The following is a 115,343-nucleotide window of genomic DNA, read 5'->3' as shown; positions in this document are numbered from 1 at the left end:
AACAGCCTACCGGACGGATCCAACACTCAAGCGGTGTAGATGACGTTAAATCGCCTAGTTTATGGTGATCGACTACGCCAACAACACGTGCTTGGTCGATATCATCTGGTGCTTGTGTTTTTTCTGTGTGGTCAACAATATATACATCTTCGCCAGCGTAGCTTAATTTAAGCTCAGGTGCTTCGAAGCCAAATTTATCTAGGATAAATTGAGTTTCTGGTGACACTTCACCAAGGCGTGTTGGAATTGCTGGCTCATCGATTTGGTTTTTTAAATAAGCAAGTGCAATTGCACCACAAATTGAATCTGAATCTGGGATTTTATGGCCCACTACATACATAGACATTGACGGAACTCCTTTAAATTTGCCGATATTCTACCAAAGTCTGTGGCCTTTAACATATAGACAGTGCAATTAAGTTTTAGTTACACTTTAAAATCTTGAATTTACTGGGTGTATAAATATGCGACTGGGCCGCAAAGGTTGGAACAACGTTATTATTTTTTCGATGTTGATTATGATCTTCTTTTTAAATGGCTGGCATAAACAGTTTTTAGGGGGTGAAGACGAGCCTACATTACAACCGATACTGCCATTACAAAGTTTTGTGTTAACACTGAGCTTTGTTGATCAGAAAATTGAACGTATTGGTACAAGTTGGCGTACAACCGCATTACAAGAAAATACGCCCGTGAGGTGGGATGCATCACAGCAGCAATTAGCTGAGCTAATTAACCATTGGCAAACGGCTGCGTTGATGCAGGTAAATGAGTCTGTTGTATTTAATCCCAATTCACCATTGTACGTGGCCACCTTTGAGTTGGCTGGTGAGCGCTTACCTTGGGTTTATTTACTGTACAAAGGTAATGGTAAGTATTATTTGTTGGAAAAAAATAGCCAGCGCGTGATGGGGCTTGATTTAGCGACTGCAAAGCAGTTATTTCCAAGTGTTGATTTTTCAAAAAGTGAGTTGCATTAATGCCTGAATTACCAGAGGTAGAAGTAAGTAGACTGGGGATCACCCCGCATGTAGAAAACCAGGTAGTGACGAAGGTAAATATTTATAATGCCAGCATGCGATGGCCTGTGCCTGATGATGTTTATCAGTTAGAAGGGTTGAAGGTAGAGCGAATTGAGCGCCGTGCAAAGTATTTATTGCTGCACTGCGAATTAGGGAGTGCTATTTTACATTTGGGAATGTCGGGTAATTTGCGCGTTGTGGATAAACGCGAGCCGCTTAAAAAGCATGATCATGTTGAGTTTGTTCTTAGTAATGACAAGGCGCTGCGATTAAACGACCCTCGCCGCTTTGGTTGCTGTTTATGGCAAGCACCGGGGGATGTTCATAAGTTACTTTCAAAACTTGGCCCTGAGCCGCTTACGGATGATTTTTTTGCAAAGCGTGTATACGAGCAGTCGCGAAATAAAAAAGTCCCCGTGAAGCAATTTATCATGGATAACGCGGTGGTAGTGGGTGTAGGTAATATTTATGCCAATGAGTCGTTATTTAAGGCAGGAATACACCCAAAACGCGAAGCAGGAAAAGTATCGCTAAAGCGATATCAAACCCTGATCCCTATTATTAAAGACACTCTAGCAGCGGCAATAACACAAGGCGGTACAACCCTTAAAGACTTTGCCCAAAGTGATGGCAAACCAGGTTATTTTGCACAGCAGTTGTTAGTGTACGGGCGAAAAGGAGAGGCGTGCGTAACGTGTAAAACGCCACTTGAAGAAATTAGACTAGGGCAGCGCAGTACGGTGTTTTGTAAGCACTGCCAAAAATAGCCGTGTTATAGCTCAAACGGTGCCACACCGACGGCTTTCATTTTATAGCCCACTTTGGCTATTTCACCAGACCAGGTTTCGGTACTGATAACGCCGGTAACAACAATCGCATCATACAGGCTCTCTATGGGGACGCCGCCTTTTACTGTTACATGAACGATTTGATTTGGCGGCGGGGGCGGTACGTGAATACACGCGCCAAAGTATGGCACAAGCAAAAACTCAGTAATGACTTCACTGTCGCCTTCAAGTGGGACAACAAACCCCGGTAAGCTCACTGATTGGCCATTTAATGCTTCAACCACAGGAGCATCTAGCTCTGGTTGCACCCAGTTTTGTTCACTGCCTTCGTGGTTAGCCTGTGCTTGGGTATCTATTTGTACATGCCCTTGCGGGATTAAGTCTTCCCAAAAAATTTCTTTCGGCGGGTTTGCACTACTGACAAAGCTAATAAGTAGGCAGCTTACTAGCGTGCAGTAATAAAGCGCGGATTTAAAAAGTATCATGAAATTCCTAAAGTTAAGTTTTTATACTCATACCATCGCTAAGCGAATAAAAGTAAGCGCGGGTGGCTGGTATTAAGCCAATTATAAACCCAGCGGCCATAATAACGCCTATTAAAGTGAGTTCATAGTAAGAGAGCATGGCAATATTAACGCTTATGCCTGCATGGCTTTGCAAATAGCTGCTACTGATAAGCATAACGCCATAATACAAACCACAGCCAACAAAGCAGCCTAATAATGTTGTAAATAACGACTCCATGCTTATTAGTGTAAATAGCTGCCATGGCCGTGCGCCGACTGAGCGCAATATAGCAAGTTCTCTTCGGCGTTGATTTAAATTGGCCAGTAGCGTGGTCAACATACCCAATAAACTGACTAATATAACAACGCCTGAAAACAGTAAGAGTACTTTTTCGACAATGGCGAGCATTTGCCACAGCTCTTTTAAGGTCACTGTGGGCATAATGGCCAGAAGTGGCTCTTTTTTGTATTGGTTGATATTACGCCTAATTTGCAATGTGTATAAAGGCGAGTCGAAGCCCATTAAAAACGCAGTAATTTGACTTGGCTCACCGATTAGGTTGTTATGCTCATCGTGCTCATCGTGCTCATCATTTGCAGAGTGTGAACCACCATGTATTAAATCAATAGCTGCTAGAGGTATGTGTAAGGTTTTATCTACTGGCGTGCCAGTGGCGTTTAAAATACCGATAACAGTAAACGGGTTGTCTTTATGATGGTGAAAGCTCGTATTACCCATGCCGTGTGAGATCACTATGTTATCACCTAGTGTATACCCTAAACGGCTCGCTACATCGCTGCCAAGTACCACCTGGTTTAAATGCTCAAACGCGTGGCCTTGTTGAAAACTTAACGTTTGTTTTTTACCAAAGCGATAGTGGGTAAAGTAATCACGGCTTGTACCTAGTACAGTTTGGCCTTTGTGGCTGTCGCCTAAACTAATAGGAATGCTCCATTTAACACCACGTTGAGCTGCGATGTACTGATAACTTTGCCAGCTTACCCCATTATTTGCGTAACCTATTCTAAATACAGAGGAAAGCAGTAATTGAATATCGCCGGTGCGGGCGCCTACAATTAGGTCTGTCCCAGATATGGTATTACTAAAGCTGGTTTTTGCATCCACGCGAATTCGCTCAATACTTAGTAAAAGCATCACGCTAATAGCAATGGTAAACAATGTGAGCAGTACACTTGCTCGGCGATTTAGCAAACTTTTATAAGCTAACTTAGTCAGGATCATAGCTGCTCCTGTAAGCTAACTAGGCTAATTTCACGATTAAATAGCGGTTTTAATGTTTCGTCATGGCTTACAAAAACTAACGTACTGTTGGCGCGCTTAGCCTGTTCGAATAACAGCTTTATAAAGCTTTCTCTATTTGCGGTATCGAGTGCCGAGGTAGGCTCATCAGCAATTATAAGCTCTGGGCTGCCAATAAATGCGCGAGCGGCGGCAACCCGCTGTTGCTGACCAATACTGAGCGAGGCAACATCTTTACTATGATAAGACTCACTTAAGCCTAATGCTGTTAATAAGCGTATCGCTTCTTTTTGTAAGCTTGGCTTGGGCTCTGTTGTTTGCTGTAAGGCTTTTTGTTTTCTGCTTTTTGAAAATTCACAGCCAAGCGTGACATTCTCAATGGGTGTTAAATACGGTAATAAATTAAAGTTTTGAAAAATATAGCCAATATTCTCCGCTCTAAATACGTCTCTTTGCGTATTGCTAAGTGTATTTAAATCGCGATTTAAAATACGTATGTTGCCACTACTTGGTGTGTTTATACCTGCCAATAGCGCAAGCAGGGTTGATTTACCGACGCCGCTGGGACCATGTAAAAAAATATGCTCGCCTTTATCAATCCTAAGGGCTGGGATATTTAGCGTAGGCTTGGCATCATTTTTATGCCATTTAAAGGTTACATTATCAAGCTCAATCATACAGTGTGGTGTTACCAACCCCAAAAGTTGAATTCTTTACGCATTTTAAGATTTCTAAATAGGTTAAGCGGTTTAGGTTTTAGCTTTTCTTTTTTGTGCAAAAATTCATTTGCAGCATTAAGCACGCGTTGGCTAGATTTACCATCAGTATATGGGTGGAGCTCTAGGCAATAGTCTTCAATACTTTGCATTAATTTATTAGGTTTAGTTAACGCATGTTCTATTGCTGCTTCTACTTTATCGGCTTCAGTTACATCAAGTAAGTGAGGGAGTGGTTTTTGATTGCAAAACGTAACAACTGGCTTTCTAAGTAATAAAAACATCAATAATACCGAGGATGTATCACACAGCATTACATCTGCAGCTTTAAGCAAAGGGAGTACGTTGTCGGTTTCTATAAAGGTTAAGTTTTCATTATTTAATGCTTTATATTTCTCAACCCATTCTTGGGGCATTTTAGGATGAAACTGCATTAAAATACGCCACTTCCCTTGTAGGCTAAAATGCTTTATTTGCTTATATAATTTGGGAGCAAGTGATAATTTTTTTGAAAAAGTAGAGCAAATAAGCAGTGTTGGACGTGGGTCGTCGCTTTCGTATGGGTTAGCTTGTGTATCGGTAAATAGGGGGTCGAGCGTTGGCCAGCCGGTTTCTACTACTTTAAAAAAACCATGTTGTTGCGCCAACTCTTTAAATCGGGTGGTAGTATTGGGGCCCTGCGTACAATACAGGTCGTAGCAGCCTCGTATTGCAAAGTGGCCATGATTGCCCTCTGAGCTGCGCTTCTCAGAATTAAAACCATGAAAAACAGCAACTTTTTTACCAGGAATAAAACTTGGAACAATATTGCCTGGAATATAAGTTATATCAGGGTGCCAGCTTCTCACATCAGATATTGTATGCAAGCGCTGCTCATCATCATCTAAAAAGTCGGGGTTTACTTCATTACCTGCTAAAAACCACCGAACTTCTCCACCATGGGCTAAAATTTGCGCCTGAAGCGGCCTTAAAATAGCGTATGAATAATTTTGCGAAATATACATTAGGTATTTTTTATTTGCGGTCGCAGTTAGGTAGTCCAAGCGTTACTCCTCTAGTTAGCACGCTAAGTTTACCGCATTATTACAGGCATATAAATATTGCGTGGTTATTTAACCTGAGCTCTGGGTAATAAACCTATCTCTAGCAGCTATTTTCAGCGCTAACTGCGTTGAGTTTACTTGCAATAGGCCAGCTATTGACGCGTAAATTCGCCTTACTTTCATTGAAAATCTCTGGCTAGAGAAAATAAATTTAAATTTCAGCATATTACAACACGCCCTAGTAAGTCTCTTAACCAGAGTTCAGGTTATTTAGTTTTCAGTGCTGATTGAGCTTTAGGGTAGGCTGATTTATTATATAGCGCTTATAACCCCATACCATACTTTGCTCTATGAGCATCCCTAACCCCGGAGATAGCATGACTAGCTATAAAGTTTTAGACGTAAACGATGACTTACCCATTCGCACTAAAGGTGCCGTACACAGCGGTAAAGTTCGTTCGGTTTATTGGCTAACAGATGAAGACAGCGCACGCCTCATTAAAGAAAAAAACTATAAAGTTCCGCAAGGAACTGAGCTGGCAATTATGGTTATTTCAGACCGTATTTCTGCTTTTGATTGTATTTGGCAAGGCGAAAATGGCTTAAACGGCGTGCCGGGAAAAGGTATTGCGCTTAACTCTGTTGCATCTCATTGGTTTAAGTTATTTGATAAAGCTGGCCTTGCGGGTAACCACATTGTTGATATTCCTCATCCTTATGTATGGATTGTGCGCAAAGCAAGCACCGTAAAAGTAGAAGCAATTGCGCGCCAATATATAACCGGCAGCATGTGGCGTGATTACAGTAAAGGGGTTCGCAACTTTTGTGGCATAGACTTACCTGAGGGCTTAAGAGCAAACCAAAAGCTTGAAAACGTACTAATAACCCCTTCTACAAAAGGTATTATCGAAGGCGTGGTTGATATTCCACCTGTTGATGATGTGAATATTACGCGCGCTAATATCACTGATAATTTAGACGTATTTAATTTTAAATCGGCAAAGGATGTGACTAAATACGAAAAGCTATTGGTTGAGGGCTTTAAGCTAATTAGTGAAGAGCTGGCAAAGCTTGATCAAATATTTGTAGATACAAAATTTGAGTTTGGTTATGTAGAGGATTTAGACGGAAACCAACAGCTTATTTATATTGATGAAGTAGGCACCCCAGATTCTTCGCGCATATGGGATGGCGCGGCTTACCGCGATGGTAAAATAATCGAAAACTCTAAAGAAGGGTTCCGCCAGTTATTAATTTCTACTGTGCCAGAAAGTGACGTGCTGTTAAATAAAGACCGCATGGATGAGCGTGAGCAGCTTGCTAAAGACTTTATTTTACCAGAATCGGTCATGCTTGAGGTGTCTAACACTTATGTAGGCATTGCCAGTAAAATCATTGGTAAAGAGATTGTAATTCCAGAAGATCCTCGCCAAGAAGTAATTAATATTTTAGATACTGATTACGGTCTTATTGTAAAATAGTACAACTAAAGTATTAAAATAAACAAAGCCCAGTCTTTATTTTTAGTTACTGGGCTATATTCCTTGCAATTAGTGCTGGTCTCTAATTAACTTAACCTAAGATTAACTTTTAGGTATTGATATGTTTAGGCAAGTGCAGCAAGTTTTTAATAAAAGAGGTTATTTACTCGCCGCTACTTTATTTTTTAGCCAAGGCGTACTGGGTGCAAATATTGATTTAGTAATTCAAGACCAGCATGGTCAGCCACTAAAAGACGCAGTCGTTGAGCTTTATAAGGCGGCAAAGTCAGAGCGCACTATGTTACCCGTTGCGGTAATGGACCAAGTACATAAAGCGTTTTTACCTGATTTACTGGTGGTGCAAAAAGGCCAGCAGGTTAACTTTCCTAACAGCGATAATATTCGCCATCATGTTTACTCTTTTTCTCAGGCTAAGCCCTTTCAGCTAAAACTCTATTCAGGCCAACCTAAAGAGCCTGTAATTTTTGATCAACAAGGTGTTGTTGTACTAGGCTGTAATATTCATGACTCTATGGTTGGCTATATTTATGTAGCCAATAGTGAACACGTTTATAAAACGAATAATACGGGTAAGTTATCCTTAGACATAACGCCGTTACCGACTACGCTGAGTGTGTGGCATGCGCTACAAACTGCACCGTTGGAAAATAAAAAAATGATAACAATAAACAATAACAATGAGTTACTAATTAAGGTTAATACCTCCACCCCAGCACCGCGAAATACTTTTGGTAGTAAGTTTAAGGGCGGTAATGACTAACAGTTTAAAAAACCGCATTATTGTTTTATGTGTAGGCTTAGTGTTACTGACCACTATGGTGAGCATTGTTAGCTTTTGGTGGTCTACAAGTAAATTTCAAGAAGAAAAAGTAAATCAAGATATTAGCGTAGCGCAAAATGTATATAAGCAATATCTGAGCGCAAAAGAAAGCCTACTGCTTACTGCTGCTAAAGTACTCACTGCCGACTTTGGCTTTAAGCAAGCGGTTGCCACTCGCGATGCAGGCACCATAAGTAGTGTGTTGTTTAATCACAGCCAGCGTATTGATGCAGAGCTTATGCTACTGATTGATTTATCAGGTAAATTAATTTCAGCCAATACTAATGCAGATTTGTACCCTCAAAATTTAAAGCCGTTACTGGATGAGTTATTAACTTCGCCAGAGCAATCGAGCTTTGTTGTTCTTAATAATCAGCTATATCAAGTTATTTTACTACCTGTAAGGGCGCCTAGAACCGTTGCATACAGCTTAGTGGGTTTTAAAATTGATGACGAAGTCGCCCTAGAGCTTAAAAATCTAACCGGAATGGATGTCAGCTTTATTGCTGAGCAGGACAACCTCGTAAGAAGCTCGTTGCTTAATCGGCCAGAGGTTTTTTCACCTAAAAACTACTTTAACACCACCACTACAACGCGTTTGTTTGGTGATTATCTTGTATATAAAAACCAAGATATTATGTTGCCCTCCCTACAAGGGGATGCGGTAACAATTTTGCTCAGTGCTGATTTAACGCAAAGCTATAACGATTTTGAAAACCTATTGTTTACGCTAATTATTATGGCCATTTTAACGATGCTGGTGGGGGTTATTACCAGTAGTTTACTGGCAAATAACTTAACAACTCCACTCTCTCAGCTTGCAGTTATTGCCAGGCAATTTGCACAAGGTAATTACGCATTTGAATTTAATGCATCTAAACAAAGTACCGAAATAGCAACCCTTGCTAACGCCTTTGATAACATGGGTAACGATATTAACGAGCGTGAACAAAAAATTAGTTTTCAGGCACGCCATGATTCGCTTACAGGCTTTTATAACCGCTCGGCTATGCTTGAAGTGCTCGATGATGAGCTGACTCCCTCTACACAATACACCCTGGTTGCTATTGATATAAAAGGTTTACGGCATATAAACGATAAGCTAGGCCCACGCGTAGGCGATGAATGTTTAAAAGCGGTTGCCAATCGAATTAGTGGCTTTTCGGACGAACTTGGCGGCTTTCATGCGCGTATTGGTGGCGATGAGTTTTTAACTGTGTTTCCAAGTGCCGCTGCCAGAGAGAAAAAAAGCGGTATAGTTGGTTTAATGGCACAGCTATTAGCGTGTTATACCATTAAAACGTTAAAAATTAACTTACGATTTAGCGCTGGGGTTGTCGAGTATCCTATGCAAGGCCTTGCCAGCGATGATTTAATGCGACGCGTACTTATTGCCGTAGACAATGCAACAGATAGCCAAGACAGTATTCATTATTACCAAAATGGTGAAGACGAAGCGCATTTAGATCGTCTTAAAATGTTAGATGAGCTTAAACAAGCCATTAGCGATGATGATGGGCAATTATTTATGACCTATCAGCCTAAACTGCATTTACACACACAAAAAATAAATAAAGTCGAATCACTGATCCGCTGGCAACGTAAAGATGGCAGCTGGGTAAACCCAGAACTGTTTATTGATTTAGCCGAGCAATCGGGGCTTATTGTTGAGCTTACATCATGGGTTGTTAACACTGTGGTTTCTCAGGTGGCTGATTGGCAGGCTAAAGGGATTGAAATGCAGGCAGCAATTAATGTATCAGCACAAGATATTGCCTCACCGAGTTTTCATTCAGCGTTAGTGCGTACTCTAAAAAAATACAATGTTGATCCAACCCTCATTACTGTTGAATTAACTGAGCGCGACATGATTGAAAATGAAGAAAAAGGCATAAAAGCATTACAAAACTTAAAAGCCATCGGTGTAAAAATTTCATTGGATGATTATGGCGTAGGGCAAACATCACTGGGGAGATTAAAAATGCTGCCTATTGATGAGCTAAAGTTAGATAAGTGCTTTATTTTAAAGTTAGATGAGTCGCGCAAGGATCAATACATAGTGCAGTCGTCTATTACCTTAGGGCATCAACTAGGCTTTAGCGTTGTTGCAGAGGGCGTTGAAAACAGAGATTCGTTAGACTTACTTAAACTTATGCATTGTGACCATGCTCAGGGTTACTACCTAAGTAGGCCTTTAAAAGCAGAATTATTAGAACAGTGGCTAAAGGAATATTATGAAAAAAGTTAAGTGTTTATTACTTGGGTTATTACTTAGCTCGAGCTTTTCTGGTTTCGCAAGCGATGGTAAATTATTAGCGACCCCCGGGGTTTCGCAAATAGAAGGCGGCGGGGGCGGCGGTATTGTGCCTTGGGCACAACTTGCAGGTTACGCCAGCGAAGACGAGTTCTCTGTGAATGGCTTTTGTAGCCGTGCAGATGTAACAGACTACACTTTAGATGTATGTGGAGCACAAGTTAACCTATTTAATCGTGTAGAACTTAGCTACGCTCAACAACGTTTTGACGTGCCTGCACTTGATACCGAAATAGAGCAATCTATCACGGGCGCTAAAATTCGTTTATACGGCGACATAGTTTACAGTGACTGGCCGCAATTGAGTGTAGGTATACAGCATAAATCCCTTGATGATGGCGCTGTTGCGTCCCTAGTAGGTGCAAAAGATACTAGTGGCACTGATTACTACCTCGCAGCTAGTAAACTCCACTTAGGCGCTGTAGGGGGGCTTAACTGGTTTTGGAACGTCACAACTCGCTACAGTGAGGCTAATCAACTTGGTTTGCTTGGTTATGGTGGGGCAAATGATGATGCAAAAATTTTATTTGAAGGCAGCACCGCTGTGTTTTTGAGCCGAAGTGTTGCCGTAGGTATAGAGTATAGGCAAAAGTCTAATAACCTTAATTTGGGTGAACAAGACTGGAAAGATTTATTTGTTGCTTGGATGCCAAACAAACACGTGAGTGTCACCGCTGCATACTTAGATTTAGGTAGCATTGCAGGTGCGAGCGATCAAACAGGGTGGTACTTATCGGTAACAGGGTATTGGTAATGAAAAACGTTGTCATTTTATGGTTGTGTTTAAGTGCCTTGGCCGGGTGTGCAAGCTCAACAAATTTATCGCTTTATCAACAGCTTGATGGCCGTGCGGGGCTTACGCGTATTGTAGACAGTTTTATTTACCAAATAGGTAATGATGAACAAGTACTGCATTATTTTGAACACAGCGACATAAGCCACTTTAGAGAAGGCTTTATTATGCATATGTGTATGCTAGTTGATGGCCCATGCAAGTACAAAGGTGACTCTATGGTAGATATTCATACTGGGATGCACATAACTGAGAAAGATTTTAACCATGTGGTGGACTTACTTATAAATGCGATGGAAGAGCAAAATATTAGCCATAGCATACAAAATGAGATCCTATCTAGGATGGCACCGCTGCGTAGTAAAATAATAAGTATTTAGGTAACATCTGTAAATTATTTTCTCGTAGCAGTGAACCTTACTTTTGTAATAGTGTCCACTTAGTATTATTTCCTATAAACAATAATTGGCGCGCACAGCTTGTATGTCTTACCTATTTATATCCCGCAAAAATGTACACGCAAAGTACTATAAAAAAATAATCAAAAAGCTGAGTATGGATTGCCAACTGCATGTTATGGGGGCGCCAAAGCTTTCAGCTATACACTATTTAAGTAAAGCGTTTAAAGTTGATTTTAACGATGTTATTAATGCACAACTAAAACGTAAACGCGCCCGTAATAACCTTTGGAACAATGCTTTAGTATCGGCGGTTTACAAAGTGGGGCTGCGCTTTTTTGAGCGTTTGCGTTACGCAAAATATTTAGCTTTATTAACTGAAGTTAACCCTGATGTAATGGTGATATGGAACGGTAATAAACTGCCTAATACTACCGTTGCTATGGCTGCCAAGGCACTGGGTATTAAGCAATTTTATTATGAAAATGGTTTGCTTCCGGGTACCACCAGTTTAGACCCTCAAGGGATTAACTTTAATGCGTCGCTAAGTCGAGATCCTAATTTTTATTTAAATTTTAATGCAAATAATGCCTTAAACTTTGATGCACCGGCGCTTGTCCCACGAGAAAACCATAAAAAACGCTGTGATTTTGCAGCTGAAAATATACCTGAACGCTACATATTTGTGCCTTTTCAAGTGCCTCACGATACGCAATTAGCGAGCTTTTCGCCATGGATTGACTCAATGGAAATGCTATACGATGAAGTTGTTAGCGCAGTGAAAGCATTGAACGACCCTAGTTTAAAGGTCGTTTTTAAAGAACACCCGTCGTGGCACAAGCATTACACCCATTTATACGATAAAGACCCAATTGCACTTTTTGCAAACGGCAATAAAACCTGTGAACTTATTGAATGCGCAGAAGCGGTGATCACTATCAACTCTACGGTCGGTTTAGAAGCACTGTTACTAAATAAGCGGGTAATTACTGTAGGGCAGGCTTGTTATAATATAGAAGGCTTAGTTAAGCATGCAGATACTCGTGAGGGCTTAGCTGCCCAAGTAGCAGATGTAGCTCAAGGGTGGCAGTTTAATCCGCAACTACGCGATAAATTTTTTTGCTATTTAAAGCATGTGTATAGTGTGCCGGGCGTTTGGAAACACGCCGAAGAAGAGCATATCAAAGCAATTGAGTTACGTTTTAAAGGGGCGGATAAATTTGCACAATATAGCAACAGTGTGCCCAACGAACTTATTTAACCGCGTATTGTATATCAACATGTTGTGATTTAGCTGTAAGGACAATTTTTACAGCCATTTTTACAGCATGTTCCTCGCTTTAGAAAAAACCATTTACTAAACACCATGTAGCCATTTTGCATGGTGTAGTCTAGCCCTTCAATTAAATTGTCATTACCTCTAAATTTTTTAGCAAACTCAATTTGTGCTTTGATTGGCTGAGTATAAATATGGGCTAAATAAGCGTTTATTTTATTAAGCGTACATTGCGGGCATAAACAGCTTGTTGCTGACTCTTCAAGCGGTAAAATAGCAGGTAATTGGTTACACCAACATGCGTTTATATCGTTTACATTACAACTAAGCGCAGTGTGGCATTGTGAGCAGTTTAATCTCGTCATTTTAAGTCTTATCAGCAGTAGAGCAGCAAGAATAACAAATATTATGAATATACAAAAAGCATTGGCCGAATTTATTACCTTTGGTGAGCAAAGAGATGATGCTATTAGCGTGATTATTTCTACCCCAGCAGAGGAAAGTGCTCCCGGTTATACACTCACAAAGCCGGTATTGATTGACGTGCTAACACGTTGTGTAAACCACGAAATAGAGATAGATGATTTAGAGTTATGGGCAAATGTGGTTGAATCGCGAGATGATATAAATTGCGCCGAACACGAAGGGGTTATTTTTGCGCTCAGTAATAGCGAGCAAATGGGAGAGCTTGATAGCCAAAAGCTTGAACAATTACTGGCATTATTGAAGGACTAGATATTTAGGCTGACTCTTATTTTAGATGCCAACTTACTGCGGTTATATGTAACGAATAAATAAAAAAGCCGTATTTAAATTAAATGCGGCTTAGTATTTTTTACCACTGACAATTAATTTACTTATGATATCCCAAGCACGTTTCTACTTCGTTTTTAGAGCCTAATATTACCGCCACACGCTGGTGGATTGCATCGGGTTGAATATCCATAATACGCTCAGTACCCGTAGAAGCGATGCCACCTGCTTGCTCAACTAGCATAGCCATGGGGTTGGCTTCGTACAGTAAACGTAGTTTATTAGGTTTGTTTGCATCTTTGGTGTCGGTTGGGTAGGTAAATAAACCACCACGGCTAAGTACACGGTGCACATCGCCAACCATAGCGGCAATCCAGCGCATGTTAAAGTTTTTAGCACGTGGGCCGGTATCGCCAGCGAGTAAGTCATTAATATAGTTTTGCATTACTGGCTGCCAATGACGCTGGTTTGACGCATTAATGGCAAATTCGTTTGTATCAGCAGGGATAGTGGCAAAGTCTTGTGTTAGTAAAAAGCTACCTTGGGTTTTATCTAGCGTAAACATGCGCGTGCCTTTACCTGTCGTAAGTGCAAGCATAGTTGATGGGCCGTAAAGCACGTAACCTGCAGCAACTTGTTTGTGGCCTGGCTGCATAAATATACTTTGATCGGCGGCATCTGAGCCTTCTGGGGCTTCCATAATTGAAAATATAGTACCCACTAACGAGTTAATGTCAGTATTTGATGAGCCATCAAGCGGGTCAAACGCCACAATGTATTTAGCGTCTTGGTTGCCAGCTACTGTGTAATCTTCTTCTTCTGAGGCGATGGCTTTAACTGACCCAGACTCCAGTAAAATATCTTTTAAAAGCTGATTAGATAATACATCGAGCTTTTTTTGGGTTTCCCCTTGAATGTTTTCATCAAGCGTTGAGCCTAATACGCCAGAAAGCGCACCTTGGCCAACACGAAACGAAATTTCTTTACATGCTGCTAAAATGGTTCTAATTAACGATAAAAGTTCTCTAGGACAACCGTCTTCTAGTAATACTGGTGGGAGTCTACGCATTCTATTTTCCTGATAACGTGTACTAGCTAATCTAAATGTGAGAGAGATTAACTTAGTGCGCTGAATTTCGTCTTAAATACCTGTATTGTTTAAATAGCACTGTAATAATGGTGCCACCTAATCGTACTTAAAACGCCAATAACAAAGATAAGATTATGAAAAAAATACCACTAATAAGTTACATATTCTTTACTGTGCTGTGCTCTATGATAACCCAAGCGCACGCAGCAATTAAGCCTATAGATGAATTTACTGCGCAAATGAATCACTTTCCTGGGTACTTTTCGTTTTACTACGATACTCAAAACGGCAAAGTGTTTTTAAAAGTAGATAAATTAGAGCAGCAATTTTTGCTTCAGCAAAGCTTACCCTATGGAGTTGGCTCTAACGATATAGGCTTAGATAGAGGCCAACTTGGTAACACGCATTTAGTTCAGTTTGAGCGTTTTGGCGATAAAGTAATGTTGCGCGCGCTAAATACATATTATCGCGCTAATACCACTAACAAAGCTGAGCAGCAAAGTATCAAAGAGGCCTTTGCATCCAGTATTTTAGCGGGCTTTAAAGTGGTAGCGCAAAGCGAAAAAACGCTCCTGATTGATTACACACCTTATTTATTAAGCGATGTACACGGGGTAAGCCGTACGCTTGCAACGCGCAAGCAAGGCAGCTTTAGCCTTGATGAATCACGCAGCGCTGTATATATGAATCGCTCAAAAGCGTTTGTAAAAAACACCGAGCTTGAAGCAGTATTAACGTTTAAGGGCACTAAACCAGGTAAATTTGTGCGCCAAGTAAGCGCCGATGCATACGCACTTACTGTACATATGCACCACTCACTTATTAAATTACCTGATGATAAATACACGCCACGTAAATTTGACCCGCAATCAGGGTATTGGAGCATTGAGCACAAAGACTATGCAGCCCCCCTTGGTGAATCTATGTTTGTGCGCTATATACCGCGTCATCGCTTAGCTAAAAAAGATCCAAGTTTACCGATTAGTGAACCCGTAGAGCCCATTACTTACTACCTAGATCCTGGCGTTCCTGAGCCGGTTAAAAGCGCGTTACTTGAAGGCGGTAAGTGGTGGAATGATGCCTTTAGCGCAGCAGGCTATAAAAACGCATTTAAAGTCAAAGTATTGCCGAGCAATGCTGATCCTATGGATATTCGCTATAACGTTATTCAGTGGGTACACCGTGCTACACGCGGATGGTCTTACGGAAGCTCTGTTATAGACCCTCGTACCGGCGAAATACTCAAAGGGCATGTAACACTTGGCTCATTGCGTGTACGCCAAGATATTTTAATTGCAGAAGCCCTCGGTGCGCCTTATTTAAAAGGTAACGAGGTGGCTAAAAATTTACAGGCAATGGCACTTGATAGGATTCGCCAGTTAAGTGCACACGAAATTGGCCATACGCTGGGCATTGCACATAACTTTGCAGCCTCGGTGGGGGATAGAGCGTCAGTTATGGATTACCCGCACCCACTACTTGGCTTTAACGAGCAAGGCGAGCTTGATGTAACCCGCGGCTATGCAAGCGGTATGGGCGTATGGGATACCCAAGTTATTAAATATGGTTACAGCGACTTTACTCATCAAGATGAAAGTGCTGAGCTTGCAGCAATATTAAAAGAGAACAAAACGAAGGGCCTTGAGTTTATATCTGATAGCGACGCACGCGCAAAGGGCGGGGCACACCCTACAGCGCACTTATGGGATAACGGTACTAACCCAACGCAAGAGTTACTTAGAGTGCTTGATGTACGTAAAAAAGCGCTTTCGCAATTTGGTATTAACAACATTAAAACGGGCGATGCACTCTCGCAGTTAGAAGAAAAACTCGTGCCGCTTTATTTATTTCATCGCTATCAAGTAGAGGCTGCAGTTAAGCTAATTGCGGGGGTTAACTACGAATACGAAACACGTAACAACTCACCTGCTAAGGGCGCACAAGTGGTTGCAAAAGCGCAGCAGCAAGCGGCGCTTAGTGCTGTTTTAACAACATTAAAACCGGCTAATTTAATTTTGCCTGAGTCGGTGTTAGCGCTTATTCCGCCAAAAGCGTATGGCGAGTCTAAATCGCGTGAAAGCATAACAGGGCGTACGGGTTTAACACTTGATGCGATGGCCTTGCCAGAAGTAGCTGCGCAGCATAGTTTATCGTTATTATTAAACCCACAGCGTTTAAATCGTTTAGCTCAACAACAAGTACGTAATTATAATTTTTACAGCTTAGATGAGCTGCTAGAGCAGCTTTACAGCCAGGTGTTTAATGTGTCATCACCTAATACAATGAAAGGCAAAATCACCCAGCGGGTGCAATTTTTAACTGCAAAAAATATGGCTGATTTAGTCACTAGTGACAAGGTAAGCCCAGAGGTGCAGGCGCAGTTACGTTTCTACTTGGTAAAATTAAGCAAAGAGTACAATCAAAACTCAATGTTAAGTAATACCAGTGTAGGAGAAAGTGCGTTTAAACAGTATTTAGCAGAGCAAATAAAACAGTTTTTAAAAGTAGGTAAGTGGCCTGAAAACTTCAGTGGTTTACCAATGCCACCGGGCTCACCAATTTAATTATATGTTTTAGTGTGTAGTGGCTACTTAACCTCAGTTCAGGTTGTTAAATAAGTAGCCACGTTGCGGTGCCTAAAAAGGCAAAAATACCGACAATATCAGTCACCGTTGTAAGTACAACACTACCGGCAAGTGCAGGGTCTATATTCATTTTTTTCAATAAAATAGGAATACATGCGCCAGCAACACCAGCCACTACGAGGTTCATAAACATTGCAAATGCGAGCACGCCGCCAAGCATAAAATCCCATTGCCAAAGCGCAATTACACTGGCTATAAGTATTGACCAAATAACCCCGTTTAATGCGCCTATCGCCAGCTCTTTAGCCATTAAAAATCGTTGGTTAGTTTGGTTAATATGGCCCACGGCAATACCGCGAATAACCAGAGTTAAAGATTGGCTACCTGCTACACCACCCATTGAGGGCACAATGCCATTGAGTACAGCTAAAATAGGTAATATATCTAAGGTGCTTTCAAAAAAGCTGGCCACAAAGGCGGCAGCTAAGGCTGTGAGTAAATTAACGCCAAGCCATACTGAGCGTTTTTTCGAGCTTTTTAAAACAGGTGCAAAGGTGTCTTCTTCATCATCAAGACCGGCAAGGCTTAATAAGCTGTGCTCTGCATCTTCACGAATAACATCAACAATATCATCAATGGTGACACGCCCAAGCAAGTGGGCGTTATCATCGACTACAGGGGCCGATATCCAGTTATGGCGCTCAAATAACTGAGCAACTTCACTTTCATCCATCGAAATAGGGATAGACTCACAGTCTTCATCCATTAAATCTTGAACAATTTTTTCAGGCGGATTAGTTAACAGTGTACTAAGTGATAATGCACCTAAAAAACAGTTATGTTTATCAACAACGTATAAATCATCGGTGCCCTCTGGCAGCTCACCGCGTAGCCTAATATAACGCAGCACAACATCAAGTGTAACGTCTGGGCGAATGGTCACCGTATCGGTGTTCATTAGCGCGCCTGCTGAGCGCTCTTGGTAAGATAAAGCTTGTGTAGCGCGTTCGCGGTCTTGCGTATCCATAGCGCTAACCACATCTTTGTACACGGTATCAGGTAGGCTACGTAGGACTTCACCTAAATCATCGTGGCCCATATCCTCAGTGGCCGCGGCAATATGCTCAGGTTCCATTTGTGCAATGATACCTAAACGTACATCTTCAGAGAGCTCTTCTAGCACATCCCCTTGCACATCTGGGTCAACCAGTTGCCAAAGCATGCGTCTAATTTTATGCGGAGAGGATTCAAGCAGCAATGCTGTATCACAAGGTGCTGTTTTTGCTAGCATGCGTCTTACTTGAACAAATTGCCCACTATTAAGTGATTTAGTCACTTGTTTTAATTGCTGTAGTGGATAGTCTTGTTCAAACGCTTCTGGCATTGGCATCCTAAATATTTTTGTGTAATGGAAAGGTGTTTAGTAAGTGGTGTTGCCCACTGTCATTTTCTTTATTTTTTGTGCTAAACCCAATGCTGGGACTAAATTAGTGTTTAAAATTAAGTAACCAAATTTAGCAGGGGCATGGCTTTATTACTCTAAATTAAAGCATTAAATTAGGCGAGTCGGAATACCCTAACTTACTAAATCTTTATAGTCTGGCCTGATAAGTCTTTAACTTATAAGGCTATGGTGCTTTAAATTATTCTTGTTCGTTAAATCGTTGTGCAATTAATTGCCCAACCGCATGCAAAGCTTGCTCTGAATCAGGGCCTTCACAGACTACTTTAACTTCTTTACCTTTACTGCTTTCAAGTAGCATTAAAGCTAATACGCTGTCGCCTGCGGCTTCTTTATCATCTTGGTGTAAGGTGATTTTAGCATCAAACTGCACAGCTAATTGCGCAAGGACCGTTGCCGCTCTGGCGTGTAAGCCTAATTTATTTTTTATTAAAAATGTGTCTTCACAGCGCATAAATTACTATACCTAAACTGAACAGGTTATTATTTTAAGGTTACTTTTCTTGCTCACGATGACGAATTTTGACATTCGGATGCGTCATAGCAAAGCTCTCACCAATGGCTTGCGCTAAATAAACCGAGCGGTGTTGACCACCAGTACAGCCTATTGCAATAGTGAGGTAACTACGGTTATTACGCTCTAAGTGTGGCAACCAAGTTTGTACAAAGGTTTGAATTTGCCAAGTGAATTTTTGCACTATGCTGTGATTTGCCAAAAAATCTTTTACTGGTTGATCAAGGCCCGTAAGCGGTTTAAGTTCAGGCTCCCAGTGGGGGTTTGGCAAAAAGCGAGCATCAAAAACATAATCAGCTTCTTTAGGTATGCCGTGTTTAAAGCCAAACGATTCAAACGTTACAATAAGTTGCTTATCTTTTTTACCCAGTATTTTTTCGCGAATTGACTCTGCTAATTGGTGCACACTTAAATCGGTGGTATCAAGCATAAAGTCAGCGCGCGTTACGAGTACATCAAGCAGTTCTTTTTCTTTTTTTATTGCTAAATCAAGCGGCAGTGAATCGATGGATAAAGGGTGTAATCTGCGTGTTTCTGAAAAACGTTTGATCAGTGTTTGATCATCACTATCTAAATAAAACAGTGTGGGTTTAGCAAAGTCAGGAAGGTACTCGAGAATATCGTTAAATTCGTCTTGTTCTTTGGGGATATTACGAACATCTATACTAACGGCTATTTTGTCATAGTTATCTGAAACACTTCGCACTAAAGAGGGCAGTAGGTTGACCGGAATATTATCTACGCAATAATAGCCTAAATCTTCAACCACGCGTAAAGCAACCGACTTACCTGAACCAGAACGGCCGCTTATGATAATTAACTCCATTTATAGCCCTTAGTATTTACTACGATTGATCAACAATTACTTGATACAGCTCTGCATCGGTTTTAGCACTACGCAGCTGTTTACAAAATTCTTTGTTGCTCAGTTTATCAGCTATGGTTGCCAGAGTCTTTAGGTGCTGTTGGTTATCGCCATCTGGTACGATGAGTGCAACAAAAATATCAACAGGGCAGTTATCAATAGCGTCAAAGTTAACAGGCGTGTCGCTAACAAGTACTAAAGCCAGCGGCTCTTCTACGCCACCCATTCTGCCATGAGGAATGGCGATCCCCCGGCCAATACCAGTACTGCCTAGCTTTTCTCTGCTTGCCAGCGCATTAAGAATATCTTGTTGTGGTAAGTAGGGGAGCTTTTCATGAGCAAGCTCACTGATAAACTCTAAAATTCTTTTTTTACTACTAAAAAGGACCGCAGCTTTGCTGCAGTCCTGGCATACTAATGTACTTAATTTCATAATATTAGTGTCTAGCAAGCTTCTCTTTATGTTTTATGACTTGACGATCGAGCTTGTCAATCAACGAGTCTATAGCGGCATACATATCTTGGTGCTCTGTTGAGGCAAATAAATCTGCGCCACTTACATGAATAGTCGCTTCTGCTTTTTGGTTGAGTTTTTCTACATCGAGAATGACATGCACATTGCTAATATGATCTGAGTGCCTTTCTAGCTTTGCAAATTTATTATTTACATAGTCTCTAAGTGAATCAGTTACTTCTACGTGACGACCAGTTAGGTTTAGTTGCATAAGCATTTCCTCTTTGTTTTTTACGTCTTATATCAAACTCTTTCTCTGATTTGACGGTGGAATAGCTAGCGATTCACGGTATTTTGCTATTGTGCGTCTAGCTACTTTAATTCCTTGCTCTGCCAATATATCCGCAATTTTACTATCACTCAATGGTTTAGCTGAGTTTTCCGCGGCAATTAGCTTTTTAATTAGGGCACGTATTGCGGTTGATGAACACTCTCCGCCGTTTTCAGTGCTTACGTGGCTTGAGAAAAAATACTTAAGCTCAAAAATACCACGTGGCGTATGCATATATTTTTGCGTAGTAACACGCGAAATTGTCGATTCATGCATTTCTACCATTTCAGCAACATCGTTTAAAACCATTGGCTTCATGGCTTCTGGGCCATGTTCAAAAAATGCCTGTTGCTGTTTTACAATACAGTTAGTTACCTTAAGTAGCGTGTCGTTTCTGCTTTCAAGGCTTTTTATAAACCATTTAGCTTCTTGTAAGTGAGAGCGAATAAACTGGCTATCACCACTTGATTTTACGGTACGAGACATAGCCGCGTACTGACTATTTACGCGTATTTTTGGCATGCTATCTGGATTTAGCTCTACCACCCAGCGGCCTTTTATTTTTTTAACCGACACATCCGGTATTACATACTCAGACTCTTCCCTTACTATTGTATCTGCAGGTTTTGGGTTGAGGGTATGTATTAGGGTCATGACCTCTTTAAGCTCGTCTTCTTTAAGCTTAGTCTTTTTCATTAATGTACGATAGTCGCGTGCCGCTAATAGATCAATGTGATCGGTTAAGATCATTTTAGTTTGTTCTATAAAAGGGGTGTCTTTATCAAACTGGTTTAGCTGAATACACAAGCACTCTTGTAAACTGCGCGCGGCTATACCTACAGGGTCAAATAACTGAATACGCTTTAAAACGGCTTCTATTTCGTCAAGTTCAACTTCAACTTCGTCATCGTTTTCTTGGTTAAAGCTTTCTAAAATTTCTTCGCAACTTAGCGTTAAAATACCCGAGTCATCTACAGCTTCTACAATGGCAATAGCAATGGCTTCGTCAGTTGGGCTAAAAGGAGTAAGCTGAAGCTGCCACATTAAATACTCATGTAGCGTTTCAGTAGAGGCACCTTGATAAATAGACTCATCTTCTGGCATTGGGCCTGAGGATGCAGCAGGGGCTGCGCTCATGTACTCATCCCAAGTTACATCCATTGCCATATCATCGCTAATGGTGTCTTTATTTAAAGCTTCGCCACTGTCTTGCTCGTACTCGCTGGTTGTATCGTCAGCCGATGCGCTTACGGTTACATCATCCGTATCTGCTTTTTGTTCATTTTTTCCAGCCGACTCTTCCGTGTAATCTTGCTCTTCTACTTCTAATAGCGGGTTGCTATCAAGTGCTTCTTGTATTTCTTGCTGGAGATCCAATGTACTGAGCTGCAGCAAGCGAATCGCTTGTTGCAATTGTGGAGTCATTGTAAGTTGCTGGCCCATGCGCAGCTGTAATGATTGCCTCATGTATCTCTAACAATCCTTTTATGTTGTTATAATTAATATTAGCAGATGCTTGTAGGTGTGGCTTAAATGTTACAGCCTAAATTGCTCGCCTAAATAAACATCGCGTACAGTTTTGTCATTTAATACGTGTTCTGGGGTGCCAGATGCAATTAGCTCCCCATGAGAAACAATGTAGGCTTTTTCACAAACATCAAGGGTTTCTCTTACATTGTGATCGGTAATTAATACGCCAATGCCACGGTTTTTAAGATGTTCTATTATTTTCTTTATATCTAACACTGAAATCGGATCAACACCAGCAAAAGGCTCATCCAATAAAATAAATTTAGGGTTCGCTGCCAGTGCTCTGGCAATTTCTACACGGCGGCGTTCACCACCAGAAAGCGCCATACCTTGGCTATCGCGAATATGCTGAATACTAAATTCATCAAGTAAGTTGTTAAGCGTTTCTTCTCGCGCGGCTTTATTGAGCTCTTTACGCGTTTCTAAAATCGCCATTAAGTTTTGATAAACTGTCAGCTTTCTAAATATTGATGACTCTTGCGGCAAATAGCCAATGCCTAAGCGGGCGCGGCTGTGCATAGGTAATAACGTAATGTCGTTATCATCAATAGAAATTTTGCCTTTGTCGCTAGGTACTAACCCTACAATCATATAAAAGGTGGTGGTTTTACCTGCGCCATTAGGGCCCAATAAGCCAACAATGCTGCCGGCTTCTACCTCAAGGCCTACATTTTTTACAACTTGGCGGCCTTTATAGCTTTTTGCTAATAGTTCTGCTTTTAAGGTGCTCATGGTTGACCTTCGTTACCTGTTTTTTCTTTAATTTTTGCTTCAACAGGCACTAAAATTGTGTGGACACGATCCGTAGAGTTTTCGTCTTTTTCTGCGCTAATAAGCTGCTGCTGCATATCGTAGGTAATACTTTTAGCATTAATTTTTTGACCGGCTTGTGCGACTTCAGCATCGCCAACAAGCGTTAAAAATCGCTTTGCTACGTCGTAACGTACTTCGTTTGCACTGGCACTCATTACAGTACCATCGTCTTGTTTTTCTTCGAAGTAGGCTGGGCTGCCAGTGGCAATAAGGAGTTGTTTGTTATCCCCTAAGTCTTCACGTTTATGTACTTCGAGTCGGTCGGCTGTAATTTTGCGATTACCATGCACAATTTCGACGTTCTTTTCAAAAATACCTACGTTTTCTTTAAGTTGGCCTTCTTGACGGTCTGCACTAATAGAAATTTGATTTGCTGGCGGTTGAGCAGCAGGCTCAGCAGCAGAGGCGCTAAATGCAAGCATTAGCGATGGGATAATAAGTATTTTAGTGAGTTTATTGGTCATAATATATTGTTCGCGTATGGTTAATTAGTTTTATTACTTCGGTTTTTAAATCGGCTTCAAGGCCTTTCCCGACAATTTTTAAATTAGGCCCAGTGACAACCACTGGTTGCTCAGAGCGCATTGTTAGCGCTTTAATGTCGACTTCGATGTTATCGGCATTGATGTTATCTATCATGGCATTATCAACTAAATTTTTAGCAACCACGTTGCCTTCTAAAATAAGTTGTTTATCTTCGTAAAGCGTTGCTTCGTCTGCATTTATTCGCCATGTTTGCTTTTCGTTATACAAGGTGAAAATAGGTTTTTCAAAAAATGTAAAACCAAGCTGTTGGTACAGCTCCATTTTAGCCGCAGTGACTTTATGGCTTATTTTACCTTGCTCGTCATAGGCTGTTTGCTTAAGCTCTATAGCGGTGTAATCGGGCTTTGCAATTACTTCAGGTTCTTGCTCTGGCGCTACATTGGTTTGGGTAAAATAAGGGTACCAAAGCCAAACCATACAGCCGATGAATAACGCACTGAGTATAACGCGTGCTGCATTCATGAACTGGTGCCTTGTGTTGTAAGCGCTATGCCGTTCTCTAGCATAAGTAAGTCTGTGAGCTCTCTAACGGCGCCAAAGCCGCCAGGCATTTGCGTAGTGTAATGCGATAAGCGCTTAATTACTGGGTGCGCATCGTTTACTGCAACGGCAAAGCCAACGCGCTCCATTACTGGCATGTCAGGGCCATCGTCGCCAATATAAGCTATTTGTTCATCAGTTAACTTTAAAGTGTTTTTGAGTTCTTGATAAGCAATAAGTTTGTCTTCTTGGCCTTGATAAATGTGCTGCACAGTTAAGCTGCTCATGCGAGTTTGTACTATTTCTGAGTGACGCCCCGTAATGACCGCAACTTCAAAACCGCTATTAATTAGCGCTTTAATGCCAAAACCATCTTTTGTATTAAATGCTTTTAATTCTTCGCCTTGGTTGCCGAGGTAAATTCGGCCATCAGAAAATACACCATCAATATCGCATATGAGTAGTTTTACTTTTTTGGCGCGTGCTTTGGCATCATCGCTTAGCGGTTGATAGAGATCTTCAAATTGCATTTATAATACTCCTGCTTTTAAGAGGTCTTGCATATTTAAGGCGCCTATTGGCTGGTTTTTATCATTGACCACAATTAAACCATTAATACGTTTGTTTTCCATTATGTTTAGGGCTTCAGCTGCAAGTATATCGGCCGTGGCAGTTGTGCATGATTTGGTCATAACCTGGCTAATAGCGGTGCTATGTATATCAACTCTTTGCTCTAAAATACGGCGTAAGTCACCGTCGGTAAAAAGGCCGGCAAGCTGTTGATTGTTATCTACAATAGCGGTCATACCCAGCCCTTTGGCTGACATTTCTATTAACGCGTCTTTAATTGTTTGCGTTACACCTATAATAGGGGTGTTTGTGCCGCTGTGCATTACATCTTTTAAAGTGAGCAACAATCGCTTACCTAAACTGCCGCCAGGGTGAGAGAGTGCAAAGTCATCGGCGGTAAAGCCGCGGGCTTCTAAAAGCGCAACCGCCATTGCATCACCCATTGCTAAAGTAGCTGTGGTGCTTGCTGTAGGCGCTAAACCTAATAAACACGCTTCTTGTTCTACTTTTATGCATACGTGCACATCGGCAAGTGTAGCCATAGTAGAAAGCGGGTTACCCGTCATAGATATTATTTTTGCACCAAGGCGTTTAAGCACCGGAATAATATTAAGTACTTCGCTGGTTTCGCCCGAGTTTGATATAAGCATAACCACGTCATTTTTGGTTATCATGCCTAAATCACCATGGCTTGCTTCGCCAGGGTGAACAAAAAAAGCAGGGCTGCCTGTACTTGCAAGGGTAGCAGCAATTTTATTACCAATATGGCCTGATTTACCCATGCCAATAACAATAATGCGGCCTTGGCAATCAAACATGAGCTGACACGCACTATGAAAGTTTTCGTCAACGTATTGTGTAATATCAGCAAGCGCTTGGCGTTCAATGTTTAATACGCGTAAACCTTGCTCTATAAAATTTAGTTGTGCCATTGTTACCCTACTTGACTAAAAATATAACCTTGGTACGCCAAAAATGCGATGAGTAATAGGCCACCTTCTACTCTATTGATACGCTGAGAACCTCTAAAGTTCAATGACATAATAATAAGCGCAAGGGTAGCACCTAACATAATAAGTATGTCGCGGTTTGCAAGTGACGGGTCAACCACTGATGGGTTAATAATACCTGCAAGCGGTAATACCGCTAAAATATTAAATATATTTGAGCCCACAATATTACCTAGGGCTAAATCATCTTCGTTTTTAAGTACACCCGCTACAGAAGCTGCAAGTTCAGGCAAGCTTGTGCCAATAGCGATAATGGTTAAGCCAATTACTAAGTCGCTTAAACCAAAGTATTTAGCAATATCGACTGCTGAACCAACTAAAAAGTGTGAGCTAACAGGCAATAAAACCATGCCAACAATTAGCCATAAAACGGCTTTTTTAGTTGGTACATCGTTAGGAACCTCATCGCAGGCTTCTGAAACAAAAGGGTCATCTTGATTTTTTGCGCGCAAAGAAACCACAATCAAGCCACCAATAAACACAGCAAATGCAACTAGCAACGCCAACCCTTCGGTAAGTGAGAAGTAGTTGTCTGAAAATACATACCACGTAGCCAAGGATACCAGCATAACAAGCGGCATTTCGCGTTTTAAAGTGCTTGATGACACACTCAAAGGGCGTAGCAGCGCAGTAATACCTAACACAAGTAATATGTTTGTTATATTTGAACCTACCGCGTTACCAACCGCTGTGTCGGTTTTATTTGCCAAAGCAGCCGAGGCCGATACCATCATTTCAGGGGCCGAAGACCCCATAGCAACAACCGTTAAGCCAACAATTAAAGTAGGGACTCCAAAGTTTTTAGCAAGCGCTGCCGCACCGTATACAAATCGGTCGGCGCTCCACACAAGTGCAGCAAAACCAAGAATTAAAATAACAAACGAGGTAACCATTATGTTAAGCCAGATGTTCAAAATACAGATGGCGCGAATAGTAACAAAAGCCAACATGAAAGTATAAGCAAAAGAGCAGGGTCTACTATTGCAGTGCGTGAATTTTATGCGCTTAAGCAAAGGTTAAGGCAATTTACTTCAGCCTTAGAGCGCTTTTTGTAGGCGTATTACAAAATCTTACGAATTGTTTTTTCCATCTTGGCTAAAAAACCCTTAAAATAGGAGTACGAGTGAACATTGTTACGGAGAGCGACTTGTCGCAATCAATAGTAGAAGTCAAGGATGTTAGCTTTTCGCGAGGCGATAGAACCATATATAAAAATATGAGTTTTAGTGTTCCTAAAGGTAAGATAACAGCGATTATGGGGCCAAGCGGAATTGGCAAAACCACAATGCTACGCTTAATTGGTGGGCAGCTTAAGCCTGACGCCGGCGATATTTTATTCGAAGGTGGCAGTATTCCTAGTATGTCGCGCAAAGAGTTATATGCGGCACGAACCAAAATGAGCATGCTGTTTCAAAGCGGTGCGTTATTTACTGATATGTCGGTATTTGACAACATTGCATTTCCTCTGCGAGAGCACACCAAGTTAAGTGAAGCGTTAATTAAACTAGTCGTATTAATGAAACTGCAAGCGGTGGGTTTACGCGGTGCTAAAGATTTAATGCCTTCTGAGCTTTCTGGCGGTATGGCCAGACGAGCAGCACTTGCACGTGCTATTGCACTGGACCCAGAACTTATTATGTATGATGAGCCTTTTGCCGGCCAAGACCCAATATCTATGGGTGTATTGGTAAAGCTTATTAAGTCGTTAAATGAAGTGCTAGGTTTATCATCCCTTATTGTAACCCACGATGTAACGGAGGTAATGAGTATTGCCGATCACGTTATTATTATTGCCGATCAAGGCGTAATAGGGGCAGGGACACCGGATGAAATGCGTAATCATGAATCTCCATTAGTACAGCAGTTTTTAAAAGGATTATCGGATGGGCCTGTGCCATTTCATTATCCTGCACAAACGTATGCTGATGAGCTGTTAGGAGAAAACGCTTAATGTTGGATTTATTTCAAAAGTTAGGTCATAAAACGCTGGGGCGTTTTGCTGCTTTAGGGCGCTCTGCCAACATGCTTTTTAATGCATTGTGGAATGTACCTAACTTTAAAAAAGGCACACCGCTGTTAGTGCGCCAACTTTATATGGTTGGTTCGCAATCATTATTAATTATTATGGTGTCGGGTTTGTTTATTGGTATGGTGCTTGCGCTGCAAGGTTATACCGTATTAGTTGGCTATGGCGCCGAAGACAGCCTAGGTCCATTAGTTGCGCTTAGTTTATTACGCGAACTAGGCCCAGTGGTTACAGCGCTATTATTTGCTGGGCGCGCTGGAAGTGCGCTAACGGCAGAAATAGGCTTAATGAAAGCCACTGAGCAACTCTCTTCACTAGAAATGATGGCAATTGACCCTCTCAAGCGCATTATTGCACCGCGCTTTTGGGCAGGTTTTATTAGTATGCCATTGCTTGCACTTATTTTTTCTGCGGTTGCCATTATCGGTGCTCATTTAGTTGGGGTTGATTGGTTAGGCGTAGATACCGGCAGCTTTTGGTCGATAATGCAATCGCAAGTATCGTTTCAAGAAGATGTATTAAACGGCATGATAAAAAGTTTTGTATTTGCCATGGTAGTGACCTGGATTGCGCTTTATAAGGGCTACGACTGTATCCCAACCTCAGAAGGGATCAGTAAAGCAACAACAGAAACAGTCGTTCACTCATCACTGGCAGTATTAGGGTTTGACTTTATTTTGACAGCGGTAATGTTTACCAGCTAATAGGGTATAGATAATGAATTCACGGAAATTAGAGATTTTAGTTGGCTTTTTTGTCGCATTAGGCATTTTAGCGTTTGCAATGTTAGCACTTAAAGTGGCTAATTCGGGTATTAGCGGGTCGGGCGAAACCTACACGCTAAATGCAAAGTTTGAAAATATCGGCTCACTTAAAGCGCGTGCACCGGTAAAAGTAGGCGGTGTAGTGATTGGCCGTGTCGAATCTATTTATGTACACCCACAGGAGTTTTTGCCTGTGGTAAATATGACGATAGATGCACAGTATTTATGTCGTTTTTCAGACACTAGCTCAATCTCAATTTTAACATCGGGTATTTTAGGGGAGCAGTACTTAGGTATTCACCCTGTTATTTCTCCTAATGCAGCAGAGCAGCGCTGTTTAGGTGAAACAGTGACCGAAAACGCACAAGATCAAGCAATCGATGAGTTATTTGGCGTAGAGAGCAAAGCGTTAGGTGATGGTGATTCAATCACAGATACTAAGTCTGCACTTGTTTTAGAAGAGTTAATTGGGCAGTTTTTATTCAACCAAGGTAGTGAGTAATTATTATGTTGAAACAGTTTTTAGCCGTTCTTGCACTTGGTGCAACCCTAGCTGTGCAAAGTGTTAGCGCAGCCGAAGTTAAACTGACAGATCCTAACAAAATGGTGCGTCAGGTAGCAGAGCATACATTTGAGCGCATTAAAAAAGATCAACCGCTTATCACTAAAGATAAAGAGCACCTTCGTGTTATTGTAGAAGAAGAGCTGATGCCTTACATAGACTACAAATATGCAGCACTTCGTGTGTTGGGTAGTGAAGTGTCTAAAGTGCGTGCAATTACCGATGAAGCCGAAAAAGCCAAAGCAATTAAAGATATCCAAGAATTTATTGGCGCGTTTAGAGGCTATTTAGTTGCTACTTACGCGGGTGTATTTACTCAATACACCGACCAACATGTAGAATTTGGCGCAGAGCAGCCATTTAAAGGCAAAGATGTAGTTGTAGTAAAAACTAAAATTACAGAAGATGGCAAGCCTGACATAAAAATTGATTTTAAAGTGCGTGAAGATCGCAGCGGCGAGTGGCGCGCATACGATATGATTGCAGAAGGAATTAGCTTACTCGATGCAAAACAAAGTGAGCTACAAGGTATTTTACGCCAGCAAGGTATTGCACACGTAAGCAAATTACTAGAGCAAAAGAGCCAGTTACCTGTGCAATTTAGAGGCAACAACAGCAATGACTAAATTGGCAATTAGCCAAGTAGATGAGCAGCACTATAGGGTAAGTGGTGAACTTACCCGCAGCTCAATTGGCAATGAACAGCTTCTGAACGCCAAGTCATTAAGTAAGCATAAAACCATCTATTTTGACCTTTGTGAGGTAATGAGGGTTGACACAGCGGGCTTAGCTTGGTTAATTCACTCTTTTGCTGAATTTAAGCAACAGGGCACACGCCTTGAATTGCAAAATCCACCTGAGCAATTGCAAAATTTAATGCAGTTGGGTCAGGTAACAACTTTATTTGAGTGAGAGTTATGGAAACTAGCCAAGTCGAAACATTATTACGCGACGAACTTCAATTATCTGAAGTAAAAGTAAAAGCCAATGGTAGCCATTATGAAGTAATTGCAGTAGGTGAGTGCTTTGACGGTTTAAGCCGCGTTAAAAAGCAACAGCTAGTTTATGGCCCATTAATGAATACTATTTCAGACGGTACAATTCACGCTGTATCAATTCGTGCATTTACGCCAACTGAGTGGAAGCGTGAACAAAAATTTATTTTACCTCAATAGTTAAGGCCTCTTAATGGATCAGTTTGTAATTCAAGGTGGCACTTCACTTGCGGGTGAAGTAACTATTTCTGGCGCTAAAAATGCCGCATTACCAATTTTGTTTGCCGCACTGCTTGCCGATGGTAAAAGTACATTTACGAATGTTCCTCGCCTTCGCGATATTGTGACCACTGAGGCGCTTTTAAGCACTTTAGGTGCAACTGTAAATTGGCAAGGCGATACACTGTATATTGATGGCGCAACCGTTAATAAAACGCTTGCTCCTTATGATTTAGTTAAGCAAATGCGTGCCTCTGTTTTGGCGCTCGGACCTTTAGTGGCGCGTTTTGGTGAGGCGCAGGTATCGCTACCTGGCGGCTGTGCTATCGGTGCACGCCCGGTTGATATACATATTCAAGGTTTAGAGCGCATGGGCGCACAAATAAACGTCGAAAATGGCTATATCAATGCAAAGGTAGAAGGCCGCCTTAAAGGCGCTGAAATTTTCATGGAAATGGTCAGTGTTGGCGCAACCGAAAACTTACTAATGGCCGCAGCACTTGCCGATGGTAAAACGGTGCTTGAAAACGCAGCACGCGAGCCCGAAATTATTGACCTTGCCAATTGTCTAATTGCTATGGGTGCAAAAATTACTGGTGCAGGTACAAGCCGTATAGAAATAGATGGCGTAGAGCGTTTAGGCGGCTGTGAGCACAGCATTTTACCAGACCGCATTGAAACGGGCACTTTTTTAGTTGCAGCAGCGATGGCTGCAGGCGAAGTACTTTGTAAAAAAACAGATTTTCATTCACTTGAGCCTGTTATTGAAAAATTACGTGCCGCGAATGCATTAGTTGAAGTAAACGATGACAGCATTTATTTAGATATGCGTAATCGTGAGCTCAAAGCCGTTAATATTAAAACCATGCCACACCCTGGTTTTCCAACCGACATGCAAGCGCAGTTCACCGCGTTAAATGTAGTGGCTAATGGTAGTGCAACAATTACCGAAACCATTTTTGAAAACCGCTTTATGCACGTACCAGAGTTACAACGCATGGGCGCTAATATTCGTTTAGAAGGGCACACCGCTATTTGTGGTGAAACGCAAAGTTTAAGTGGCGCACAAGTAATGGCAACCGATTTACGCGCCTCTGCAAGCTTAATTTTAACCGGTATTGTGGCGCAAGGTGAAACGGTAGTCGATCGTATTTACCACGTAGACCGAGGCTATCAACGCATTGAAGATAAACTCAGTGGCTTAGGTGCCAATATTAAGCGCAGAAGTAGCTAATACCCATTCGCAATAATATTTATTTGCTTTGAAGTGAGAGCACACTTGCTCCTAAATTAAGCGCGCTGGGTTAAACACAGTTTACTTTAGACATAAAAAAGGTCGGATACGCGTATTGCTATCTGACCTTTTTTATTGCCATTTTGGTTAGAGTTTAGTTTCGAGCTCTGCGACTCTAACCATTATTTTTTCTACTTTACCGTTTCGGTACAGCTCAAATTCTATTTCTTTACCGGGCTGTGTATTGCCTATTTTTTCGAGTACTTTTTGCGGGTTGGCCACACTTAACCCTGCAATTTTAATAACGATGTCTTGCTCTTCAATGCCAGCTTGCCATGCAGGACCTAATGGGTCTAAATTGGTGATGCGCATACCAGCAACCTCAGTAAGGCTGTCGTTTACCTCTTTGCCCGTGCTATCTACAGCGGTGCCTTCAAAGCCTAAATAGCCACGCACTACACGGCCATGGCGTATTAGCTTTGCCATTACTTCTTTAGCGAGCGAATAGGGAACAGCAAAAAATATTCCTTGGATGTTTAGGTTTTCACGGGTTTTAAACTGCGCAGACGTGATCCCCACTAAGTCCCCATTTGAATTAACCAAAGCACCGCCAGAGTTACCTACATTTATAGCAGCATCCATTTGCAGTAAGTTGTTATAAGGGCTATCGGTAATTTTTTGTTTACCGGTGGCACTAATTATACCTTGGGTGATGGTTTGCCCTAAATTGAGTGGGTTACCAATGGCCAGCACTACATCACCTACACTGGTGGTATAATTATCGTTTACGGGGATCACCGGCAGGTGGTCGGCGTTAATTTTTAATAAGGCTAAATCGGTAATGGTGTCAAAGCCAATTAACTGCACATCAAAAAAGCGTCGGCCATCGGTTAATATAACCAAGATTTGATCTGCATTATTTATAACGTGGTAGTTAGTTAATATGTAGCCGTCTTGCGCCATAATTACGCCAGAGCCAAGCTCTTGAACGGTGTTTTGTTGCTTATATCGAGGCTCTTTAGAAATGCTTTCTGAAAAAATAGTTACTACCGACGGTGCAGCACGTTTAACTGCGTCAGCAAAACTAAGGTGATTTGAGCTCATAGCACTGGGCAAGGGAACATTAGGGAGTAAAGAGGCGCGCATATTAGGGCTGAAAAAAACCACTAAAAAAGCGATACCTAAACCGACAAACAAAGGGGGAAGTACAAATTTTAGTAATTTCAGCACGAGATTCTTATTGTTAGTGAGCAATTCTTTATGATGACACAAAAAAAATAACAGCGGCAAGTGCTGCTGTTATTTTTATTGCTTATTTATAACGTGTTACTTATTGGATAAGTACAAAGATAGACTCTCTGCCACGTTTAACGCCAAGTACAATATTACCTTGGGTATCTTCGATAATTTTGTTCATTTGACGAATGTTTTCTACACGTTGGCGGTTAACTTGTACAATCACATCACCTTCTTCAAGACCAACACGTGCAGAAGGAGAACGCGGATCTACTGTGGCGACTTCAATACCTTTAGTGCCATTTTTTTGCACGTTTTCAAGTGTCGCACCTTGGAATGCAGGATGCAGTTCATCGCCTGCGGCGGTTACACCCGATGCACCATCAAGCGTTACTTTAATGGTTTTTACTTTGCCATCGCGGTAAATACCTAATTTAACTTCGCGTCCTTCACCTAACGTTGCTATTTTACTGCGCAGCTCGTGGAAGCCACTAATATCGCTGCCATTAATACTAATAATAACATCGCCGGCTTTAATACCTGCTTTGCTTGCTGCGGTATCATCCATTACTTGCATAACGTAAGCACCTTGTTTAACGTCAAGTTGCTGTGCTTTTGCAAGGCCTGCATCAAGTGGGCGGCCAGAAATACCCAGTGAGCCACGGCGAACTTCGCCATGTTCAATAATTTGGTCAACTAAGTTTTTCATCATATTTGATGGAATGGCAAAGCCAATACCAACATTTCCGCCCGAGGCACCTAAAATAGCAGTATTAATACCAATAAGTTCACCATTTAGGTTAACTAAAGCGCCTCCTGAGTTACCTTGGTTAATAGCTGCATCGGTTTGAATAAAGTCTTCATAGCCTTCAATATTTAAACCACTACGCCCTAATGCACTTACAATGCCCGAGGTTACTGTATGGCTTAAACCAAATGGATTACCAATTGCTACTGCAAAGTCGCCAACACGCAATTTATCTGAATTTGCCAGTTTAACTTCGGTTAAGTCATCTGCATCTATTTGTAATAGCGCAATATCAGACTCTTTATCGGTACCAATTTTGGTGGCTTCAAATTCACGGCCGTCTTCTAGCGTTACCACCATTTTTTCGGCATCTTGAATTACGTGGTTATTTGTTACTACATAGCCTTCGTCGGCATCTATAATAACCCCTGAGCCTAAACCGCTAAATTGGCGCTTTTGACTACGTGGCTGAGGGTTTCCAAAAAAGTATTCAAGCGGGTCTGCACGGCGGCGTACTTCTTTTGAGCCAGAAACCTGAATGCTCACAACGCCAGGGGTAATTTGCTCAAGCATAGGCGCAAGTGTGGGTAATTGTTGGCCGTTAACTGCAATAGGCAGTTTTGCATAAGATGCCATTGGGCTTAGTAATAAGCTTGTAGATAAGATTGCAGCACTAATAAGTGATAATTTCATTTTCATAGTCAGGGTGTACTCCACATCACAGGAAAAGCAAAAAGGCTGCATAAGCAGCCTTTTCGAATTTAAATATAAAGCTGTTACATTTAAAGACTATGGGGTCAAAAAAAAGTTCCTCAAGATAGCACTAACATTTTAGCGTGCTCAGTGTGTTAAGAGGCTTTTGCAGGTTTTGTATCGCCATTTTGCCCTGCAAATAAACCAGACTCACCCGAGACGTAATCGGCAGGTTGTGCTTGTGCCGATGAACGGTCAACCTCGCGCTCTTTTAAAGACGCTTGTAATTGCTCTGTTGTTTCTTTAGAGAAAAACGGCTCGCTAGGCGCTTTGTTTTTATCATCAAGTAAGAGTTGATTGGTTTCTTCAACATGGCTGAGTAGTTGGTCGTAGTTTTCTTTCATTTTATTCACAAGCTTACCTGTGCTTGCTAAATGATCGGCCACATCTTGGCGATACTGCTCAAGCGCGTTTTGCGCTTGCTCGGCTTGTTCTTTTAATTCATCTTGCTTAAATTGCTTTTTAGTAACGAATGCACCAACAAAAAATGCCACTACAGCAGTAATAACAATTAAACCTACCCACGTAACTGTGCCCATAACTTCACCCCTTTGGGAAAAAATATCTAATAATGCCTGATTCAAATATAAATCATCCTGTGGGTAATATACCCCGAGTTAAGATGCGTGTTAATATGTTGTGCAAATTAAACTGTGTTTAAAATGTAATTAGATATGACTCCTTGGCAAACTTACCAGCAAGATCTTAAGCGCGATGACTTTGTACATGACCAAGCACAAGAAAATGCAGTGCGCCATTTACAACGTTTATACGATGACCTCACAAATAAAAAACCACAGCAACAAGGCTTTTTTGCAAAGTTGTTTAATAAAAGCGAACCTGAGTCTATCAAAGGGCTTTATTTTTGGGGCGGTGTAGGGCGTGGTAAAACCTATTTAGTAGATACCTTTTACGAAGCGCTGCCAGGTGAGCGTAAAATGCGTGTGCATTTTCATCGCTTTATGCACCGAGTTCACGATGAACTAAAAAAGCTAAATAATAAAAGTAATCCACTGGAAATTGTTGCCGATATATTTAAAGCCGAAACCGATATTATCTGTTTTGATGAATTCTTTGTTCAAGATATTACAGATGCCATGTTACTCGGCGGCTTAATGCAGGCATTATTTGCACGCAATATAGTATTAGTCGCTACCTCTAATATAGTACCTGATGATTTATATAAAAACGGCTTACAGCGTGCGCGTTTTGTTCCGGCCATTGAGCTGGTAAAAGCGAACACAGAAATAGTAAATGTAGACTCTGGTATTGATTATCGCTTGCGTACACTTGAGCAAGCCGAAATATTTCACAGCCCGTTAGATGAGCAAGCCGATAAAAACTTATTTGAATATTTTGATAAGCTCTCGCCAGAGGCGGGGGAACTTGATCAACCCATAGAAATAGAAGGGCGCTTAATCAACACACGCAAAGTGGCTAAGTGTGTCGTGATGTTTGAATTTAGCGAATTGTGTGAAACCGCACGTAGCCAAGTCGACTACATGGAAATTAGCCGTTTATATAACACTGTTATTATTTCTAATGTTAAACAGCTTGGACAAAATAATGATGATGCAGCTAGGCGCTTTATCGCTTTAGTGGATGAGTTTTACGAGCGACATGTAACATTAATTATTTCGGCTGAAAAACCGATCACGCAGCTTTATACCCAAGGTAATCTTAACTTTGAATTTAAGCGCTGCATTAGCCGCCTGCAAGAAATGCAGTCTTTAGAGTATTTAGCAAAAGAGCATTTAGCATAGCGCTAATACGACTGTATCGACTCTTTAAAGTGACCTTATTGTTGTTTTTATATAAATGCATAAATTTTTGTAATTTTCTTGTGGAAAAAACAACCGCTCGGTAGCAATGTGTTTTAAGTGCTGGTATACTCCCGCGTCTGCCACGTTGCGTTCTATGTCCTCATATAGTTTAGCCACTTGTGAGCGGCGCTAAAGTCTAAAACTCGAAGGGGTTATAGCATACTTAGAGCGGTAGTTAATAATAACTGCCTGTGGTTTTAATTGAAAAACATTGGATTTTTATAAATGAAAACGTTTGTTGCTAAACCAGAAACAGTAAAACGTGACTGGTACGTAGTTGACGCTGAAGGTAAAACTTTAGGTCGCATCGCTACTGAAATCGCTCATCGCCTACGCGGTAAGCACAAAGCTGAATACACTCCACACGTAGATACTGGTGATTACATCATCGTTATCAACGCTGAGAAAGTTACTGTAACTGGTAACAAATTCAAAGATAAAGTGTACTACGCTCATACTGGTTTCCCAGGTGGTCTTAAGTCTACTACTTTTGATAAACTTCAAGCTGCAAAGCCTGAAATGATCATCGAAAAAGCTGTTAAAGGCATGTTGCCACGTGGTCCTTTAGGCCGCGCTATGTACCGTAAACTTAAAGTTTACGCAGGTACTGAGCACAACCATGCTGCACAACAGCCTCAGGTTCTAGACATTTAAGGAGCACTATCATGGCAAATCAATACTACGGTACAGGTCGTCGTAAAAGTTCAAGTGCTCGCGTATTCTTACGCCCAGGCACTGGTAACATCGTAATCAACAAGCGCTCTTTAGAAGAGTACTTTGGTCGCGAAACAGCACGTATGGTTGTTCGTCAAGCTCTTGAGCTTGTTGACATGACTGAAAAATTTGACCTTCACATCACCGTTGCCGGTGGTGGTACAACTGGTCAAGCTGGTGCTATCCGTCACGGTATCACTCGTGCACTTATGGAGTTTGACGAGTCATTACGTCCACAACTTCGTAAAGCAGGTTTTGTTACACGTGATGCACGTAAAGTTGAACGTAAGAAAGTGGGTCTTAAGAAAGCGCGTAAGCGTCCACAGTTCTCAAAACGTTAATTTTTACGTTATCAAGAATTCAAAAACCCAGCTTATGCTGGGTTTTTTGTTTTTGGCATTAAAATTTAAGTACTTACCTATCTCAAGCCTGCTTTTTTAAGGCTAGGCGCTGATCATATTTTATAAATACTGCGTATTTAATGTACGAAAGCTTTAAAATACCCATTTCGCTGCAAAAAAGTTAAATAATTATCGCAATTAGTGTAAATCCATCAGTTAATTGGTGGAATTTTTTGCTACAATTGGCTGGCAAGTAGTATGAGCAAGTTCAACATCACCATGTACAGTTTATCTGTTTCCTCGTAGTGGGGTTGATCTTGGTCAGTATATTGTTTTTACAGAAGCGCTATTATAGTCATTCGGCTTTATTCTCGAGCTTACTTTATCAAACTATTGATCAAGTCGGGTTATTCGAGTGTGAGGCTGTGAATAACCTTGTTTTAATCAAGGGTTTTAATTATGATCGCTTCTATTTTAAAAATTTCGAAAAATTAACCTGCTGTAACTGATGTTCTCAATATAGCAAGTGTTGAGAATCATAGTGGAGATAAGTGGATGAGCAATGCGCCTGTAGACAATGGCCGACGTCGCTTTTTAACCATAGCTACCTCTGTTGTAGGTGGTGTTGGTGCGGCTGGGGCTGCTGTTCCTTTTATTGCGTCTTGGAATCCAAGTGAGCGAGCTAAATCTGCGGGTGCGCCTGTAGAAGTAGATATCAGCAAACTTGAGCCAGGACAATTAATACGTGTCGAGTGGCGTGGTAAACCTGTATGGGTTGTATCACGTACCCCTAAAATGCTTGAGCAGATGAAAGAACATGAAGGTCAACTTCGTGATCCGCAATCGCAAGAGCCACAACAACTAGAATCATCAACAAATGATTACCGTTCATTACGCCCAGAGATTTTTGTCGCTGTTGGTATTTGTACGCATTTAGGGTGTTCTCCAGGCTTTTTCCAAGGTAACTTTAGTGAAAAAGTTGAAGGGACAGATGATGGTTTTTACTGTCCATGTCACGGTTCTAAATTTGATATGGCTGGGCGAGTATTTCAATCAGTTCCTGCACCATTGAACTTAGAAGTACCACCTTATACTTTTCTTGATGAAACCACTATTTTAGTGGGCGAAGAAAAAGGGGTAGCCTAATGTTTGGTAAAATTGTTAGTTGGATTGACGACCGTATCCCAATGACACGTGTTTGGAACATGCACATTGCACAGTATCCAGCACCTAAAAACTTTAACTTCTGGTACTTTTTTGGCTCACTAGCCATGTTAGTACTAGTAAACCAAATTCTTACTGGTATTTGGTTAACGATGAACTTTGTTCCCTCTTCTGAAGGCGCTTTCGCATCAGTAGAGTACATCATGCGTGATGTTGAATACGGTTGGTTATTACGTTATTTACACTCAACGGGTGCATCTGCGTTTTTCATCGTTGTTTATATGCATATGTTCCGTGGCATGATCTACGGCTCTTACCAAAAACCACGTGAATTACTGTGGTTGTTCGGTATGTTTATTTTCTTAGCATTAATGGCTGAAGCCTTCATGGGTTACTTACTACCATGGGGTCAAATGTCGTTCTGGGGTGCGCAGGTAATCATTTCGTTATTCGGGGCTATTCCGGTAATTGGTGATGACTTAACACTTTGGATCCGTGGTGACTACGTAATATCGGGTGCAACGCTTAACCGCTTCTTTGCATTACACGTTATTGCACTACCATTGGTTATTGTAATTTTAGTGTTCTTACACATTGTTGCGCTGCACGAAGTGGGCTCTAACAACCCTGACGGTGTTGAAATAAAACGCAAAAAAGGCACTGTGGCTGAAGAAGATAAGTCTAAATTTAAATTCCATGAGTATTACACCGACAAAAAAGACATTGTTGATGCGATACCGTTCCACCCGTACTACACAGTAAAAGATATTGTGGGCGTGGTTGGTTTCTTAATCTTGTTCTGTTGGGTTGTATTCTTTATGCCTGCGATGAATGGTTTCTTCCTAGAAGCGCCAAACTTTGAAGCAGCAAACCCACTTAAAACACCAGAGCACATTTTCCCAGTTTGGTACTTTACGCCATTCTATGCAATCTTACGTGCAATCCCTGATAAGCTTATCGGTGTTGCGGCAATGGGTGCGTCAATTGTGGTACTCGCATTGTTACCGTGGATTGACCGTGGTCGTGTTAAATCGGTTCGTTACCGTTGTGGTTTCCACAAATGGAACATTGCAGGTTTCGTTGTAACTTTCGTTCTTTTAGGTTGGGTGGGTGCAACTCCACAAACTGATATGAAAACGATAATTTCTCAAATCTGTACTGTGACTTACTTTATGTTCTTCGTACTGTTATTTATATACAGTAAGAATGAAAAAACTAAGCCATTGCCTGAGAGGTTAACGAAATGATGAAAAAGCTACTTATTGGTGTATTTGCTTTATCAGTAAACTTGCTGCCTAACATGGTTATGGCTGCGGGTCCTTCGGTTCCTCTTATGGAAGCGGGTAACGATATATCTGATCAGCCTTCTTTGCAGCGTGGCGCAAAGTTGTTCATGAACTACTGTCTTGGTTGTCACCAAATGCAGTATCAACGTTATGAACGTACTTTCCGTGATATTGGTATTCCAACCGAGCTTGGTAAAGAGCAATTGATTTTTGATGGTTCAAAAGTAGGTGGCCATATTCTTAACGCTATCGCAAAAGAAGATGCTGCTAAATGGTTTGGTGCGGCTCCGCCGGATCTAACCAATGTGGCGCGTGTGCGTGGCAGTGATTGGATTTACACTTACTTAAAATCGTTTTATAAAGATGAATCTCGTCCGTTTGGCGTAAATAATACGTTATTCCCATCGGTGGGTATGCCGCATGTTCTTCAAGAACTACAAGGTTTACCAACACCTATCATTGAAGAAGTTGAACAACATGGTCAAACAGTGACTAAAGTTGTTGGTACTGAAACAGATGGTAAGGGCGAATTAAGCGTTGATGAATACGATCAAGCGGTTCGTGATTTAACGAATTTCTTAGAGTATGTAGGTGAACCTACACGCCTTGAGTCAGAAGCGTTAGGTATTAAGGTAATTGGATTTTTAGTTATCCTGTTTATCTTGGCATTTATGCTTAAGAAAGAATACTGGAGAGATGTTCATTAATTTGAGCATTTTACAAGGTAATTTTGCAATAGGGGCTTAAGCCCCTATTGCTGTTTTAGTTATTTAATGGAGGTATAGGCATGGCCGTAGCTGCCAATAAGCGCCCTGTAATGACCCTTTTTTCTGGTGCTAACTGTATGTATAGCCACCAAGTACGTATTGTACTTGCAGAAAAAGGTGTAAGTGTAGATATTCATTTGGCTGAAAAGGATAACTTGCCAGAGGCACTTCACGAAATTAACCCTTACGGTACAGTACCCACACTGATTGACCGTGAGCTTGGCTTATATCAGGCAAACATCATCATGGAATACCTTGATGAACGTTTCCCTCATCCTCCACTAATGCCTGTGTATCCGGTAATGCGTGGTCGTAGCCGTTTAATGATGCACCGTATTGATACTGATTGGTACAGCCTTGCTGAAAAAATCATTAACAATACAGCAGATGCTGCACAAGCTCGTAAAGAGTTAACTGAAGCGTTACTTGCAATTGCACCAATCTTTAACGAAGCTCCATACTTTATGAGTGAAGAGTTTAGCTTAGTAGATTGTTATTTAGCACCACTATTATGGCGTTTACCAGAGTTTGGTATTGAGCTTAATGGCTCTGGCGCTAAAGAGCTAAAAGAGTACATGATCCGCTTATTTGAGCGTGAGTCATTCCAAGCTTCTTTAACTGAAGCAGAGCGTGAGATCCGTTTATAATGACGCCTAATCGTCCTTATTTACTACGTGCTTTTTTTGATTGGATCGTAGATAACGACTGCACACCACATTTAGTGGTTGATGCGCAGTACCCAGCAGTACAAGTGCCTACGCAGTTTGTACAAGATGGCCAAATAGTGCTTAATATTAGCCCTTCTGCCGTTACTGGGTTTTCGTTAGATATGGAACAACTAAGCTTTAATGCGCGCTTTGGCGGACAGCCAATGCAAGTATATGTGCCTTTAGGTGCGGTACTTGCTATTTATGCGCGTGAAAATGGCGAAGGAACAGTCTTTACTGCAGATGAGTTTTTAGAGGACGAAGACGATTTTGCACCTGACCTTGAAAGTGTGGAAACATCAGATGAAACTATTGATGAAACCCCGCCAGAAAAGCCAGAAAAGAAAAAAGGCTCACATTTACGCGTCATCAAGTAACGCTTAAATACAAAAAAACCGCTAATTAAGCGGTTTTTTTATGTGCCTTTTAAAAGGCTTTTTATGTATTTTATAAATATTCAAACACTTTAATAACGCGCTCTACACCCGATACATTGCGTGCAATGTTAACCGCTTGGTTAGACTCAGATTCAGATACTAATCCCATTAAAAATACTTCAGCGTTTTCGGTCACTACTTTAATATTATTACTCGGTATGTCTTTAGCTGTTAAAAGCTGCGCTTTTACTTTAGAGGTTAGCCACGAATCGTGTGTTTGTGTGGTAATACCAATATTTGAGCCAATTCTAATTTGGTTATGTATTTTACGTATACCTGAGAGCCCCTCAATGCTCTGCTGAGCTTGGTTTTTCATTTCTTGATTGGCAACCTGACCTACCAGTAAAACAATGCCATTAACGCTTATAGCGTCTACATTAGCGAACTTTTCTAGTCGTTCAACTTCACTAAGCGCAATGCTGGCTTTAATTTCTATATTATTGTCGTCTATTTGCGATCCAATGGTGCGGCGATCATTTGCTGCTGTTACTGCACCAGCTGTTCCTGCAACCACTGCGGCTGCACAGCCTTGCAGTAAAACAACAGTACCTAAAACAATAAGAGAGCGTTTAAACATAATTTTCATCCTGCGGGAAAAGAGTTAAATCAACCAGTTCACTTAAGCAATGTAAGTTAACTAAGTGAGATTCAATAATGCGGCTAGGGCGCTTAGAAGGCGTACGAATTTCTACATCATTAGGGCCTAATAAGCCAACGAGTTCTCCACCATCGTCACCTACCATCACTATGACCTTCATATCTTTAGTAAGTGCAGCTTCTACAGCAGAAATAATATGTTTTTCATTGCCATTAATTGCTAACGCAAGCAGTAAGTCGCCTTGTTGTGCAAAGGCACGTACTTGGCGAGCAAAAGTATCATGTTCATCTACTTGGCTACTTTGCCCTAAATTGATGTTTTCTTGAGATAGCGCAATAGCAGGTAAACAGGGGCGCTCTGTTTCGTAGTGATTAACTAATACGCCGGCCATGTGTTGCGCTAGCATATGGCAGTTTGCCGTGCCACAGCAAAGGAGTTTGTTACCATTAATTAAACTTTGTGCAATGGTAAATGCCGCAGACTCTAGTGCGCTTGGCAGTACTTCGCCTGCTGCTATTTGTACTTGAATGCTTTCTGTAAAAATTTCTTTAATTGTATCTTGCATAGACTACCAATAATTTATTCGTCATTTTTGTTTGTTGCTGGGCGTTTTACTAATCTGTTTGCGTGGTGTTAAAGTACGCTTTTGATCCAATTTATATTACCAGAGCCTTCACCTGTAATGGCAACGTAGTCGACTCTTATAGGCTGATTAGTTAAGTTTTTTGCTGCCAAGTAGTGATAAATAGTGCGTTTTAATCGTGCTTGTTTTTGTGCGCCAAGGGCATAATTTGCACCGCCTCTCGCATTGTTTTTACGAAACTTAACTTCTACAAATACAAGCGTATCGCCGTGTTTCATAATCACATCAAGCTCACCAAAGGGGCAATAATAATTACGCTCAATAGGCGTAAGCCCTTCACGAGTTAAGTATTTTTCTGCTTGGCGTTCATAGTACTGGCCTTTTTCTCGGCTATTTTGCCACAGCTCTTTAAACCACGACATAGCCGCTCCAGATTAATCAAACGTAAGCGTAGTGCTTTCGTTGGCTGATTGCATAAATAAAGGCACGGGCTGCTTTGTTTCTAGCTGTACGGCTTTTATGCGTCTATTTGTGTATTGTGCCCAATCAAGCGTACGCTCTATGTGTCCGCTTGTATTTACCGAAAGCTTCCCACTTAAACCTGTAAACTTATTACCGGGCATTACACTCAGTTGCCTAATGTCGCTTAGCACCGATACGGCATCGTAAGCCATTGCAAATAGGCGTTGGCTTATATCGGCATTTTCAGGCCACAGCGTGTTGTATTGGTTGCGTAAATTATGTTGTTTAACTGTCGCATTAAGCATCCACGGAAGCTCTGTAAAGTAAAGCCCTTCTAAATCGCCTTTATCGGTGCGATCTATTTGTTTACTATGGCTTTTAGAGCTAGCATAAAGCGGGATCCGCTGTGCAAAAGTACTTACATTTACATCTAAATAAGGTTTTATTAGGCGTGTTTCTATAGCGTCGCCTAAAATGTAAATCGCATCAATATCGCTACGAGAGCGGGTTTCACTTTCTACTTCTTGTTTAAATAAAGACTTAACCGTTTTAATACGCTGCTTAGATTTATCAACCTCTAACAAGCTTGTAATTGTGTTTGGCATGTCTTTGTTATCGTTATAAAACCCAATTTGCGGTTTTGTTTCGCTATAGCGCTGCCACTGAATATTAAAGTAATCAACCAAACGCTGACCATTGGCATTATTAGGCGCTAATAACATAGGCTTTTGATAACCTTTAGCTAAAAAGTGCTCCAGCGCTTGCTGCACTTCATGCTCAGGGTTTAAAGCAAAAAAGTAATGTTGCAGCGAGAGTCGCTCACCATCAAATGTATTTAAGTGTAATGTTGGGGTATCAATAAGTGTTTTAGCTTGCGCAAGTTTATCTATATTCGCTTTTAATAATGGCCCAATCACAAAGTCTGGATTAAATTGACTCAGCTGCTCGCTTAGCTCTTGGGTTGAAAGGTTCTCATCTATAAAAACAGTGTCGTTAATAGTTTGCTTATCAAGCCCTGCCAAAATGCCGGCTTTTAGGGCGTCACCTAAACGCTCATTTGCGCCTGATTGCGGTAAAAGTACAGCTAATCGCTCTATATTAACTGGTGCTAGGTCGGCTAGGGCTTCATCTTGCTCGGGTAAAATAGCTACGGCAGGGTGGCCAGGGTAGCGACGGCGCCAATTATTAATGGCTTGGTCAAGCTCTACACCGCTATTTGCATATACTTGGTGGTATAAAGCTAAGTTAGTCCAACCTTGCTGAATAACAGAGCCACGATTAAAGCGCTCCAGCGCATAAGAAGACAGCTTTGTTAAGTTATCCCACAGCGCACTTTGTAGAGCAGGGATCTCAATATTATTTTTATTCGCAGTTTCTGAGGCTCTAAAAAAATAAGGAGCGGCGCGCTTAGGAAAGTTTTGCGATGCATATATGCTAGCAGTTAAATATTGATGCCAAGCAAAGTGTTCAGGCTGTTTAAGTTGGCCATCGAGCGATTGCAAAATAACGAGCGCTTGGTCGTTTTTATTTTGCTGCTTTTGTGCATAAGCAATGTATAAGCGGTTTTGAATTTTATCTACACTTGGGGTTTGCTCAAGCTCATTACAAATGTTTTCAAGTAACGGCCAGCTTTGCTCCGAAATAGCCGCATCACGCGCACTATAAAGCAATTGAATTTTGTCTGCACCGGTACGATTAAGCGCTAATTTATAAATAGCATCGGCACTGGTTGCTTGATTTTGCAGCGCATTCGCACTGGTATTAATGCTATCGCTATTTTTAGTTGGTTTTTCGGTTGTGCTACAGGCCGATAACCCTGACAATATAATTAATAGACTAACAAGTTTAAGTCGCACAATGATTTCCCAATACGTTAACGCGATTTGCTTATATTACTGACTGACGCAGGAGACCTCAATGTTAAATGAGGAGAATTCACAGAAAATTGGCACTCTTTACATTGTTGCCACCCCAATTGGCAATTTTGACGACTTAAGCCAGCGTGCCATCGCGACATTATCGCAAGTTGACTTAATCGCTGCTGAAGACACGCGCCACACCGGTAAGCTACTAAGCCACTTTGGTATAAAGGCTAAAACCTTTGCATTACATGACCATAACGAAAAACAAAAAGCGCAGCAGATTATTGATTGGCTAAACGAAGGCAAAAATATCGCGCTAGTTTCAGATGCCGGCACGCCACTGATAAGCGACCCAGGTTATGCCGTTGTAAACCTGTGCCGCGAGCAAGGCGCGCATGTAACACCCGTGCCCGGTGCGTGTGCTGCTATTACTGCAGTGTGTTGCTCAGGCCTGCCAACAGATCGCTTTCAGTTTATTGGCTTTACACCGGCTAAAAGTAAAGCCCGCCAAGATTTTTTCATAGAAGCTGTAAACTCAAGCATTACCAGCATAATGTACGAAAGCACCCACCGTATTATGGCAAGCCTAGATGATTTAGAAGCAGCCTTAGGTAGTGAGCAACAAGTGGTATTTGCAAAAGAGCTTACCAAAACCTTTGAAACCTTTTTTAATGGTAGCGTAAGTGAGTTAAAGCAGTTTTTAACTGATGACCCAACCAAGCAACGCGGCGAAATAGTGCTCATGTTGCCAGGTAAACCAAAGCAAGTAGATGATTTACCGCCAGAGGCGCGTAAAATGCTGGCGCTACTTGAAAGCGAAATGCCGATGAAAAAAGCCTGTGGTATTGTCGCTGACTACTTTGGAATGAAGAAAAACGCCCTGTATAAAACAATTATTGACGAAAAAGAGTAAATCTTTACTGCGTACAAGGCACAGCTCATGTATACTGCGCGCCGAGTTAGCCAAGATAATCGCTGCCTGTGACGAAAATGATCAGGGGGAGGAAAGTCCGGGCTCCACAGGGCAGAGTGCCAGCTAACGGCTGGGGGGCGTGAGCCCACGACAAGTGCAGCAGAGAGGAGACCGCCAACCCTCGGGTTGGTAAGGGTGAAAGGGTGCGGTAAGAGCGCACCGGGCCACTGGTAACAGTTGGTTGCAAGGTAAACTCCACTCGGAGCAAGACCAAATAGGGTTCCTTATGGCGTGGCCCACGTTGGAACCGGGTAGGTTGCTTGAGCCATAGAGCGATTTATGGCCTAGACGAATGATTATCACTTTCTTCGGAAAGGACAGAACCCGGCTTATAGGCTAACTCACTCATTCAACAAAAAAGCCCGCAGTTAACGCTGCGGGCTTTTTTGTGCCTAAAATTTGATGAAGTACTTTGTTGTTTTTTAAGGCTCAGGCTGTCCTTTTTTAAGTCGCTTACTGAGTGCTGGCTGGGATATACCGAGTAGTTGCGCTGCCATTGATTGATTTGAGTTGCTACGTTTCATCGCTTCTGCCACTAGTAATTCTGCGGCTTGTTTTAAAGTGGGTAGCGTTGATGTTGACTCAAATAACGGCTTGGCAAGCTGAGCTTGCATATCTAATTTGGGCACGGCGCTGCGTACGCTTTCAAACGCTTTCATAGACAGTGCGCCACTTTGGTGGGTGCTCATTGCATCAAAGGCCATGGCGCGCAGCTCTCTTATATTGCCAGGGAAAGCGTAGTTTTCGAGTAAAATTAATAATTCTTTTGGAATACTTGCCACCGGTTTATTAAATTCTTGTGCGGCAAGCGTTAAAAAGTGCTCGAGTAATAAGGCTATATCTTGCTTGCGCTCTCTAAGCGGCGGAATATTTACATGATGAATTTTTAAACGATAGTATAAGTCGTTTCTAAATTCGCCATTTTCTTTTTTAGTGAGTAAGTTTTGGTGGGTGGCTGCAATAATGCGCGCGTTGATGCGCTTTGGGGTATCGCTGCCTACTGGGTAATATTCGCCTTCTTGCAAAAGCCTTAATAGCTTTACTTGCGAGGCCAGGTTTAAATCGCCAATTTCGTCAAGAAATAGTATCCCGCCTGATGCGCGTTCTATCATGCCTTTGCGGGCTTGCTCAGCGCCTGTAAAAGCGCCTTTTTTATGGCCAAATAAGGTATCCGAAAATAAGTTATCGTCAAGGCCAGCTACGTTTACACACACAAGCTCGCCACTGCAGCTACTGGTTTCGTGAATGGCTCTGGCTATAAGCTCCTTTCCTACGCCGCTTTCTCCGGTAATTAGAATAGGTTGTTGGCTATTTGATATAGACTCAATGTAATTAAACACCGAATGCATTTGATGATCCACACTAATAATTTTAGAAAACGCAGGATGCAGGCTTGTTTGGTTTTCTAGCAGATAGCCGCGCATGGCTTGGTTTTCTAGGTTTAGCTCTTGAAAACGCACCACTTGCATTATGCTATTACTTAGGCGTTCTGGATCTTCTGTTTTTACATGATAACCATAAGCACCTAATTTTATACATTTTACAGCGGCTTCTACTTGGTTAATGCCGCTGATGATCACCACCGAAATATGCGGAAAAAGCTCTGTAATTTGCGCTATAAGCTCATCGCCACTGATATGTGGCATGTTTAAATCAAGCAATACAACGCGAACATTTCCTTGGTTTAGTTTGGCAATTACATCGCGGCTATCATTACATTGTACAATGTTGTTAATGCCGCAGTAGCGCTCTATTGCAAACGATATGCTTCGTAAAAAGCTGTTGTCGTCATCACAAATGAGGACCTCAAAACTAGGATATAAATTAGTATTCATAGTTCACTCTCGTGTTGTAATAAGGGTAGTGATAGCTTTACTTTTGTGCCTTTACCGAGGGTTGATTTAAAGGTGAGTTGGCCTTGGTGATCTGCCACGATCCCCGCTGATACAGAAAGCCCTAAGCCGGTGCCGCCAGATTGTCGTTTGGTGGTATAAAAGGGGTCGGTGAGCTTAATTAAGTGCTGTTGATCAATGCCTACGCCTTGATCTTCAATGCTCAGCACAACCTGATTGTGTTTAGTATGGAAATAGCTGGTGATAATAATTTTTTGCGATTTGTCTTCAAGTGCTTGGCAGGCATTTAAAATTAAATTTACGATTACCTGCTCAATGCGGCTGCCGCTGCCTTTAAACGCAGGCAGTGAGTTGGCTAAGTTAACCTCTAAGTGGTTTGTCGAGTTTTTAATTTGATTTGTGACTAAGCGAATAGAGCGGTTTGTTAGTAGGTTTAAATCTAGCTGCTCAGTTTTCTCGTGCGATGCTTCACCTTTTACGGCAAAGCTTTTTAAATCCTCTACTATGCCTTTTACCTTGTTACTGGCAATGTGCATATCGTCTAAAATTTCTGGCAGCATATGTTTAAAGCGCTGATAGCTTACACCGGCAACAAGAAAATCGCCTTGGCGTGATTGATGCTCATCTAGTATGTCTGTTGCATCTTCAAAGGCTTCTTTTATAAACGGAAAATTTAACGTTAAAATACTACATGGGTTATTAATTTCGTGAGCTACTCCCGAAACCAACACCCCCAATGAGGCCATTTTATCTGCATGAAGTAGCTGTAACTGCTGGGCTTGTAGCTCTTTGGTGCGGCTTTCTACTTTTTTGCGCAGGGCTTTGTTCCAAATTATCACCACGGTACTAATTAGTAGCAGCACCACTACACATATACCCGCTATTACGCCGGCTTTAGACCAAGGTGATACGTTTAACGGGCCAAACCATTTATCGTAAATTTCTTGCTGGCGGCCGGTGTTTTTTAAAATAGCTAAGCCTTGAGTAAATTGCGATAACAGCGCTTCATCTGCGGTTTTAGTGGCATAGCCATAAAGCCGGTTTCTTTCTAGGCTAGAAATAGCAGTGATGTTTGATAGCCCCAATTTTTTACTTAAATATAAACCGGGTAAGTTTGAAACCACTGCAAAGTCATAGCGGCCAGAGGCAAGCAAACGCAGGGCATCGGCATGGGTTTCAACCGGTATAAGGGTAATGTTTAAGCCTGAGTGGTTAAGCATATCAAATGCCGAGCCATTGCTTTGTACAATAACGCGGTAGTTTTCAAGCTCGCTGTAGTGCGTTATTTTAGGGCTATTGTCGCGCGCAAATATAGAGTGGTTAACAAACGTGTGCGGGCTAAAGTTATACAGATCGGTGCGCTCGGGTGTGGCGGCCATGCCTTGTAAAATATCCACATTTCCACGGTCAAACTCGGCTCTTATTTCGGCCCAGGGCATTAGCTTTATTTTTATATTAAGCCCCATTACAGCGGCTATTTCTTGGCTAAGTTCTACGTTGTAACCTGTAAGTTCACCATCTTCGTTAATAAACTCATAAGGGGGGTAGTTAAAATCTCCGCCCACTATAATTTGTTTTGGCTGCGATAAGTTAGCTTGTGCAATGCAGTTTAGGCTATTGAAACCCAGTAGGCTTAGTAGCGCTATTTTTAATACATAAAACCAAGCGTTTTGTTTAATAAACAAGTGAGTAAACCTCTGCATTTTTCAGTTGTGGTAGTGCGTTAGTAAATTGTCTAAACAGTACAAATAAAATGGCGTTTATGTTCCTTTTACAGCCGCAAAAAGGTCGTTTTTAGTTGGCAGCAGGGGACTATAGTCTGTATTTTAATTTTATATAAATTAGGTACTAACGAATTTATCATGGTTTTAAGTCTTATCTATTTATACTTTAAACTAAATAAGAATAAATTAATTGTTAATTAAGGTTTTTTGTAAGGCAGTTATGTCTTTTTAAGGCTGTTTAATAAAATAAAAGCGATTTAATATCGGCTATTAAATCGCTTTTATTGGTTGGGCCTATTTAGAGGATGTTGACCTGTGTAGATTAACGTTTTTCAAGCTAGGGCAGTTTAAGCAAGGCGCTTGGCTTTTAAGCGAGTAGGCTAATAATCGCTTTTGCTAAATACTAAACTCACTACTGTAATTTTAATCACGATTGGTCAACATGCCTTAGTACTAAAACTTCATGTTTAGGTTTACTTGAATGCGATCGCGGCCATTGTTGTTAGTGGGTATATCGTTATTAATATTATCCACGCTAAACCACCTTAAATCGGCATTTAGGTTCTCTGCAATTTTGTAATCTAGCTGTACGCGTGTGCCTTTAATATTGGTATAAGAACCCGGAGTATTAGTTTGCGTAAACGCGCCGTTCATAGGCAATGCATAGGCTTCGGTACGTAGCACGTAAAAACGCAAGCCAAACTGTTTATTAATTTGATAACGAGCATGTACAGTAAACGCTGTATTTTCGCTGTCGGCTTCACTTGTGTAGTAATCGGCTGCAAAGCGCACTGCGCCATAACGTACATCAAGGTTATAGGTCATTACGTTGCCTGCTTGGTCATCATCAAGACCCGACTCAGCACTGGCATAGGCCGTATCTGAGGCGCTAACAAAAATTCCGCCAATACCGGCTTTAACGTTAATGTTATTAAAACTTGTAGCATATACACCTTGTAATTGTTGCCAGCTAGCATCGCGCTTGCCTTCGCCATTATCGACGTTTTCTTCAAGAATAATATGCCCCGCATTAACGCTAAACGTATTGTTACTCCAGTTAGCTTGTACACCTTCTAGCGCTATATCGTCACGAAAAAGCAGCTCTGATGAATGCATATAAACGGGTGCCGCTTTACCAATATATACTTGGGTGTTACTAAGCCCTGTGTACTTCATAAAGGCGCGGTCTAAACCAAAGTCATCGTTATCGCTGGTATCGGTGATACCAAAAGTTTGATGGGTTGAATCGTGTTGGCTTGAGGTTGTTCTAAAGCGCATTTGCGCTGACCAGTTATCGGTAGCCGCGTATTTAATACCAAATCGGGCACGCAAACGGGCGCGGCTTGTTGAGTCAATTGTATCGCCTTCGGTGCGCTCAAAGCGCATACGCATATCGCCAAATAGCTTAACGGCTTCAAGGCCATTTAAACCTTCAATTGTAATATCTGCGTGGGCAGGTTTAGCTAAGGCAATAACACCTAATGCAACGGGTAAATAGATAAGTTTACTAGTCATGGTTTGTTCTCTATAAAATTACTAAATCGAGGGTTATTGCTTAGCGGGTTGAGCCGCTGTGTTGTCTTGGTTGTAAAGGGTTTCGTCAAGCTCGCCTTCGCTTTTGCCAATTAATAAAGTAACCATTAAATCGCCAGTTACATTTATGGTAGTGCGCGCCATATCTAAAATTCGGTCAATACCGGCAACTATTGCAATGCCTTCAAGTGGTAAGCCAACGGTGGTCAGTACTAGCGAAAGCATAATAAGGCCTGCACCGGGTACACCAGCGGTGCCTACAGAGGCTAAAGTAGCTGTAGCTATAATGGTTAAGTAATCTGTTGTGGTGAGGTCAATACCAAAGGCTTGGGCAATAAACAGTGCTAATACGCCTTGGTATAAAGCGGTGCCATCCATGTTAATTGTGGCGCCTACTGGCAGTACAAAGCTTGATACAGTTCGCGATACACCTAAGTTTTGGGTGGCGCATTTAATGCTGGCAGGTAAAGTACCTGAGCTACTTGTGGTGGTAAAAGCAATAATTTGCGCTTCAATAATACCTTTATAAAAACGCTGTGGATTAAGCTTGCCTAGTAGGCCTACAAAGCCGCCACCCAACACTAAAACGTGAATAATGCAGCCTAGGTACACTAAGCCAATTACTTTTATAAGTGGCAGTAATACATCCAGTCCGTACTTGCCAGATACCCAAGCCATTAATGCAAATACACCATATGGCGCCAGCTTCATTACAAGCTCAGTCAATTTGTACATTGCATCGGCTAGGCTTTCAAACATTTTGCTAGCGGGTTCGCCTTTTTCACCAATTAGGTTTAAAGCAATGCCTAAGCTCAACGCAAACACAATAATCTGCAAAATATTACCTGAGGCTAATGAGCCCACTGGGTTTTTTGGTACTAAACCTACAATGGTGTCTACTAAGGTAGGGCTTGGTTTAGCATCAGCGACTGTGGTTGCAACCATATTTAAGCCTGCGCCAGGTTCAAACAACAACCCAAGGCCCAAACCAATCGAAATAGCTACTGCGGTGGTGGCTAAATAAAATACGATTGACTTAACACCAATACGACCCATTTTAGTGGTGTCTTTCATTGAGGTAACACCAACAATTAATGAGCAAAATATAAGCGGTACAATTAACATTTTTATGGCGCTAATAAATAGCTGGCCAATTGGTTTTATATATTCAGCATTATTGCCTAACAGCATGCCGGCAATAATACCCGCTATCATACCTATGAGTATTTTTAGCCAGAGCGCCATTTTTTTAGGCTCGTTGTTATTAATACTTGTTGTACTGGTCATAGTGTTATTCCAATTATTTATAATATTTAGTGGGAGCTATTTAACTTTTGCTTAGGGCGTTAACGCGCATATTGCACCGGCACGTGCACAGGCCACACAAGGGGCTTGCAATTTTATGGACAAGCTTTCGTTAGCCTTTTTAGATAGGGGTTGTTTGTACACGTGCATAATTAAGCTCTAAAGTTGTTAGATTATTGTTATTGCATTAATAATGCCAAGCACGGTTTTGTTAATAACGTATTGAATGTTATTGATTTTATTGTTTTTGGTTGGTGGTTTGTTAATATAACTTTTTGAATAATTATTAATAATGAAAGGCGGGTTAAAGGCGGCTTAAATGATGGTTTATAAATAACTTATTTAAAATCAATAATTTGACAGGTGTATAACTTTTATTATTGATATAACAAAAGTTATATTTAATGCATTAATTAATCATATTTTTTGATTTTTTAGGGTTTAAAACATTATTAAGTTGTAAATTGGCAGTATGTGGTTTTATTTTTTCTTATACGTTTAGCTTAGATAATATTTTTACCCTGTTCAGGATCCCGTGATTTTTCGGCTTGATCACGAATTTCGTCGGTATCACTACTTACATCATCAACCGTTTCATTTTGCTGCTGCAGCTGCTTAGAGCTTTGCTGAGCAGTTAAAGGTTGCTCAGCTTTGTTGGTGGGCTTTTGTGTATCACTCTCATCAGGTGCACTGAGTAAAATACGCTCGCGGGCATCATCTGGCATACTGATGTTTTGCGCTGTAAATTCGGTTACTAGCTCACGCATTAACTGCGAGGCCACTTTTAACGGACTATGTTGTTCGCTGTTAACCCAAAAAAACAGATTAAAGTTAATTGTTGAGCTGCCTAAATTATTGATCAGCACTTGTGCTGGTGGCTCAGTAATCACACCCGCTTGCTTGTTTGCAATTTCAAGGGCGAGTGTTTGGCAGTAACGAATATCGTTATCGTAACCTATGCCAATCACCACCTTGGCACGCATTTTTGGATTTGCAGTTAGGTTTTTAATGGTATTTTTATAAACCGTGGCGTTAGGTATTTGTATATGGTTGCCATCGTAATCAACTAAGGTGGTTGCGCGAGCGGTGACCTTTTTAACCACACCTAAGCGGCCATCGACTTCTATTACATCGTCTATTTTAAATGGCCGTTGGACACTCAACAGCAAACTAGCAATAAAGTTCTCTGCTATGTCTCTAAAGGCAAAGCCCAATATTAAGCCTATTAATCCGGTACCGCTCATAATGGCAATAGCAAATTCGGTAAGTCCTGCTAAACGTAAAAATAAATACACGCCCAGCAATAAAATTAAAATGCTAATCCCGCGTTTAGCCACTAAGTGCACAAGTTTACTGTCGGTCATATAAATGAGCGGTTTTACTAACAGCTTAGACAAAGGACTGGCGACAAAGTAGCTAATAGTTAAAAGTATAAAACCTAATAAAAGAGTGGGTAATATTTGCGCTGTTGCGTGAAGTAATTGCAAACTTTGGGCGTATAAATACTGCCAACTGAGCACGCTTTCTGGGGTGTTTAAGGCATTCACAGCCGTGGTGTTCACTGCAATTAGCATAGTTATAAGGCTGTTCATGGCGTATTACCTTGGTATTTTAAATAATCTAGCAAGCAGCAAGTTTAATACCAATGCCATAAGCACAGCTTGGCAAACTTTTTGCTCGATAATAGGCTAAAAAGGAGCAAACAATGAGCAAACCTAAACGGGGACAACATGCCGAGCAGCCAGTGCACATTCCGGTTATTGGTTGGTGGGACATAGCCAAACGTATTTTTAAGCAAATGAGCCAAGACAACTTATCGCTGGTTGCAGCGGGCGTTGCGTTTTATGCCTTACTTGCTATTTTTCCTGCTATTGCTGCAATGGTTTCTGTGTATGCGTACTTTTCATCGCCCACCGATATTAGTGAACACCTGAGTAAAATAGTTACCTTATTACCGCAAAGCACGAGCGATTTAATTTTATCTCAGGTCTCGAGCTTGGCTCAAACCTCTAACGCCAGTTTAAGCTTAAGTGCAATTGGTACACTTATTCTTACTATTTGGAGTAGCTCTAAAGGCAGCCAAGCGCTCATTACTGCCTGTAACATTAGTTATCATGAATACGAAAAACGCTCTTTTTTTCATGCTCAGTTAGTACGTTTTTTATTTTCGGTAGGGGCTATTTTAGTGGCTATTTTTGCTTTGCTAATTATAGGTATTTTACCCATAGTACTTAATTTAGTGGGCTTAAAAGAAAGTATAGACTTACTAATAAAGTTAATATCGTGGCCATTACTCGCCTTTATGTTTAATTTTGCGTTGGTGCTTTTGTATCGCTATGCACCACACCGAAAACCCGCTAAATGGCGCTGGATCACACTTGGCTCGTGTATTGCGACTGTATTATGGATTTTAGCCTCAATTGGTTTTTCGTTTTATGTGTCTCACTTTGCAAGCTACAACGAAACGTATGGTTCGTTAGGCGGGGTAGTGATTATGCTAATGTGGCTCTATATAAGTGCCTATATTATTACGCTTGGGGCGGTAATAAATGCGGCAACCGAACAACAAACAGCGAAAGATAGTACCAAAGGCCCCGCTAAAGAACGCGGTAAACGCGGCGCCTATGTTGCTGATCACCTTGATGTAGATGAGCCGACAAACTCTTAGCCGGGCTCGTTATTGCACAAGCTTATGAGATGCTGAGTAAATGCTTGGCCAACGGGGCCTAAACGGTCATTGTCGGTGCACATTAAATAAAGCTTTAAGGAGCGGGTTGTTCCTTGCTCTAAATTAAGGGGCTTAAGTGTGTTGTTTTTAAGATAAGGTTTAATTTGTGCACTAGGCAGCCATGCATAACCAAAGTTTTGGCTAACCATATCAATAGAGTTACGTAAGTGACTTACTGTCCAGCGCATATCAGCCCCAAGCCAGCCGTCGTCGTGGCTGGTGTGGGTGGCCGAATCGCGAACAACTATTTGCCTGTGTAATTTAAGCTCTCTGTAGGTCAGTGGTTCAGTGCGCTGGTGCAGGGGGTGATCAGGGTGCGCAACGGCAATAAATTCTATATCGCACAAGCTATGGCAATTAATGCCATAAAGCGCAATAGAGGTAATTGCTAAGTCGACCACTGCATTGGTAAGTAATTCGTTTGCGCCATTAAGTACGCTTTCTATCAGTTCTATTTTTACCAGCGGGTATTGCTCATTAATATGGCTTAGCGCTTGGTACAATAAATGCTGCGGAAACACTTCATCTACCGCTATTTTTAATGTGCTTTCAATACCTTCGCTTAATGTATTAGCAACCGATTCTATTTTGCTGGCTTCATCTATTAAAAATTCGGCGCGGCGCAATATAAGCTTACCGTTTTCGGTTAAATACGCTTTACGGCCTTTTACTTCAAGCAATTTTACTTGCAGTGCCGACTCTAACTTTTGCACTGCATGGTGCACGGTTGATTGGCTTTTAAATACCGCGCTGCTAGCACCGGCAAACCCACCATGCTCTACAACAGCTTTAAACATTCTCCATTGCTCGAGTGTTGCCTTTGCCATTTTAAACCTTGTTACTACTTACTATTGATTAAACTACCTGACCGTGTAGGCACTCTATTTATTGCGTAACTACTTATTTATTATTGGCAATAACCATTTTTTTGCTGCTCAGCAACGTCATAAACTCTTTTTTAGGCACTGGCTTTGAAAACAAATAACCTTGCCCGTAGTCGCATCCTGCTTTTAGTAGTAGCTGCATTTGTTGCTGCGTTTCAATTCCTTCAGCAATAACTTTTAGGCCAAGCTGGTGGGCCATTACAATAATGGCTTCACATAAAGCAAGCTCTTGGCTCCCTGCTTTAATATTATCAATAAAGCGTTTATCTATTTTTAGGTAATCGGTATCCATTTCTTGCAGGTACGCGAGCGATGAATAGCCGGTGCCAAAGTCATCTAGCGCTAATTGCACACCTGACTGGACTAATGTTTTTAAGCGACTTTGAGTTAGTGGCTCTGGGTTAACCATAAGGCCTTCTGTGATCTCGGCCACAATAGAGGAGGCGGGTAGTTTGGCTGCTTTTAAAATCTCACACCAATCGTCAATTCCGCTATCGATTGTTGATAACTGCACAGGAGAGACATTTATACTAATTTGAAATTGCTCCCCCATGGTGGTGTTTATTTCTTTTAGGGTGTGTATTGCTTGTGTAAATACAAATTGGCCCAGCGCATTTATTTGCCTAGTTTCCTCTGCAAGCGGTATAAACGTCGCCGGCGAGACTAACCCCTTTTTAGGGTGATGCCAGCGAATAAGCCCTTCGGCTTTATGAATATGCAAATCGTTTAATGCCACAATAGGCTGATAAAATAGCTCAAATTGTTCAAGCTCTATGGCGGAGCGTAAATCTTTTAATAGCTGCATACGCGCTTGTGCATGAATACGCATATCTTTTGAAAAAAACTCAAACCCATTACGGCCGTTATTTTTAGCTTTATACATGGCTTGGTCGGCAGCTTTTAATAGCAGCTCTGTACTTTGGCCATCGCTAGGTGCGCATGCAATGCCCATACTAGCGCTAATAAATAGCTCCTCGTTTTCAAGCTGTATACTTGATGAAAGGCTTTGCAATATATTGCTGGCAATTTGGTTTATATGGCGACTGCTTTTAACGTGGTCGTATACAATCACAAATTCATCACCGCCAATACGCGCGACAAAACTGGCGTTTATTGCAGCTTGAATTATCCGTTGAGAAACTAACTTAAGTAGATTATCGCCATAATGATGGCCTAACGTGTCGTTAATATCTTTAAAGTGATCAATATCGAGCAGCATCACAACAAGTTCGCATTTGTCGCCTGTTACTTCATCAAAACGCTTATTTAAACGCTCTTTAAGCTCTAGCCTATTCGGTAAATCAGTTAAGTGGTCGAAGTGAGTTTTTCGCCATATGGTTTCATCGGCTTGTTTTTTTTCTGTTAGGTCGGTAAAAATGGCCACCCGGCGAGTAGGCATGTTTTTATCATCGTACACGGTATCTATGATCAGAAACTCGGTATAGGTGTCGCCATTTTTTTTACGATTAATTATCTCACCCTGCCAACGGCCAGTTTCTCTGAGCTCTGCCCACATTTTTTCATAAAATGCTTTTGAGTGTTTGCCAGAGGCTAAAATACGACTGGTTTTACCTATCGCTTCTTTTTTGCTGTATTGGGTTGTTTCGCAAAACGCAGGGTTTACGTCATAAATAATGCCGTCGGGGTCTGTAATCATCATCCCTTCACTACTATTACTGTAAACAAGCGACGCTAAATGAAGTGCTTTTTCGTTGACCTTTTTTTGGCTTATATCTCTAAGAACAATAATGTATTCATTATTAGTGAGTGCATTGATTCTTGCCTCAAAAAAGTGCTCTTTAGATTTTTTAAACAATGTAAACTCAATGGTTTGTGAACCCTCTAAAGTACCTAATTGAGAAAGCAGTAACTCTGCGTTGGCCTCAGAGAGTACATCAACTAATTTTAAAGCTTTGCCTGTCTCAACGTTTAGCACAGGGCTAATATAGCCGCCAATATAAAGGATTTTGCCTTGGGCATTTATACGTATGTAGGTATCGGGTAAAGCATTTAATAAGCTCATTAACTCGTTGTGCTTATTTTTTAATTTAGCCTCTGCAGATAGCCGGGTTTGTGCCATAACAGCAAAACGGTCATAAAGCGCGCGCAGCTCTGGGCTGTTGGGCTTTTTAATATGTTTGGGCATAGTGCCATTTGCCAGTTCATCTGTGGCTTTGGTTAAATTAGCGATAGGCTTAAATATACTTTGTTTAATTAAGCGCCTAGCGAGCAGCACCAACAGGGCAATAGCCGATAAAAACGCAAAAATGGTTTTAGCAAAGCTTTCATTCACTTTATTAATAAAGTCTTCAACCGAAACGGCTATATAAATATCTAAATTATTATCATGGCCGTCTTTGTATATTACTGAGCGATGAAAAACCTGGTTTTCGCCTTCTGCATTTTTAAACACGGTTAACGAGCTTTTATCGTGAAGTAAATCTATGTCGGTAATTTTTTGGCCTAAATTACGTGGTTGATTAGGGTAGTTGGCCAGTATTAAGCCATTAGAGTCGGCAATAACGGCCTTGGCATTGTTAGGTAATTTAGCTTCGCTTAAGGCGATATTCCACCAATTCAATGCAATAACGGTAACCAGTGTGCCTTTTAGTTGGTTATTACTATCTATAATTGGGTAGGCAAAATTGACACTTTGCGCTTGAATACTTCGGTCGTATTGAAAATACCCCACCGAAAAACTTTTATTACTAATGGCATTTTGAAAATAAGTACGATCGCTAATATTAATATTTTTACTACGACCATTTGTCACGCACTGTATGTCGCCATTTTTATCAACAATACCTATATTTGCAATATTCTTATAAAGGGCTTTTATTTCGTAAAAGTAATTAGGGCAGGTTGTGGGGAGTGTTTCATTTTTTGCTGTTTTATCGGCTAAATAAATAGTAATACGTCTAACATCATCAACCATTGTTTTTTGATGTTGTGTCAATTGCTTAGCTATATTTACTATTCTTTCTTCACTTTTTTCAATGGCAGCATCACGCTCATACCATAGCGTAAATACCGTCACAGCGGCACCGGGAATGCTAAGTAGGATGAGTAACCTGTAAAGCTGGCTTTTAAGCGATGAAGTAAAAATAAGTTTTCCTTAAGCTCTGCGTCCCTAAAAAGTGATTGTAGACATAAAAGCCAAAAATAACCATACAAAATATAGGGTTGCACTAAAAAGTTATTAGAAGTCAGCTTAAGTCTGTGTTTTTAATCATGAAGCTTATTATGCCAAATAAACGAATTATCAAAATAAACACTCAATTTTCTAAAAAGTAGAACGTTTTGCTCGATTTAAAGACATAGTCGTATTGTTTTATGAATGCTTTAATAAGCTCATTAATTAATCTACTACAGTATTTTAAATATGAACATAGCAAAAGTGTTAACTGCTTACGCCACCCAAGATGGTGATGGTGTAAACATAAGTCGGATACCTGGTTTTGATGGCAAATATCTCGACCCTTTTTTAATGATTGATGAGCTAAAGTCTAACAATGAAAGTGACTATATTGGCGGCTTTCCACCGCACCCTCATCGCGGCATTGAAACCTTTACGTACATTATTAAAGGTGGCCTTGAACACCAAGATCAAATGGGCAACAAAAAAGCGATCCGATCTGGCGATGTACAATGGATGAGTACAGGTAGAGGCGTAATGCACAGTGAAATGCCACTAACAGATGCAAAAGAGGGGCTGCATGGCTTTCAAATTTGGATCAATATGCCCAGTGGCGAAAAAATGCGCGCGCCACGTTATCAAGATACTACACAAAATCCAGCGCCTGAAGTCACTAACAAGCATGGCGTGAGCTTTAAAGCTCTTGCGGGTAATTGGCAGTTTGAAGATTCTACGTTAACGTCGAGTTTGCAAAGCTTAGCGGCCAATGCTGCACTGGCCAATGTTACTCTCCCCGTTAATACACGCATGCAGTTAGCAGGGCTTAAACAACGTAAAGTGATGATCTATGTTCATACAGGTGAGCTTATTACAGGTGACGAGCAAACATTTAATGCTGGCAAGTTGCTTATATTAAGTGAAAACAGTGACATTGATATATCTTCACAAAAGGGGGCGGGGATACTTATTTTAGCGGGTAACCCACTTGATCAACCTATTGCACATATGGGCCCATTTGTAATGACCACGCAAGAGGAAATTAAACAAGCGGTGCGTGATTATCAAAACGGCGAATTTGGCAACATTTAATAATTAATTGAGGAGGTTATTATGGGTTTATTAGTTGATGGTCAATGGCAAGACAAATGGTACGACACCGACTCGAATAATGGTAAATTTAAACGCGAAACAGCACAGCTTCGTAATTGGATCACAAAAGATGGCAGCCCTGGACCTACAGGGAGCGGCGGATTTAAAGCGCAAGCAAATCGCTACCACTTATATGTTGCCTTAGCGTGCCCGTGGGCGCATCGCACACTTATATTCAGACAGCTAAAAGGCCTAAGCGATATTATTAGCGTATCGGTAGTCAGCCCAGATATGTTAGATAAGGGGTGGAGCTTTGATAAAGATAACCTCAGTAGCGGCGATGATTTATTTAATAGTGAATACTTACATCAAATTTATACTAAGCACGATGAAAATTACAGTGGGCGAGTAACTGTGCCTGTGCTTTGGGATAAGCATCAAAATAAAATTGTTAGTAATGAATCTGCAGATATTATTCGTATGTTTAATACCGCATTTAATGAAATTACGAATAATACGGATGACTATTACCCACAATCATTACAAGCAGATATTGATGAAATTAACGACCTTGTTTATACCAATATTAATAATGGGGTATATAAAGCGGGTTTTGCAACTACACAAACAGCATACGAAGATGCATTTGCTGCGTTATTTAAAGCACTTGATAAAGTAGAGGGCATACTAAGTAAAAATCGTTACCTGATGGGGAGCACATTAACTGAAGCTGATTGGCGTTTATTTACCACACTCATTCGGTTCGATAGCGTGTATGTTGGGCATTTTAAGTGTAATTTACGCACTATTGAAAGCTACCCAGCGCTGAGTAACTATGTACGTGAGTTATACCAAATAGAGGGAGTAGCCAGTACGGTTAACCTTGAGCATATTAAGCGGCATTACTATTTTAGCCACACAATGATCAACCCAACGCAAATTATTCCAAAAGGGCCGGCGTTAAACTTTAGCCAAAATCATAATAGAGACAAGTTGGGCTAAGAGGTATTAGAAGGCATTAAAGTAAGTGGCAATTGCACTTTTAAAAAAGCTTTTATAAATGCAGTTGCTGCTATGCAAATAACTTTACCAGCCAGCCGTATTTTCGCACAAAGCTGGTTTCGCTTTTGCCAGCTTGAACCGTTGCTCCGGCTAAAAAAGCTGATGCCAATCCTACCTTGGTGGCTGCAAAGCGCTTAAAGCGGTACTTTATTGCTGCATGGTGCTGGCGCTTTAATGCATGCTGTAAATCCATTTGCTTATTTAACGTGTCAACGTTCTCATTGGGTTCTTTAATTAGAAAATTAACGAGCATAGTTATTTCCTTATAGATTTAAAAGTTGCTTTAAACTTTTAATCGTTTTACTAAAGCCAATTTTATTGCTTAGGTATACGGTATTTCGCCAAAGCCAAATTAAACAAATTATTTGCGCGAGGGCAGCAGTAGCAAAGCTAAGCCAAACCGAGCCAAATAAATCATATACACCGTAACCAATTGCACCTAGTAAGCCGGCCCACAACAAAATCAAACCACTGGCAAAACATCCTAAAAATATAGTGATCAACGCCATTGATCGTAACGACAGCTTCCACTCAGCCTTTGCAAGTTGGTGGGTAAGCTTTCCTTGCGTTTTATAATCCTCCTTGAGCTGGTCAGAGTATTCAATGATCTTTGCTATATGATCCTGCCAATCATCCTTTTGGCTAGGGTCATCAGTTGTTTGATTTTGAGCATTACCGTCCGTGGTTGCTGTTGTTTGTGAGCTACTCATTATTTATTACTTACGACGAAATAGTGACGTTACCAGCATACCCGCCGCAAAAGCAATACCCGCTGTTGCTAACGGATTTTCTGAGGCAAAAGCACGCGTTTTTGCGCTGCACTCAGTTAGTTTTTCACGAGCAATAAGTTGTTTTTCGCTTAGTGCTTCTGCAGAGCTTGAAGCGCCTTTACGTACGCTTGACTCAGCAACTGATGCCTTGCTTGAAAGTGCATCTACTGCATCGTGTGCAACAGACGTTGCTTTTTCAGTCAACGGTGCCTCACTCTCTTTTTGTTTAAGATCAGGTTTCATGTTTGTTTCAGTATTCGGTTTTGTATTTGTTGCAGTAGCCATAATCAATCCTTAATAAATAAAATAAAAAAATTTAACTGGTGCTATAGCAGATGCAACGATTAAACCAATCATTAAAAATAATTTAACCACTTGATTTTATTGTTTTTATATATTTAAGGTAGGGTGCGGTAGATTAAATAAAAAGCAGCATGAAGTAAGTATTGCTGCTGTGCTAAGTAAATTTTACATGCCTATAAACTAGATTCATTTTTTTGTAATTATTCATTGATTATTCAGTAAGCAAATTATGTAAACCAAACGTTATTAGCAATGCTTTAAAAAAATTTTATCTACTACCTCCACTTTTTCCCACGTAATTCAATCGCTTTGCGTAAAGCCTTATTTTTTCTAGCTTAGCGAGACGTTAAAGCTGGTCAGCTTACTTGACAAAAAGGCTTGTCAAGCCCTAAACTGGAGCACTGTGGTAAAAAGTGGTTTTTAGTGGATCTAACTGGATCAAATTAATCGAAACTCGATTACACAATTTAAAAGTAGGCTTTTTATGTTTCGTGGCGCTAGTTCACTGAGCTTGGATGATAAAGGACGTTTTGCGGTACCGACTAAGTACCGAGACGCTTTGCTGTCTGAAGATCAAGGAACGGTAATATGTACCATTGCGCTAAACGAGCCGTGTTTATGGTTGTATCCTCTTGCACAGTGGCAAGAAATAGAAAGCCGCTTATCTAAAATCTCTAATATGAATCCACGCGCTCGCCGAATGCAACGTATGTTGTTAGGTAATGCCACAGAGTATCAACTTGATAAAAATGGTCGAATTTTGCTGGCGCCTTCATTGCGTAGCCACGCAGAACTTGGCAAAAAGATCATGCTAGTTGGTTTAATGAATAAATTTGAAATTTGGGATGAAGCGCGTTGGCACGAACAAATGCGCCAAGACACTGAGTTGGAAAGGCTCGGGGATTTTGAAGCAAACCAAGATTTAGATAGTTTCACACTCTAACGGCACTAAAAAAGGCAAACACAAGCTAATGACTGCGCAATTTGAACACGTATCCGTATTAATGGACGAAACCATCGATGCTCTTGCAATTAAGCCAGACGGCATATACATGGATGGTACTTTTGGACGTGGCGGACACTCAGGTCAAATACTTGCTCGACTTGGTGAGCAAGGGCGTTTACAGGCCATTGATCAAGACCCACAAGCAATAAAGTCGGCTGAAAAATTTGCCGATGACGCACGATTTGCTATAGCTCACACCCGCTTTTCTAACTTATACGATGTTGCAGAGCAAAACGATCTGTTAGGTAAAGTTGATGGCATTTTATTAGATATTGGCGTGTCCTCACCCCAGCTTGATGACGCAGAGCGTGGCTTTAGCTTTATGAAGGACGGCCCTCTTGATATGCGCATGGACCCAACAAGTGGGCGCAGTGCAGCGCAGTGGCTAGCCGAAGCTGAGCTTGAAGACATTACCCATGTAATTAAAACCTACGGTGAAGAAAAATTTGGTAAGCGTATTGCCCACAAAGTACTTGAGGTAAGAGAGCACACGCCAATTACCACAACCAAGCAACTTGCCGATTTAGTCGATGAAGCGGTGCCTGTTAAAGATAAATTTAAACACCCAGCCACACGTACATTTCAGGCAATCAGAATTTACATAAACAGTGAACTGGAAGAAATTCAAACCGCACTGCAAGCTGCTGTAAAAGTATTAAAGCCAGGTGGACGTTTAGTGGTTATTTCGTTTCATTCACTTGAAGACAGAATTGTGAAGCAATTTATTAGAAAACAGAGTAAGGGAGAAGCGATACCCAGAGGTCTGCCTTTAACCGACGCACAAATAAATAAAAACCTGACGTTAAAAGCAGTGGGTAAAGCTATTAAACCAAGTGCTGAAGAAATTGAGCGTAATCCACGCTCTCGCAGCTCAGTACTTAGGATTGCACAGAGGCTTGGATGAACACTAAAGCGAATCATCGCCAACCCAATTTATTTTTAGAAATATTAAAAGGCCTAGGAGCTAACAAGCTAACCTCGGCCTTGTTGGTTGTGATATTCGCTTCAAGCTTTGCAGTAGTGCAGGTTACGCACTCGGCTCGCGCGCAGCTAATTAAGCAAGATACGCTGCTACAAGAGCGAGATGAGCTCGACCTTGAATGGCGTTATTTACTTGTAGAAGAAGAGTTTTATTCGCAGCATGCGCGCATTGAGGAGGTTGCTACCACACAGCTTCAAATGAAGCGCCCTACCAGTCAGGATGAACAGGTAATAATAATACAATGAGAAATCGCGGCAAAAAACAGGTCAATAACTTAATCACATGGCGCTTTATGTTGGTGTGCACTGTGGTGTTTTTAGTGTTTGTAACACTGGTGTCGCGTGCTGCCTATTTACAAGTTATTGAGCCAGATAAAGCCCGTTCAGAAAGCGATAAACGCACCGTTCGTGTAGAAAAACTACATGTACAACGCGGTATGATCTTCGATCGTCAAGGCAAAGAGCTTGCTGTAAGTGTGCCTGTAGTCAGTGTGTATGCCGATCCTAAAGCATTGCATAAGTCACTTGTTGCTAAAGTTATAAAACAAGCACGTAAAAACGGTGAAGATCATAAAACGCTTGCAGAAAATGCCGCTGAGCTTGATAAGCGTACCTCTGTTTATTATGAAAATGATCTGCGTTGGCGTGAGCTGGCAGATGTATTACGTATCGATCCTAAAAAAATAAATTCGCGTTTATTAAATGATCCCACCCGTCGTTTTGTGTATTTAAAGCGCCAAGTTACACCGGCGGTTGCCAACTACATTAGCCAATTACGCTTACCTGGTATTCATTTGTTAGATGAGTCTAAACGTTATTACCCTGCAGGAGAGGTAACGGCCCACATTATTGGTTTTACAAACATTGATGGAAAAGGCATCGAAGGCATTGAAAAACTCTACGAAAATGCCTTAACAGGCGAAGAAGGCCGTCGCACTATTCGTAAAGATGCCCAAGGCCGCGAAGTTGAAGTATTAGATGAGCGTGAGCGTGTAGAGCCTGAAAATATTCAGCTGAGTATTGATCAACGCATTCAAGCAATTGCTTATAAGGCAGTAAAATCTGCTGTACTCACGTATAAAGCGACATCGGGGTCGGCCATGGTAGTTGATGTTAAAACCGGTGAAGTTTTGGCTATGGTAAATAGCCCATCATTTAATCCAAATAATTTGAACGATGCACAACCACATAAACGCCGTAACCGCGCAATTACCGATTTGTTTGAACCAGGCTCAACCGTTAAGCCACTAGCCATTTTAGCTGGGCTAGACTACGGCGCAATTAAAGCCGACGACACCATTGATACCTACCCAGGTTGGATGCGTTTAGGCGGCAGTTTAGTAAAAGATACCCGTAACCACGGTGAAATGACGCTTCGCGAAATTTTAAAGTATTCATCAAACATGGGCGTGGCAAAGGTAACGCAGCAAGTACCTAAAGATTACTTAGTTGGCTTATATCAAAAAGTGGGCTTTGGTAGCGATACCGGCACAGGCATGGTTGGCGAAAGTAGTGGTTTATTTTATCCAAACCGCCGCTGGTCTGACTTTGAAATTGCCACGTTATCGTTTGGTTATGCTATTTCGGTAAGTACGGCGCAAATGGCCCGTTTTTATACCATGTTAGGCGCCGGTGGGATTAATCGTCCGTTAACGATTTTAAAGCAAGACGGTGTGCCAGAAGGCGAGCGTATTTTTAAACAAAAAGACGTAGAAGCCGTTGTTCACATGATGGAAAGCGTGTTTGAAAAAGACGGTACAGCCCGAAACATAAAAGTAGATGGCTATCGCGCGGCAGGTAAAACCGGTACTTCTAAAAAGGCGGTTGCTGGTGGTTACGGTGATGAATACGTAGGTTATTTTGCAGGTGTAGCACCGGCAAGTAATCCACGCTTGGCTGTGGTAGTGATGATAAATGAGCCCGGTGGCGATGTGTACTATGGAGGTGCCACCGCAGGCCCTGCATTTGCAGAAATCGTCTCTAACGCATTAAGAATATTAAACGTAGCCCCTGATAAGGAAGAAGTGGCTTACGTAAAAGGTAAAGATAACGATGCGTGATTTAAAGGCTATTTTAAAATACATCGAGATAGATGCACCTTCGCAGCTAGTTAAAGATTTACGCCTTGATAGCCGGGATGTAACGCCAGGCGATGTATTTGTGGCTATAAAAGGCCATGCGCTTGATGGCGGACAGTTTATTGCCAAAGCAATTGAAAACGGGGCTACAGCCATTATTGCCGATAGACTGTGCGAATTTGATGTCACTTTTGAGCCACTGTATTTAGTAACCGAGCTTGATAAAAAACTCCCAGAACTAGCGAGTCAATTTTATGAAAACCCAAGCCAATCTCTCGATTTAATTGGTGTAACGGGCACTAATGGTAAATCTACAACAACGGCTATGATGGCGCATTTAGCGCAGTTTTGTAGTACCCCTTCGGCCATTATAGGCACATTAGGTTATGGCCACCCCGATACACTTACGCCACTTATTAATACCACGCCTTCGGCTGTTGACTTGCAGCACATATTGCATGACTTAAAACAGCAGCATAAAAAGCTTGTGGCGATGGAGGTTTCATCGCACGGGTTAGTGCAACAGCGTGTGGCACAATGCCAATTTAAAGCGGCGGTATTTACTAATTTATCGCGCGATCACCTTGATTATCACGGCGATATGGCAAGTTATGGCGACGCTAAGCTTATGCTGTTTCGCGATTTTGACCCACAGCTAGTGGTGCTTAATCAAGACGATGGGCAAGCAGAGCAATGGCTTGAAAAATACAGTTTTAATAATCTTATTTGTTATGGTCGTAAAAATTTAGCACCTAAAAATGCACAGTATGTGTATTTTTCTGATGTTGAGTATTCTAAAAATGGAATTTCGGCGCAATTGAGCACAAGTTGGGGTGATATTAGCGTAACATCGCCTCTATTTGGTGAGTTTAACTTATATAATTTAACTGCGGCACTGGCAACATTGTTGGGGCTAGGTTATCCGCTTGAGCAGTTAGCCGCCGGATGCGCGCATTTGCACCCCGTTGCTGGGCGTATGCAAGCGTTTAGCGAAGTTAATTTACCCACGTGCGTTGTTGATTACGCCCATACGCCTGATGCACTTGCTCTGGCTTTACAAGCATTGCAAAAGCATGTGCCTGGTGGGGTTAGTTGTGTTTTCGGCTGTGGCGGCGACAGAGATAAAGGTAAGCGTGCCTTAATGGCGCAAGCGGCAGAGCAAAATGCAGATAAGGTTATTGTTACCAGCGACAATCCGCGTTCAGAAAACCCAGATGCTATTTTGGCAGATGTGGCAGCGGGTTTATCGCAGCCTGAAAAAGCCCATTTAGAGGCTGATAGAGCAAAAGCCATTCGCTATGCAATAGAAAATGCAAATGCGGATGACGTTATTTTAATTGCCGGCAAAGGCCACGAGGATTACCAAATTATTGGCGATCAACGTATCGACTTTTGCGATCGCAGTTATGTAAAAGAACAACTAAAAAAAGCAGTAAGAGGGATAACTCAATGATCCCAATGGACTTTGATTGGCTGGCAAATGTGCTAGCAACCGATTATCAAGGTGATAATCTCAATGTAGTAAATATTAATACCGATACCCGGAGCATTTGCGACGGTGAGGTGTTTTTAGCTTTAAAAGGGCCTAATTTTGATGGCCATAAATTTATTGCTGACGCTAAACAAAAAGGCGCTATTGGCGTTATTGTTCAGCATAAAGTAGATGTAGATATTGTGCAGTTTGTTGTTAGCGATACCCGTATTGCATTAGGTAATATAGGTGCGGCGGTTATGGCGCAGGTTAACCCAAAAACCATTGCCATTACGGGCAGCGTGGGTAAAACAACGGTAAAAGAAATGTGCGCCGCTATTTTATCGGTGCACGGAGATGTGCTTGCTACAAAAGGTAATTTTAATAACGATATTGGCGTACCACTTACGCTATTACGTTTAGAGCCGCAGCACCGTTTTGCTGTTATAGAGCTTGGCGCTAATCATTTAGGCGAAATTGCATACACTACCGCCATGGCAAAACCCGATGTAGCTGTGGTGTGTAATGTGGCCGCTGCGCATTTAGAAGGCTTTGGTAGTCTAATGGGAGTTGCTAAGGCAAAAGGTGAGATTTTTGATGGCCTAAAAGACGATGGCGTTGCCATTGTTAACTGCGATAGCGAATTTAGCCAATACTGGCTTGATAAATTAAAAGGGCGCACTGTTAAGTGTTTTTCAAGTACTGAAAAACTTGATATTTGGGCTGAAAATATCAGCCTAGATGAAAACGCTCGCGCGAGCTTTTTATTGTGTACACAAGATCAAAAAGTACCAGTAACGCTTGCTCTTCCTGGTAAGCACAACGTGAGCAACGCGCTTATTGCCGCGGCTTTAACCAGCGAGTTTGAGGTATCACTTGAAGAGATAGCCACCGCACTTGCCACCATGGGCGATGTGAAGGGGCGGGTAAATTTAATAAAAGTAACTGATTCACTGACCGTTATTGATGATACCTACAATGCAAATGTTAAGTCGGTAAAAGCAGCAATTGATTTATTAAGTGATATTCAAGGGCACCGTATTTTAGCACTGGGCGATATGGGAGAGCTTGGTGAACAAGCCAGAACTTATCATCAAGAAGTAGGCGAATACGCAAAACAACAAGGCATTGATGAGCTGTATACGCTGGGTGTGTTAAGTAAATACGCAAGCGATGTATTTGATAAGCCAAACCGTCATTTTTCTAACCGCGAAGAGATGCTCAAGCAAATTCAAACCAGTCTTAATAACACAAACAATAAAACCACGCTTGTGGTGAAAGGATCGCGCAGTTCTCGCATGGAATTATTAGTAACCGATTTAGTAAATGGCCAGCAACAAGCCATCAATGGAGTATCATAATGTTAGTTTGGCTGGCAGAGTATTTAACCCAATATTACAGTGGCTTTAATGTTTTTTCGTATTTAACCTTACGTGCCATTTTAGGCATATTAACAGCGTTAATGATGTCGCTTTATTTTGGCCCTAAGCTCATTCGTTCGTTACAAAAAATGCAAATTGGCCAAGTAGTGCGAGATGATGGCCCAGAATCTCACTTATCTAAAAAAGGCACTCCTACTATGGGAGGCTTACTTATTTTAGGCGCCATATTTACCAGCACCTTATTATGGGCTGACTTATCAAACAAATACGTATGGGCAACCTTATTTGTAATTGGCTCATTAGGTTTAGTGGGCTTTATAGATGACTACCGCAAAGTAATACGTAAAGACCCTAAAGGGCTAATTGCTAAATGGAAGTATTTTTGGCAATCGGTTATTGCTCTAGTGGTGGCAACTGCACTGTATGCAACGAGTACACAAGCGTCAGAAACCTCACTCGTGGTGCCATTTTTTAAAGATGTATTGCCACAACTAGGCTTGTTTTACATTGTAATTACTTACTTTGCATTAGTGGGTACTTCAAACGCGGTAAACCTGACTGATGGCTTAGATGGCCTGGCGATTGTGCCGACTATTTTAGTGGCTGCTGCACTGGCGATAATTGCTTATTTAACCGGTAATATTAACTTTTCGGCTTACTTACATATCCCGCATTTACCGCTTGCTAGTGAGCTGGTGGTTGTGTGTACCGCTATTGTTGGCGCTGGGTTAGGCTTTTTATGGTTTAACACATACCCAGCACAGGTGTTTATGGGAGATGTAGGGTCGCTGGCACTTGGCGGCGCGCTGGGCATTATTGCTATTTTAGTACGCCAAGAGCTACTGCTTATTATTATGGGCGGCGTGTTTGTAATGGAAGCTTTATCGGTAATTTTACAAGTGGGCTCATACAAATTACGCGGACAGCGCATTTTTAGAATGGCGCCGATTCATCATCATTACGAGCTAAAAGGTTGGCCAGAGCCACGTGTTATTGTGCGCTTTTGGATAATTTCAATTGTGCTAGTACTTGCTGGCCTTGCGACATTAAAGATTCGATAAATGCAGTATTTAAACGAGATAAAAAACAAACATATAACAGTGCTCGGACTCGGTGTAACCGGTCTGGGCATTGTGCGTTTTTTATTATCTCATGGTTTTGCACCAAAAGTCGTTGATAGCCGTGTTGCGCCACCAGGTATGGATTGGCTAAGCGAGCATGCTCCTGAGCTTAATACGCATTTTGGTGATTTAGGCAGCGCCGCGCTTTGTAAAACCGACATGATCATCATAAGCCCTGGGCTTAGCTTAAAAATTCCCGCAATTGCTCAAGCAATAGAGTCAGGCGTTGAAGTAATTGGTGATGTAGAGCTGTTTGCTCGTATAAATACAAAACCGGTTGTTGCTGTTACTGGCTCTAATGGTAAATCAACCGTTGTTACCTTAGCCTACGAGGTATTAAAAGCAGCAGGTTATAAGGTGGCATTAGGTGGCAATATTGGCACTGCGGTATTGGATTTACTAAGCGATGATTTTGATGTGTATGTGCTGGAGCTTTCAAGTTTTCAGCTGGATACTTGCTCAAGCTTAAAACCAATAAGCGCAGCGGTATTAAATATATCTGAAGATCATTTAGATCGTTACGACAGCTACCAAGCCTATATCGACTCTAAACTAAGTATTTATAACAATGCTGAGCTTTTAGTAACCAACGCAGATGATATTCAAACTAAGCCTATTAGTCGCGCTTTAGCGCCGCAAATGAGCTTTGGCAGCGACCAAGGTGATTACTACTTAGCTGAGCGCAATAATGAGCTGTACTTTATAGTAAAAGGCGAGGCGTACTTACCTGTTAGCACGCTTGCGGTCGTTGGTAAGCACAATCACTTAAATACACTTGCGGTTATGGCGTTATTGAGCCCGTTTGATATTAGTAAAGAACAGTACGCAGCGGCGCTTTCTCAATTCAATGGTTTAGCGCACCGTTGCCAGTTTGTTGATGAGCAACATGGTGTTCAATACTTTAACGACTCTAAAGCCACCAATGTTGGCGCCACTATAGCGGCAATAGATAGTTTGGCCTCAGATCACGAAAACCTGATTGTTATAGCCGGTGGTGATGCTAAAGGCGCTGATTTAAGTGCGTTAAAGCCATATATCAAAAGTCATGTAAAAGCGCTTGTATGCTTTGGTAAAGATGCAGCAGAGCTTGCTGCTTTAACGAGTAAATCGCACTTGGTAAACACAATGCAAGAGGCGGTATCGCTCGCTAAAGTACTTAGCAAGCGCGGTGACATTGTATTACTTGCCCCTGCCTGTGCCAGCATTGATATGTATAACAACTACATGCAACGCGGTGATGACTTTGTGCAATGTGTAATGGAAGGGCAATTATGATTGCCTTTGCCGATTTAAAAGAAACACTCACCCCAAAACCCTCAGCACAGCTTTACGATGTGCCACTGCTTTATTGCATGTTAATGCTTATAGGGGTGGGTTTTATAATGGTGACCAGCGCCTCAATGCCCACAGCCGAAAGGCTGTTTGATAACTCATACCATATTACCATTCGCCACAGCATGTTTTTAGCGATGGCATTTGTTTTATTTTGGATTGCCGCCAGCGTGCCTATGGATTGGTGGAAACGCTCAAACCCGTATTTGTTGCTGCTTGGTATGGTGCTACTTATTGCTGTGTTAATAATAGGCCGCGAAGTCAACGGCGCTAAGCGTTGGATACCCATTGGCCCGGTTGGTTTTCAGGTGGCCGAGGCCGCTAAATTATACTTTTTCAGTTATATAGCAGGCTACTTGGTAAGAAAGCGCGAAGAAGTACAAGAAAATATTAAAGGCTTTGCTAAGCCTATCGCTGTATTTGCGGTATATGCCTTACTTATTTTACTACAGCCCGATTTAGGAACTGTGGTGGTTATGTTTGTAACAACTGTGGGGCTGTTATTTTTGGCCGGCGCAAAGTTATGGCAGTTTTTTGTACTTATTTTAACGGGCGTAGGGCTTGTTGTATTACTGATTATTGTAGAGCCATACAGAATGGCGCGCGTGGTGGGCTTTTTAGACCCTTGGGAAGACCCATTTGGTAAAGGGTATCAGTTAGTGCAGTCGCTTATGGCCTACAGCCAAGGTGGCTGGTTTGGCCAAGGGTTAGGTAACAGCGTGCAAAAGTTACAGTATTTACCCGAGGCACATAACGATTTTATTTTTGCCGTTATAGGTGAAGAGCTAGGCCTAGTAGGTGTAGCAAGTATTTTATGTGTGTTGGCTGTGTTTGTATTTAGGGCGCTTTTAATAGGCCAACAAGCTTTAAAATGTGGCAAAGAATACGAAGGCTATTTTGCGTTTGCTATTGGCATTTGGTTTGCGTTTCAAACCATGGTTAATGTAGGCGCCAGTGCGGGGTTATTACCGACTAAAGGGTTAACCTTGCCGTTTATTTCGTATGGTGGTTCAAGTTTATTAATAATGACGATTGCCACCGGTATTTTATTGCGTGTTGATTTTGAAACTAAAATGGCAACCAAACAAGCCACCTCACGCGGAGGTAAGCGATGAGTAAAAAATTAGTAGTTGTGGCCGGTGGTACAGGCGGGCATATATTCCCAGGTATTGCTGTAGCCGATTATTTAAAAGAGCAAGGCTGGCAAGTAAGCTGGATAGGCACGCCAGACAGAATGGAAGCGGATGTTGTACCAAAGCATAACATTGAGATTGATTTTATTAATGTAAAGGGCGTACGCGGTAATGGCTTAAAGCGCCTTATTAAAGCCCCATTCATGGTACTTAATGCAATATTGCAGGCGCGTAAGGTATTGAAATCTCAGCAACCTGATGTAGTGCTTGCTATGGGCGGCTATGTAACCGGGCCAACCGGCATTGCCGCTAAAAGTTTAGGCATTCCACTGGTGATTCATGAGCAAAATGCAGTAGCAGGAATGAGCAACAAGTGGTTGGCAAAATTTGCTAACAGAGTACTTGCTGCGTTTCCAAGCGCCTTTGCACCAGGGCAAGCCGAATTAGTCGGTAACCCAGTTCGTGCAAGCGTTGCTAATGTAGCTAAACGTGATGTTTCAAGCCCTATTAATATTTTAGTGGTAGGTGGCTCGCTAGGCGCACAAGTGCTTAACCAAACACTGCCAGAGGCGTTTAATTTACTTGCTAAAACAGCGCCAATTAAAGTGTGGCACCAAACAGGTAAAGGCCATATTGAGGGCGTGAAAAGCGCGTATGCGAAAAGCAACATTGCAGATGAAGAGCTAAAAGTTGCTGAATTTATAGATGATATGGACGCCGCCTACGCGTGGGCCGATATTGTTATTTGCCGTGCTGGTGCACTGACTGTTAGTGAAATTGCCGCCGCGGGTAAAATGGCTGTATTTGTGCCGTTTCCACATGCGGTAGACGATCATCAAACCGCCAACGCAAAATATTTAGTAACCGCAAATGGCGCGCTTTTAATGCCTCAGCCGCAGTTTAATAAAGATTCAATAGTTGAGCTATTAAACCCGTATTTGGCAAAGCCTATATTAATTAAACAAATGGCCAGCAATGCTAAGCAGCAAGCCATTTTAGATGCCACAGCAAGCGTTGCCTCGCACTGTGAGCAAGTAACAAATAAGAGAAAATAAGTGAAAGATAAGTCAATACAAGAACAACAAACTCGACCTGCTATGCGTCGAATAGAAACCATCCATTTTATTGGTATTGGTGGTGCGGGTATGGGCGGCATTGCTGAAGTACTGGCTTTTGAAGGCTACCGCATTACAGGCTCAGATATAGCGCACAGCGCAATGACCGAACGCTTAATTAAAGCCGGTGCAGAAGTATTTATAGGCCATCACGAAAACAACGTAAAAGATGCCAACGTAGTTGTTGTTTCAAGTGCTATTGACGAAACAAACCCTGAGATTATTGCTGCAAAAGCAGCGCGTATACCGGTAGTTCGCCGTGCAGAAATGCTTGCCGAATTAATGCGTTTTCGCCATGGCATTGCCATTGCGGGCACACATGGTAAAACCACAACAACCAGTTTAATTGCCAGCATTTATGCTCAGGCAGGGCTTGATCCTACTTTTATCATTGGCGGCTTATTAAATAGCGCGGGCAGTAACGCAAAAGTGGGCAAGAGCGACTTTTTAATTGCTGAGGCAGATGAAAGCGATGCATCGTTTTTGCATTTACAGCCTATGGTATCGGTGATCACCAATATTGAAGAAGATCACATGGAAACCTATGGCGGCAGTCTTGAGAAAATGAAAGACACTTATGTGGACTTTATTCATAACCTGCCATTTTATGGCTTAGCCGTAGTGTGCATAGACTCGCAAGTAGCAAGTGAGCTGATCCCGCGTTTTGGTCGCCCTGTGATCACGTATGGCGAGTCAAAAGATGCCGACTACCGCATGAGCGATTTTAGCCAATCAGCAAGTACTTGTACTTTTACAGTGACACATAAAAGCGGTGAAAGCTTAAGTGCAACGCTTAATATGCCAGGTAAGCACAACGCACTTAATGCCACGGCGGCAATTGCAGTGGCTAAAGATCAAAACATTGCTAACCACGCAATTTTAGAGGCGCTGCAAAAATTTGAAGGCATAGGACGACGCTTCCAGCATTATGGCAATTTTGAAAATGAGCGCGGCAATGTCATGCTGGTGGATGATTACGGACATCACCCATCAGAAGTTGCTGCCACCATTGCAGCGGTACGCGAAGGCTGGCCAGAAAAGCGTTTAGTTATGGTTTATCAACCGCACAGGTTTACCCGTACACGCGATTTATACGAAGACTTTGTAAAAGTATTAGCAGATGTAGATCAACTTTTATTACTTGATGTGTACAGTGCCGGCGAAGAGCCTATTGTTGGCGCAGACAGTAAAAGCCTGTGCCGCAGCTTACGTCAGCGCGGAAAAGAGCCTCTACATGTAGCAACGAGCGCAGAGCTTGCTGGTGTGCTGGCAGATAACTTACAAAATAACGACTTAGTTTTAACGCAAGGCGCTGGTAATATAGGACAATTGGTTAAAACATTAGCGGCAACAGGTATGTCGGTGGAAAAATTAAAGCAAGGTGAAGTATGACGCAAGAAAACGCGCAATTTGGTAAAGTAGCAGTACTGCTTGGGGGTAACTCAGCAGAGCGCGAAGTGTCACTACGTTCAGGGCAAGCGGTGCTTAATGCACTACAAAATGCCGGCGTTGATGCCATTGCTTTTGACCCGCAAAATCGCTCTTTGTGGGAGCTAAAAGAATTAAAGGTAGATCGTGTTTTTATTGCTTTGCATGGCCGTGGTGGCGAAGACGGTACAGTGCAAGGCGCACTTGAATTTATGAACTTGCCATACACGGGCAGCACTGTATTAGGCTCAGCCTTGGCAATGGATAAAGTCCGTTGTAAGCATTTATTTAAATCTGCAGGACTAAGCACAGCGCCTTATGCAGTTGTTGATGCTAAAAAAGGCTTTGATGCAAAAGCTATTATGGATGAGTTTAAAAAAGTAATGGTTAAGCCATCGCACGAAGGCTCAAGCATAGGTATGGCGCAAGCAAGTACCGCTCAAGAGCTTGAAGATGCCCTTACACACGCTTTTAAGTTTGATAGCCAAGTGTTAGTAGAGCAGTGGATAACCGGACGCGAATTTACCGTGACTGTATTAGGCGATGAAGTACAGCCTGTGATTGAAATGACGACTCCAAATGGTTTTTACGATTACCAAGCTAAGTATCAATCAAATACAACACAGTATCATTGCCCTGCAGATTTATCGGCGCAAGATACACAGCACTTACAGGCTATCTCGTTAGAGGCGTTTGATTTAGTGGGGGCAAGCGGCTGGGGCCGTGTAGATGCCATGCAAGATGAGCAGGGGAATTTTTATTTATTAGAAGTAAATACAGTCCCTGGAATGACCGAAAAATCGCTGGTGCCCATGGCGGCAAAAGCAAACGGGGCAACATTTGAGCAATTAGTTGTTCGCATTTTGGGGCAAACGCTTTAATATGCATCCCCTTTTAGAAAAAGCTCAACAGTTAAAACAGCAACTTAACTTTAATTGGTCGCTAATTTTTGGTGTGAGCTTTTTTCTGGTGGTAGTGATTGGGCTCGTGCAAATAACTACCGGTGTATCTGATTGGCTAGTAGAGAACAAAGATGCACAAATAAAGCACTTAACAGTGCTAGGAAAGCCCAAATACACTGACGAAAAGGCCATAATAAAAGCAATAAAACAGGCCGATTTAAGCAGTTTTTTTGAGCTAGATGTAAAACGCGTACAGCAACTGGTAAAAGATTTACCTTGGGTTGCAACCGTATCGGTACGCAAGCAATGGCCCGATACAATACAAGTGTACGTAGTTGAACACGAAGCCGTAGCCCATTGGAATAGCGATTTACTGCTAAACCAAAGTGGCGATGCCTTTGAAGCAAGTAGCGATAAACTCGCCAATGATTTACCGCAACTTTACGGCCCAGAAGGCAGCGAAAAAGAAGCGTGGATTGCCTTTAAGCAATTTGACGAAATGCTAAAGGTAAATGCATTAACGTTAAAAAGCTTAGCCCTTTCGGAGCGTTTTTCGTGGCAGTTATGGTTAGATAATGGTGTGCGCTTAAATTTAGGGCGCAAAGACAAAGCAAAGCGAGTACAGCGGTTTATAGATGTGTACCCGCGCATGGAAAAGCGTGCAGATGCACAAATAGATGCAATAGATTTACGCTATGATACCGGCCTTGCAGTTAGCTATAAGCCTGTGCAAGAACAGCAATTACAAAATAAGAGTAAGGCATGACTAAGTCAGCAGAAAGAAACCTAGTGATTGGATTAGACGTTGGTACCTCAAAAGTGGTGGCCACGGTAGGTGAAATCACCGCAGATAACAAGCTCAGCATTGTTGGTGTGGGCAGCCAAGTATCTCATGGTATGGATAAAGGCGGCGTTAACGATTTAAACTTAGTGTCTGAGTCGATTCGCCGAGCAATAGATGAAGCCGAGTTAATGGCTGATTGTCGTATTAGCTCAGTGTACTTAGGGATTTCTGGCAAGCACATACAATGTCAAAACGAAAGCGGCGTGGTTGCTATTAATAATACAGAAGTAACCGATGAAGACATTGAAAATGTAATTCATATAGCGCGCTCTGTGCCTATTTCGGCCGAGCGTAAAATGCTGCATGCATTACCGCAAGAATACAGCATTGATATGCAAGAGGGCATTAAAAATCCCCTTGGGATGAGCGGTGTACGTATGGAAGCACGTGCACACATTATTACCTGCTCAAACGACATGGCTAAAAACATTGAAAAATGTGTTGAGCGCTGTGGTTTAGAGGTTGATCAGCTTATATTTACCGCACTCGCATCGTGTTACTCGGTTTTAACCGATGACGAAAAAGAGCTTGGCGTAGCGGTACTTGATATTGGTGGTGGTACAATGGATATCACTATTTATATTAATGGGGCATTACGTCATTCTTCGGTTATCCCAGTGGCGGGTAATCAAGTAACCGGTGATATTGCAAAAATATTTCGTACACCTATATCACATGCTGAGTCACTCAAAGTACAATATGCATGTGCAAGTAGCCAAATGGCCAGTAACGAAGACACCATAGAAGTACCAAGTGTAGGCGGGCGACCAGCACGATTAATGTCGCGCCATACTTTATCTGAAGTGGTAGAGCCTCGTTTTAGAGAATTATTTGAATTAGCAATGGAAGAAATTCGTCGCTCAGGTTTAGAAGACCAAATTGCGGCAGGCCTCGTTATTACAGGCGGGACTGCTAAAATGACTGGCGCAATGGAAGTGGCTGAAGACATTTTCCAAATGCCAGTGAGAATAGGCAAACCAATCGGGATAGTTGGTTTGACAGACTACGTAGACGATCCTTCGTACGCAACCGCTGTAGGTTTGTTACAATACGGGCGCACTATGCAATCGATGAATGCACAAAAGTCGAAAGCAGAGGATAATAATAATTGGTGGAACCGCATTACTAAATGGTTCCAAGGCGAGTTTTAAAGTACTCAAGTCGGAGAGTAAACATGTTTGATATGATGGAACAACACAGCGAAGAAGCTGTAATTAAGGTAATTGGCGTGGGCGGTGGCGGCGGTAACGCTGTTGAGCACATGGTAAAACAACAAATAGAAGGCGTGCGCTTTATAGCCGCAAATACGGATGCGCAAGCATTACGTAATTCCGCTGCCGATATTACCGTACAACTAGGCACGCAAATAACCTCAGGGTTAGGTGCAGGTGCAAACCCAGAAGTAGGCCGCGAATCGGCTGAAGAAGATGCAGAAACAATTCGTGCCAGCCTTGAAGGCGCAGATATGGTATTTATTGCTGCCGGCATGGGTGGTGGTACAGGTACTGGTGCTGCACCAGTGGTTGCTAAAATTGCCAAAGAATTAGGTATTTTAACGGTTGCTGTAGTAACGCGCCCTTTTGACTTTGAAGGCAAAAAGCGCGCAGCAGCTGCTGAACAAGGCATTAATGAATTGTCAGAAATTGTAGACTCACTTATTACAATTCCGAACAATAAATTGCTTAAAGTTTTAGGTAAAGGGACTACACTGTTAGATGCCTTCGCTAAAGCAAACGATGTACTTTTTGGTGCGGTTCAAGGTATTGCGGAGCTAATTACACGTTCTGGTTTAATTAACGTGGATTTCGCCGACGTACGTACCGTAATGTCAGCAATGGGTACTGCCATGATGGGCACAGCCTCTGCATCAGGCCCAGATCGTGCTCAAGAAGCTGCAGAAGCGGCTATCTCAAGCCCATTACTAGAAGACGTTGATTTAACCGGTGCTAAAGGTATTTTGGTTAATATTACCGCGGGTATGGACATTGCGATTGAAGAATTTGAAATTGTGGGTAACCACGTTAAAGCGCTAGCGTCTGAAAATGCAACCGTAGTTGTGGGTGCAGTTATTGACCCAGAAATGAGCGACGAGTTACGTGTAACTGTTGTTGCTACGGGTTTAGGCGGCGATCGTCGTCCGCAGTTTGGTATTGTTGATAACGGCTTTAAAAAGGCATCAGGTTCTGATGTAGCAAGTTCATCAAACCAATCTAGCAGCATGTACGTACCAAGCTTTGCAAGCCAAGGCACAAGCACTGAAGAAACGACGCCAAGCACGCAAGTAGAAAGCAAAGAACAAGCGCCATCTACTAGCTCAAGCAACACGGCAAGTTCATCAGCGCAAAACAGTAAAAAAGCGGATAAATCAGAAGGCGGAGATTATTTTGATATTCCGGCTTTTTTACGTAAGCAGGCTGATTAACATTTACTAATGCTTTTGTTTGAAATATGTACAAATATTGAAAGGCAAAAGGATTTATGTTAAACTCCGCCGTCTAACTGTAACTGATTTAAAAGTGAGCGAACCTATGATTAAACAGCGTACGATTGCACAAGTAGTCAAAGCCATAGGAATTGGACTTCATAAAGGTGAGAAGGTCACAATAACTCTCCGACCTGCGAGCGCAAATACCGGGATTGTATTTCGTCGTGTCGACCTTGATCCGGTTGTTGATTTTGAAACAACACCTGAAGCCGTTGGTGATACGCAACTGTGTACCTGTTTAATTAACAAAGATGGCGTTCGCTTATCAACGACTGAGCACCTAATTGCAGCGGTTGCTGCAATGGGTATCGACAATTTAATTGTTGAATTAGACAGCTCAGAAGTGCCGATTATGGATGGTAGTGCATTACCGTTCATTTATTTGTTACAAAAAGGCGGCATTGAAGAGCAAAATGTCGCGAAACGCTTTATTCGTATAAAAGAAAAAGTACGTATTGAAGAAGGCGATAAATGGGCCGAAGTAGAACCATATGATGGTTTTCATATCGACTTTGAAATTGCCTTCGATCATCCGGCCATTAATGAAAGCCGCCAGCGCATTGGTTTAGATATTACTGCGCAAAGCTTTACTGAAGAAATTAGCCGTGCACGTACCTTTGGTTTTATGAAAGACATAGAATACATGCATGCTAATAACCTAGCACTTGGTGGCAGCATGGACAGCGCAGTAGTACTTGATGACTTTAAAGTACTAAACCCAAATGGTTTGCGCTACAGCGATGAATTTGTAAAACACAAAATATTAGACTGTGTGGGCGACATGTTTATGACAGGTCATAACCTACTAGGTAAAGTAACGGCTTATAAATCGGGTCACGATTTAAATAATAAGTTACTTCGCAAAATTATGGCAACAGAGTCAGCATGGGAGTGGGCAACATTTGAAACGCCTGTTACGATGCCTGCACCCGGCCTTGAATTAGCGACGGCCTAATTTAGTATTTTTTAAAAACATACGCTCACAAACAGTTATAAAAAATGACGCTTAATAGCGTCATTTTTTTGCCTTAAATTAGCGAGTTGCAGCTAATTACTATTAATTTTTAATAATTAACGCGCAGCTTAAAGCGCTAAAATTGTTGGTAACTGTGCCAGTTCAGTTATGGTGTAGGTTGGGCTTATGCCTGCTGGTAACTGCTCGCCTGGGTGCTGTAGCCAACAGGTATCAATACCTGCATTATTGCCTCCTAAAATATCGCTAGAGGCAGTGTCGCCCACCATTAATATTTTGCTTTTGTCTGGGTTACCCATAAGCTCAAATGTGTGCTCAAAAATAGCCTTGTTAGGCTTAGCAATGCCTACCAGTTCCGAAATAACCAGCCAATCAAACATATTTTCAAGGCCGGTATGCGCTAGGCGCAGGGCTTGCAAACGGGCAAAGCCATTAGTAATAATACCCAATTGTGCATGCGGTTTTAGTGCATTTAGTAAATCGATTGCGCCGGGGAGTGGTTCACAAATTTGTGCCATAGCATCTAAAAATGCATCGTTTAGCTCTTTAGCGGGTACCCCTAATTTTACAGCCCACTCGTTAAAGCGGGTTACTTGTAAGTAATCGGCACTAATTTTTCCATCTTGATAATCTATCCACAGCTGCTTATTAGTTTTTTGGTAATGGATGTAATCAGCTTGAGTAAACTCAATGTTGTACGCTTTAAACATGCGGGTCATCCCCGCTAAAATATCAAACCTGAATAGTGTTTCGTCTGCATCAAACAGTACATAACTGTATTTCATTAATTTTCCTGATAAAGGCTAGGGTGTAAAAAAGGAGCCATAGCTAAGGTAAGCGCTTGGGTGTAGGTGCTTTGGCGAGTGGCATGATTGTTTGTGAGAAGCCCTATCGCGCCGCCTTTTTGCTTAACATTAAGGGTGTTAAATGCTTTATCCATTACATCGCCAAGCTCTTCTCCGCTTAGCAGCGCGTTATATAACACTTGTGGTAACGGCAGGTTACTGCTGCGTCCTATCGCTTGCTCAGAGCCATTATTAATAACAACATAGGCAAAGGTGGCAGCACCATAGCTAAATTGCTCTGCACCGCCTTCCATTGCACAGTAGTAATCTGCTTGGTACATGCTTTTACAGTAAGTAACTCGGTTTTGTGCGCCTATACGGGTTTGTTCCTCGCCAATTGGTTGATCGGGAACATTTGACGGAGCATCAACGCCTTGGCAATCAATTTCGTAACTAGGAAAGTACATTGCAAAAATATGTTTTGCAGCGTTAATTTTTACTGGGTTTTTAGAGCCCACAATAATTTTTAATGAGTGCGACACGTTTTCCCTCACTGTTAGCAAAAGCAGCAGTGTACGTCAGAAGTGTAAATCATAAAAGAGGGGCTAAATGGGTATATCTAAAGGGGCTAGGTTTTCAAGAGCACGCTTTTTAACAATAATGTCTTTAATTAGCGGGGTAAGCACCAGCTCCATTGCTAAACCCATTTTACCGCCTGGCACCACAAGGGTATTTATACGCGACATAAAGCTGCCTTCAATCATTTGTAAATAATACGGAAAATCAACGTCATCAATCCCTCTAAAGCGAATAACTACAAAGCTTTCATCTAGCGAAGGAATATCTTTTGCGCTAAATGGGTTTGACGTATCAACCGTTGGCACACGTTGAAAGTTAATATGGGTGCGCGAAAACTGTGGTGTGATGTGGTTAATGTAGTCATCCATACTGCGTACAATAGAGTCCATTACTTTTTCGCGAGAGTGGCCGCGGTCTTGCGTATCGCGGATCAATTTTTGGATCCATTCAAGGTTAATAATAGGCACCATGCCTATAAGCAGATCCACGTGCTTAGCTACATCATGATCCTGATCAACCACGCCACCGTGTAAGCCTTCGTAAAACATTAAATCAGTGTTTGTTTCAAGATCTTGCCAAGGGGTAAACGTCCCCGGTAATTGATTGTATGGCACTGCTTCGTCAAAGGTATGCAAGTATCGGCGTAACTTGCCTTGGCCTGTTTCGCCGTAGGTACCAAATAAGGTTTCTAATGCGCCAAAGTCATTGGCTTCACGGCCAAAGTAACTTATGTGTTTACCTTCTTGTTGTGCTTCGCGTACTTTTTTATCCATTTCTGGTCGCGTGTAACGATGAAAGCTATCTCCTTCGATAAAAGCCGCATCAATGTTGAGGCTACGAAAAATATGTTTAATTGCATTGGTGGTAGTGGTAGTTCCCGCACCCGACGAACCTGTAATAGCAATGATAGGATGTTTAGCTGACATGTATTTTCTCTTTTTTAGGACCAAGTTAGTTATAAAGAGTTGACTGACTTAGGTCAAGTGACGCCATCGGCAAATAACGTTATCATGAGGTGCTTAAAAATAAAACGAGAGAAAGCATGAAACTTATTAAACCATGGCTTGGGCTAGTCTCTTTAGCGGCGCTAAGCCTTGCTACAGCGCAGGCTAGCATGCCTAAAAGCCAAATATTACTTGCTGATTTAAATACACCCTACGGTATGCAAGTGAGTATAGTGAGCGACAAAAACAGCTATAACAACCAACCTTATTTAACAAACCAGGGTATTTATTTCACCCATGAAGTTATTTCAAGCGAGCAAAGTCAAACCGATATTGCCTATTATGATTTAGCAACCAAGCAAGTAAGTAACATAACAAATACGCCAGTGAGCGAATATTCGCCCACTGTTATGCCCTCAAAACAAAGTTTATCGGCTATTGTGGTAGAGCAAGATAGCAAACAAAAGTTGTGGCAATACCCACTCGATACTGAGCAAGCACCGAGCCGTATTTTTGATTGGATTGAACCTGTTGGCTACCACGCATGGGGCGCTCAAAGCGATTTAGTGATGTTTATTTTAGGTGAGCCACATACTTTGCAATATACTTCGGTTGCTGCGGCAAAAGGCGAGGTGGTAGCAAGTAACATAGGGCGTACGCTTATTTATAACAGTAAAACCGCAACATTTTTATTTAGTTACACAAAAAATGATCAGCATATTTTAGCAAGCTTTAACCCGCAATCTAAACAGGTAGAAAATTTACTTAGATTGCCAGAGCAAGTACAAGACTTTATTTTAAAAGATGCTAATACAGTGGCTTATGCGGTTAAAAACCGTGTATATATGCGTAATTTAAGCGGCACCGATGAGGTTTCTCAATGGCTTAACTTAAGCCCATATTGCGAGACAAACATAACGCGAATGAGTTATAAAAACGACAAACTTGCCTTTGTATGCGATGTAAAATAATTCGGACTTTGCAGCGCGTATAGGCTAATGTAATGCACAATTAAACATTAAAGGGATCACCACGTGGCTTATAGTGCAGATGAGTTAACAGAGCAGCTCATTCAGTTAAAGTGCAGAAGTAACTTTAAAATTAAAAACATTGCTGAGTACATGTTAGCAAATTCTAAAGAAGCAATTTATACCCACAGCGAAGCGGGTAAAGGCAAAATTATTATTCGCCCAGCCTTTGAGGTGTTTAGCGATGATTTTGCAACAATTGATGAGGTAACACGAGTACAGGGTTATTTTCATAGTAGCGAGATGACGCGCTTTCCTACACGTATTCACAAAAGTGCGCAGCCGATTCACTATGGTGTGGCCTTTAAAATTAACTCAGAGCAAGCAGCAAAAGACTTTATTGCCAAGCTAACACAGATTATTAACGGGTAAATAAAAGCCGCTGAGTGAATAACTCAGCGGCTTTTTAAATTATGCATATTTACTTTTAATTAAGCTTATTTGCTTTTTAAAAAGTCATTAACTGATGCCAGTTCACGCTCTTTAAGCGCAATACAATCATGGGTACTTTCTTCAAGCTTGCTTAGCGTACGCGCGTAGCCCGGTGTTTCTTCAATTTTATCTTTAAAGAATGCTTGCGTGGTTGCTAAACTTTGTTCATCACAACGCGCGGTCGTAAAGTACGGTAAGTTAGGCACAAAAAACGGCGGTAAGCTTTGTGTTACCTTGTCGTAATTGTTGTATATCCACTCAATAAATAGTGCTTGGCGTGGCTCGCTATAACTTTGACCTGCTAAAATAGTGCGCATATCAGACGCGGTTACTTCATCGGTTAAGGTGTACGCTAATACCTGCTTTTGTAACTGCGCTTTACCCATAAAGCCCATTGCTGCCAGCATGTTTGTGCGTACTTGTGGATCTTTAGTGGTTTTAAAGGTTGCCATAAATTGATCAAGCAAGGCTTTATCCCCATTATAGGCGGCAAGTTTTAAGTAGGTAGCTGCTAAATACGGATCCACTTTTTGCGGATCGTTTAAGTACACTTGCGTTTGCTCTTTTGCTTTGCTGATTACGCGTTGATCTTCGCCATCAAAACCAAGCAAGGACACAACACCCGCACGTAGTTGCGATACTGCACCGTCTTCGCCAGCTTGTGCTTCCAGTGAGTATTTTTTAGCTGCAGGCATTACTGCACTGCGAATAAACTCAGGCCATAACGCTTCGTTGCTTTCATCTTTAAAGGTATTTTTTTGCGATACCAAGTAGCCCAGCGCTGTATTTGCAACACGAGGGTGATCATCGCTCACAAATACTTCTAAGGTTTGCATTAACTTAGCCGCCGATATTACACCCGCATCAAGTAGTGCATCAGTGGCAGAGAGCAGCGCTAAGCGCTCACGATCATTAAGTGCTTGCGGAGCATGTTTTATTAGCGAATCAAATTGCGCATCGTCCATTACCCAGCGGTAATAACCTAGCGCCCCTTCATCGGGATAAATCCACTGTGGCTCAAAATCAAGTGTTAAGGTTTGGCTTTGCTTATTGAGTAAAATACTGGCTGTTTTTACTTTATCACCAGCGCCATATTTTATCCCAACAGGGACATTCCAAAGCTGTGCGGGTGCATCTACACCGGCATTAGCAAAGCGGCTTTGCGATATAGTAATTTTTTTACCGTCTTGTTTTACATCTACAAGCGGATAAGAAGACTGTTCAATAAATGATTTTAAAACACTCGCAACATCTTTATTAGAAGCTTTACCTAGTGCTTCCCATAAATCAGCTGCTTCGGCGTTTTTATACGAGAATTTCTTTAAGTAACTTTGAATCCCTTTTTGGAATGCGTCTTCACCAATCCAGTTTTCAACCATAGCCAGTACTGCGCTGCCTTTACTGTAGGCAAGCCCTAAACCATCCATAATATCGGCTTCGGTTTTAATCGGTTTACGAATCGGCTTAGTGCTTAAGCGAGCATCTAATGCCATTACGTTGTTTTGTGGTAAATCGAGGTGAGATTCAAATTCTGGATTAAGCTGTTTAGTAATTTTTGCCGCCATCCAGCTGGCAAATGCTTCGTTTAACCATAAGTCGTTCCACCACTTCATGGTAACTAAGTTACCGTACCATTGATGGGCAAGCTCGTGAGCAATAATCGACACATTGCGCTGTTTTTTACTGCGTGTAGCGGCTGCTAAATCAACCAGTAATATATCTTCGCGGTAGGTTACTAGGCCTGAGTTTTCCATTGCGCCAAAAGGAAACTCGGGTACTGCTACCGAGTCGAGCTTTTTATAAATATAAGGAATACCAAAATACGCCTCAAGTGCAGCAAGTACTTTTGGCATGTTCTCTTTTGCGTAATCAGCTAAATGAATTTTACCCTGCGGGGTAATAACACGCCCTGGAATTGGCATATCTTTTATTTCAAGTTCTTCAAAAGGGCCCACGGCCATAGCCACTAAATAAGAAGGAATAGGTGGCGTTTTATCAAAGTAATGCGTCGTCATCTCGCCGTTAACTGTGGTTTTAAGCTCTGGCGTATTGGCATAAACCTTTTGTGACGTTGGCGCTGTAATCGTTAACTGAAACGGTATTTTATAACTTGGTTCATCAAATACTGGAAATGCACGGCGTGCATCATTCATTTCAAACTGAGTAAATAAATAAGGTGTGCCCTGATCAATTGTTTTGTATAAGCCCACACTTTGGCGATTATACGGCGCCGAAAAATCTATTTTTAGGGTGTACTTACCCGGTTGAATTTGCTCATCACAGCTAAATTTTACTTTTTCTGTTTTTAGCATTTCGTTATTTAAGTCGCAGTTTTCATCGCCTAGTAACTGCGCCATTTTAACAGCGTAAGCCACGCCGTTAAGTTCAATGTAATGAGTGGGTTTTAATACTTCTAGGGCTATTTCTGTCATCCCTGTAAAGGTGTCTTGGCTTGGGTCGAGTGTTAACGACACCTTTTGTGAACTTGGTTTAGCAAGCTTTTCGATAACGAACTCGTTAGCGTTGGCAGTAGTCATTGCTAAAGCAACACTCACTGTTAATAGGCTTTTTAAAAACATAGTGATCCCTAGATTGTTGTTGTTAGAAACTGACTCAAACAGGCATTTCTATGCCCTTAAAAATTGAGATTTAGATATCCTAGCAGTTTTTTTTATGAGAGTAATTTAATAAAGTGGCTGCTTGGATTTAAAATAGTAACAAATAGTGTCAGTGGCTCTGGCGCTGCTTAAAGCGCTGCCAATGCAGCTGTGGGTTAATGGTGCGAATTTGCTGTATTACGTTGTTTAGTAAGGCGGTATCGTCAAATTTATCATTGGGGTATTCGTTAAACCCCATTAAATAATTAAAGGCGTCTTTTGAATTAGCCTGTAATGCGTAAATACGTACTTGTTGCTCAAAATTAAGCCGTAGGCTGCTTATAGCGGTTTTCATACCGAGTTGATCAACAGTGGGAATGGCACATTTTTGCAAATAACCCGCACGCTCACCTTCACCAGTAAACCAAATGCGTACTTTTTCGCTGTAACGGCCAGACTTAGCCGGTAAATCAAACAACAAACGTGTGTGATTATGTGCTTTAACAAAGGCAATAAAGTCGTTAAGCCCTGCATCAACTAAGGCTTGATGCACCGGAACCAAGCGCGCTTTTATTTTTCCATTAGTATGAAAATTAAAACATAAAATGCCATTTTTAAGCTCAAGATCGTCAAGCGTTAAGCAGCCAATTTCATCGCTATATGCGCCACTGTAATAGGCAATTAAAGGCAACCAAAAATGCCAATGCTTTGCTTGCTCTCTTGCTACTTTAAAGTCGCCATAAATATAGCCGTTATAAAGCGTATGCAGTTCCATTGCTGAAAAAGGGCGGCGGCCAAGATGGGTTTTCAACGTAATCCCTTGAAATTAATGACATGTTATATTTTATACTTAAAACAGATAAACATGCGAGTATCGATTCTAGTATTTATGTTTTTAGCTACAAAACAAAAACACCCACTTAAAAAGCAGGTGTTGTATTCACTATTTAATTTATAGTGGCAGTTATTCGCTAAGTGCGCGTGCTAAGCCAACAGGCTCTATTTCTACACACACTTGGTCGTCATTCCAATTTAAACCAACTAATGCGCTGTCTTCGTTTAAATCTTCTACCCACTCATCTAAAAACTCATCTAAATTAATTTCTACAGGCGTAAATTCTTGCCACTCTTCTTTACACTGGGCTTTTGCTGCGTCTTCGCTTTCCCATAAAAGCAGTACATCCGTTTCGGCAAACTGGTTAGATTCGCACACTACAAAGCCGCCGTCGTCGCCACCTAACGCCCACACTTGCTCGCTTAAACGTACTTTTTCTACAAAGCTAACTAGTTGTGATTCAATTTCAATATCGCTCATGTGTTTACCTTATTTGTTTAGAGTCTGGGATCGGTGCTTACTGCAGCTTGACGCGTGCCATAGTCGTTATAAAAACTGACTAAAGCAGCGTGTTGGCTAAAGTCTGTTAATTCACGAAAGCAAATCCAATCAAGTAGGCAGTATAAACTGATGTTAAGGCATTCACAGCCTTTAAATTCATCATCGTTTAAATGACTATTTAAATAGCTTAATGTTTGTGCAATTCGTTCGTTTTGCAGATTAAAAAATAATTTATCGTCGTTAGTATCAAACCCTGAGCGTCTGCTAAGTGCTAACTCTACTAACGAGTCGTTACAGGCGTTAATAATATTAAGTAGGTGCTCTTGCGACCAGCTTAGTGGTGTTTTACCAGCCTTGGCGATAAGGTAACGTAAAATAATGGTTGAATCGCTTAGCGTTAAATCACCATCAATTAAAACCGGTATTTTTCTTCCTGGGTTGTTACTGGCTAAGGTAGGGCGGTCTTGCTCAGAAAAAATATCTAGGTTTACTAGCGCTAAGTCAACATTGTTTTGTGCTGCCCACATTCTTACTCTGCGCGCAAATGGAGAAGGGTTAGATCCTATAAGTTTCATAATTGCTCCTAAAAAAAGCCGCATAAGCGGCTTTTTGTGTTGCGATAAGTCAACGTTATTCTGAGCGGCTTGTCACTTCTAGTAAGTGATAGCCAAACTGTGTTTGTACAGGGCCTTGTACTTGATTAATTGGCGCTGAAAATACAACTTTATCAAACTCAGGTACCATCATACCAGGGCCAAACTCGCCAAGTGCTCCGCCGTCTTGACCAGAAGGACAGTTTGAATATGTTTTTGCAAGCTCTGCAAAGTCTTCGCCTTGTTCAATCTTAGCTTTTAAATCTAAGCACTCTGCTTCGCTGTCTACTAAAATGTGCCTTGCACTTGCCACTGCCATAAAATCTCCTGTTTAAAGTTGGTGTATTTAACCATTAAAGCCAGTCTAGTTAGTTTTAACTCGCAGTACCAGTATAAACTTAATTGATGAGTAGCGTATTTTCAATTGCATCAATTAATTCTTTTGAATTAGGAGCTACTTTACTGTTAAAGCGTTTAATTGTTTTGCGATCAGCTGAAACTAAATATTTATAAAAGTTCCAGTTAGGTGAGCTGGTTTGCGCGTTTAAGTGTTTAAATATTGGATTTGCATCACTGCCGCGAACTTCGCTGGTAGTAAACATAGTAAAAGTAACGCCGTAATTAATAAAACACACTTTTGCTATGTCTTTTTCATCGTTTTCTTCTTGAAAAAAATCATCAGATGGAAAACCTAATACCACTAAACCTTTGTCTTTGTATTGTTGGTGTACTTTTTCAAGGCCTTCAAATTGAGATGTAAAACCACAATTGCTAGCCGTATTTACAATGAGCAACGGGCGGTTTTTAAATTGGCATAAGTTTAAGGATTCTTTTGAGCGCAGCTTACGTATCTCTACATTTGTAAAGTCTTCACATTGTTGCTGCTGTTGTTTGCTGGGTAACGTGTCATTTGCTTGGGCAGCTAAGCTCGTAATAAAAATACTGAGCCCTAGTATCGTTTTTTTTAACATACTCAACGCCTAAATTTATAATTGTTTGACTAGTCTATCTTACGCTAATATGCACAAAAGTGATCAACAATATTAAGCTGTTATGACTACACGTTTAGCCACTATAGAAGATTTACCTGCCATTGTCGCAATATACAACGAAACGATCGCCTCGCGTATGGTGACCGCCGATACCGAAGAAGTATCGGTACAGAGCAAACGTGAGTGGTTTAATAGCCACACCGATAAACGGCCTATTTATGTTTATTGCGAAAATGACCAAGTACTTGCTTGGCTAAGTTATAAATCGTTTTATGGGCGCCCCGCATACGATGGCACCGTCGAAATGAGCATTTATATTACCAAAGCGGCGCAAGGTAAAGGGCTTGGCAAAAAGCTGATGGAGTTTGCCCAAATAGAGGCTAAACAGCTAGGAATTGATGTATTGCTTGGTTTTATATTTAGCCACAACTTACCAAGTATTAAGTTATTCAAGCACTTTGGTTTTAGCGTATGGGGTGAGTTGCCTCATATCGCGGTAATGGATAACATACGCTACAGTTTAACAATATTCGGTAAGCATCTACCAAAATAGTTGTGGAGCTTATCGGTAAAAAAATCAAAATTAAGTCTAACAACCTATACCAACTAAGAAATTATAGGCTACGCTATTAACATATAAAGTGTTTACGATAGTGTGGCTTAATGAGTCGAAAAATTTTAATTGTAGATAGCAGCAGTGTTATCGCAATGAGAGTGAAAGTTTTACTAGAATTAATAGGTTGTGAGGCTGAGCTCGTTCATTACTCTATGATTGATTTATACTCTAACACCAGCCAGTATGACTTGGTAATTGGTGCTTACGGAGTACCGTGTGAAGTAGTAAAGTCGTTAGCTCAAAAAATCTCACAAGACCGCTGTGTATTACTTGCCCCTAAAGCCGAAAGCGGTGAGCAACTTAGCGCCTTTAGCGAGCTTAATAAGTTAGTCCCAGATGCAACGGTTATTTATCCGTTTTTTTCAAATAAAGAAATTACCTCATTACTCGAAAACCTCTTAGAGCTTGGCTCTAGCCACGTTTTAAAACTCCCCACTATTTTACTTGTTGATCATATGCCTGAGCGCCTTGAAAAAATGAAAAGTAATTTAGTCGGGGCGCATATCAAAACGCTAACCGCAACCAGCGCAACCGAAGCGGTGGCAGTGGCGAATGAAAACAGTATAGATATTTTAATTAGCGATTTTAGCTTTGAAGATGGCACCGGTTTAAATATTTTTTCTGCTATTAAAATGTCTCAGCCAGATTGCCGATGCTTATTGTTTACCGCACGCCCTGAGCAAGTTTCAATGATTGAGGCAATTCGTAAAGGGGTTGAAGATGTTTTAATAAAGCCTCTAACCGATAGCGTACTGCTGCAATCGGTACATAAATTGTGGCAAACAGAGCTTTTAAAACGCCGTAACGCTGAGCTAGTTGAGCGTTTACAAGATACCGTTGATGCATTAATCGAAAAAGACAGCCTACTACAAGTTATTTATAAAAATACCCCTGACGCCATTATGCTATTTGAACGCAGCGGCAAAGTAATAGAAGCAAACGATGCCTGCTTAAGGCTGTTTAAGCTACCCTTTGACAAACTCGCGGGCTTTTCGGTATTTGAATTTTTAGATGAGGAATCAAGTGCTGAAATAAAAAATAAAATCAGCACACTCAATCGTAACCGCCAATTTAGTAGCGACCTACGTTTGCAAAAAACAGACGGCGGGTATATTCCGCTGGTTGGCTCGTTTAACGAAATAGACCACCATGGCGAAATTGCGTTGGCGGTTATATTTAAAAATGTAACTCACTTAAAACAAAAAGAAGAATTACTCCTTGAAGCCAAAGACCTACTTGAGGAGCAAGTGCGAGCTCGTACTTCGCAGCTAGAGCATGCTAAAAATGTGGCCGAAGCTGCCAATTTAAGCAAATCGGAATTTTTGGCTAACATGTCGCACGAGTTACGCACCCCTATGCACTCTATATTAAGCTTTTCTCGATTTGGTTTGAGTAAGTTAGAAGCGGGCGATTTTGCTAAAGATAAACTCTTAAAATATTTATCTCGTATTGAAAGCAGCGGCGAGCGTTTACTGTCGTTATTAAACAACTTACTTGATTTATCTAAATTGGATGTAGGGAAATTTCCATTTAACCCACGTCCATACAATATAGAAAGCATTATAAAAACCAGTATTGATGATGTCTCTGGTACGGCTATGGAAAAAGAAATTGAAATTGTTTTTTCAAAACCCGGGCCAGTGGTTGTGCAGTGTGATGAAGAGCAAATTAATCAGCTATTGCGCAATGTTTTAGGTAACGCACTTAAATTTAGCGAACCTAAAAGTCGTATTGAAGTGAACTTAATGGCTGATCAAGATAGCGCCATTATTGATGTAGTAGACAATGGAATAGGTATACCTGAGGATGAATTAGAGCACGTGTTTACTAAATTTGTACAAAGCAGCAAAACGAACAGTGGCGCTGGTGGTACTGGTTTAGGGCTTGCGCTTTGTAGAGAGTTTGTAGCGCTTCATCAAGGCGAAATTACGGCAAGTAATAATAGCGATGGTGGTGCAACAATTAGGATTCAGGTACCCCTAGAAATAGATTTAGATGAGCATTTAGCCGATGATAAGCTAGCAGTGCAAGATAGCTAATTATATGTGTAAGTAATGTTTAAATAATATTTAATTGGATGATGAAAATATGGCCTTAACTAAAATTCTTGCTGTAGATGATGAACCTTTCAACCTTGAAATTATTGAAGAAATTTTAGAAGATCTTGATTTCGAATTACAAGTTGCCACAAGCGGCCCTGAGTGTTTAGCCATGGTTGAAGGCTACATGCCCCAAGTTATTTTACTTGATGTAAGTATGCCGCAAATGAATGGCTACGAAGTGTGTAAAGCATTAAAGGCGAATCCGAATACCGCGCATATAATTGTTATGTTTGTTTCCGCTAGAGGAACGGTGGAAGAGCGTATGGAAGGTTACTCAGTCGGTGCTGAGGATTACATTGTAAAACCGTTTGGGCATGATGAGCTTAAATCAAAACTTAAAAACTTAAACCAAGTATTAATAGAAAAACAAAGCCTTGAAAAACAAGTAGAAGATGCAACATCTACGGCATTTAACGCTATGGCAAACAGTAGCGAAATGGGGCAAATAGTTAACTACATTGAAAACATTGGTTTTATTAATAATCCGCAAGATTTAGGTAAAGCCTTAATAGACTGCTTACAAACGTTTGACCTACAAAGTAATGTTGAATTTAGACATGGCGATACAATAGAGCACTTTGCCCTTAATGGAGTGTGTTCGCCGATTGTAATTGAGCTGTTTGATATGCTTAAAAACAAAGGTCGCTTACATGAGTTTTCTCACCGAATATTAGTTAACTACGAGATGATTAGCTTATTAATTCTGAACATGCCAGATCACGACCCAGATAAACACGGGCGTATTCGTGACCACGTTTGTTTTATTGTCAGTGTGACTGAGCAGCAGTTACGTGCAATTATGACCAAGCAAATGCTTGAGTCGCAGCAGCAAAAGCTAAATGATGTAGCCAGCACAGTGCATAGTAAGTTTCATGGCTTGATTGGGTTACTAAACGAAAACCGCGAAAGTAACGAAAAAGTATTCAAGCAATTACAAGAAGACCTTGAAGTGCGCATACCCACAATGGGATTAGATGAAGACCAAGAGGTGTTTATTTATAAAAAAGTGGACGAAACTATTCAAAATTCAATTGCCAGAGAAGAGTCGGTTAAACAAGTTAAAGCCGCCTTTGCTGAAATTGAACAAGATTTATCTTTGTTACTTAAAAAATAAACCTCTCATAATAAGGCTTACCAGAGTGATTTACGCATCACGAGGTAAGCCTTTTTCGACAATTCTAATTAGGCGCTGTGTTTTACGAAGTTGTTCTCGTTGTTTATTATTTTGTTGCTCAAGCGCCCACTCTATATGCTCTTTTACTAGCTGCGAGCTAGACTCATGTTTGCTTTCTAAAGCGTTAATAATGCTAGGACTAAAATCGGCATTGCCTAAACCCACCGCTAAATTACGCAACCAACGTTCGTGTCCAATACGGCGAATAGGGCTGCCTTCGGTATTTTTTAAAAAAGTAGGTTCGTCCCAGGCAAATAGCTCGAGTAAGTCTTTGTTTTTTAATTGCGTACGGGGATGGAAGTCTTGCTCATCGGTAATTTGACCATAACGGTTCCATGGGCAAACCAATTGGCAATCGTCGCAGCCATAAACTCGGTTCCCCAATAATGCACGGTATTGCTCAGGTATAGGCCCTTGGTGCTCAATGGTTAAGTACGAAATACATTTGCGTGCATCTACCACATACGGCTCTACAATTGCGCCTGTTGGGCAAAGGGTAATGCAAGCTACACATTTTCCGCAGCCTTCAAACGTGTTTTCATTATCTATTGGCAGCGGTAAATCAACAAAAAGCTCACCTAAAAAAAACCACGACCCAGCTTCTTGGTTTATTAATAAAGAGTGTTTACCTCGCCAGCCCAATCCCGCTTTTTCAGCAAGCTGGCGCTCAAGCACAGGCGCAGAGTCTACAAATGGCCTAAAACCGTAATCGCCAATTTCTTGTTCTATTTTTTGGCCCAGCTTTTTTAGTCGGTTGCGCATTAATTTGTGATAGTCACGCCCTAATGCGTAGCGGCTAATGTAGGCTTTTTCAGTGTTTTTTAGTGTTTTGGCAAAACTAGCATCAGGAGGCAGGTAGTTCATTTTTACCGAAATAACCCGCTGGGTACCAGGGACTAGTTCAGCAGGGCGTGCGCGTTTCATGCCGTGGGCTGCCATATAATCCATGGAGCCATGGTAGCCCGCATCTAACCAGCGCTGTAATTGTGCTTCGTGTTTAGATAGGTCAATATCGGTAATACCCACCTCACTAAAGCCGAGTTCTTGGCCCCAGGCTTTAATATTTTTGGCTAGCTGTTGGTAGTTGGGGGTTGAGTTACTCACACACATTACACACTTAAATAATTAGCTGCGTAATTTACCATATTTATAAAGCGCTGTTGAATGTTGCCAGTTAAAATATTAAGGCAATATACCGCTCGGCTTTTGTTTTGTAATTGCTTATTGCACAAAACGCTTTAATTGCTGTTGCGTTTGTTGGCTAAGTGCATGTGATTGCTGGCTATTACTTAGCGCATGATCAATAGCGCTTTTAGCTTGCTCGCCTAAGGTAACAATTTGCTCTACCGATTGGTGAGTGTGCTGCTGCGCTTGCTCTAGCGTATGCACCGCATCCGCTATTTGCTGTAGCTGCTGTTGGTTTTGTTCAAACTCGCTTAGCATTGTTTTAAACCCTTCAGAGGTATTACTAATGGCGCTTTGTGCGGTACTTGAGTGGCTAATTAACTGCTCACTTTCTTGGTTGGTTTCGTTAACCAGTTCATTCATTTGGTTAATAAAGTCGCTTATTTGTCGGGTTGCGCCACTTACTTTTACCGATAATGTACGTACTTCATCAGCAACAACAGCAAATCCTCTGCCAGCTTCGCCAGCGCGTGCCGCTTCAATGGCAGCGTTTAGTGCCAGTAAATTAGTTTGATCCGAAAACTCCTCAACCATTTTTAAAATGCTGCGAATGTTTTCGCTGTTTTCTTTAAGGCCAGACACCGTTTTAGAAAATCTTTGCAGCAAGGTACCAATAAGCGACACTTTATCGACTAAGCTTGCAAGCTCTTGCGACGAAAGCTTAACAAAGTCTAAGTGCTCGCTGTTTACGCTATGCACGCTGTCGGTATTGCTCACTATGCCCTCTAAGCTTTGCACTATTTGGTTACTCGCATTAATAATATTGTGGCTTAGCTGAGTTTGCTGCTCACTTAACTGCTGCGTATTTTGCATAGCGGTATTTACATCAACATTACTTTGCTCGCTGGCTTTAGCGCTGGCGTGAGTTGTACTTAGCAAATCACTTAAGTGGTTAGTAAATAAGTTATATTGCGTACTTAGTTCTTTAAATTCGTCAAAAGAAAATTGCGGTAAGTTGGCGGCTAAATTAGCCTCTTGCTGGTTTATGTTTACTAAAGTGTCGCACATAGCTTTTACAGGGCGCACTATTAAATAGCGCATATAAAAAATAGTAAAGGCAAAGCCCGCTACAATAACCAAGGTTAACAACCAAAATGCGCTAGTACTGTGCTGCTCGCTTAAGCTTTGATATAACCAAAATAAGGTAATGGCCTGAAACAAAAAAACAAAGCTTAAATTACCCACTATTTTACGCGTAAGCGTATAAAAAAATGTTCGCTCAATATAATTATAAAATTGCATTACACCACTCATTTATTGCTTACCCATCTAGGGCGTGTTGACCTTTGATGGTTGAATTTGCAGCAGTATGTTTGGCTTTTAGGCAAGGCAGAGCCTATGAAGTGTGGTTATTCCCCATAAATAGGCGATAACGCTGCATAAATGCCAAACATGCGCTGCCCTTTGGGTTCTGCCTAAGGGCGATAAACTCTTTGTTACTCGGTTTTTACTTAGCCCACTAGGTTACAGGCCTCGCGCCGCGATTTAATCGCCCCTAGATTGAACAAATTTCAATCCGCAAAGCAACACGCCCTAGCTAGATTATCGACTAAGTTACCGTTAACTCAAGTAATAATGTTTGCTAAATATTTTTTAGAACGAGCGGGGTAATTAGTAAAAATACCATGCACCCCAATTTTAAGCATAAAATCCATGTCTTCTGGCCTATCTACGGTGTAGGCGTAAACTTGCAGGCCTCGTGCTATGGCATCATCTACAAAAGCTTTATTTACAAAGCTTTTGTCTACATGAACACTATACGCATTTAACTGTTGAGCAAACTGTGCATAATTTAATGGAATTGATGAGGTTAACGCGCCAATGTGTAACCACGGTAACCTATTTTTAAGCCAATGAATTTGATGGTGATCAAACGACGACACTAAAATATTACCTTTAGTAATAACGCCTTTAGCAATATTATTGTTTAAAATAGTGGCAAACTTTTCAAGCTCAAAGGTATGTTTAAGCTCTATATTGAGTAATGTTTTATTGTTATTCCAATCAAGTAATTGCTGTAGAGTGGGGATTTGCTCGCCGTTACCGGCATCCAACAGACTAAGTTGCTGCGCGGTAAAGTCGCTTACTTTACCGTGCCCGCTGGTGGTTCTATCTAGCCACGAGTCGTGTATGAGCATATAGTCATCAAGCGCACTTTGAATATCAACTTCAATGCCATCCACCCCTACATTTAACGCTTCTAAAATAGCGATTTTAGTGTTTTCAGGGTAATTGCCGCTTGCCCCTCGGTGCGCAAATATTTTCATTTTCTAGCCTTTTGAGTAATAGACCATGTTTCAAAACAGGCTGCACTGACTATAAGTGCACCGCCAATAAGTGTTAGTAGCGTTGGCCGCTCATGAATAATAACAATAGCCAACAAAGTGCCGTAAAGCGGCTGCAAGCATGAAATTAGCCCCGCAGTAGCTGCCGATAAGTGCTTTAAACTCGCTGCAAACAGCGAGTGCGGTGTAGCGGTAAAAATAATACCCGCCACAGCAATTAAAATAAGGTCGTGGTTACTCACCTCATACACAGGGACCTTAATAAATGCGCAAAGCATAACACTTGCCACTAAGGTTTGATAAAACATGGTTTGTGGGCCGCCATACTGGCTAAAAAAGCGCTTATGGGTAATATTTCTAATCGAAAAAAACAAAGCCGAAACCACACCCATAATAACCCCTAAGGTTACATCGTCGCCTAAATTTGCGCTGGGTACGAGTAAATATATACCAAATACAACCACAGCTGCGCTTATAATATCTTTTGCTTGGGGCCTGCTTTTATTAAACAAGGGCTCTAAAAATACCGTCATTACTGGGTAGCTAAAAAAAGCCAGCATACCCACAGTTACGCCCGCCATTTGCATGCCTGCAAAGTAAGTAACCCAATGCATGCCTACTGCCACACCTAAAAATAACGCAATGAGGTAATCTTTTGGTTTGTTTAACTTAATTTGTTTTTTTTGAAAATACAGCATAGCCAAAATTGCCATGCCAGCAATAGCGGTACGATACACCGTAATATCAATTGCATTTAACCCTATTAACTTTGCAAAAAGGGCGGTGCCCCCAAAAAGTAACACGGCAATATGTAAGTAAATCAGGCTTTGCTGTTGTGGCTGCATTTAAATGAGAACTCCTTTTTTATTATCTTATCACTGGGTGCGAACTCACAGGATGAAATTTTTAAAACATGACAAATGTCAGCAAAGTTAATGACATTTCACACTCTTATTATTTTTTGGCTTTGGCATAGTTAACTTATCTTAATGGGAGGTGGCTATGAATACGTTAATTTTAATAAGTCTCGCTATTAGCGAGTTTTTAGAATCACTTAGCTTTAGTGTTTCAATAAATGATTACTTTATACTCATTAGTATTTTTGTGTTATTTATATTTATTAATAAAAATAATGTTATAAGCAATAACAATGAACTAGGGGTACTGGCATGAGTACAACAAATACGCTTTCAAAGCCCAGTAATAAAAAGTTTTGGGAATACGCACCTTTAATTTTTACTGGATTTTATTTGCTTCCGACTCTTTTTAATCTATCTAACTTGCCAGTCAATACCATTGTAATGAGTGTGGCGTTTTATATTGTATTTATTTTGCTTTACATAAAAGCCATGCACTGTGAAACAAAGCGTATAACAACGCTGTTTGTTATTATGTTAGTGGTGTGTTTTAGCGCCACATTTTATACCACAGGTACCTCTACATTATTTGGTTTTATCGCGTTTATAGCTGGTGAGTCATACGCTAAAAAAAGCAGATTATATGCCGTTTTTAGCCTTATATTTACGGTGGCGTTAAGCGCCTATTTAGCAGATATAGCAAACATAAAATACTTTTTAGCCGGCACTTTATTAATATCAGGAGCGCTGTTGGCCTTTGGCATTGCAACCCAAAAAGAGCGCCTGCATAAAAAGCGCGAACAAGAAAGCGCTAACCAATTAGAGCAATTAGCTGCCATTGCTGAGCGTGAACGAATAGCGCGCGACCTACACGATATTTTAGGCCACTCACTATCATCTATTGCTTTAAAAGCTGAGCTTGCTAATAAGCTAAATCAAGGAGAGCGCTACGAACAAGCCAATAACGAAATAGCACAAGTAGCAGATCTAGCAAGGCAGTTACTTAGCGATGTAAGAAACGCCGTAAGCGATTTAAAACAACTTAATTTAATAAGCCAAATAGCCCAGCTTAAACAAAGGCTAATAGAGCAAGACTTTAACGTTAACTTTAATGTTGTATTAAATACCTTACCCCCTAAAGTAGAAGGGATCGCAGGGCTTATAATTAAAGAAGCGGTAACTAATTTATTACGCCATAGCAGTAATAAAAACGCCGAAATAAGTATAGAGCAAACACAGCATCAGCTGCATATAAGTGTGGTTGATAACGCACCTTGCATCACGTTAAACGCAGGTAACGGTTTAAATGGTATTAAAGAGCGTGCAGAGCAACTTAATGGCCATGCCGCGTTTACCTGTGGCGAGAAGTTTACTTTAAACGTAATGCTGCCAATTTCAGCTAAGGATTAACAATGATCAAAGTATATTTAGTGGAAGATCAAGCACTCGTGCGCGACGCAGTAGGGGCATTGTTAAGCCTTGATTTTAATATTGAAGTGATAGGCCAAGCCAGTAACGGCCAAGATGCCCTTAATGCAATAAAAGCACTGGCCGATGAGGCATTGCCAGACATAATTTTAACCGATATTGAAATGCCACACATGAGCGGTATAGAGCTAAGTGAGCAAATAGCGGCCACGTTCCCAACCATTAAAATGGTTATTATGACCACGTTTTCGCGAGCTGGTTATATTAGGCGCTCGCTCACCCTAGGCGTTAAAGGTTTCATTTTAAAAGAAGCGCCAAGTGATGAGCTTATCAATGCACTTAAAAAAGTAATGCAAGGGCAAAAGGTTATAGACCCAGAGCTTGCCATTAACGCGCTTGATGATGCCGACCCGCTCACCGATAAAGAGCGCAAAGCACTTAAGCTTGCAAGCGATGGCTTAAAAACAAGCGACATAGCCAAACAGCTGTTTATAAGCGAAGGCACAACACGTAATTATTTATCCGATGCTATCGCAAAACTCAATGCCACTAACCGCGTAGATGCAGCGCGTATTGCAAAGCAAAAAGGCTGGTTATAATCGCACTTATATTAAGTGCTGATTAAGGCCATTAAGCGTATGTTTTACTTATTAAAGCGGTTTATTAAAAGTTTCATACGCTTTTACCTGTCTCATTTTACGTATATGGGTTAAAATACCTACATAACCAACTAACAAGATAGTGAATGTCAAACCAAGATCCAAATCTCAGCCGAGAACAAGAAAAGTACGAAAACCCAGTCCCTAGTCGTGAGTTTATACTTACTCACCTTCAAGAGCGTTCAAAACCTGCTAACTTCACGCAACTTTGTGATGAATTAGCTGTAAACGATACCGAACGCCAAATTGCATTTAAGCGCCGCCTTCGTGCCATGGAGCGCGATGGCCAATTGTATTTTAATAAGTTTAAATGTTACGCCCTAATTGACGAAGCCGGTTTAACCAAAGGCAAAGTAATTGGCCACAGAGACGGTTTTGGCTTTTTAGAAGTTGAAGGCGAGAGCAAAGATTGGTTTATAGCCAAGCATCAAATGAACATGGTGCTGCACGGCGACATCGTACTTGCTAAAGGCACAAAACGTGGCTCAGGCTCAAAATGTGATGCCCGCATAATTAAAGTACTTACCAACGAGCGCGCACCTATTGTAGGGCGTTACTTTGTTGAGCATGGTATTGCAGTTGTTGTAGCCGAAGACCCACGTATTACCCAAGATATTATTATTCTGCCAGGCAGTGAAAACGGCGCGCGCCATAACCAAATGGTGCAAGTGCAAATCACTCAAAACCCTAGCCGTAACATGAACGCGGTAGGTAAAATTATTGACGTACTGGGCGAGCATTTAGCGCCAGGTATGGAAATTGAAGTGGCACTGCGCAATCACGATATTCCTCATGTTTGGCCAGAAGAAGTGGAAGAACAAGTTGCTCATTTAGGTGAATTTGTTGATGAAGCCGACAAACAAGGCCGTGTAGATTTACGCGACCTGCCACTGGTCACCATAGATGGTGAAGACGCCCGCGACTTTGATGATGCCGTATATTGTGAGCGTAAAAAATCTGGCGGCTGGCGCTTATGGGTAGCCATTGCCGATGTATCGCATTATGTAGGTATGAACACGCCGCTAAATAAAGAAGCGATTGCTCGTGGTAACTCAGTGTATTTTCCTGAGCAAGTAATTCCAATGCTGCCAAAAGTGTTGTCGAACGGTTTATGTTCGCTTAACCCTAAAGTAGACCGCCTTTGTATGGTGGCCGAAATGACGGTATCAGACGCAGGTAAGCTTTCGGGTTATAAGTTTTACGAAGCGGTGATGAACTCACATGCGCGTTTAACCTACACCAAAGTAAATGCCATTTTACAAGGCGATGAAAAACTGCGCGAAGAATACGCACCCGTTGTGCCACATTTAACTGACTTACAGCAAATGTATATGGCACTTAAATCGGCGCGCCAAACCCGTGGTGCTATTGAGTTTGAAACGCTCGAGACGCGTTTTGTATTTAACGCACACCGTAAAATAGAATCAATTGTGCCGGTTGTTCGTAACGACGCGCACAAACTGATTGAAGAATGTATGATTTTAGCCAATGTATCGGCGGCTAAACTATTAGAAAAACACGAAGCCAGTGCGCTTTACCGTGTGCACGATGAGCCAGATCAAGAAAAACTAGGTAACTTTACTCAGTTTTTAAGTGAACTTGGCATTCAAAGCACATTAAGCGATGAGCCAACACCGAAAGAAATTACCCAAGTGTTAGCCCGTTTAGGCGACCGCCCTGAGGCCGAGCTTATTCAAACCATGCTACTTCGTTCAATGAAGCAAGCGGTTTATCAGCCAGACAACATAGGCCACTTTGGCTTAGCGCTGCCTGCGTACGCACACTTTACCTCACCGATTCGCCGTTACCCTGATTTAGTGGTACACCGTGCAATTAAAGCGGTAATAAAAGCACAAGGTCAGCAAACATCGGGCGCATACGCGTACACCGATGATGAAGTAGACCAACTAGGCGAGCAGTGTTCAACCACCGAGCGCCGCGCAGACGACGCAACGCGTGAAGTTGCCGACTGGCTTAAATGTGAGTTTATGCAAGACCACGTGGGTGATGAGTTTAATGGGGTTATTTCATCCGTTACTAACTTTGGTTTATTTATACGCCTAGACGACTTACAAATTGATGGCCTGATCCATGTTACTAATTTAGGTGATGAATACTTCCATCATGATGGTGCAAAACACACCCTAATTGGCGAGCATACACATACCGTTTACCGCCTTGGCGATAAAGTAACGGTACAAGTTGCTTCGGTAAGTTTAGATGAGCGCCGTATAAATTTAACGCTAAGTGGTGATGTAGCTCAAGATAGATACGCGCGTCGCCGTGGCTCAGCTAAAGGAGCAGGGCGCGGTAAATCAAGCCATGCACCAGCAAGTGTAAGATCGCAGCTTAAAGCGGGTAAAATCCCTGGCAAAAACACATCAGGCGATGAAAAACCCAAAGCTGGTAAAAAACCAGCCAGTAAAAGCAAAGGCAAACCAGCGGGTAAGTCTGGCGCAAAGCCAGCCGGTAAAAAAGCCGCTGAAACCACCGCTAAGAAAAAACCGAAAAAAAAGGCAGTTAAAAAGCCTAAAAGACCAGGCAAAAATGCCCGTAAACGTAATAGCCCAGGAGCAAACAATACGTGAGTAATGAATTAATTTTTGGCTTTCACTCTGTTGAAGCAATTTTAGCAAAAGAGCCAGAGCGTTTTTTAGAAATTTATGCCCTAAAAGGTCGTGATGATAAGCGCTTATCCCCGATTATTAATGAAGCACGTAAATTTGGTATTTCTGTACAATTTATGCAGCGAAAAGCGCTAGATAACAAAGCAAACGATGAGCAGCACCAAGGCATTATTGCCAATGTAAAAGCTGCGCGTGTTTACAACGAAAAAGATTTAGATGAGATCATTGCTCGCGAAGACACGCCGTTTTTATTAGTACTTGATGGCATAACCGATCCGCATAATTTAGGTGCCTGCCTACGTAGCGCAGATGCAGCAGGTGTACACGCTATAATTGTACCTAAAGATAAGTCGGCCAAGCTTAACGGCACAGCACGTAAAGTAGCCTGTGGCGCAGCCGAAACTGTACCGCTTATTCAGGTAACAAACCTGGCGCGCACGCTTCGCGAAATTAAAGACGCAGGCGTATGGGTTGTGGGCACCGCTGGCGAAACAGACACCCACGTGTTTGATGCAAACCTTACTGGGCCAATGGCAATAGTAATGGGAGCAGAGGGCGAGGGCATGCGCCGTTTAACGCGTGAGCATTGCGACGTGTTAGTTAAAATTCCGATGGCAGGCAGTGTTTCTAGCTTAAATGTATCGGTAGCCACCGGTATTTGTTTATTTGAAGTGCTACGCCAACGTAACGTAAATAACTAATATCCAGTTGCTTAATTAATATTTTTATTATTAGGCAGCAAGCGTGCCGATAGACAAAATTCGTTATTTAATCGTTTAAATGAGGGTTTTAGTTAGCGCCAGGTTTAGCTTACAAAAAGCCGAGGTTATTTTAACCTCGGCGTTTTTTATGTAGCGTAGTTGGTAATTTTACAGGTTAAGCAAATCGCCAACGCGCACTAATAGCCTAAACGTAATGCGATAAACTCAGCGAGTTTGTCTACTGCGTGCTCCGACTCCCCACCGCTTTTTATTAAGCTAATACCTATGCTACCAAGAGCTGGTAAATATTTACTTTGCGCCTGAAAATTAAGATCGCTTGGCACCGTACTTTTAGCCAGTACAGTAATACCTAAGCCTTCTTTTATGGCGGCTATTAATCCGGTTAAATCGGCATTACTGTAAACAATACGGTATTTGATATTGGCACTTTTAAGTGCATCTGTAGCGCGGCGCCTATAAATACAGCCCTCGGGCGCGGTGACTAAGGTTACTACCTCATTTTTTGCCTGTGCTAGGTCGCCCACCCATACTAGCTCGTCTTGCATAAAAATAGGGAACTTGTCTGAATTAAGGCGCTCGTTAAGCGCTAAAACAAGATCAAATTGATCTTGCCTTGAGGCCGACAGCAAATGTTTACTTAAGCGCGATTTAACCTCCAGCGATACCTCAGGATAAAGCGAGACAAAATCACCAATAATAGAGGGCAAAATACGTGCTGCAAATTCGCTAGGAATACCCAAGCGCACTTTACCGGTTATGCTTTCTGAGGTGAACTGCTGCAAAATAGCATCGTTATACTGCATCATTTGTTTTGCCATAGGCAAAAGTAGCTCACCGTACTGATTAAGCACCTGGCGCTGGCCCTGCTTTTTAAATAATTTATAACCGAGTAAATCTTCAAGGCGTTTAATTTGCAAGCTTACCGCAGGTTGCGATAATCCCAGTAGGTCGCCGGCTTTTGCAAATCCACCTACCTCAACAACCATTACAAAGGTACGCAAACTGTCGGTTGATATGTTTTTCATATTTAAAATTACAATTTATATAGCTACATATATAAGTATTATTTATCAATTGATAAATAATTACAATTTGTTGTTGTCACAGTGGCGCAATATACTTTTGGTATCAAAAATACACAGGTGTTTGTTATGACTTTTAACCCAATAATGTTTGCCCGCCACAGCAATGCTGCAAGTGCAGTTACCAATGCCGTGCAAGCAAATAACAACCTCGTTGTAATGGATTTTAGTGGCAGTGAAACCAGTGTATTTTTAAGCACTATTTTAGGGTTAGATCTCACAAAGCTTACAGCCAGCGGCTTAGGCCTAAAAGGCACGCTTGATGGTGATTTAAATTCTGATTACAGCTTTGCCGTTTATTACTTTAGCGAAACTGCATTTAGATTTGTATTACCGCACAGCGCAAGCTTGCAATTACAAGCACTGATAAACGAGCAGCAACTTCGTTTTGATATTGATTATGTACTACGTAGCGACCTTGCAACTCTTGCGCTGTGTGGAGCAAACGCATTTGATACCTTAATTAGCGCGTTTAAATTAACGCCAGGGCTGCGTTTATCTAACCCACAACTATGCTATGGCGCGCAAAGCGGCGAAGTATTTATTACCGCCATAGATAAAAACGACGAACAGCACTTTGTGTTAGTAGCCAAGCAACAAGAACTACAAAAATGGCAACAGCACTTACAAGCACAAGGTTTTGCCCTAATGCAAAACGAAGCTGCCTAATACATAAAATAACCGGTAAACATAACCGTGTTTGCCTGTTTAGTTAAATCTATTTAAGCCACGCCCGCACAGGGTTAATTTAAAAGTGAAGGAATGTTATGACTTCTAAAACTGTACTACATGCTAAGCACCTTGAAGCAGGCGCAAAAATGGTTGATTTTCATGGCTGGGAAATGCCAATCAACTACGGCTCACAAATAGAAGAACACAATGCAGTGCGTACCGATGCAGGTATGTTTGACGTATCACACATGACTATTGTTGATATTGAAGGCGAACAAGCAAAAGCATTTTTACGTAAGTTAGTAGCAAACGACGTAGCAAAATTAACCGTACCAGGTAAAGCGCTTTACACGGGCATGCTTAACGAGCAAGGCGGCGTAATAGACGATCTAATTATTTACTACTTTAGCGAAACGTTTTATCGCTTAGTGGTAAATTCTGCCACCCGCGAAAAAGATTTAGCTCACTTAGCTAAAGTATCTGCCGACTTTACAGTAACCGTAACTGAGCGCCCAGAGTTTGCAATGATTGCAGTACAAGGCCCTAACGCAAAAGCAAAAACAGCCACACTTTTAAATGCTGAGCAACAAGCAGCCGTTGAAGGCATGAAGCCATTTTTTGGCGTACAAGTGGGTGATTTATTTATTGCCACAACGGGTTATACTGGCGAAGACGGTTACGAAATTGTAGTACCGAACGAGCAAGCAGCCGATTTATGGCAACAACTGCTAGATGCAGGTGTAGCGCCAGCCGGTTTAGGTGCACGCGACACGCTACGTTTAGAAGCAGGTATGAACCTTTACGGCCTAGATATGGACGAAAGCGTATCGCCACTTGCAGCTAACATGGCATGGACCATTGCATGGGAACCAGAAGATCGTGACTTTATTGGTCGTGACGTACTTGTTAAGCAACGCGCCGAAAAAAGCACCCATAAACTTGTTGGTTTAGTGCTTGAAGAAAAAGGCGTATTGCGTAGCGGCTCAAAAGTAATTGTTGAAGGTGGTGAAGGGGTAATTACCTCAGGTACTTTCTCACCAACACTTGGTTTTAGTGTAGCCCTTGCACGTGTACCGCGTTCAACAGGGGATACAGCCCAAGTAGAAATGCGCAAAAAATTAGTTAACGTTAAAGTAGTAAAGCCTAGCTTTGTACGTAACGGCAAATCAATCATTTAAAAATTTGGTTATACCAATCACAATAATTATTGTGATTGGTATCCTCCCAATATAAACCAAAGGAACAAAATAATGAGCAATATCCCTAGCGATTTAAAATACGCCTCTTCTCACGAGTGGGTTCGCAACGAAGGTGACGGTACATTTACTGTGGGTATTTCTGAGCACGCGCAAGAGCTGCTTGGCGACATGGTATTTGTAGAACTACCAGAAGTAGGCGATGCAGTAGATGCAGGCGAAGACTGTGCAGTAGCAGAGTCGGTTAAAGCTGCATCAGACATTTACGCACCAGTTGGCGGCGAAATTGTAGCGATTAACGAAGAGCTAGAAGACGCACCAGAAACGGTTAACAACGACCCATACGGTGACGGCTGGTTATTCCGCATTAAAGCAGCTGACGAGTCAGAGCTTGAAAACCTACTTAGCGCAGAAGACTACGCTAACACAATCGACGAAGAGTAATACTCTAAGTAGATGACAAAAGCCCCATTAACAGTTTTTGGGGCTTTTATGATTTAACGGCCTACTTCCCATACACAGTACGTTATTAAATCATCACATATTTTAATCAATACTAATTACCCGTTAGTATTTAGGATCATAGGAATCTAGACGCATGTCAAACGCCAAATCTCTTGAACAGTTAGAGCAAAAGCAAGATTTTATTCGCCGCCACATTGGGCCAAGCCCAGCACAAGTAAGCGATATGCTAAGTGCTTTAGAAGTATCAAGTGTGCAAGAGCTGATCGACCAAACTGTACCTGCAAGCATTCGCTTAGCGCAGCCATTAACAGTTGGCGAAAGCCGTACTGAAGTTGAAACACTAAGCTACTTAAAATCGGTAGCAAGCAAAAATAAAGTTTTCAAATCGTACATTGGCCAAGGCTACCACCCAACGCACGTACCGCACGTAATTTTACGTAACGTACTAGAAAACCCAGGTTGGTATACTGCGTACACGCCGTACCAGCCAGAAATTGCGCAAGGGCGTTTAGAGTCGCTATTAAATTTTCAAACTATGACCCTAGATTTAACAGGCCTAGATTTAGCAAGTGCCTCGTTACTTGACGAGTCAACCGCTGCTGCCGAGGCAATGGGCCTTGCAAAACGCGTATCTAAAGCTAAAAAAGCCAATGCCTTTTTTATTGCCGACGACGTACACACACAAACTATTGACGTAGTAAGCACCCGTGCTGAGCAGTTTGGTTTTGAAATAATTGTAGGTAAAGCAGAAGATGCCGTTAACCACGACATTTTTGGCGCACTTTTCCAATACCCAACTACATCAGGTGAAGTAGTCGATATAACCGACCTAATTGCCGGCGTACAAAGCAAAAAGGCCATTGCCTGTGTTGCTGCCGACATTATGAGCTTATTACTACTAAAAGCACCGGGTAAATTGGGTGCCGACGTAGTACTTGGTTCGGCTCAGCGTTTTGGTGTACCTATGGGTTACGGCGGCCCTCACGCTGCATTTTTTGCAACGCGTGACGCATACAAACGCTCATTACCAGGGCGTATTATTGGTGTATCTAAAGACCGTTTAGGTAACGACGCACTACGTATGGCAATGCAAACGCGCGAACAACACATTCGCCGCGACAAAGCCAACTCAAACATTTGTACAGCGCAGGTACTACTTGCCAACATGGCCGCGTTTTACGCGGTGTACCACGGCCCACAAGGCTTAAAAACTATCGCGCAGCGTATACATCGCTTTGCTGATATTTTAGCAACTGGCCTAAAAGCTAAAGGTATTGCACTTAAACACAGCACCTGGTTTGATACGCTAACAGTAGTGAGCGACAGCAAAGATGACGTAATAGCGCGTGCTCTTGCCAAAGGCGTTAACTTTGCCACAAACCACAACGGCGAATACTCTATTTCGGTTTCAGAAACCACCACACGCGCCGATGTAGCTGAGCTATTTGATATTGTACTAGGTGAAGGCCATGGCCTAAGCGTAGATAGTATTACAGCCGATATTGAAGCAAACGGTAGCGACTCTATTCCAGCTAGTTTAGTACGTGATGACGAAGTATTAACGCATCCAAACTTTAACAGCTACCACAGCGAAACAGACATGCTTCGCTACATTAAGCGACTAGAAAACAAAGATTTAGCGCTTAATCACTCAATGATCTCGTTAGGTTCATGTACCATGAAACTAAACGCGACCGCTGAGATGATCCCAATTACATGGCCTGAATTTGCAAACTTGCACCCATTCTGCCCGCTCGATCAGGCCGAAGGTTACCAAATAATGATTAACGAGCTGCACGACTGGCTAGTTAACATTACTGGGTACGATGCAGTTTCACTTCAGCCAAACTCTGGCGCACAAGGTGAATACGCAGGCTTAATTGCTATTCGTAAATACCACGAGTCACGCGGCGATGCGCACCGTAACGTATGTTTAATTCCAAGCTCAGCGCACGGTACTAACCCTGCATCTGCGCAAATGGCCAGCATGAAAATTGTAGTGGTTGATTGCGATAAAAACGGTAACGTAGACATGGCCGATCTAAAAGCGAAAGCCGAAGAAGTGTCTGAAAACTTATCGTGTATTATGATCACATACCCATCTACACACGGCGTTTACGAAGAAACCATTCGCGAAATTTGTGACATTGTGCACGAGCACGGTGGCCAAGTTTACATGGACGGCGCAAACATGAACGCGCAAGTAGGCGTAACAAGCCCAGGCTTTATTGGCTCAGACGTATCGCACTTAAACTTGCACAAAACGTTTTGTATTCCGCACGGTGGCGGCGGCCCAGGTGTAGGCCCAATTGGTGTTAAATCGCACCTTGCGCCATTTATGCCAAACCACAGCGTAATTAACGTACCGGGCACAAACATTAACAACGGTGCAGTATCAGCAGCGCCTTACGGCTCAGCCGCTATTTTACCTATTTCATGGGCTTACATTACCATGATGGGCTCAGAGGGCTTAAAACAAGCCACTGAAATGGCGATCGTTAATGCTAACTACTTAACACACGAGTTAAGCCAGCACTTCCCAATTTTATACCGTGGCCGTAACAACCGCGTTGCGCACGAATGTATTGTTGACCTACGCCCACTTAAAGAGCAATCAGGCATTACTGAAATGGACGTAGCTAAGCGCTTGCAAGATTACGGCTTCCATTCACCAACCATGTCGTTCCCAGTAGCGGGCACGTTAATGATTGAGCCAACTGAATCTGAGTCAAAAGGCGAGATAGACCGCTTTATCGAAGCAATGGTGTCAATCAAAGGTGAAATCGACAAAGTAATCTCTGGCGAATGGTCAATTGAAAACAACCCACTTGTGTTTGCACCGCATACACAAGCTGACGTACTTGGTAACGAATGGGACCGCGCGTACGACCGTTTTTACGCTGCATTCCCAGTGCCTTCGGTAGCTAAAGACAAGTTTTGGCCAACCGTTACACGAATAGATGACGTGTACGGCGACCGTAACTTAGTATGTTCATGCCCAGCGGTAGAGACATATCGCGACTAAGAGTTGAGACTAACTTTTGAACTTTAATGGGTAGTAAGTTCCATTATAGTTTGAAAATTTATCAAAATTATAAAAGCCGTTGCAGCAATGCAACGGTTTTTTTGTGTTTAAGCGCTTTAGATACACAGCTTACTGTCGTTTTGGTGAAGCCCAAATAGCAGGGTAGTTATTAAATAAGTTAATAACTGAAGATGGTAAGATCAAACTACAACTTGAAAGATTGCCTAATAATTTCATGTGTGAAGTCTTGATTTGATCCTTTTCTCCTAATATTGCGACGTTGTCTATTATTAAAGTGTTCAGCTCAATTAAGCCAGTTCGAAATTTCAATTTATATTATTTTACCAATGAGCAGCTGAAAAATTAATTGCATATTATTTAATACTCGATAAAATATTTTAATATCGACAAGGACTGTGGGTAATCTTCATAATAAATTACACATTCTTCCTCCAAAAACAATCATATTTCAAAAGGTTACTGTGTCAGTCATTGACAGAATTCAAAGCTTCAGCGCGAAAATTCAGCCCTTTTTTGATCAATTTGGTGCGCACAAAGTACATCTATCTCCTGAAGTATTCGGGTGTTTAAAAAATAACGGTGAGCCTGTTGGCAATCAATTGATTTTACGTAGTCTTAGCTTCTCAGATGGTAAGCCTCGTAGAGATTTTGTTTATACAGATCCAGATGGCAGTTTTAGGTTTCCTGAAAAAACGATTCGTTCTGATGAACCCAGCGTACCATTCAAAGAAATATTTACTAACCAATACATTACCACCACCATTAATAGAAAAAAATTTATTATTTGGCGAGCGACATTAATAGGGAAAAATCCTATTAATGAATTTACCAGTAAATTAAGTTCTCTTAACGCTGATATAACTAATGAGGCTATTTTATTTAGCTTTTCTAGTAGTCGAGAAGAAATGAGTTTAGAGGGGACTTCAATTTGTCGTTGGGATAAAGATTTTGAAGTTATTGATGTTGATGAACACCTAAATCTTACTAGTGATAAAGTTAAATAAAATAAAGAAAATTATTATGATGCAAGTTTTAACTCCTTCATTAGTAGCTAGGTTTGCTGCAATATCATATTCAACTGACACAACTGATGGTGACGAGGGCTCCGCTTATTATGGAGCTTTGTCTAGACACTTTGATTTTGATAGCGATTCAGTAAAAGGCATAAGCGGCTCTATTCTAGAAAGAGTACTTCGTCATCGTACTCCGTTTGGTTGTATTGCTAAAGGGAAAACGAACGCGTATAAGGGGCAGTATGTACTAGCGCTTAGAGGCACAGCAAAAATGCGCGATTGTATTACTGATTTACACTGTGGTATTTCCACTGGTCCCAATAACCAAAGTGTACACGCAGGATTCAATCAAACATTTAACTCGCTTAAATCACAGTTAGAGCAGTATTTTTCTAATAATCCTACTGCTCCCGTTCATGTTGTTGGCCATAGTTTAGGTGGTGCATTAGCTAATTTAGCTGCTAACTGGTTGAAGCAACGCTTCAAAGTACCTGTTAAACTCTATACTTTCGGGGCTCCGCGAGTCGGACTATTGAATTTTTCAATTCATACACAAAATGTTTTACAAGGGGTTTACCGCTGTATACATGCTGGTGATCCTGTACCAATGGTGCCTGTATGGCCTTTTGTACATACTACTTATGAATATATTTTAAATTCATCCCCTTCAATATCACCAGGTGCGCATAGTATGTCTGATCCAACACCGGGGTATTTGAATACGGCATCAAAATATAGAACTTTTGAAGATATACAAAAGGGATTTGAACTACGCCACCAAGAAGCCACACGTCTTGAATTTGAAAAACGTCATCAAGCTAGTTTCACTGCCCTTTGGGCTAGGAAAATAGGTGCAGCACTTCTTGATTTTTTAAATAAGATAGGTGCGCTTAGCGCACTACAAGTTAGTGTTACAGGCTTGTTAACTGTTTACGATGCCATTGCGTCTTATTTAGCTAACGAAGTTGAAACCTCGCGAGCTTATGCTGCAGAGGTAAAAGGTATAGTAGGTCATATGTATGTTTTCTGTGGTTTACCAGCAAGTAAACTTATAGATTTTAGTTACCGTGGCATCCGTACTATTTTAAAAAAAATGCTTATTAAACTTTCTCAGCTGGCTAAATTTTCAATTGAATTAGCAAGTCATACAGCTCATTTGATGGTTTAAATAAAAACCGAGAAGGCTGTAAATAGAAAAGAAGACAAGATTTTTTGTTATTTTAATTGCAAATAAGGGCAATTTTATTGCCCTTATTTAATCGTCAGGGCCTTTTAAGGTAAACACTAAATGTTTACGCATATCTTTTAAAATCACGCCTTTTTTAAGCATTGCGGCGCTTAAGCGTTTTTGCCATTTTAATAAATCAGGCTCTGCGGCTGCTAAAGCTTGTTCGTTTTCGAACTGAAAACAAAGCAGTAGTGAACTTGGAAATAAGTGATATTCCACATCAAACCAGCATTGCACCATACCAGGGATTTCTTCGCGCCCTTGTGCTTCTAGTTTATCGGCAACGTTAAGCACAAGTGCTTGTTGTTTTACTTGCACTGCAGAGAGTTTTTTCATTATTCAAATCCAAATTAGCGGCTAATACATACAGCCAGAATGCGGGCATTATACGCAAGCTTGTAGCTATGCAACAACAGTAGGTTGGTTTGAGCGAAGCGAAACCCAACGCATAGCCAATGTAATAGCCACAGCTAAAGATAAGTACAATGCTATTTATTGTAGGCGCTTAGCTTGCTAGCGCGTTGGCCGAAAGCACAAACTTTTTGGTTTTACATGTAGAGGGAGTTTGTTTTATTTTTTTAAGCAAGAAAACGTACCTAAATTACTATTACCCCTTCCAAAAATAACGATTTTCACACCGAAAATAAAAGCGACACTATTTTGCTAAAAGCTAAAAGCTAAAAGCTAAAAGCTAAAAGTGCTCATATAGTAAACACTTTCGCCCTATGTTTTAATATTAAAAAAGGGAGGGCGTTATGCGTAAAAATCGATTTTTATTTAATAAACACGTTGTGGCAATGGCTGCGCTAGGGGCTTTAGCTGCGCCGTTACCTGTATTGAGTAACGAGCCTGGGGTATTAGTTGAGCAGCTTTGTGCTAGTTGCCATAGTTTAAACAACCTTGAGCGCAGTGCGGGTTATAGCCAAGCGGATTGGCAAACACTCATAAGTTATATGGTAGATACAGGCGAGGGCACTGCGCTTAGTAAAGATATTAGCGCGTATTTGGCCAAGCATTACCCTGTTAATAATAAGCGTGAGTCAACGGTGGTTAAAGGCGATTTAAAACTTAGCTTTAAATACTGGCAAGTGCCTACGCTTGGGCAGCGCGCTCGCGACCCTGTGCAAGGTGAAAACGGGCTTATTTGGTGGGTTGGCCAGTGGGGCAATATTTTAGGTAGGTTAAACCCTAAAACCGGTGAAATGAAAGAGTACACTTTGCCAAGTGGTACGTATGCGCACAGTGTATCGCTTGATAAAAACCAAACCCCTTGGTTTTTAGGTAATAAAAATGGCACGGTTGGGTATTTAGATTTAAAAACCGAAAAATTTAAAGTGTATAAAATGCCTGATAAAAACGCCCGTGACCCGCATACAGGCGTATTTGATGATGCGGGTATATTTTGGTTTACCCTGCAGCACAGCAACATGATTGGCAGGCTAAACCCTAAAAGCGGTGATATTAAGCTGGCTACTTTACCCACTAAAGGCTCGCGGCCTTATGGTATAAAGCTTGATTCTAGCGGGACGCCGTGGGTGTCGTGTAATGGCAGTAACTGTTTGGTTAAAGTTGATAAAAACACCATGGAGCTTAGCGAAATAAAACTCCCAGGTGCTAAAACACATACTAGGCGCCTTGCTATTACGCCTGATGATATGGTGTTTTATGTAAACTCAGGCATGGGTAAACTTGGCCGCTATAACCCCAAAAACGGTAAAATAACACAGTGGGATAATCCCAGCGGCGAAAACAGCCACCCGTATGCCATTGAATATGCTGATAATGCTATTTGGTTTAATGAGTCGGCTAAGCGCCCCGAAACGCTGGTTAGGTTTGATTTAAAAACTCAAACCATGCAAAGCTGGCAAATTCCCAGTAAAGAAGGGGTTTACTCTGGCTTAATTAGGCACATGCGTATGGGCAATAACGGCTTAATTATTCATCAAACGGCTACTAATCAATTAGCCGAAATTACTTGGTCTAAGTAATTGAGTTGATTAACGCGTTATATAAAAGCGCTAAGCGTTAGTGTATTTATTTATGTGGTAGGAGTTTTTTACAACGGTTAGCAATATTTACTGTGTAAATGAAAGCAGTAGTTTGGGGTTGTTGTTTAACTTATTGATTAATAGCAATAATTTAAGTGGTTTAGGTTTTGCTTAGTAATAGCTGTATTTTTTAAATAAATAAAGGAGTTATTATGAGCACGGTTATTACTGGGTTATTTGAAAGCGCATCACAAGCAACACTGGCTATTTATAGATTAGAAGCATTAGGTATTAATGAAGCTGATATAAGCATTGTTGCCAATGACTCATACGCAAAGGAAGACTTTGCCTTAGACGAGGGAACCAAAGCGGCTGAAGGTGGCATTGTTGGTGCAGCGTCTGGTGGTATTATTGCTGCAATTGTTGGCGGTTTTACTGCCGTAGGTACCGTGGCAACCGGTGGTACAGGTTTATTAGTAGCAGGTCCATTAGTGGCTGCATTTGCCGCGGGCGGTGCTGGTGCTGCCGTTGGCGGAAGTTTAGGCGCTGCTATTGGTGCGTTTATTCCTGAGCACGAAGTTAAATTTTACGAAGACGCCATTGAAAAAGGCTCTATATTAATTGGTGTTAAGTACAACAGCGATAACAAAAGCGCGATTGAAGAAATACTTAAAAATGCAGGCGCAAGTAGTGTGTCTACCGCGTAAAGCTAATTAGTTTAAAGTAATAAAAAAGGTGAAACTTAGTTTCACCTTTTTTTATGCTTTTTTACGTTGTACTTTAGTGGCTATTGGCTTACTTAGATTTACGTTTGTCGAGCACATAATGTACGGCCATTCTTGCCACGCCTGCACCAATGCCTGATACCACCGCCCATGTAACGGCTTCTTTAAGATCTGTATGCTCGCTTGGCTTGTCTTTTGGGGCGGGCTCGTTGGTTACCTTTTCCCACGATTTTTGTAAACTTTTTCTGGTTAGCATGCCAGCTGATGCGGCGGCTAGGCCTATACCTAGTGTTTTAATTAGTTGCTTGTTACTCATAATTCCCTCGATTGTTTAATAGCGATAGGGTCATCTATAACCCGTTTAATAACACTAGTATGTTCAGCAATTAGTATACCGATAGCGCAGCAGGCTTGGTGAGCATGGTTTATTTTAGCGTGTGCATAGGCGCGTATTTTGATTAAACGCGCTGTGCTATTGGCTTAGCGCGGTATTAGTAAATGCGCTATTAAGCGTTTAAGCTGCTTTTTTACCCGTTTTGAGCGGTACTTAGTATTAGGCGGGTGGGCGTGTTAAGCCTGTAAAGTTGTCATTTCTTTTGTAAATTTGCCCTAGTTTTTGTGCAGCGTTTAAGCAAAAACACGCAGTAAATTTT

General features: G+C 41.5%; 115 protein-coding genes and 1 other RNA gene (1 of these 116 only partly in view). 64 read left to right on the top strand and 52 right to left on the bottom strand.

What is annotated here, in order from left to right:
• Positions 1-346: the beginning of a manganese-dependent inorganic pyrophosphatase gene (locus CWC04_RS06420; RefSeq protein ID WP_004589063.1), read on the bottom strand. The gene continues 581 nt to the left of window position 1, outside the view; the window shows 346 of its 927 coding nt (coding positions 1-346); it begins with the start codon at positions 344-346; the stop codon falls past the left edge of the window.
• 118 nt (positions 347-464) lie between these two features.
• On the opposite strand from CWC04_RS06420, the gene CWC04_RS06415 reads away from it, so the two are divergent.
• Positions 465-980, top strand: a complete 516-nt coding sequence (locus CWC04_RS06415) for a hypothetical protein (RefSeq protein ID WP_126008236.1) — start codon at positions 465-467, stop codon at positions 978-980.
• The gene (gene mutM, locus CWC04_RS06410) at positions 980-1,789 is read left to right on the top strand and encodes a bifunctional DNA-formamidopyrimidine glycosylase/DNA-(apurinic or apyrimidinic site) lyase (RefSeq protein ID WP_024033345.1); all 810 of its coding nucleotides are present in this window, start codon (positions 980-982) and stop codon (positions 1,787-1,789) included. The genes CWC04_RS06415 and mutM overlap by 1 nt, the downstream gene beginning before the upstream one ends.
• A gap of 5 nt (positions 1,790-1,794) precedes the next feature.
• Here mutM and CWC04_RS06405 read toward each other — a convergent pair whose 3' ends face one another.
• From CWC04_RS06405 to CWC04_RS06390, 4 genes are read right to left on the bottom strand one after another with little or no spacing between them, the layout of a single operon-like run.
• Positions 1,795-2,295, bottom strand: a complete 501-nt coding sequence (locus CWC04_RS06405; RefSeq protein WP_138684925.1) for a DUF3299 domain-containing protein — start codon at positions 2,293-2,295, stop codon at positions 1,795-1,797.
• A gap of 13 nt (positions 2,296-2,308) precedes the next feature.
• A complete protein-coding gene (locus tag CWC04_RS06400; RefSeq protein ID WP_138684924.1) occupies positions 2,309-3,559 on the bottom strand; it encodes an ABC transporter permease in 1,251 nt (416 codons plus the stop codon).
• Complete coding sequence (locus CWC04_RS06395; RefSeq protein WP_138684923.1) at positions 3,556-4,254, bottom strand: ABC transporter ATP-binding protein; 699 nt, start codon at positions 4,252-4,254, stop codon at positions 3,556-3,558. Before CWC04_RS06395 ends, CWC04_RS06400 begins: the two co-directional genes overlap by 4 nt.
• 11 nt (positions 4,255-4,265) lie before the next feature.
• Entirely contained in the window at positions 4,266-5,336 is a 1,071-nt protein-coding gene (locus tag CWC04_RS06390; RefSeq protein ID WP_138684922.1) for a CDP-glycerol glycerophosphotransferase family protein, read from the bottom strand.
• Between the two features lie 377 nt (positions 5,337-5,713).
• Here CWC04_RS06390 and CWC04_RS06385 point away from each other — a divergent pair, with 377 nt between their 5' ends.
• From CWC04_RS06385 to CWC04_RS06360, 6 genes are all read left to right on the top strand, one after another.
• On the top strand, positions 5,714-6,817 hold the full coding sequence (locus CWC04_RS06385) for a phosphoribosylaminoimidazolesuccinocarboxamide synthase (RefSeq protein WP_138684921.1): 1,104 nt from the start codon (positions 5,714-5,716) through the stop codon (positions 6,815-6,817).
• 121 nt (positions 6,818-6,938) lie between these two features.
• Entirely contained in the window at positions 6,939-7,598 is a 660-nt protein-coding gene (locus tag CWC04_RS06380) for a methylamine utilization protein (protein WP_126008228.1), read from the top strand.
• Positions 7,591-9,906, top strand: coding sequence for an EAL domain-containing protein (locus CWC04_RS06375; protein ID WP_138684920.1), 2,316 nt, complete (start codon positions 7,591-7,593; stop codon positions 9,904-9,906). The genes CWC04_RS06380 and CWC04_RS06375 overlap by 8 nt, the downstream gene beginning before the upstream one ends.
• A complete protein-coding gene (locus CWC04_RS06370) occupies positions 9,893-10,726 on the top strand; it encodes a DUF3034 family protein (protein ID WP_138684919.1) in 834 nt (277 codons plus the stop codon). The genes CWC04_RS06375 and CWC04_RS06370 overlap by 14 nt, the downstream gene beginning before the upstream one ends.
• Complete coding sequence (locus CWC04_RS06365; protein ID WP_126008222.1) at positions 10,726-11,145, top strand: group I truncated hemoglobin; 420 nt, start codon at positions 10,726-10,728, stop codon at positions 11,143-11,145. Before CWC04_RS06370 ends, CWC04_RS06365 begins: the two co-directional genes overlap by 1 nt.
• Positions 11,146-11,320: 175 nt before the next feature.
• Positions 11,321-12,424: a capsular polysaccharide export protein, LipB/KpsS family gene (locus CWC04_RS06360; protein WP_138684918.1), complete on the top strand. Its 1,104-nt coding sequence runs from the start codon at positions 11,321-11,323 to the stop codon at positions 12,422-12,424.
• A 29-nt stretch (positions 12,425-12,453) separates the two neighbouring features.
• On the opposite strand, the gene CWC04_RS06355 is transcribed toward CWC04_RS06360, so the two are convergent.
• A complete protein-coding gene (locus CWC04_RS06355; protein ID WP_029773276.1) occupies positions 12,454-12,804 on the bottom strand; it encodes a DUF5522 domain-containing protein in 351 nt (116 codons plus the stop codon).
• 43 nt (positions 12,805-12,847) lie between these two features.
• Here CWC04_RS06355 and CWC04_RS06350 point away from each other — a divergent pair, with 43 nt between their 5' ends.
• Positions 12,848-13,174, top strand: coding sequence for a hypothetical protein (locus tag CWC04_RS06350; protein ID WP_004589077.1), 327 nt, complete (start codon positions 12,848-12,850; stop codon positions 13,172-13,174).
• Positions 13,175-13,292: 118 nt separating this feature from the next.
• Here CWC04_RS06350 and CWC04_RS06345 read toward each other — a convergent pair whose 3' ends face one another.
• Positions 13,293-14,261: a class 1 fructose-bisphosphatase gene (locus tag CWC04_RS06345; RefSeq protein ID WP_138684917.1), complete on the bottom strand. Its 969-nt coding sequence runs from the start codon at positions 14,259-14,261 to the stop codon at positions 13,293-13,295.
• Between the two features lie 155 nt (positions 14,262-14,416).
• On the opposite strand from CWC04_RS06345, the gene CWC04_RS06340 reads away from it, so the two are divergent.
• Entirely contained in the window at positions 14,417-16,846 is a 2,430-nt protein-coding gene (locus tag CWC04_RS06340) for a zinc-dependent metalloprotease (protein ID WP_138684916.1), read from the top strand.
• A gap of 46 nt (positions 16,847-16,892) precedes the next feature.
• On the opposite strand, the gene mgtE is transcribed toward CWC04_RS06340, so the two are convergent.
• From mgtE to CWC04_RS06280, 12 genes are all read right to left on the bottom strand, one after another.
• Positions 16,893-18,251, bottom strand: a complete 1,359-nt coding sequence (gene mgtE / locus CWC04_RS06335; protein WP_004589080.1) for a magnesium transporter — start codon at positions 18,249-18,251, stop codon at positions 16,893-16,895.
• Positions 18,252-18,510: 259 nt separating this feature from the next.
• A complete protein-coding gene (locus CWC04_RS06330; RefSeq protein WP_004589081.1) occupies positions 18,511-18,783 on the bottom strand; it encodes an HPr family phosphocarrier protein in 273 nt (90 codons plus the stop codon).
• 40 nt (positions 18,784-18,823) lie between these two features.
• Entirely contained in the window at positions 18,824-19,669 is an 846-nt protein-coding gene (rapZ, locus tag CWC04_RS06325) for an RNase adapter RapZ (RefSeq protein WP_004589082.1), read from the bottom strand.
• A gap of 19 nt (positions 19,670-19,688) precedes the next feature.
• Entirely contained in the window at positions 19,689-20,141 is a 453-nt protein-coding gene (locus tag CWC04_RS06320) for a PTS sugar transporter subunit IIA (RefSeq protein ID WP_004589083.1), read from the bottom strand.
• Between the two features lie 4 nt (positions 20,142-20,145).
• A complete protein-coding gene (hpf, locus tag CWC04_RS06315) occupies positions 20,146-20,433 on the bottom strand; it encodes a ribosome hibernation promoting factor (protein WP_004589084.1) in 288 nt (95 codons plus the stop codon).
• A gap of 27 nt (positions 20,434-20,460) precedes the next feature.
• A complete protein-coding gene (locus CWC04_RS06310; protein WP_138684915.1) occupies positions 20,461-21,960 on the bottom strand; it encodes an RNA polymerase factor sigma-54 in 1,500 nt (499 codons plus the stop codon).
• A 69-nt stretch (positions 21,961-22,029) separates the two neighbouring features.
• Positions 22,030-22,755 carry an LPS export ABC transporter ATP-binding protein gene (lptB, locus tag CWC04_RS06305; protein WP_004589086.1) on the bottom strand — a complete coding sequence of 242 codons (726 nt, stop codon included), beginning with the start codon at positions 22,753-22,755 and terminating at the stop codon, positions 22,030-22,032.
• A complete protein-coding gene (gene lptA / locus CWC04_RS06300) occupies positions 22,752-23,300 on the bottom strand; it encodes a lipopolysaccharide transport periplasmic protein LptA (protein ID WP_004589087.1) in 549 nt (182 codons plus the stop codon). Before lptA ends, lptB begins: the two co-directional genes overlap by 4 nt.
• A complete protein-coding gene (gene lptC / locus CWC04_RS06295; protein WP_004589088.1) occupies positions 23,290-23,844 on the bottom strand; it encodes an LPS export ABC transporter periplasmic protein LptC in 555 nt (184 codons plus the stop codon). Before lptC ends, lptA begins: the two co-directional genes overlap by 11 nt.
• On the bottom strand, positions 23,841-24,392 hold the full coding sequence (gene kdsC, locus CWC04_RS06290) for a 3-deoxy-manno-octulosonate-8-phosphatase KdsC (protein ID WP_138684914.1): 552 nt from the start codon (positions 24,390-24,392) through the stop codon (positions 23,841-23,843). The genes lptC and kdsC overlap by 4 nt, the downstream gene beginning before the upstream one ends.
• Positions 24,393-25,364, bottom strand: a complete 972-nt coding sequence (locus CWC04_RS06285; protein ID WP_004589090.1) for a KpsF/GutQ family sugar-phosphate isomerase — start codon at positions 25,362-25,364, stop codon at positions 24,393-24,395.
• Between the two features lie 2 nt (positions 25,365-25,366).
• Positions 25,367-26,335: a calcium/sodium antiporter gene (locus tag CWC04_RS06280; RefSeq protein WP_138684913.1), complete on the bottom strand. Its 969-nt coding sequence runs from the start codon at positions 26,333-26,335 to the stop codon at positions 25,367-25,369.
• A 254-nt stretch (positions 26,336-26,589) separates the two neighbouring features.
• Here CWC04_RS06280 and CWC04_RS06275 point away from each other — a divergent pair, with 254 nt between their 5' ends.
• From CWC04_RS06275 to murA, 7 genes are read left to right on the top strand one after another with little or no spacing between them, the layout of a single operon-like run.
• Entirely contained in the window at positions 26,590-27,393 is an 804-nt protein-coding gene (locus CWC04_RS06275) for an ATP-binding cassette domain-containing protein (RefSeq protein WP_004589092.1), read from the top strand.
• A complete protein-coding gene (gene mlaE / locus CWC04_RS06270) occupies positions 27,393-28,172 on the top strand; it encodes a lipid asymmetry maintenance ABC transporter permease subunit MlaE (protein ID WP_024033330.1) in 780 nt (259 codons plus the stop codon). The genes CWC04_RS06275 and mlaE overlap by 1 nt, the downstream gene beginning before the upstream one ends.
• Positions 28,173-28,185: 13 nt before the next feature.
• A complete protein-coding gene (mlaD, locus tag CWC04_RS06265; RefSeq protein WP_004589094.1) occupies positions 28,186-28,734 on the top strand; it encodes an outer membrane lipid asymmetry maintenance protein MlaD in 549 nt (182 codons plus the stop codon).
• A gap of 5 nt (positions 28,735-28,739) precedes the next feature.
• Positions 28,740-29,420, top strand: a complete 681-nt coding sequence (locus CWC04_RS06260; protein ID WP_138684912.1) for an MlaC/ttg2D family ABC transporter substrate-binding protein — start codon at positions 28,740-28,742, stop codon at positions 29,418-29,420.
• A complete protein-coding gene (locus tag CWC04_RS06255) occupies positions 29,413-29,706 on the top strand; it encodes an STAS domain-containing protein (protein ID WP_024033329.1) in 294 nt (97 codons plus the stop codon). Before CWC04_RS06260 ends, CWC04_RS06255 begins: the two co-directional genes overlap by 8 nt.
• A 5-nt stretch (positions 29,707-29,711) precedes the next feature.
• Positions 29,712-29,969, top strand: a complete 258-nt coding sequence (locus tag CWC04_RS06250) for a BolA family protein (protein ID WP_004589097.1) — start codon at positions 29,712-29,714, stop codon at positions 29,967-29,969.
• 13 nt (positions 29,970-29,982) lie between these two features.
• Complete coding sequence (gene murA, locus CWC04_RS06245) at positions 29,983-31,242, top strand: UDP-N-acetylglucosamine 1-carboxyvinyltransferase (protein ID WP_004589098.1); 1,260 nt, start codon at positions 29,983-29,985, stop codon at positions 31,240-31,242.
• Between the two features lie 147 nt (positions 31,243-31,389).
• Here murA and CWC04_RS06240 read toward each other — a convergent pair whose 3' ends face one another.
• The 3 genes from CWC04_RS06240 to CWC04_RS06230 form a co-directional block, all read right to left on the bottom strand.
• A complete protein-coding gene (locus CWC04_RS06240) occupies positions 31,390-32,472 on the bottom strand; it encodes a trypsin-like peptidase domain-containing protein (RefSeq protein ID WP_024033328.1) in 1,083 nt (360 codons plus the stop codon).
• A gap of 100 nt (positions 32,473-32,572) precedes the next feature.
• Entirely contained in the window at positions 32,573-33,925 is a 1,353-nt protein-coding gene (locus CWC04_RS06235; RefSeq protein ID WP_004589100.1) for a Do family serine endopeptidase, read from the bottom strand.
• A 149-nt stretch (positions 33,926-34,074) separates the two neighbouring features.
• Entirely contained in the window at positions 34,075-34,518 is a 444-nt protein-coding gene (locus CWC04_RS06230) for a Z-ring associated ZapG family protein (RefSeq protein ID WP_138684911.1), read from the bottom strand.
• Positions 34,519-34,653: 135 nt separating this feature from the next.
• Between CWC04_RS06230 and zapE the strand changes: the two genes are divergently transcribed.
• The 8 genes from zapE (at position 34,654) to CWC04_RS06190 (ending at position 41,158) form a co-directional block, all read left to right on the top strand.
• Positions 34,654-35,742: a cell division protein ZapE gene (gene zapE, locus CWC04_RS06225; RefSeq protein ID WP_138684910.1), complete on the top strand. Its 1,089-nt coding sequence runs from the start codon at positions 34,654-34,656 to the stop codon at positions 35,740-35,742.
• A 285-nt stretch (positions 35,743-36,027) separates the two neighbouring features.
• A complete protein-coding gene (rplM, locus tag CWC04_RS06220) occupies positions 36,028-36,456 on the top strand; it encodes a 50S ribosomal protein L13 (RefSeq protein ID WP_004589103.1) in 429 nt (142 codons plus the stop codon).
• Between the two features lie 8 nt (positions 36,457-36,464).
• Positions 36,465-36,857, top strand: coding sequence for a 30S ribosomal protein S9 (rpsI, locus tag CWC04_RS06215; RefSeq protein WP_024600778.1), 393 nt, complete (start codon positions 36,465-36,467; stop codon positions 36,855-36,857).
• A 555-nt stretch (positions 36,858-37,412) separates the two neighbouring features.
• The gene (gene petA, locus CWC04_RS06210) at positions 37,413-38,003 is read left to right on the top strand and encodes a ubiquinol-cytochrome c reductase iron-sulfur subunit (protein WP_004589105.1); all 591 of its coding nucleotides are present in this window, start codon (positions 37,413-37,415) and stop codon (positions 38,001-38,003) included.
• On the top strand, positions 38,003-39,268 hold the full coding sequence (locus CWC04_RS06205; RefSeq protein WP_004589106.1) for a cytochrome b: 1,266 nt from the start codon (positions 38,003-38,005) through the stop codon (positions 39,266-39,268). Before petA ends, CWC04_RS06205 begins: the two co-directional genes overlap by 1 nt.
• A complete protein-coding gene (locus CWC04_RS06200; protein WP_024033324.1) occupies positions 39,265-40,014 on the top strand; it encodes a cytochrome c1 in 750 nt (249 codons plus the stop codon). Before CWC04_RS06205 ends, CWC04_RS06200 begins: the two co-directional genes overlap by 4 nt.
• 80 nt (positions 40,015-40,094) lie before the next feature.
• Positions 40,095-40,721, top strand: a complete 627-nt coding sequence (sspA, locus tag CWC04_RS06195) for a stringent starvation protein SspA (RefSeq protein ID WP_004589108.1) — start codon at positions 40,095-40,097, stop codon at positions 40,719-40,721.
• On the top strand, positions 40,721-41,158 hold the full coding sequence (locus CWC04_RS06190) for a ClpXP protease specificity-enhancing factor (RefSeq protein ID WP_138684909.1): 438 nt from the start codon (positions 40,721-40,723) through the stop codon (positions 41,156-41,158). The genes sspA and CWC04_RS06190 overlap by 1 nt, the downstream gene beginning before the upstream one ends.
• A gap of 70 nt (positions 41,159-41,228) precedes the next feature.
• Here CWC04_RS06190 and dolP read toward each other — a convergent pair whose 3' ends face one another.
• The 4 genes from dolP to CWC04_RS06170 form a co-directional block, all read right to left on the bottom strand.
• A complete protein-coding gene (gene dolP, locus CWC04_RS06185; protein WP_004589110.1) occupies positions 41,229-41,795 on the bottom strand; it encodes a division/outer membrane stress-associated lipid-binding lipoprotein in 567 nt (188 codons plus the stop codon).
• The gene (locus CWC04_RS06180; RefSeq protein ID WP_004589111.1) at positions 41,788-42,381 is read right to left on the bottom strand and encodes an SIS domain-containing protein; all 594 of its coding nucleotides are present in this window, start codon (positions 42,379-42,381) and stop codon (positions 41,788-41,790) included. The genes dolP and CWC04_RS06180 overlap by 8 nt, the downstream gene beginning before the upstream one ends.
• 68 nt (positions 42,382-42,449) lie before the next feature.
• On the bottom strand, positions 42,450-42,821 hold the full coding sequence (locus tag CWC04_RS06175; protein ID WP_004589112.1) for a YraN family protein: 372 nt from the start codon (positions 42,819-42,821) through the stop codon (positions 42,450-42,452).
• A 12-nt stretch (positions 42,822-42,833) separates the two neighbouring features.
• On the bottom strand, positions 42,834-44,717 hold the full coding sequence (locus CWC04_RS06170; protein WP_138684908.1) for a penicillin-binding protein activator: 1,884 nt from the start codon (positions 44,715-44,717) through the stop codon (positions 42,834-42,836).
• A 61-nt stretch (positions 44,718-44,778) separates the two neighbouring features.
• Between CWC04_RS06170 and rsmI the strand changes: the two genes are divergently transcribed.
• Entirely contained in the window at positions 44,779-45,636 is an 858-nt protein-coding gene (gene rsmI / locus CWC04_RS06165; protein WP_138684907.1) for a 16S rRNA (cytidine(1402)-2'-O)-methyltransferase, read from the top strand.
• A gap of 42 nt (positions 45,637-45,678) precedes the next feature.
• Positions 45,679-46,044, top strand: an RNA gene (gene rnpB, locus CWC04_RS06160) — RNase P RNA component class A.
• 74 nt (positions 46,045-46,118) lie between these two features.
• Here rnpB and CWC04_RS06155 read toward each other — a convergent pair.
• The 5 genes from CWC04_RS06155 to CWC04_RS06135 form a co-directional block, all read right to left on the bottom strand.
• The gene (locus tag CWC04_RS06155; protein WP_004589118.1) at positions 46,119-47,531 is read right to left on the bottom strand and encodes a sigma-54-dependent transcriptional regulator; all 1,413 of its coding nucleotides are present in this window, start codon (positions 47,529-47,531) and stop codon (positions 46,119-46,121) included.
• On the bottom strand, positions 47,528-49,234 hold the full coding sequence (locus tag CWC04_RS06150; RefSeq protein WP_171038563.1) for a transporter substrate-binding domain-containing protein: 1,707 nt from the start codon (positions 49,232-49,234) through the stop codon (positions 47,528-47,530). Before CWC04_RS06150 ends, CWC04_RS06155 begins: the two co-directional genes overlap by 4 nt.
• A gap of 492 nt (positions 49,235-49,726) precedes the next feature.
• Complete coding sequence (locus CWC04_RS06145; protein ID WP_121637960.1) at positions 49,727-50,788, bottom strand: putative porin; 1,062 nt, start codon at positions 50,786-50,788, stop codon at positions 49,727-49,729.
• A 33-nt stretch (positions 50,789-50,821) separates the two neighbouring features.
• The gene (locus CWC04_RS06140) at positions 50,822-52,093 is read right to left on the bottom strand and encodes a dicarboxylate/amino acid:cation symporter (RefSeq protein WP_004589122.1); all 1,272 of its coding nucleotides are present in this window, start codon (positions 52,091-52,093) and stop codon (positions 50,822-50,824) included.
• Positions 52,094-52,614: 521 nt separating this feature from the next.
• Positions 52,615-53,685, bottom strand: a complete 1,071-nt coding sequence (locus tag CWC04_RS06135) for a mechanosensitive ion channel family protein (protein WP_249326064.1) — start codon at positions 53,683-53,685, stop codon at positions 52,615-52,617.
• Positions 53,686-53,816: 131 nt separating this feature from the next.
• On the opposite strand from CWC04_RS06135, the gene CWC04_RS06130 reads away from it, so the two are divergent.
• Positions 53,817-54,779, top strand: a complete 963-nt coding sequence (locus CWC04_RS06130; protein WP_004589124.1) for a YihY/virulence factor BrkB family protein — start codon at positions 53,817-53,819, stop codon at positions 54,777-54,779.
• On the opposite strand, the gene CWC04_RS06125 is transcribed toward CWC04_RS06130, so the two are convergent.
• Positions 54,776-55,666 carry a LysR family transcriptional regulator gene (locus tag CWC04_RS06125; protein WP_004589125.1) on the bottom strand — a complete coding sequence of 297 codons (891 nt, stop codon included), beginning with the start codon at positions 55,664-55,666 and terminating at the stop codon, positions 54,776-54,778. The genes CWC04_RS06130 and CWC04_RS06125 overlap by 4 nt on opposite strands.
• A 73-nt stretch (positions 55,667-55,739) precedes the next feature.
• A complete protein-coding gene (locus CWC04_RS06120; protein ID WP_138684904.1) occupies positions 55,740-58,760 on the bottom strand; it encodes a bifunctional diguanylate cyclase/phosphodiesterase in 3,021 nt (1,006 codons plus the stop codon).
• Positions 58,761-59,105: 345 nt separating this feature from the next.
• Between CWC04_RS06120 and CWC04_RS06115 the strand changes: the two genes are divergently transcribed.
• Positions 59,106-59,948, top strand: coding sequence for a pirin family protein (locus CWC04_RS06115; protein ID WP_138684903.1), 843 nt, complete (start codon positions 59,106-59,108; stop codon positions 59,946-59,948).
• Positions 59,949-59,969: 21 nt separating this feature from the next.
• Entirely contained in the window at positions 59,970-60,950 is a 981-nt protein-coding gene (locus CWC04_RS06110; protein ID WP_138684902.1) for a glutathione S-transferase family protein, read from the top strand.
• A gap of 70 nt (positions 60,951-61,020) precedes the next feature.
• On the opposite strand, the gene CWC04_RS06105 is transcribed toward CWC04_RS06110, so the two are convergent.
• Genes CWC04_RS06105 through CWC04_RS06095 form a run of 3 tightly spaced genes read right to left on the bottom strand, consistent with a single transcriptional unit; the run spans position 61,021 to position 62,065 of the window.
• Positions 61,021-61,263, bottom strand: coding sequence for a hypothetical protein (locus tag CWC04_RS06105; protein ID WP_004589129.1), 243 nt, complete (start codon positions 61,261-61,263; stop codon positions 61,021-61,023).
• 10 nt (positions 61,264-61,273) lie between these two features.
• Positions 61,274-61,720, bottom strand: coding sequence for a threonine/serine exporter family protein (locus CWC04_RS06100; RefSeq protein ID WP_004589130.1), 447 nt, complete (start codon positions 61,718-61,720; stop codon positions 61,274-61,276).
• Between the two features lie 6 nt (positions 61,721-61,726).
• A complete protein-coding gene (locus CWC04_RS06095) occupies positions 61,727-62,065 on the bottom strand; it encodes a hypothetical protein (protein ID WP_004589131.1) in 339 nt (112 codons plus the stop codon).
• 502 nt (positions 62,066-62,567) lie between these two features.
• Here CWC04_RS06095 and mraZ point away from each other — a divergent pair.
• The 16 genes from mraZ to lpxC all read left to right on the top strand — a co-directional run bounded on the left by mraZ (position 62,568) and on the right by lpxC (position 80,316).
• A complete protein-coding gene (mraZ, locus tag CWC04_RS06090) occupies positions 62,568-63,026 on the top strand; it encodes a division/cell wall cluster transcriptional repressor MraZ (protein WP_126008190.1) in 459 nt (152 codons plus the stop codon).
• Positions 63,027-63,054: 28 nt separating this feature from the next.
• Positions 63,055-63,993, top strand: coding sequence for a 16S rRNA (cytosine(1402)-N(4))-methyltransferase RsmH (gene rsmH, locus CWC04_RS06085; protein ID WP_004589408.1), 939 nt, complete (start codon positions 63,055-63,057; stop codon positions 63,991-63,993).
• Entirely contained in the window at positions 63,990-64,316 is a 327-nt protein-coding gene (gene ftsL, locus CWC04_RS06080) for a cell division protein FtsL (protein WP_024033306.1), read from the top strand. The genes rsmH and ftsL overlap by 4 nt, the downstream gene beginning before the upstream one ends.
• The gene (locus CWC04_RS06075) at positions 64,313-66,130 is read left to right on the top strand and encodes a penicillin-binding transpeptidase domain-containing protein (RefSeq protein ID WP_024033305.1); all 1,818 of its coding nucleotides are present in this window, start codon (positions 64,313-64,315) and stop codon (positions 66,128-66,130) included. Before ftsL ends, CWC04_RS06075 begins: the two co-directional genes overlap by 4 nt.
• A complete protein-coding gene (gene murE, locus CWC04_RS06070; RefSeq protein ID WP_138684901.1) occupies positions 66,123-67,601 on the top strand; it encodes a UDP-N-acetylmuramoyl-L-alanyl-D-glutamate--2,6-diaminopimelate ligase in 1,479 nt (492 codons plus the stop codon). The genes CWC04_RS06075 and murE overlap by 8 nt, the downstream gene beginning before the upstream one ends.
• The gene (locus CWC04_RS06065; RefSeq protein WP_138684900.1) at positions 67,598-68,980 is read left to right on the top strand and encodes a UDP-N-acetylmuramoyl-tripeptide--D-alanyl-D-alanine ligase; all 1,383 of its coding nucleotides are present in this window, start codon (positions 67,598-67,600) and stop codon (positions 68,978-68,980) included. Before murE ends, CWC04_RS06065 begins: the two co-directional genes overlap by 4 nt.
• The gene (mraY, locus tag CWC04_RS06060; protein ID WP_004589413.1) at positions 68,980-70,062 is read left to right on the top strand and encodes a phospho-N-acetylmuramoyl-pentapeptide-transferase; all 1,083 of its coding nucleotides are present in this window, start codon (positions 68,980-68,982) and stop codon (positions 70,060-70,062) included. The genes CWC04_RS06065 and mraY overlap by 1 nt, the downstream gene beginning before the upstream one ends.
• A complete protein-coding gene (gene murD / locus CWC04_RS06055) occupies positions 70,063-71,397 on the top strand; it encodes a UDP-N-acetylmuramoyl-L-alanine--D-glutamate ligase (protein ID WP_138684899.1) in 1,335 nt (444 codons plus the stop codon).
• Positions 71,394-72,569, top strand: a complete 1,176-nt coding sequence (gene ftsW / locus CWC04_RS06050) for a cell division protein FtsW (RefSeq protein ID WP_004589415.1) — start codon at positions 71,394-71,396, stop codon at positions 72,567-72,569. The genes murD and ftsW overlap by 4 nt, the downstream gene beginning before the upstream one ends.
• The gene (gene murG / locus CWC04_RS06045; RefSeq protein WP_096042299.1) at positions 72,566-73,642 is read left to right on the top strand and encodes an undecaprenyldiphospho-muramoylpentapeptide beta-N-acetylglucosaminyltransferase; all 1,077 of its coding nucleotides are present in this window, start codon (positions 72,566-72,568) and stop codon (positions 73,640-73,642) included. The genes ftsW and murG overlap by 4 nt, the downstream gene beginning before the upstream one ends.
• A gap of 42 nt (positions 73,643-73,684) precedes the next feature.
• Positions 73,685-75,094 carry a UDP-N-acetylmuramate--L-alanine ligase gene (gene murC / locus CWC04_RS06040; protein WP_051063459.1) on the top strand — a complete coding sequence of 470 codons (1,410 nt, stop codon included), beginning with the start codon at positions 73,685-73,687 and terminating at the stop codon, positions 75,092-75,094.
• Positions 75,091-76,011: a D-alanine--D-alanine ligase gene (locus CWC04_RS06035; RefSeq protein WP_126008179.1), complete on the top strand. Its 921-nt coding sequence runs from the start codon at positions 75,091-75,093 to the stop codon at positions 76,009-76,011. Before murC ends, CWC04_RS06035 begins: the two co-directional genes overlap by 4 nt.
• A gap of 1 nt (position 76,012) precedes the next feature.
• Complete coding sequence (locus CWC04_RS06030) at positions 76,013-76,798, top strand: cell division protein FtsQ/DivIB (RefSeq protein ID WP_126008177.1); 786 nt, start codon at positions 76,013-76,015, stop codon at positions 76,796-76,798.
• Positions 76,795-78,027 carry a cell division protein FtsA gene (gene ftsA / locus CWC04_RS06025; RefSeq protein ID WP_004589420.1) on the top strand — a complete coding sequence of 411 codons (1,233 nt, stop codon included), beginning with the start codon at positions 76,795-76,797 and terminating at the stop codon, positions 78,025-78,027. Before CWC04_RS06030 ends, ftsA begins: the two co-directional genes overlap by 4 nt.
• 23 nt (positions 78,028-78,050) lie before the next feature.
• Positions 78,051-79,298 (top strand): cell division protein FtsZ, encoded by a 1,248-nt coding sequence (gene ftsZ, locus CWC04_RS06020; RefSeq protein WP_004589421.1) that lies wholly within the window; start codon positions 78,051-78,053, stop codon positions 79,296-79,298.
• A 106-nt stretch (positions 79,299-79,404) separates the two neighbouring features.
• The gene (lpxC, locus tag CWC04_RS06015; protein ID WP_004589422.1) at positions 79,405-80,316 is read left to right on the top strand and encodes a UDP-3-O-acyl-N-acetylglucosamine deacetylase; all 912 of its coding nucleotides are present in this window, start codon (positions 79,405-79,407) and stop codon (positions 80,314-80,316) included.
• Positions 80,317-80,444: 128 nt separating this feature from the next.
• On the opposite strand, the gene yjjG is transcribed toward lpxC, so the two are convergent.
• The 3 genes from yjjG to CWC04_RS06000 all read right to left on the bottom strand — a co-directional run bounded on the left by yjjG (position 80,445) and on the right by CWC04_RS06000 (position 82,624).
• Complete coding sequence (gene yjjG / locus CWC04_RS06010) at positions 80,445-81,119, bottom strand: pyrimidine 5'-nucleotidase (protein ID WP_054982322.1); 675 nt, start codon at positions 81,117-81,119, stop codon at positions 80,445-80,447.
• Positions 81,119-81,661, bottom strand: coding sequence for an inosine/xanthosine triphosphatase (gene yjjX / locus CWC04_RS06005; protein ID WP_126008173.1), 543 nt, complete (start codon positions 81,659-81,661; stop codon positions 81,119-81,121). Before yjjX ends, yjjG begins: the two co-directional genes overlap by 1 nt.
• 63 nt (positions 81,662-81,724) lie before the next feature.
• Entirely contained in the window at positions 81,725-82,624 is a 900-nt protein-coding gene (locus CWC04_RS06000) for a phosphoribulokinase (protein WP_004589425.1), read from the bottom strand.
• A gap of 116 nt (positions 82,625-82,740) precedes the next feature.
• Here CWC04_RS06000 and CWC04_RS05995 point away from each other — a divergent pair, with 116 nt between their 5' ends.
• Both CWC04_RS05995 and CWC04_RS05990 read left to right on the top strand, forming a co-directional pair.
• Positions 82,741-83,613 (top strand): TolB-like translocation protein, encoded by an 873-nt coding sequence (locus CWC04_RS05995; protein ID WP_138684898.1) that lies wholly within the window; start codon positions 82,741-82,743, stop codon positions 83,611-83,613.
• Between the two features lie 63 nt (positions 83,614-83,676).
• Positions 83,677-84,042 carry a hypothetical protein gene (locus CWC04_RS05990; protein ID WP_004589427.1) on the top strand — a complete coding sequence of 122 codons (366 nt, stop codon included), beginning with the start codon at positions 83,677-83,679 and terminating at the stop codon, positions 84,040-84,042.
• A gap of 65 nt (positions 84,043-84,107) precedes the next feature.
• Here CWC04_RS05990 and CWC04_RS05985 read toward each other — a convergent pair whose 3' ends face one another.
• From CWC04_RS05985 to CWC04_RS05960, 6 genes are all read right to left on the bottom strand, one after another.
• Positions 84,108-86,681 (bottom strand): M1 family metallopeptidase, encoded by a 2,574-nt coding sequence (locus CWC04_RS05985; protein WP_138684897.1) that lies wholly within the window; start codon positions 86,679-86,681, stop codon positions 84,108-84,110.
• 148 nt (positions 86,682-86,829) lie between these two features.
• Positions 86,830-87,510 (bottom strand): site-specific integrase, encoded by a 681-nt coding sequence (locus CWC04_RS05980; protein WP_004589429.1) that lies wholly within the window; start codon positions 87,508-87,510, stop codon positions 86,830-86,832.
• 153 nt (positions 87,511-87,663) lie between these two features.
• On the bottom strand, positions 87,664-88,014 hold the full coding sequence (locus CWC04_RS05975; RefSeq protein ID WP_004589430.1) for a DUF2750 domain-containing protein: 351 nt from the start codon (positions 88,012-88,014) through the stop codon (positions 87,664-87,666).
• Positions 88,015-88,031: 17 nt separating this feature from the next.
• Complete coding sequence (locus CWC04_RS05970; protein ID WP_064384752.1) at positions 88,032-88,610, bottom strand: glutathione S-transferase family protein; 579 nt, start codon at positions 88,608-88,610, stop codon at positions 88,032-88,034.
• 55 nt (positions 88,611-88,665) lie between these two features.
• Positions 88,666-88,947, bottom strand: a complete 282-nt coding sequence (locus CWC04_RS05965) for a peptidylprolyl isomerase (RefSeq protein ID WP_004589432.1) — start codon at positions 88,945-88,947, stop codon at positions 88,666-88,668.
• Positions 88,948-89,026: 79 nt separating this feature from the next.
• The gene (locus CWC04_RS05960) at positions 89,027-89,599 is read right to left on the bottom strand and encodes a glutathione peroxidase (RefSeq protein ID WP_004589433.1); all 573 of its coding nucleotides are present in this window, start codon (positions 89,597-89,599) and stop codon (positions 89,027-89,029) included.
• A gap of 82 nt (positions 89,600-89,681) precedes the next feature.
• On the opposite strand from CWC04_RS05960, the gene CWC04_RS05955 reads away from it, so the two are divergent.
• From CWC04_RS05955 to CWC04_RS05945, 3 genes are all read left to right on the top strand, one after another.
• A complete protein-coding gene (locus CWC04_RS05955) occupies positions 89,682-90,173 on the top strand; it encodes a GNAT family N-acetyltransferase (RefSeq protein ID WP_138684896.1) in 492 nt (163 codons plus the stop codon).
• Positions 90,174-90,283: 110 nt separating this feature from the next.
• Entirely contained in the window at positions 90,284-92,275 is a 1,992-nt protein-coding gene (locus CWC04_RS05950; protein WP_138684895.1) for a sensor histidine kinase, read from the top strand.
• A 49-nt stretch (positions 92,276-92,324) separates the two neighbouring features.
• A complete protein-coding gene (locus tag CWC04_RS05945; protein WP_024033288.1) occupies positions 92,325-93,452 on the top strand; it encodes a response regulator in 1,128 nt (375 codons plus the stop codon).
• 30 nt (positions 93,453-93,482) lie between these two features.
• Here CWC04_RS05945 and queG read toward each other — a convergent pair whose 3' ends face one another.
• The 4 genes from queG to CWC04_RS05925 form a co-directional block, all read right to left on the bottom strand.
• On the bottom strand, positions 93,483-94,616 hold the full coding sequence (queG, locus tag CWC04_RS05940; RefSeq protein WP_055252897.1) for a tRNA epoxyqueuosine(34) reductase QueG: 1,134 nt from the start codon (positions 94,614-94,616) through the stop codon (positions 93,483-93,485).
• A gap of 117 nt (positions 94,617-94,733) precedes the next feature.
• The gene (locus CWC04_RS05935) at positions 94,734-95,951 is read right to left on the bottom strand and encodes a methyl-accepting chemotaxis protein (RefSeq protein ID WP_004589438.1); all 1,218 of its coding nucleotides are present in this window, start codon (positions 95,949-95,951) and stop codon (positions 94,734-94,736) included.
• 311 nt (positions 95,952-96,262) lie between these two features.
• Positions 96,263-96,964 carry a glycerophosphodiester phosphodiesterase gene (locus CWC04_RS05930; protein ID WP_138684894.1) on the bottom strand — a complete coding sequence of 234 codons (702 nt, stop codon included), beginning with the start codon at positions 96,962-96,964 and terminating at the stop codon, positions 96,263-96,265.
• Positions 96,961-97,827: a DMT family transporter gene (locus tag CWC04_RS05925; RefSeq protein ID WP_054982831.1), complete on the bottom strand. Its 867-nt coding sequence runs from the start codon at positions 97,825-97,827 to the stop codon at positions 96,961-96,963. Before CWC04_RS05925 ends, CWC04_RS05930 begins: the two co-directional genes overlap by 4 nt.
• A 157-nt stretch (positions 97,828-97,984) precedes the next feature.
• Between CWC04_RS05925 and CWC04_RS19655 the strand changes: the two genes are divergently transcribed.
• The 5 genes from CWC04_RS19655 to rlmB all read left to right on the top strand — a co-directional run bounded on the left by CWC04_RS19655 (position 97,985) and on the right by rlmB (position 103,254).
• A complete protein-coding gene (locus CWC04_RS19655) occupies positions 97,985-98,155 on the top strand; it encodes a hypothetical protein (protein WP_004587600.1) in 171 nt (56 codons plus the stop codon).
• Positions 98,152-99,249, top strand: coding sequence for a sensor histidine kinase (locus CWC04_RS05920; RefSeq protein ID WP_138684893.1), 1,098 nt, complete (start codon positions 98,152-98,154; stop codon positions 99,247-99,249). The genes CWC04_RS19655 and CWC04_RS05920 overlap by 4 nt, the downstream gene beginning before the upstream one ends.
• Positions 99,250-99,251: 2 nt before the next feature.
• On the top strand, positions 99,252-99,866 hold the full coding sequence (locus tag CWC04_RS05915; RefSeq protein WP_138684892.1) for a response regulator transcription factor: 615 nt from the start codon (positions 99,252-99,254) through the stop codon (positions 99,864-99,866).
• A gap of 146 nt (positions 99,867-100,012) precedes the next feature.
• On the top strand, positions 100,013-102,514 hold the full coding sequence (gene rnr, locus CWC04_RS05910) for a ribonuclease R (protein WP_029772011.1): 2,502 nt from the start codon (positions 100,013-100,015) through the stop codon (positions 102,512-102,514).
• Positions 102,511-103,254 (top strand): 23S rRNA (guanosine(2251)-2'-O)-methyltransferase RlmB, encoded by a 744-nt coding sequence (rlmB, locus tag CWC04_RS05905; RefSeq protein ID WP_029772012.1) that lies wholly within the window; start codon positions 102,511-102,513, stop codon positions 103,252-103,254. Before rnr ends, rlmB begins: the two co-directional genes overlap by 4 nt.
• A gap of 197 nt (positions 103,255-103,451) precedes the next feature.
• Here the strand turns inward: rlmB and CWC04_RS05900 are convergent, their stop codons facing one another.
• Positions 103,452-104,300: a LysR family transcriptional regulator gene (locus CWC04_RS05900; protein ID WP_054982828.1), complete on the bottom strand. Its 849-nt coding sequence runs from the start codon at positions 104,298-104,300 to the stop codon at positions 103,452-103,454.
• A gap of 126 nt (positions 104,301-104,426) precedes the next feature.
• Between CWC04_RS05900 and CWC04_RS05895 the strand changes: the two genes are divergently transcribed.
• The 6 genes from CWC04_RS05895 to CWC04_RS05870 all read left to right on the top strand — a co-directional run bounded on the left by CWC04_RS05895 (position 104,427) and on the right by CWC04_RS05870 (position 111,917).
• A complete protein-coding gene (locus CWC04_RS05895) occupies positions 104,427-105,026 on the top strand; it encodes a hypothetical protein (protein ID WP_004587594.1) in 600 nt (199 codons plus the stop codon).
• Positions 105,027-105,124: 98 nt separating this feature from the next.
• On the top strand, positions 105,125-106,207 hold the full coding sequence (gene gcvT / locus CWC04_RS05890; protein WP_004587593.1) for a glycine cleavage system aminomethyltransferase GcvT: 1,083 nt from the start codon (positions 105,125-105,127) through the stop codon (positions 106,205-106,207).
• A 72-nt stretch (positions 106,208-106,279) separates the two neighbouring features.
• Positions 106,280-106,669, top strand: coding sequence for a glycine cleavage system protein GcvH (gene gcvH / locus CWC04_RS05885; protein ID WP_138577790.1), 390 nt, complete (start codon positions 106,280-106,282; stop codon positions 106,667-106,669).
• Positions 106,670-106,823: 154 nt separating this feature from the next.
• Complete coding sequence (gene gcvP / locus CWC04_RS05880; RefSeq protein WP_138684891.1) at positions 106,824-109,715, top strand: aminomethyl-transferring glycine dehydrogenase; 2,892 nt, start codon at positions 106,824-106,826, stop codon at positions 109,713-109,715.
• A 482-nt stretch (positions 109,716-110,197) separates the two neighbouring features.
• Complete coding sequence (locus CWC04_RS05875; protein WP_138684890.1) at positions 110,198-110,740, top strand: DUF6795 domain-containing protein; 543 nt, start codon at positions 110,198-110,200, stop codon at positions 110,738-110,740.
• Between the two features lie 16 nt (positions 110,741-110,756).
• The gene (locus tag CWC04_RS05870) at positions 110,757-111,917 is read left to right on the top strand and encodes a lipase family protein (RefSeq protein WP_249326058.1); all 1,161 of its coding nucleotides are present in this window, start codon (positions 110,757-110,759) and stop codon (positions 111,915-111,917) included.
• An 87-nt stretch (positions 111,918-112,004) separates the two neighbouring features.
• Here the strand turns inward: CWC04_RS05870 and CWC04_RS05865 are convergent, their stop codons facing one another.
• Positions 112,005-112,313 carry a hypothetical protein gene (locus CWC04_RS05865; RefSeq protein ID WP_138684889.1) on the bottom strand — a complete coding sequence of 103 codons (309 nt, stop codon included), beginning with the start codon at positions 112,311-112,313 and terminating at the stop codon, positions 112,005-112,007.
• A gap of 419 nt (positions 112,314-112,732) precedes the next feature.
• Here CWC04_RS05865 and CWC04_RS05860 point away from each other — a divergent pair, with 419 nt between their 5' ends.
• Together CWC04_RS05860 and CWC04_RS05855 are read left to right on the top strand one after the other, a co-directional pair.
• Complete coding sequence (locus tag CWC04_RS05860; protein ID WP_138684888.1) at positions 112,733-113,965, top strand: Vgb family protein; 1,233 nt, start codon at positions 112,733-112,735, stop codon at positions 113,963-113,965.
• Between the two features lie 212 nt (positions 113,966-114,177).
• On the top strand, positions 114,178-114,672 hold the full coding sequence (locus tag CWC04_RS05855; RefSeq protein WP_054982822.1) for a hypothetical protein: 495 nt from the start codon (positions 114,178-114,180) through the stop codon (positions 114,670-114,672).
• Between the two features lie 88 nt (positions 114,673-114,760).
• Here CWC04_RS05855 and CWC04_RS05850 read toward each other — a convergent pair whose 3' ends face one another.
• On the bottom strand, positions 114,761-115,006 hold the full coding sequence (locus CWC04_RS05850) for a DUF4235 domain-containing protein (RefSeq protein WP_004587585.1): 246 nt from the start codon (positions 115,004-115,006) through the stop codon (positions 114,761-114,763).
• Positions 115,007-115,343 lie beyond the last annotated feature (337 nt).

Source organism: Pseudoalteromonas sp. S2893, assembly GCF_005887105.1.
Lineage (GTDB): Bacteria > Pseudomonadota > Gammaproteobacteria > Enterobacterales > Alteromonadaceae > Pseudoalteromonas > Pseudoalteromonas atlantica.
The sequence above is the reverse complement of the archived record's forward strand: the minus strand, read 5'-3'. Positions and strand labels throughout refer to the sequence as shown.

Bases quoted from the DNA above. Each gene is read 5' to 3' on its own strand.
- CWC04_RS06035 (WP_126008179.1), top strand. From the start codon at position 75,091: ATGACGCAAGAAAACGCGCAATTTGGTAAAGTAGCAGTACTGCTTGGG.
- CWC04_RS06000 (WP_004589425.1), bottom strand. From the start codon at position 82,624: ATGTCAGCTAAACATCCTATCATTGCTATTACAGGTTCGTCGGGTGCG.
- CWC04_RS06385 (WP_138684921.1), top strand. From the start codon at position 5,714: ATGACTAGCTATAAAGTTTTAGACGTAAACGATGACTTACCCATTCGC.
- CWC04_RS06400 (WP_138684924.1), bottom strand. From the start codon at position 3,559: ATGATCCTGACTAAGTTAGCTTATAAAAGTTTGCTAAATCGCCGAGCA.
- CWC04_RS06115 (WP_138684903.1), top strand. From the start codon at position 59,106: ATGAACATAGCAAAAGTGTTAACTGCTTACGCCACCCAAGATGGTGAT.
- CWC04_RS05850 (WP_004587585.1), bottom strand. From the start codon at position 115,006: ATGAGTAACAAGCAACTAATTAAAACACTAGGTATAGGCCTAGCCGCC.
- CWC04_RS06345 (WP_138684917.1), bottom strand. From the start codon at position 14,261: ATGCGTAGACTCCCACCAGTATTACTAGAAGACGGTTGTCCTAGAGAA.
- CWC04_RS05985 (WP_138684897.1), bottom strand. From the start codon at position 86,681: ATGTTTTTAAAAAGCCTATTAACAGTGAGTGTTGCTTTAGCAATGACT.
- ftsW (WP_004589415.1), top strand. From the start codon at position 71,394: ATGATTGCCTTTGCCGATTTAAAAGAAACACTCACCCCAAAACCCTCA.
- lptB (WP_004589086.1), bottom strand. From the start codon at position 22,755: ATGAGCACCTTAAAAGCAGAACTATTAGCAAAAAGCTATAAAGGCCGC.
- CWC04_RS06140 (WP_004589122.1), bottom strand. From the start codon at position 52,093: ATGACCAGTACAACAAGTATTAATAACAACGAGCCTAAAAAAATGGCG.
- CWC04_RS06310 (WP_138684915.1), bottom strand. From the start codon at position 21,960: ATGAGGCAATCATTACAGCTGCGCATGGGCCAGCAACTTACAATGACT.
- rplM (WP_004589103.1), top strand. From the start codon at position 36,028: ATGAAAACGTTTGTTGCTAAACCAGAAACAGTAAAACGTGACTGGTAC.
- CWC04_RS05935 (WP_004589438.1), bottom strand. From the start codon at position 95,951: ATGAGTGGTGTAATGCAATTTTATAATTATATTGAGCGAACATTTTTT.
- sspA (WP_004589108.1), top strand. From the start codon at position 40,095: ATGGCCGTAGCTGCCAATAAGCGCCCTGTAATGACCCTTTTTTCTGGT.
- CWC04_RS06145 (WP_121637960.1), bottom strand. From the start codon at position 50,788: ATGACTAGTAAACTTATCTATTTACCCGTTGCATTAGGTGTTATTGCC.
- CWC04_RS06230 (WP_138684911.1), bottom strand. From the start codon at position 34,518: ATGGGCACAGTTACGTGGGTAGGTTTAATTGTTATTACTGCTGTAGTG.
- CWC04_RS06395 (WP_138684923.1), bottom strand. From the start codon at position 4,254: ATGATTGAGCTTGATAATGTAACCTTTAAATGGCATAAAAATGATGCC.
- CWC04_RS05975 (WP_004589430.1), bottom strand. From the start codon at position 88,014: ATGAGCGATATTGAAATTGAATCACAACTAGTTAGCTTTGTAGAAAAA.
- zapE (WP_138684910.1), top strand. From the start codon at position 34,654: ATGACTCCTTGGCAAACTTACCAGCAAGATCTTAAGCGCGATGACTTT.
- CWC04_RS06285 (WP_004589090.1), bottom strand. From the start codon at position 25,364: ATGGCACAACTAAATTTTATAGAGCAAGGTTTACGCGTATTAAACATT.
- CWC04_RS19655 (WP_004587600.1), top strand. From the start codon at position 97,985: ATGAATACGTTAATTTTAATAAGTCTCGCTATTAGCGAGTTTTTAGAA.
- CWC04_RS05950 (WP_138684895.1), top strand. From the start codon at position 90,284: ATGAGTCGAAAAATTTTAATTGTAGATAGCAGCAGTGTTATCGCAATG.
- mraZ (WP_126008190.1), top strand. From the start codon at position 62,568: ATGTTTCGTGGCGCTAGTTCACTGAGCTTGGATGATAAAGGACGTTTT.
- rapZ (WP_004589082.1), bottom strand. From the start codon at position 19,669: ATGGAGTTAATTATCATAAGCGGCCGTTCTGGTTCAGGTAAGTCGGTT.
- gcvH (WP_138577790.1), top strand. From the start codon at position 106,280: ATGAGCAATATCCCTAGCGATTTAAAATACGCCTCTTCTCACGAGTGG.
- CWC04_RS06350 (WP_004589077.1), top strand. From the start codon at position 12,848: ATGAATATACAAAAAGCATTGGCCGAATTTATTACCTTTGGTGAGCAA.
- murA (WP_004589098.1), top strand. From the start codon at position 29,983: ATGGATCAGTTTGTAATTCAAGGTGGCACTTCACTTGCGGGTGAAGTA.
- hpf (WP_004589084.1), bottom strand. From the start codon at position 20,433: ATGCAACTAAACCTAACTGGTCGTCACGTAGAAGTAACTGATTCACTT.
- mlaD (WP_004589094.1), top strand. From the start codon at position 28,186: ATGAATTCACGGAAATTAGAGATTTTAGTTGGCTTTTTTGTCGCATTA.
- CWC04_RS06135 (WP_249326064.1), bottom strand. From the start codon at position 53,685: ATGCTAATTGCAGTGAACACCACGGCTGTGAATGCCTTAAACACCCCA.
- dolP (WP_004589110.1), bottom strand. From the start codon at position 41,795: ATGTTTAAACGCTCTCTTATTGTTTTAGGTACTGTTGTTTTACTGCAA.
- CWC04_RS05955 (WP_138684896.1), top strand. From the start codon at position 89,682: ATGACTACACGTTTAGCCACTATAGAAGATTTACCTGCCATTGTCGCA.
- CWC04_RS06375 (WP_138684920.1), top strand. From the start codon at position 7,591: ATGACTAACAGTTTAAAAAACCGCATTATTGTTTTATGTGTAGGCTTA.
- rnr (WP_029772011.1), top strand. From the start codon at position 100,013: ATGTCAAACCAAGATCCAAATCTCAGCCGAGAACAAGAAAAGTACGAA.
- mutM (WP_024033345.1), top strand. From the start codon at position 980: ATGCCTGAATTACCAGAGGTAGAAGTAAGTAGACTGGGGATCACCCCG.
- CWC04_RS05865 (WP_138684889.1), bottom strand. From the start codon at position 112,313: ATGAAAAAACTCTCTGCAGTGCAAGTAAAACAACAAGCACTTGTGCTT.
- CWC04_RS06330 (WP_004589081.1), bottom strand. From the start codon at position 18,783: ATGCGCTGTGAAGACACATTTTTAATAAAAAATAAATTAGGCTTACAC.
- CWC04_RS05970 (WP_064384752.1), bottom strand. From the start codon at position 88,610: ATGAAACTTATAGGATCTAACCCTTCTCCATTTGCGCGCAGAGTAAGA.
- CWC04_RS06100 (WP_004589130.1), bottom strand. From the start codon at position 61,720: ATGAGTAGCTCACAAACAACAGCAACCACGGACGGTAATGCTCAAAAT.
- CWC04_RS06155 (WP_004589118.1), bottom strand. From the start codon at position 47,531: ATGAATACTAATTTATATCCTAGTTTTGAGGTCCTCATTTGTGATGAC.
- CWC04_RS05920 (WP_138684893.1), top strand. From the start codon at position 98,152: ATGAGTACAACAAATACGCTTTCAAAGCCCAGTAATAAAAAGTTTTGG.
- mgtE (WP_004589080.1), bottom strand. From the start codon at position 18,251: ATGCCAGAAGCGTTTGAACAAGACTATCCACTACAGCAATTAAAACAA.
- CWC04_RS06110 (WP_138684902.1), top strand. From the start codon at position 59,970: ATGGGTTTATTAGTTGATGGTCAATGGCAAGACAAATGGTACGACACC.
- CWC04_RS06235 (WP_004589100.1), bottom strand. From the start codon at position 33,925: ATGAAAATGAAATTATCACTTATTAGTGCTGCAATCTTATCTACAAGC.
- CWC04_RS06250 (WP_004589097.1), top strand. From the start codon at position 29,712: ATGGAAACTAGCCAAGTCGAAACATTATTACGCGACGAACTTCAATTA.
- CWC04_RS06365 (WP_126008222.1), top strand. From the start codon at position 10,726: ATGAAAAACGTTGTCATTTTATGGTTGTGTTTAAGTGCCTTGGCCGGG.
- rsmI (WP_138684907.1), top strand. From the start codon at position 44,779: ATGTTAAATGAGGAGAATTCACAGAAAATTGGCACTCTTTACATTGTT.
- CWC04_RS06190 (WP_138684909.1), top strand. From the start codon at position 40,721: ATGACGCCTAATCGTCCTTATTTACTACGTGCTTTTTTTGATTGGATC.
- CWC04_RS06075 (WP_024033305.1), top strand. From the start codon at position 64,313: ATGAGAAATCGCGGCAAAAAACAGGTCAATAACTTAATCACATGGCGC.
- CWC04_RS06320 (WP_004589083.1), bottom strand. From the start codon at position 20,141: ATGAAATTAAGTACATTAGTATGCCAGGACTGCAGCAAAGCTGCGGTC.
- CWC04_RS06370 (WP_138684919.1), top strand. From the start codon at position 9,893: ATGAAAAAAGTTAAGTGTTTATTACTTGGGTTATTACTTAGCTCGAGC.
- CWC04_RS06130 (WP_004589124.1), top strand. From the start codon at position 53,817: ATGAGCAAACCTAAACGGGGACAACATGCCGAGCAGCCAGTGCACATT.
- CWC04_RS06355 (WP_029773276.1), bottom strand. From the start codon at position 12,804: ATGACGAGATTAAACTGCTCACAATGCCACACTGCGCTTAGTTGTAAT.
- CWC04_RS06255 (WP_024033329.1), top strand. From the start codon at position 29,413: ATGACTAAATTGGCAATTAGCCAAGTAGATGAGCAGCACTATAGGGTA.
- petA (WP_004589105.1), top strand. From the start codon at position 37,413: ATGAGCAATGCGCCTGTAGACAATGGCCGACGTCGCTTTTTAACCATA.
- gcvP (WP_138684891.1), top strand. From the start codon at position 106,824: ATGTCAAACGCCAAATCTCTTGAACAGTTAGAGCAAAAGCAAGATTTT.
- kdsC (WP_138684914.1), bottom strand. From the start codon at position 24,392: ATGCAATTTGAAGATCTCTATCAACCGCTAAGCGATGATGCCAAAGCA.
- CWC04_RS06380 (WP_126008228.1), top strand. From the start codon at position 6,939: ATGTTTAGGCAAGTGCAGCAAGTTTTTAATAAAAGAGGTTATTTACTC.
- mraY (WP_004589413.1), top strand. From the start codon at position 68,980: ATGTTAGTTTGGCTGGCAGAGTATTTAACCCAATATTACAGTGGCTTT.
- CWC04_RS06095 (WP_004589131.1), bottom strand. From the start codon at position 62,065: ATGGCTACTGCAACAAATACAAAACCGAATACTGAAACAAACATGAAA.
- CWC04_RS06280 (WP_138684913.1), bottom strand. From the start codon at position 26,335: ATGGTTACCTCGTTTGTTATTTTAATTCTTGGTTTTGCTGCACTTGTG.
- lptC (WP_004589088.1), bottom strand. From the start codon at position 23,844: ATGAATGCAGCACGCGTTATACTCAGTGCGTTATTCATCGGCTGTATG.
- CWC04_RS05965 (WP_004589432.1), bottom strand. From the start codon at position 88,947: ATGGCAGTGGCAAGTGCAAGGCACATTTTAGTAGACAGCGAAGCAGAG.
- CWC04_RS05870 (WP_249326058.1), top strand. From the start codon at position 110,757: ATGATGCAAGTTTTAACTCCTTCATTAGTAGCTAGGTTTGCTGCAATA.
- murD (WP_138684899.1), top strand. From the start codon at position 70,063: ATGCAGTATTTAAACGAGATAAAAAACAAACATATAACAGTGCTCGGA.
- CWC04_RS06415 (WP_126008236.1), top strand. From the start codon at position 465: ATGCGACTGGGCCGCAAAGGTTGGAACAACGTTATTATTTTTTCGATG.
- CWC04_RS05895 (WP_004587594.1), top strand. From the start codon at position 104,427: ATGACTTTTAACCCAATAATGTTTGCCCGCCACAGCAATGCTGCAAGT.
- CWC04_RS06125 (WP_004589125.1), bottom strand. From the start codon at position 55,666: ATGGCAAAGGCAACACTCGAGCAATGGAGAATGTTTAAAGCTGTTGTA.
- mlaE (WP_024033330.1), top strand. From the start codon at position 27,393: ATGTTGGATTTATTTCAAAAGTTAGGTCATAAAACGCTGGGGCGTTTT.
- CWC04_RS06065 (WP_138684900.1), top strand. From the start codon at position 67,598: ATGATCCCAATGGACTTTGATTGGCTGGCAAATGTGCTAGCAACCGAT.
- CWC04_RS06200 (WP_024033324.1), top strand. From the start codon at position 39,265: ATGATGAAAAAGCTACTTATTGGTGTATTTGCTTTATCAGTAAACTTG.
- CWC04_RS05925 (WP_054982831.1), bottom strand. From the start codon at position 97,827: ATGCAGCCACAACAGCAAAGCCTGATTTACTTACATATTGCCGTGTTA.
- CWC04_RS06175 (WP_004589112.1), bottom strand. From the start codon at position 42,821: ATGTCGTGGTTTAAAGAGCTGTGGCAAAATAGCCGAGAAAAAGGCCAG.
- CWC04_RS05930 (WP_138684894.1), bottom strand. From the start codon at position 96,964: ATGAAAATATTTGCGCACCGAGGGGCAAGCGGCAATTACCCTGAAAAC.
- yjjG (WP_054982322.1), bottom strand. From the start codon at position 81,119: ATGAAATACAGTTATGTACTGTTTGATGCAGACGAAACACTATTCAGG.
- CWC04_RS06030 (WP_126008177.1), top strand. From the start codon at position 76,013: ATGCATCCCCTTTTAGAAAAAGCTCAACAGTTAAAACAGCAACTTAAC.
- CWC04_RS06260 (WP_138684912.1), top strand. From the start codon at position 28,740: ATGTTGAAACAGTTTTTAGCCGTTCTTGCACTTGGTGCAACCCTAGCT.
- murG (WP_096042299.1), top strand. From the start codon at position 72,566: ATGAGTAAAAAATTAGTAGTTGTGGCCGGTGGTACAGGCGGGCATATA.
- CWC04_RS05960 (WP_004589433.1), bottom strand. From the start codon at position 89,599: ATGTTAAAAAAAACGATACTAGGGCTCAGTATTTTTATTACGAGCTTA.
- CWC04_RS06360 (WP_138684918.1), top strand. From the start codon at position 11,321: ATGGATTGCCAACTGCATGTTATGGGGGCGCCAAAGCTTTCAGCTATA.
- CWC04_RS06105 (WP_004589129.1), bottom strand. From the start codon at position 61,263: ATGCTCGTTAATTTTCTAATTAAAGAACCCAATGAGAACGTTGACACG.
- ftsL (WP_024033306.1), top strand. From the start codon at position 63,990: ATGAACACTAAAGCGAATCATCGCCAACCCAATTTATTTTTAGAAATA.
- lpxC (WP_004589422.1), top strand. From the start codon at position 79,405: ATGATTAAACAGCGTACGATTGCACAAGTAGTCAAAGCCATAGGAATT.
- gcvT (WP_004587593.1), top strand. From the start codon at position 105,125: ATGACTTCTAAAACTGTACTACATGCTAAGCACCTTGAAGCAGGCGCA.
- CWC04_RS05945 (WP_024033288.1), top strand. From the start codon at position 92,325: ATGGCCTTAACTAAAATTCTTGCTGTAGATGATGAACCTTTCAACCTT.
- CWC04_RS05915 (WP_138684892.1), top strand. From the start codon at position 99,252: ATGATCAAAGTATATTTAGTGGAAGATCAAGCACTCGTGCGCGACGCA.
- CWC04_RS05860 (WP_138684888.1), top strand. From the start codon at position 112,733: ATGCGTAAAAATCGATTTTTATTTAATAAACACGTTGTGGCAATGGCT.
- lptA (WP_004589087.1), bottom strand. From the start codon at position 23,300: ATGACCAATAAACTCACTAAAATACTTATTATCCCATCGCTAATGCTT.
- ftsA (WP_004589420.1), top strand. From the start codon at position 76,795: ATGACTAAGTCAGCAGAAAGAAACCTAGTGATTGGATTAGACGTTGGT.
- ftsZ (WP_004589421.1), top strand. From the start codon at position 78,051: ATGTTTGATATGATGGAACAACACAGCGAAGAAGCTGTAATTAAGGTA.
- CWC04_RS05855 (WP_054982822.1), top strand. From the start codon at position 114,178: ATGAGCACGGTTATTACTGGGTTATTTGAAAGCGCATCACAAGCAACA.
- CWC04_RS06405 (WP_138684925.1), bottom strand. From the start codon at position 2,295: ATGATACTTTTTAAATCCGCGCTTTATTACTGCACGCTAGTAAGCTGC.
- murC (WP_051063459.1), top strand. From the start codon at position 73,685: ATGCGTCGAATAGAAACCATCCATTTTATTGGTATTGGTGGTGCGGGT.
- CWC04_RS06180 (WP_004589111.1), bottom strand. From the start codon at position 42,381: ATGCAAGATACAATTAAAGAAATTTTTACAGAAAGCATTCAAGTACAA.
- rsmH (WP_004589408.1), top strand. From the start codon at position 63,055: ATGACTGCGCAATTTGAACACGTATCCGTATTAATGGACGAAACCATC.
- CWC04_RS06205 (WP_004589106.1), top strand. From the start codon at position 38,003: ATGTTTGGTAAAATTGTTAGTTGGATTGACGACCGTATCCCAATGACA.
- CWC04_RS05900 (WP_054982828.1), bottom strand. From the start codon at position 104,300: ATGAAAAACATATCAACCGACAGTTTGCGTACCTTTGTAATGGTTGTT.
- murE (WP_138684901.1), top strand. From the start codon at position 66,123: ATGCGTGATTTAAAGGCTATTTTAAAATACATCGAGATAGATGCACCT.
- CWC04_RS05995 (WP_138684898.1), top strand. From the start codon at position 82,741: ATGAAACTTATTAAACCATGGCTTGGGCTAGTCTCTTTAGCGGCGCTA.
- CWC04_RS06340 (WP_138684916.1), top strand. From the start codon at position 14,417: ATGAAAAAAATACCACTAATAAGTTACATATTCTTTACTGTGCTGTGC.